The organism is Bacillus horti, from assembly GCF_030813115.1.
In the GTDB taxonomy this organism is placed as follows: Bacteria; Bacillota; Bacilli; order Caldalkalibacillales; family JCM-10596; genus Bacillus_CH; species Bacillus_CH horti.
The window spans coordinates 288,358-403,700 of the sequence record NZ_JAUSTY010000001.1; the positions used below are offsets into that span (position 1 = coordinate 288,358).

99 protein-coding genes, 2 pseudogenes and 2 riboswitches (1 of these 103 running past the window's edge) are annotated in these 115,343 nt (G+C 40.0%); of the genes and pseudogenes, 27 read left to right on the top strand and 74 right to left on the bottom strand.

The window, feature by feature from the left end:
- The 6 genes from uvrC to J2S11_RS01380 all read right to left on the bottom strand — a co-directional run.
- Window positions 1-1,172, bottom strand: partial view of an excinuclease ABC subunit UvrC gene (gene uvrC / locus J2S11_RS01355; protein WP_307389873.1) — the 5' portion only. Its footprint begins 610 nt before the window's first position; only the first 1,172 of its 1,782 coding nucleotides appear in the window; it begins with the start codon at window positions 1,170-1,172; the stop codon falls past the left edge of the window.
- Between the two features lie 186 nt (window positions 1,173-1,358).
- On the bottom strand, window positions 1,359-1,676 hold the full coding sequence (gene trxA, locus J2S11_RS01360; protein ID WP_307389875.1) for a thioredoxin: 318 nt from the start codon (window positions 1,674-1,676) through the stop codon (window positions 1,359-1,361).
- A gap of 164 nt (window positions 1,677-1,840) precedes the next feature.
- Window positions 1,841-2,812 (bottom strand): electron transfer flavoprotein subunit alpha/FixB family protein, encoded by a 972-nt coding sequence (locus J2S11_RS01365; protein ID WP_307389878.1) that lies wholly within the window; start codon window positions 2,810-2,812, stop codon window positions 1,841-1,843.
- A gap of 15 nt (window positions 2,813-2,827) precedes the next feature.
- Window positions 2,828-3,595 (bottom strand): electron transfer flavoprotein subunit beta/FixA family protein, encoded by a 768-nt coding sequence (locus J2S11_RS01370; RefSeq protein WP_307389881.1) that lies wholly within the window; start codon window positions 3,593-3,595, stop codon window positions 2,828-2,830.
- Between the two features lie 110 nt (window positions 3,596-3,705).
- Entirely contained in the window at window positions 3,706-4,485 is a 780-nt protein-coding gene (locus tag J2S11_RS01375) for an enoyl-CoA hydratase (RefSeq protein ID WP_307389883.1), read from the bottom strand.
- A 213-nt stretch (window positions 4,486-4,698) separates the two neighbouring features.
- On the bottom strand, window positions 4,699-6,612 hold the full coding sequence (locus J2S11_RS01380; RefSeq protein WP_307389886.1) for an AMP-binding protein: 1,914 nt from the start codon (window positions 6,610-6,612) through the stop codon (window positions 4,699-4,701).
- A 203-nt stretch (window positions 6,613-6,815) separates the two neighbouring features.
- Here J2S11_RS01380 and J2S11_RS01385 point away from each other — a divergent pair, with 203 nt between their 5' ends.
- From J2S11_RS01385 to csaB, 4 genes are all read left to right on the top strand, one after another.
- A complete protein-coding gene (locus J2S11_RS01385) occupies window positions 6,816-9,062 on the top strand; it encodes a phosphodiester glycosidase family protein (protein WP_307389888.1) in 2,247 nt (748 codons plus the stop codon).
- Window positions 9,063-9,200: 138 nt separating this feature from the next.
- Entirely contained in the window at window positions 9,201-11,087 is a 1,887-nt protein-coding gene (locus J2S11_RS01390) for an FAD-dependent oxidoreductase (protein ID WP_307389891.1), read from the top strand.
- Between the two features lie 32 nt (window positions 11,088-11,119).
- On the top strand, window positions 11,120-13,078 hold the full coding sequence (locus J2S11_RS01395) for a DUF5693 family protein (RefSeq protein WP_307389893.1): 1,959 nt from the start codon (window positions 11,120-11,122) through the stop codon (window positions 13,076-13,078).
- Window positions 13,068-14,171 carry a polysaccharide pyruvyl transferase CsaB gene (csaB, locus tag J2S11_RS01400; protein ID WP_307389895.1) on the top strand — a complete coding sequence of 368 codons (1,104 nt, stop codon included), beginning with the start codon at window positions 13,068-13,070 and terminating at the stop codon, window positions 14,169-14,171. Before J2S11_RS01395 ends, csaB begins: the two co-directional genes overlap by 11 nt.
- Window positions 14,172-14,425: 254 nt before the next feature.
- On the opposite strand, the gene J2S11_RS01405 is transcribed toward csaB, so the two are convergent.
- From J2S11_RS01405 to tkt, 4 genes are all read right to left on the bottom strand, one after another.
- On the bottom strand, window positions 14,426-14,839 hold the full coding sequence (locus tag J2S11_RS01405; protein ID WP_307389897.1) for a DUF350 domain-containing protein: 414 nt from the start codon (window positions 14,837-14,839) through the stop codon (window positions 14,426-14,428).
- A 49-nt stretch (window positions 14,840-14,888) separates the two neighbouring features.
- A complete protein-coding gene (locus J2S11_RS01410) occupies window positions 14,889-17,246 on the bottom strand; it encodes an endonuclease MutS2 (protein ID WP_307389899.1) in 2,358 nt (785 codons plus the stop codon).
- Between the two features lie 227 nt (window positions 17,247-17,473).
- Window positions 17,474-17,893, bottom strand: a complete 420-nt coding sequence (locus tag J2S11_RS01415) for a YugN family protein (RefSeq protein WP_307389902.1) — start codon at window positions 17,891-17,893, stop codon at window positions 17,474-17,476.
- Window positions 17,894-18,046: 153 nt separating this feature from the next.
- Entirely contained in the window at window positions 18,047-20,044 is a 1,998-nt protein-coding gene (gene tkt / locus J2S11_RS01420; RefSeq protein ID WP_307389905.1) for a transketolase, read from the bottom strand.
- A 265-nt stretch (window positions 20,045-20,309) separates the two neighbouring features.
- Between tkt and J2S11_RS01425 the strand changes: the two genes are divergently transcribed.
- Complete coding sequence (locus tag J2S11_RS01425; RefSeq protein ID WP_307389908.1) at window positions 20,310-20,405, top strand: YjcZ family sporulation protein; 96 nt, start codon at window positions 20,310-20,312, stop codon at window positions 20,403-20,405.
- Between the two features lie 72 nt (window positions 20,406-20,477).
- Window positions 20,478-20,663: a YjcZ family sporulation protein gene (locus J2S11_RS01430; RefSeq protein WP_307389911.1), complete on the top strand. Its 186-nt coding sequence runs from the start codon at window positions 20,478-20,480 to the stop codon at window positions 20,661-20,663.
- Window positions 20,664-20,770: 107 nt separating this feature from the next.
- Here J2S11_RS01430 and J2S11_RS01435 read toward each other — a convergent pair whose 3' ends face one another.
- On the bottom strand, window positions 20,771-22,279 hold the full coding sequence (locus J2S11_RS01435) for a leucyl aminopeptidase (RefSeq protein WP_307389913.1): 1,509 nt from the start codon (window positions 22,277-22,279) through the stop codon (window positions 20,771-20,773).
- A gap of 228 nt (window positions 22,280-22,507) precedes the next feature.
- Here J2S11_RS01435 and J2S11_RS01440 point away from each other — a divergent pair, with 228 nt between their 5' ends.
- Window positions 22,508-22,984 carry a divergent PAP2 family protein gene (locus J2S11_RS01440; RefSeq protein WP_307389914.1) on the top strand — a complete coding sequence of 159 codons (477 nt, stop codon included), beginning with the start codon at window positions 22,508-22,510 and terminating at the stop codon, window positions 22,982-22,984.
- A gap of 172 nt (window positions 22,985-23,156) precedes the next feature.
- Here J2S11_RS01440 and J2S11_RS01445 read toward each other — a convergent pair.
- Window positions 23,157-23,549 (bottom strand): annotated as a pseudogene (locus tag J2S11_RS01445) (3D domain-containing protein); the annotation flags it as partial.
- 800 nt (window positions 23,550-24,349) lie between these two features.
- Here J2S11_RS01445 and ilvD point away from each other — a divergent pair.
- Complete coding sequence (gene ilvD / locus J2S11_RS01450; protein ID WP_472924659.1) at window positions 24,350-26,038, top strand: dihydroxy-acid dehydratase; 1,689 nt, start codon at window positions 24,350-24,352, stop codon at window positions 26,036-26,038.
- A gap of 100 nt (window positions 26,039-26,138) precedes the next feature.
- On the opposite strand, the gene J2S11_RS01455 is transcribed toward ilvD, so the two are convergent.
- From J2S11_RS01455 to J2S11_RS01465, 3 genes are all read right to left on the bottom strand, one after another.
- The gene (locus J2S11_RS01455) at window positions 26,139-26,465 is read right to left on the bottom strand and encodes a YuiB family protein (RefSeq protein ID WP_307389915.1); all 327 of its coding nucleotides are present in this window, start codon (window positions 26,463-26,465) and stop codon (window positions 26,139-26,141) included.
- Window positions 26,466-26,616: 151 nt separating this feature from the next.
- A complete protein-coding gene (locus J2S11_RS01460; protein ID WP_307389918.1) occupies window positions 26,617-26,787 on the bottom strand; it encodes a YuiA family protein in 171 nt (56 codons plus the stop codon).
- 275 nt (window positions 26,788-27,062) lie between these two features.
- Window positions 27,063-28,259 (bottom strand): NAD(P)/FAD-dependent oxidoreductase, encoded by a 1,197-nt coding sequence (locus tag J2S11_RS01465; RefSeq protein ID WP_307389923.1) that lies wholly within the window; start codon window positions 28,257-28,259, stop codon window positions 27,063-27,065.
- Window positions 28,260-28,730: 471 nt separating this feature from the next.
- Here J2S11_RS01465 and J2S11_RS01470 point away from each other — a divergent pair, with 471 nt between their 5' ends.
- Entirely contained in the window at window positions 28,731-29,732 is a 1,002-nt protein-coding gene (locus J2S11_RS01470; protein WP_307389925.1) for an NAD(P)/FAD-dependent oxidoreductase, read from the top strand.
- Between the two features lie 183 nt (window positions 29,733-29,915).
- Here J2S11_RS01470 and J2S11_RS01475 read toward each other — a convergent pair whose 3' ends face one another.
- Window positions 29,916-30,173 carry an aspartyl-phosphate phosphatase Spo0E family protein gene (locus tag J2S11_RS01475; RefSeq protein ID WP_307389928.1) on the bottom strand — a complete coding sequence of 86 codons (258 nt, stop codon included), beginning with the start codon at window positions 30,171-30,173 and terminating at the stop codon, window positions 29,916-29,918.
- A gap of 419 nt (window positions 30,174-30,592) precedes the next feature.
- Between J2S11_RS01475 and mqnE the strand changes: the two genes are divergently transcribed.
- Entirely contained in the window at window positions 30,593-31,693 is a 1,101-nt protein-coding gene (gene mqnE, locus J2S11_RS01480; protein ID WP_307389932.1) for an aminofutalosine synthase MqnE, read from the top strand.
- 107 nt (window positions 31,694-31,800) lie between these two features.
- Here mqnE and J2S11_RS01485 read toward each other — a convergent pair whose 3' ends face one another.
- The 3 genes from J2S11_RS01485 to J2S11_RS01495 all read right to left on the bottom strand — a co-directional run bounded on the left by J2S11_RS01485 (window position 31,801) and on the right by J2S11_RS01495 (window position 35,399).
- Window positions 31,801-33,249: a DEAD/DEAH box helicase gene (locus J2S11_RS01485; RefSeq protein ID WP_307389935.1), complete on the bottom strand. Its 1,449-nt coding sequence runs from the start codon at window positions 33,247-33,249 to the stop codon at window positions 31,801-31,803.
- Between the two features lie 197 nt (window positions 33,250-33,446).
- On the bottom strand, window positions 33,447-34,310 hold the full coding sequence (dapF, locus tag J2S11_RS01490) for a diaminopimelate epimerase (protein WP_307389936.1): 864 nt from the start codon (window positions 34,308-34,310) through the stop codon (window positions 33,447-33,449).
- A 78-nt stretch (window positions 34,311-34,388) separates the two neighbouring features.
- Window positions 34,389-35,399, bottom strand: coding sequence for an HD-GYP domain-containing protein (locus tag J2S11_RS01495; protein ID WP_307389939.1), 1,011 nt, complete (start codon window positions 35,397-35,399; stop codon window positions 34,389-34,391).
- Between the two features lie 484 nt (window positions 35,400-35,883).
- On the opposite strand from J2S11_RS01495, the gene J2S11_RS01500 reads away from it, so the two are divergent.
- The 3 genes from J2S11_RS01500 (at window position 35,884) to J2S11_RS01510 (ending at window position 39,748) form a co-directional block, all read left to right on the top strand.
- Window positions 35,884-38,271: an exosporium glycoprotein BclB-related protein gene (locus J2S11_RS01500; protein ID WP_307389942.1), complete on the top strand. Its 2,388-nt coding sequence runs from the start codon at window positions 35,884-35,886 to the stop codon at window positions 38,269-38,271.
- Window positions 38,272-38,478: 207 nt separating this feature from the next.
- On the top strand, window positions 38,479-39,369 hold the full coding sequence (locus tag J2S11_RS01505) for a DUF4183 domain-containing protein (protein WP_307389944.1): 891 nt from the start codon (window positions 38,479-38,481) through the stop codon (window positions 39,367-39,369).
- 94 nt (window positions 39,370-39,463) lie between these two features.
- Complete coding sequence (locus J2S11_RS01510; RefSeq protein ID WP_307389947.1) at window positions 39,464-39,748, top strand: DUF4183 domain-containing protein; 285 nt, start codon at window positions 39,464-39,466, stop codon at window positions 39,746-39,748.
- A 303-nt stretch (window positions 39,749-40,051) separates the two neighbouring features.
- Here J2S11_RS01510 and J2S11_RS01515 read toward each other — a convergent pair whose 3' ends face one another.
- Together J2S11_RS01515 and J2S11_RS01520 are read right to left on the bottom strand one after the other, a co-directional pair.
- Entirely contained in the window at window positions 40,052-40,258 is a 207-nt protein-coding gene (locus J2S11_RS01515) for a hypothetical protein (RefSeq protein WP_307389949.1), read from the bottom strand.
- A 184-nt stretch (window positions 40,259-40,442) separates the two neighbouring features.
- Complete coding sequence (locus J2S11_RS01520; protein ID WP_307389952.1) at window positions 40,443-40,679, bottom strand: DUF1450 domain-containing protein; 237 nt, start codon at window positions 40,677-40,679, stop codon at window positions 40,443-40,445.
- Window positions 40,680-41,024: 345 nt separating this feature from the next.
- Between J2S11_RS01520 and J2S11_RS01525 the strand changes: the two genes are divergently transcribed.
- Window positions 41,025-42,098: an NAD(P)/FAD-dependent oxidoreductase gene (locus tag J2S11_RS01525; RefSeq protein ID WP_307389955.1), complete on the top strand. Its 1,074-nt coding sequence runs from the start codon at window positions 41,025-41,027 to the stop codon at window positions 42,096-42,098.
- Window positions 42,099-42,354: 256 nt separating this feature from the next.
- On the opposite strand, the gene J2S11_RS01530 is transcribed toward J2S11_RS01525, so the two are convergent.
- A complete protein-coding gene (locus J2S11_RS01530) occupies window positions 42,355-43,491 on the bottom strand; it encodes a bifunctional cystathionine gamma-lyase/homocysteine desulfhydrase (protein ID WP_307389957.1) in 1,137 nt (378 codons plus the stop codon).
- 2 nt (window positions 43,492-43,493) lie between these two features.
- A complete protein-coding gene (gene cysK / locus J2S11_RS01535) occupies window positions 43,494-44,420 on the bottom strand; it encodes a cysteine synthase A (protein WP_307389959.1) in 927 nt (308 codons plus the stop codon).
- Window positions 44,421-44,649: 229 nt separating this feature from the next.
- Here cysK and J2S11_RS01540 point away from each other — a divergent pair, with 229 nt between their 5' ends.
- Both J2S11_RS01540 and J2S11_RS01545 read left to right on the top strand, forming a co-directional pair.
- Window positions 44,650-44,886 (top strand): NifU family protein, encoded by a 237-nt coding sequence (locus tag J2S11_RS01540; RefSeq protein ID WP_307389962.1) that lies wholly within the window; start codon window positions 44,650-44,652, stop codon window positions 44,884-44,886.
- Window positions 44,887-45,253: 367 nt separating this feature from the next.
- Entirely contained in the window at window positions 45,254-45,718 is a 465-nt protein-coding gene (locus tag J2S11_RS01545) for a phosphatidylglycerophosphatase A family protein (protein ID WP_307390214.1), read from the top strand.
- Between the two features lie 36 nt (window positions 45,719-45,754).
- Here J2S11_RS01545 and J2S11_RS01550 read toward each other — a convergent pair whose 3' ends face one another.
- From J2S11_RS01550 to J2S11_RS01560, 3 genes are all read right to left on the bottom strand, one after another.
- Window positions 45,755-46,552: a TIGR01457 family HAD-type hydrolase gene (locus J2S11_RS01550; RefSeq protein WP_307389963.1), complete on the bottom strand. Its 798-nt coding sequence runs from the start codon at window positions 46,550-46,552 to the stop codon at window positions 45,755-45,757.
- 100 nt (window positions 46,553-46,652) lie between these two features.
- Window positions 46,653-47,297, bottom strand: coding sequence for a helix-turn-helix transcriptional regulator (locus J2S11_RS01555; protein WP_307389964.1), 645 nt, complete (start codon window positions 47,295-47,297; stop codon window positions 46,653-46,655).
- Between the two features lie 125 nt (window positions 47,298-47,422).
- Window positions 47,423-47,869 (bottom strand): DUF86 domain-containing protein, encoded by a 447-nt coding sequence (locus J2S11_RS01560; protein ID WP_307389967.1) that lies wholly within the window; start codon window positions 47,867-47,869, stop codon window positions 47,423-47,425.
- Window positions 47,870-48,075: 206 nt separating this feature from the next.
- Here J2S11_RS01560 and J2S11_RS01565 point away from each other — a divergent pair, with 206 nt between their 5' ends.
- Window positions 48,076-48,348 carry a DUF3055 domain-containing protein gene (locus tag J2S11_RS01565; RefSeq protein WP_370875416.1) on the top strand — a complete coding sequence of 91 codons (273 nt, stop codon included), beginning with the start codon at window positions 48,076-48,078 and terminating at the stop codon, window positions 48,346-48,348.
- 105 nt (window positions 48,349-48,453) lie between these two features.
- On the opposite strand, the gene J2S11_RS01570 is transcribed toward J2S11_RS01565, so the two are convergent.
- On the bottom strand, window positions 48,454-48,837 hold the full coding sequence (locus tag J2S11_RS01570; protein ID WP_307389972.1) for a YutD family protein: 384 nt from the start codon (window positions 48,835-48,837) through the stop codon (window positions 48,454-48,456).
- A 116-nt stretch (window positions 48,838-48,953) separates the two neighbouring features.
- Here J2S11_RS01570 and J2S11_RS01575 point away from each other — a divergent pair, with 116 nt between their 5' ends.
- Entirely contained in the window at window positions 48,954-49,706 is a 753-nt protein-coding gene (locus J2S11_RS01575; protein ID WP_307389975.1) for a YhcN/YlaJ family sporulation lipoprotein, read from the top strand.
- 47 nt (window positions 49,707-49,753) lie between these two features.
- On the opposite strand, the pseudogene lipA reads toward J2S11_RS01575, so the two are convergent.
- Window positions 49,754-50,644, bottom strand: a pseudogene (gene lipA, locus J2S11_RS01580) (lipoyl synthase); the annotation flags it as partial.
- Between the two features lie 297 nt (window positions 50,645-50,941).
- Between lipA and J2S11_RS01585 the strand changes: the two are divergent.
- The 4 genes from J2S11_RS01585 (at window position 50,942) to J2S11_RS01600 (ending at window position 55,109) form a co-directional block, all read left to right on the top strand.
- Complete coding sequence (locus J2S11_RS01585) at window positions 50,942-51,958, top strand: M23 family metallopeptidase (RefSeq protein WP_307389977.1); 1,017 nt, start codon at window positions 50,942-50,944, stop codon at window positions 51,956-51,958.
- 477 nt (window positions 51,959-52,435) lie between these two features.
- A complete protein-coding gene (locus J2S11_RS01590) occupies window positions 52,436-53,191 on the top strand; it encodes a metal ABC transporter ATP-binding protein (RefSeq protein ID WP_307389980.1) in 756 nt (251 codons plus the stop codon).
- 2 nt (window positions 53,192-53,193) lie between these two features.
- Entirely contained in the window at window positions 53,194-54,057 is an 864-nt protein-coding gene (locus tag J2S11_RS01595) for a metal ABC transporter permease (RefSeq protein WP_370875423.1), read from the top strand.
- A 110-nt stretch (window positions 54,058-54,167) separates the two neighbouring features.
- Complete coding sequence (locus J2S11_RS01600) at window positions 54,168-55,109, top strand: metal ABC transporter solute-binding protein, Zn/Mn family (RefSeq protein WP_307389985.1); 942 nt, start codon at window positions 54,168-54,170, stop codon at window positions 55,107-55,109.
- 215 nt (window positions 55,110-55,324) lie between these two features.
- On the opposite strand, the gene J2S11_RS01605 is transcribed toward J2S11_RS01600, so the two are convergent.
- From J2S11_RS01605 to J2S11_RS01740, 28 genes are all read right to left on the bottom strand, one after another.
- A complete protein-coding gene (locus tag J2S11_RS01605; protein ID WP_307389988.1) occupies window positions 55,325-55,795 on the bottom strand; it encodes a dihydrofolate reductase in 471 nt (156 codons plus the stop codon).
- Complete coding sequence (gene thyA, locus J2S11_RS01610; protein ID WP_307389990.1) at window positions 55,792-56,586, bottom strand: thymidylate synthase; 795 nt, start codon at window positions 56,584-56,586, stop codon at window positions 55,792-55,794. Before thyA ends, J2S11_RS01605 begins: the two co-directional genes overlap by 4 nt.
- A gap of 97 nt (window positions 56,587-56,683) precedes the next feature.
- A complete protein-coding gene (locus tag J2S11_RS01615) occupies window positions 56,684-57,790 on the bottom strand; it encodes an HD-GYP domain-containing protein (protein WP_307389992.1) in 1,107 nt (368 codons plus the stop codon).
- 373 nt (window positions 57,791-58,163) lie between these two features.
- A complete protein-coding gene (locus J2S11_RS01620; protein ID WP_307389994.1) occupies window positions 58,164-58,466 on the bottom strand; it encodes a YunC family protein in 303 nt (100 codons plus the stop codon).
- Window positions 58,467-58,549: 83 nt separating this feature from the next.
- Window positions 58,550-58,804 (bottom strand): DUF6154 family protein, encoded by a 255-nt coding sequence (locus J2S11_RS01625; RefSeq protein WP_307389997.1) that lies wholly within the window; start codon window positions 58,802-58,804, stop codon window positions 58,550-58,552.
- A gap of 20 nt (window positions 58,805-58,824) precedes the next feature.
- Window positions 58,825-60,333 carry a bifunctional metallophosphatase/5'-nucleotidase gene (locus tag J2S11_RS01630; RefSeq protein ID WP_307389998.1) on the bottom strand — a complete coding sequence of 503 codons (1,509 nt, stop codon included), beginning with the start codon at window positions 60,331-60,333 and terminating at the stop codon, window positions 58,825-58,827.
- A gap of 169 nt (window positions 60,334-60,502) precedes the next feature.
- Window positions 60,503-61,765, bottom strand: coding sequence for an MFS transporter (locus J2S11_RS01635; protein ID WP_307390000.1), 1,263 nt, complete (start codon window positions 61,763-61,765; stop codon window positions 60,503-60,505).
- Window positions 61,766-62,274: 509 nt separating this feature from the next.
- Window positions 62,275-63,672 (bottom strand): Fe-S cluster assembly protein SufB, encoded by a 1,398-nt coding sequence (sufB, locus tag J2S11_RS01640; protein ID WP_307390002.1) that lies wholly within the window; start codon window positions 63,670-63,672, stop codon window positions 62,275-62,277.
- Window positions 63,673-63,770: 98 nt separating this feature from the next.
- A complete protein-coding gene (gene sufU / locus J2S11_RS01645) occupies window positions 63,771-64,220 on the bottom strand; it encodes a Fe-S cluster assembly sulfur transfer protein SufU (RefSeq protein WP_307390004.1) in 450 nt (149 codons plus the stop codon).
- A complete protein-coding gene (locus J2S11_RS01650; RefSeq protein WP_307390006.1) occupies window positions 64,207-65,430 on the bottom strand; it encodes a cysteine desulfurase in 1,224 nt (407 codons plus the stop codon). Before J2S11_RS01650 ends, sufU begins: the two co-directional genes overlap by 14 nt.
- Window positions 65,430-66,737 carry a Fe-S cluster assembly protein SufD gene (gene sufD, locus J2S11_RS01655; protein ID WP_307390008.1) on the bottom strand — a complete coding sequence of 436 codons (1,308 nt, stop codon included), beginning with the start codon at window positions 66,735-66,737 and terminating at the stop codon, window positions 65,430-65,432. The genes J2S11_RS01650 and sufD overlap by 1 nt, the downstream gene beginning before the upstream one ends.
- A gap of 19 nt (window positions 66,738-66,756) precedes the next feature.
- A complete protein-coding gene (gene sufC / locus J2S11_RS01660) occupies window positions 66,757-67,542 on the bottom strand; it encodes a Fe-S cluster assembly ATPase SufC (protein WP_307390010.1) in 786 nt (261 codons plus the stop codon).
- 292 nt (window positions 67,543-67,834) lie between these two features.
- Window positions 67,835-69,817 (bottom strand): TRAP transporter permease, encoded by a 1,983-nt coding sequence (locus J2S11_RS01665; protein WP_307390012.1) that lies wholly within the window; start codon window positions 69,815-69,817, stop codon window positions 67,835-67,837.
- Window positions 69,818-69,904: 87 nt separating this feature from the next.
- Complete coding sequence (locus J2S11_RS01670; protein ID WP_307390014.1) at window positions 69,905-70,948, bottom strand: TAXI family TRAP transporter solute-binding subunit; 1,044 nt, start codon at window positions 70,946-70,948, stop codon at window positions 69,905-69,907.
- A gap of 338 nt (window positions 70,949-71,286) precedes the next feature.
- Entirely contained in the window at window positions 71,287-72,657 is a 1,371-nt protein-coding gene (locus J2S11_RS01675; protein WP_307390016.1) for a sigma-54-dependent transcriptional regulator, read from the bottom strand.
- Window positions 72,658-72,660: 3 nt separating this feature from the next.
- Window positions 72,661-74,775, bottom strand: coding sequence for a transporter substrate-binding domain-containing protein (locus J2S11_RS01680; RefSeq protein ID WP_307390018.1), 2,115 nt, complete (start codon window positions 74,773-74,775; stop codon window positions 72,661-72,663).
- Window positions 74,776-75,033: 258 nt separating this feature from the next.
- The gene (locus J2S11_RS01685) at window positions 75,034-75,234 is read right to left on the bottom strand and encodes a YuzK family famiily protein (RefSeq protein ID WP_307390021.1); all 201 of its coding nucleotides are present in this window, start codon (window positions 75,232-75,234) and stop codon (window positions 75,034-75,036) included.
- A gap of 248 nt (window positions 75,235-75,482) precedes the next feature.
- Complete coding sequence (locus J2S11_RS01690) at window positions 75,483-75,848, bottom strand: carboxymuconolactone decarboxylase family protein (RefSeq protein ID WP_307390023.1); 366 nt, start codon at window positions 75,846-75,848, stop codon at window positions 75,483-75,485.
- A gap of 281 nt (window positions 75,849-76,129) precedes the next feature.
- Window positions 76,130-77,014, bottom strand: coding sequence for a MetQ/NlpA family ABC transporter substrate-binding protein (locus J2S11_RS01695; RefSeq protein WP_307390024.1), 885 nt, complete (start codon window positions 77,012-77,014; stop codon window positions 76,130-76,132).
- Between the two features lie 142 nt (window positions 77,015-77,156).
- Window positions 77,157-77,834 (bottom strand): methionine ABC transporter permease, encoded by a 678-nt coding sequence (locus tag J2S11_RS01700; protein ID WP_307390027.1) that lies wholly within the window; start codon window positions 77,832-77,834, stop codon window positions 77,157-77,159.
- Window positions 77,831-78,847 carry a methionine ABC transporter ATP-binding protein gene (locus tag J2S11_RS01705; protein ID WP_307390030.1) on the bottom strand — a complete coding sequence of 339 codons (1,017 nt, stop codon included), beginning with the start codon at window positions 78,845-78,847 and terminating at the stop codon, window positions 77,831-77,833. The genes J2S11_RS01700 and J2S11_RS01705 overlap by 4 nt, the downstream gene beginning before the upstream one ends.
- Before the next feature lie 321 nt (window positions 78,848-79,168).
- A riboswitch (SAM riboswitch) is annotated at window positions 79,169-79,281 on the bottom strand.
- Between the two features lie 59 nt (window positions 79,282-79,340).
- Window positions 79,341-80,951 (bottom strand): anti-sigma factor domain-containing protein, encoded by a 1,611-nt coding sequence (locus tag J2S11_RS01710; RefSeq protein ID WP_307390033.1) that lies wholly within the window; start codon window positions 80,949-80,951, stop codon window positions 79,341-79,343.
- Window positions 80,948-81,730, bottom strand: coding sequence for an RNA polymerase sigma-I factor (gene sigI / locus J2S11_RS01715; RefSeq protein ID WP_307390217.1), 783 nt, complete (start codon window positions 81,728-81,730; stop codon window positions 80,948-80,950). The genes J2S11_RS01710 and sigI overlap by 4 nt, the downstream gene beginning before the upstream one ends.
- 188 nt (window positions 81,731-81,918) lie before the next feature.
- On the bottom strand, window positions 81,919-83,217 hold the full coding sequence (locus J2S11_RS01720; RefSeq protein WP_307390035.1) for an MFS transporter: 1,299 nt from the start codon (window positions 83,215-83,217) through the stop codon (window positions 81,919-81,921).
- 233 nt (window positions 83,218-83,450) lie between these two features.
- On the bottom strand, window positions 83,451-85,154 hold the full coding sequence (locus J2S11_RS01725; RefSeq protein ID WP_307390038.1) for a long-chain-fatty-acid--CoA ligase: 1,704 nt from the start codon (window positions 85,152-85,154) through the stop codon (window positions 83,451-83,453).
- Window positions 85,155-85,178: 24 nt separating this feature from the next.
- Complete coding sequence (locus J2S11_RS01730; protein WP_307390040.1) at window positions 85,179-86,957, bottom strand: acyl-CoA dehydrogenase family protein; 1,779 nt, start codon at window positions 86,955-86,957, stop codon at window positions 85,179-85,181.
- 65 nt (window positions 86,958-87,022) lie between these two features.
- On the bottom strand, window positions 87,023-88,207 hold the full coding sequence (locus J2S11_RS01735; protein ID WP_307390043.1) for an acetyl-CoA C-acyltransferase: 1,185 nt from the start codon (window positions 88,205-88,207) through the stop codon (window positions 87,023-87,025).
- 33 nt (window positions 88,208-88,240) lie between these two features.
- Window positions 88,241-90,679 (bottom strand): 3-hydroxyacyl-CoA dehydrogenase/enoyl-CoA hydratase family protein, encoded by a 2,439-nt coding sequence (locus J2S11_RS01740; protein ID WP_307390045.1) that lies wholly within the window; start codon window positions 90,677-90,679, stop codon window positions 88,241-88,243.
- A gap of 497 nt (window positions 90,680-91,176) precedes the next feature.
- Here J2S11_RS01740 and J2S11_RS01745 point away from each other — a divergent pair, with 497 nt between their 5' ends.
- Window positions 91,177-91,767, top strand: a complete 591-nt coding sequence (locus tag J2S11_RS01745) for a TetR/AcrR family transcriptional regulator (RefSeq protein ID WP_307390048.1) — start codon at window positions 91,177-91,179, stop codon at window positions 91,765-91,767.
- 68 nt (window positions 91,768-91,835) lie between these two features.
- Here the strand turns inward: J2S11_RS01745 and J2S11_RS01750 are convergent, their stop codons facing one another.
- Together J2S11_RS01750 and J2S11_RS01755 are read right to left on the bottom strand one after the other, a co-directional pair.
- Entirely contained in the window at window positions 91,836-92,261 is a 426-nt protein-coding gene (locus tag J2S11_RS01750; protein WP_307390050.1) for a hypothetical protein, read from the bottom strand.
- 42 nt (window positions 92,262-92,303) lie between these two features.
- Complete coding sequence (locus tag J2S11_RS01755; protein WP_307390053.1) at window positions 92,304-93,014, bottom strand: GNAT family N-acetyltransferase; 711 nt, start codon at window positions 93,012-93,014, stop codon at window positions 92,304-92,306.
- Window positions 93,015-93,164: 150 nt separating this feature from the next.
- Here J2S11_RS01755 and J2S11_RS01760 point away from each other — a divergent pair, with 150 nt between their 5' ends.
- Window positions 93,165-94,034 carry a carbon-nitrogen hydrolase family protein gene (locus J2S11_RS01760; protein ID WP_307390056.1) on the top strand — a complete coding sequence of 290 codons (870 nt, stop codon included), beginning with the start codon at window positions 93,165-93,167 and terminating at the stop codon, window positions 94,032-94,034.
- Window positions 94,035-94,282: 248 nt separating this feature from the next.
- On the top strand, window positions 94,283-95,092 hold the full coding sequence (locus J2S11_RS01765) for a DUF6612 family protein (RefSeq protein ID WP_307390059.1): 810 nt from the start codon (window positions 94,283-94,285) through the stop codon (window positions 95,090-95,092).
- Window positions 95,093-95,406: 314 nt separating this feature from the next.
- Here J2S11_RS01765 and gcvH read toward each other — a convergent pair whose 3' ends face one another.
- The 11 genes from gcvH to J2S11_RS01820 all read right to left on the bottom strand — a co-directional run bounded on the left by gcvH (window position 95,407) and on the right by J2S11_RS01820 (window position 105,603).
- Window positions 95,407-95,790 carry a glycine cleavage system protein GcvH gene (gene gcvH / locus J2S11_RS01770; protein ID WP_307390063.1) on the bottom strand — a complete coding sequence of 128 codons (384 nt, stop codon included), beginning with the start codon at window positions 95,788-95,790 and terminating at the stop codon, window positions 95,407-95,409.
- Window positions 95,791-95,835: 45 nt separating this feature from the next.
- On the bottom strand, window positions 95,836-96,198 hold the full coding sequence (locus J2S11_RS01775; RefSeq protein WP_307390066.1) for an arsenate reductase family protein: 363 nt from the start codon (window positions 96,196-96,198) through the stop codon (window positions 95,836-95,838).
- 162 nt (window positions 96,199-96,360) lie between these two features.
- On the bottom strand, window positions 96,361-96,939 hold the full coding sequence (locus J2S11_RS01780; protein ID WP_307390068.1) for a cob(I)yrinic acid a,c-diamide adenosyltransferase: 579 nt from the start codon (window positions 96,937-96,939) through the stop codon (window positions 96,361-96,363).
- A gap of 100 nt (window positions 96,940-97,039) precedes the next feature.
- A complete protein-coding gene (locus J2S11_RS01785) occupies window positions 97,040-98,599 on the bottom strand; it encodes an adenosylcobinamide amidohydrolase (RefSeq protein ID WP_307390072.1) in 1,560 nt (519 codons plus the stop codon).
- A complete protein-coding gene (locus tag J2S11_RS01790; RefSeq protein WP_307390075.1) occupies window positions 98,596-99,660 on the bottom strand; it encodes a FecCD family ABC transporter permease in 1,065 nt (354 codons plus the stop codon). Before J2S11_RS01790 ends, J2S11_RS01785 begins: the two co-directional genes overlap by 4 nt.
- Entirely contained in the window at window positions 99,626-100,657 is a 1,032-nt protein-coding gene (locus J2S11_RS01795; RefSeq protein ID WP_307390078.1) for an ABC transporter substrate-binding protein, read from the bottom strand. Before J2S11_RS01795 ends, J2S11_RS01790 begins: the two co-directional genes overlap by 35 nt.
- A gap of 354 nt (window positions 100,658-101,011) precedes the next feature.
- Window positions 101,012-101,200, bottom strand: a riboswitch (cobalamin riboswitch).
- Window positions 101,201-101,336: 136 nt separating this feature from the next.
- Window positions 101,337-101,597, bottom strand: a complete 261-nt coding sequence (locus tag J2S11_RS01800; protein WP_307390081.1) for a hypothetical protein — start codon at window positions 101,595-101,597, stop codon at window positions 101,337-101,339.
- Window positions 101,598-101,694: 97 nt separating this feature from the next.
- Window positions 101,695-102,732, bottom strand: a complete 1,038-nt coding sequence (locus J2S11_RS01805; protein WP_307390083.1) for an AbrB family transcriptional regulator — start codon at window positions 102,730-102,732, stop codon at window positions 101,695-101,697.
- A 336-nt stretch (window positions 102,733-103,068) separates the two neighbouring features.
- Window positions 103,069-103,413: a DUF3221 domain-containing protein gene (locus tag J2S11_RS01810; RefSeq protein ID WP_307390086.1), complete on the bottom strand. Its 345-nt coding sequence runs from the start codon at window positions 103,411-103,413 to the stop codon at window positions 103,069-103,071.
- Window positions 103,414-103,511: 98 nt separating this feature from the next.
- A complete protein-coding gene (locus J2S11_RS01815) occupies window positions 103,512-104,324 on the bottom strand; it encodes a DUF2797 domain-containing protein (protein WP_307390089.1) in 813 nt (270 codons plus the stop codon).
- Window positions 104,325-104,409: 85 nt separating this feature from the next.
- Window positions 104,410-105,603: an MFS transporter gene (locus J2S11_RS01820; RefSeq protein WP_307390091.1), complete on the bottom strand. Its 1,194-nt coding sequence runs from the start codon at window positions 105,601-105,603 to the stop codon at window positions 104,410-104,412.
- 600 nt (window positions 105,604-106,203) lie between these two features.
- Here J2S11_RS01820 and J2S11_RS22365 point away from each other — a divergent pair.
- Window positions 106,204-107,883: a methyl-accepting chemotaxis protein gene (locus tag J2S11_RS22365; protein ID WP_307390093.1), complete on the top strand. Its 1,680-nt coding sequence runs from the start codon at window positions 106,204-106,206 to the stop codon at window positions 107,881-107,883.
- Window positions 107,884-108,355: 472 nt separating this feature from the next.
- On the opposite strand, the gene J2S11_RS01830 is transcribed toward J2S11_RS22365, so the two are convergent.
- Complete coding sequence (locus tag J2S11_RS01830; RefSeq protein WP_307390096.1) at window positions 108,356-109,273, bottom strand: proline dehydrogenase family protein; 918 nt, start codon at window positions 109,271-109,273, stop codon at window positions 108,356-108,358.
- 226 nt (window positions 109,274-109,499) lie between these two features.
- Between J2S11_RS01830 and J2S11_RS01835 the strand changes: the two genes are divergently transcribed.
- On the top strand, window positions 109,500-110,993 hold the full coding sequence (locus tag J2S11_RS01835; RefSeq protein ID WP_307390098.1) for a sigma-54 interaction domain-containing protein: 1,494 nt from the start codon (window positions 109,500-109,502) through the stop codon (window positions 110,991-110,993).
- 517 nt (window positions 110,994-111,510) lie between these two features.
- On the opposite strand, the gene J2S11_RS01840 is transcribed toward J2S11_RS01835, so the two are convergent.
- The 4 genes from J2S11_RS01840 to J2S11_RS01850 form a co-directional block, all read right to left on the bottom strand.
- Window positions 111,511-111,669 carry a hypothetical protein gene (locus J2S11_RS01840; RefSeq protein WP_307390101.1) on the bottom strand — a complete coding sequence of 53 codons (159 nt, stop codon included), beginning with the start codon at window positions 111,667-111,669 and terminating at the stop codon, window positions 111,511-111,513.
- 613 nt (window positions 111,670-112,282) lie between these two features.
- A complete protein-coding gene (locus J2S11_RS01845; protein ID WP_307390104.1) occupies window positions 112,283-114,082 on the bottom strand; it encodes a DUF2326 domain-containing protein in 1,800 nt (599 codons plus the stop codon).
- The gene (locus J2S11_RS22250; RefSeq protein WP_370875418.1) at window positions 114,079-114,315 is read right to left on the bottom strand and encodes an ABC-three component system middle component 6; all 237 of its coding nucleotides are present in this window, start codon (window positions 114,313-114,315) and stop codon (window positions 114,079-114,081) included. The genes J2S11_RS01845 and J2S11_RS22250 overlap by 4 nt, the downstream gene beginning before the upstream one ends.
- Window positions 114,299-114,832, bottom strand: a complete 534-nt coding sequence (locus J2S11_RS01850) for an ABC-three component system protein (protein WP_307390107.1) — start codon at window positions 114,830-114,832, stop codon at window positions 114,299-114,301. The genes J2S11_RS22250 and J2S11_RS01850 overlap by 17 nt, the downstream gene beginning before the upstream one ends.
- Between the last annotated feature and the right edge of the window lie 511 nt (window positions 114,833-115,343).

Sequence of the window (115,343 nt, forward strand, 5' to 3'; positions counted from 1 at the left end):
CCTTGAATATTTGAATTATCGAACGCTTCAATCCGGTGCACTGGACCTGTTCCGAGCTTCTGTCCGAGACGCTCAACCGCTTTAATCGTTCGCTCCTCTGTTCTTTCAATTAATTGAAACTTTTGCTCGATGGAGTTTTTGGCATTAGAAGTAGCCATCGCTAGTAGTTCTTTTTTAGTGCCTCTTTGTGGAGTATATACCTTCACATTTAGCCATGATTGTAATAGCTCACCATCTACTTCATTAGGGACAAGAATTTCTTTTGGCAGGACATGCTCTTTCTCAAAATAAAATTGTCCTATAAAGGACATTAGCTCCTCTCCGATATCATCTCCATAAAAAGGGAAAAGAGATACGTCTCTTTCTATTAACTTACCCTGCCTTACAAAAAACACTTGCACACAAATCCAGCCTTTATCTACATAAAAGCCAAACACATCACGATCAACCTGATCCTTCAGTGTAATACTTTGCTTCTGCATCACTTGTTCAATATGCTGAATCTGATCCCTGAGCTCCTTGGCTCGCTCAAAATTCATTTCTTCTGAGGCTTGTAGCATCTTAGCCTCTAATTCTTTGACAATCTCTTTGTGACCACCATTCAAAAATCGAACAATCTGCTGAGTCATTTGCTCATAAGTAGCTTGCTCAACCGTGTATACACAAGGGGCGAGACATTGACCCATATGATAATACAAGCATACTCGATCCGGGATCGTATTACATTTACGTAATGGATAAAGGCGATCTAGCACCTTTTTCGTTTCGTTTGCTGAGTATGCGTTTGGATAAGGACCAAAGTACTTACCTTTATCTTTTTTTACCTTTCTAGTAATCTCAAGTCGTGGATGCTCATGGCTTGTCAATTTAATATATGGATACGTTTTATCATCCTTAAGTAATACATTATATCTGGGATTATGCTTCTTAATGAAATTACATTCAAGCAACAGAGCTTCTATATTACTAGAAGTAACTATATATTCAAAGTCTACAATGTCCTGTAGCATACGTTGTGTTTTTCCATCATGGCTCCCTGTAAAATAAGAGCGCACACGATTACGTAATGTTTTGGCCTTCCCTACATATATGATCTGACCTTTTTCATCCTTCATCATGTATACACCAGGCTGATCGGGAAGTAAGGAAAGCTTTTCTTTTATCATTGCCATAACAAAACCTCCTGGCTAACATGCCTTCCATTCTATTATACACGATTACCTGATTAAACAGGAATGCTAAGTCTTCAAGTAGATCGTCGTCTGGAGACAACCTCATAATAAAAAAATCATAACAAAAACACCCTCTAAACTATATTCGCATCAAGCAGAATAGGTAGAAGGTGTTTTTTCTATACCTTATAGATGTGCTTCAATTTTTTCAACTAGAGCTTCTTTTGGAGTCCCAGCGCCAATCACTTTATCTACAACTTCATTATCTTTAAACAATAGGAGAGTTGGGATACTCATAACCCCAAACTGAGAAGCTGTTTCTGGATTTTCATCTACATTCACTTTTAAAATTTTCACCTTGTCTCCAAGCTCTTGATCAATTTCCTCTAAAACAGGAGCGATCATGCGGCAAGGTCCGCACCATGGTGCCCAAAAGTCGACTAGTACTGTACCGCTTTCTACCTCTGCTTTAAAGGTTTGATCTGTTCCATCTATAATTGCCATAATAAAAGCCTCCTCTTCACAAACTAAAGTTAAGTTATTTTAGTATTGTACAGATTATACCACTATCATGCATGGATATCCAAGATGTTGCTCAAGGAATTATAATCTGCTTTAAAGGTTTTATAGATGGTATGCTTAAGATCTCTAAAAATGTGCAAAGGTTTCTAAGCCAGAGCTTTCTTGAATTCCTCAGTTAATAATGGAACAATCTCAAAGAGGTCTCCTACAATCCCATAATCAGCCACTTTAAAAATTTCCGCTTCGGGATCCTTATTTATAGCCACAATGACTTTTGAATTTGACATCCCAGCTAAATGCTGGATCGCTCCTGAGATCCCACAGGCGATATACAGATCTGGAGTGACTACTTTACCAGTTTGACCGATCTGCAGGGCATAATCACAATACTCTGCATCACAAGCCCCACGAGAAGCTCCTACTGCACCACCAAGAACGTCAGCTAATTCCTGTAAGGGCTTAAAGCCCTCTGTGCTCTTCACTCCGCGTCCTCCAGCTATAATTACTCTTGCCTCTGAAAGATCTACTCCACCAGCAGTCTTTCGCACCACCTCTTTAATGACGGTACGGATATCCTTAATATCAACGTTAAGCTCTTTGACCTCAGCCTTTAAGGCTTCATCCGCCTCTAATGCGGCAATATTATTTGGTCTTATTGTAATAAAGGCTAGGCCTTCCTTTATTTTCTTTTTAGCGAAGGCTTTACCTGAATAGATAGGACGTACAAACAACGCCTGCTCTCCTTCTCCTTCAATAGAGGTACAATCGGATATTAGAGCGGCTCCTAGCTTTGCTGCTAATCGTGGACTTAGATCCTTCCCTATTGACGTGTGCCCTAATACGATGGCAGTTGGTTGTAGCTGCTCTATCACCTGTAAAAAGGCCTGATAGTATCCATCGGTGGTATAAGAAGTTAGGCTCTCGTGCTTCACTACAACAACCTCGTCAGCCCCATAGTGAGCAAGCTCTGATACATATTTGTCAGCCTCCGTACCAAAAGAGGCAACAGCTACTCTACAGTCTTTATTTATTTGCTTGGCCGCTGCTATAGCCTCATAGGTTACATGTCTAAGTGACCCATCGCGTTCCTCAGCTAATACAAGTATTGTTTGACTCATTTCTTTCCCCTCCCTTTAAATAACCTTGGCTTCTGACTTAAGCAATTGAACTAATTCTTGAACCTGATCCTCTTTTTCCCCTTTTAAGATACGTCCTGCTTCTTTTTTGGGTGGAAGCAGGAGCTCTACCGTTTCCGTTTTGCCTGTCATATCCACTTCATTAATAGAAAGTTCATTAATCGTTAAGCGTTCGAGTGGTTTTTTCTTAGCTTTCATGATTCCAGGCAGTGAAGGATATCTAGGCTCATTTAATCCTTGTTGAGCTGTAAACAACGCTGGTAACGTTAGTTCTATGATTTCAATATCCCCCTCCACGTCACGTTCAACGGTAGCTTTATTCCCATCAATCGTTAGCTTTGTTATAGTCGTCACCTGCGGTATGTCTAAAAGTTCCGCCACTCGTACAGCAACCTGTCCCGCTCCACTATCTACAGATACATTTCCACCTAAAATGAGATCAAACTCTCGCTCTTTAATCACTTGAGCTAAGAGTAAAGAGAAAGTATGCTCATCACCATCTGCACGTTCATCCTCAATAAGAATAGCCTTATCTGCTCCCATAGCAAGCCCTGTTCTGATTTCCTTTTCACTGTCTGGAGATCCTACAGAAAGGAGTGTTACCTCACCACCATGCTCATCACGAAGCTTAATCCCTTCCTCAATGGCGTATTCATCATATGGATTAATGATAAATTCTACGCCATCCTGTACAATTTTATTTTCTTTAATTATAATTTTTTCCTCAGTATCAAAGGTTCTTTTCATCAAAACTAAAATATTCATGATTTCTCCCTCCCGCTTTCATCATTTTAATCAGCTTATTGAATTACATATATGTGATCGACAAATGTTTATTCCAACTGAGCGCTTAGTCAGTTTTAAAACAAATGGAATCACTGATCTTTAAAGTTAGGCTTCCTTTTCTCAATAAATGCTGTAATCCCTTCTTTAGCATCAGCCGATTCAAACACCTTGCCAAAAAGCTCAGCCTCCTTGCGACTTCCAGCTTCTTGTCCGTTACGTTCTCCTTCTAACACGGCTGCTAACGCATATCTAAGAGTAACGGCACTTTTTTCTGCATTCATAGAGGCAAACTGGATAGCTTCTGTCTCTAATTCTCCCTCAACAACAATCCTATTTACTAAGCCTAAACGAAGGGCTTCCTCTCCGGATATAGGTTGTCCAGATAGCAATAGCTCTAAAGCTTTCGCTTTACCTATTAACCTTGGTAGTCGCTGAGTTCCTGCAAAACCAGGAATGAGTCCTAGATTTAATTCAGGAAGTCCTAGCTTTGCCTGTGCTGTAGCAAAACGCATATGACAAGCCATGGCTAGCTCTAATCCCCCACCTAATGCAGCACCGTGGATAGCAGCTAGAATTGGCTTGCTAAACTCTTCCATTCTAGCAAATACCCCTTGTCCTACTTCTGCTATCTTCCTCCCCTCTTCAGCAGTATGAACGGTTGTAAATTCCTTAATATCTGCTCCAGCAGCAAAAAATTTGCCTTTTCCAGCTAACACTACAGCTTTGATTTGCGGATCCTCTTCCACCTTATCAAGCGCTAGAGATAAATTCTTAAACACTTCTCCACTTAAAGCGTTAGCTGGTGGATGCTCAAGTCTAAGAATAGCTACTGAATCCTGTTTTTCCACTTGTACATAGCTTGTAGTCATGGGACAAAATCCTCCTTCTATTTTGAAACAATCCTAATGAACTTTTAATTTTAGAAGCGCTTACATTTATATTATAATGAATATTCATGCTCTTGTGTTGTTTTTTTCTTTGAGTTTCAATTTTTTCTCCTAGCACACCTCCTCAGACTATAGAACGTAACAGATGTATATTATATTCTAGACTGGGGCAGATACTCCCCAGTCCTCATTGTTCTAATCTTCCCTATCCCTGTTTTCAGCCTCGTTTTCATTAGGCACAACAGTGGTCTCATTTAGCTCCCTCTCAACCATTTCGTTAGCTTCACTGGCTTCACTACCTCTAAACAATTCTTCCCCTTCTCTGCCTGCGTTGGCTTCATTCTCTTCAAACGACTTATCTACTGCACTTTCTTCATTTACTGTACTTTCTTTGTTATCTTTAGTTAGCTCAGCTTCTTTATTTATGCTCTCATCCGTTTGCTTTTCTGTCCCTTCCTCTACAAGTACTCTTTTTAAAATCTTTCCTATAATGGACTTTGGCAGCTCCGTTCTGAACTCATAAATTTTAGGAACCTTATACACAGAAAGCTTCTGTCGGCAGAATTGGTCCAGCTCTTGCTCTGACACCTCATAGCCATCCTTTTTAACAATGTACGCTTTGACCGTTTCACCTCGGTACTCATGAGTAACTCCAATGACAGCACACTCTTTGACCGCTTCATGTTCGTAAAGAACCTCTTCAATTTCTCTCGGATAGATATTGTAACCACTAGCAACTATCATCTCTTTTTTACGCTCAACGATGTAAAAATAACCCTTTTCATCCATATACCCTAGATCACCTGTCATAAACCAGCCGTTCTTAAATGCTTTCTCTGTTTCTTTTTCGTTGTTCCAATACCCCTGCATGACCTGCGGTCCTTTAATAGCAAGCTCACCGATCTCCCTAGGCGGAAGCTCTTCACCATCTTCAGTCGAGAGAATGATAGCCTCCGTGTCTGGCCATGGGAGTCCTATACTTCCCACTACATTATTTCCCCAAATTAGATTGGCATGAGTGACTGGTGAGGTCTCCGTTAAACCATACCCCTCAACAAGCTTTCCACCTGTGATCTGCTCAAAACGCTTCTGTACATCAACTGGTAACCCAGCTGAACCACTGATACACGCCTCAATAGAAGATAGATCATATTTTTCAATATTTGATTCATTTAATAGTCCGATATAAATAGTAGGAGCTCCCGGAAAAAGGGTTGGCTTCTCCTTCTGTATCGTTTTTAGTACATCCTTCGCTTCAAATTTAGGTACCAATACCATTGTCGCAGCTGTCATAATTCCTAAATTCATAACAACGGTCATCCCATAGACATGGAAGAGGGGAACAACTCCTAACACTCTCTCCTGTCCGTAGTTCACCTTATAAATCCATTGTGAGCATTGATAAGCGTTCACCACTAAATTACGATGTGTCAGCATAACTCCCTTTGGTAACCCCGTAGTTCCCCCTGTGTACTGTAAGGCTGCCAAATCATCAGGCGTACTGGAAATTTCAATTCGCTTAGGCTTATGCTTTTTTAATAGCTCAGTAAACGAATGAATGCGCTCTCCATACTGTACATTAACATAAAGACCTTGTTTTTTCTGAACATACGGATAAAGTACATTTTTAGGGAAGGGTAAAAAATCCTTGATTCCCGTGATAATAACATCCTTGATAGCCGTTTCCGCCTGTACACGTGCCAATTTAGGATAAACCAAGTCCAATGCAATAATGACCTCAGCCCCAGAATCCTTCAATTGATGCTCTAATTCCCGTTCCATGTACAAAGGATTTGTCTGAACCACAACTCCTCCAGCCAACAAAACCCCAAAATAGCCTATGACGGCTTGAGGACAGTTTGCTAGCATTAAGGCAACTCGTTTCCCTTCAGTTACACCTAAACTCCTTAAAGCATTAGCTAAAGATAAAGCTTGCTCATAAAGTTTGCGATAGGAAACACTCTTACCTAGAAAGCGAATGGCTGTATGATTAGGCTTTACTTTATTAGCCTCCTCCAGAAAAAAGGGTAGTGTTTCCTCAGGATATTCAAGTGATGTGGCGATTTCATCTGGATAATGCTCCGTCCAGATTCCTAGCTTTTTCGGCATTCATACACCTCCTCCATTTGTTCATCTCCACTTGCTGAATTGTTTCTATACTCATATATACTTGTGCTGGTATCATTTCAGAATATTTTTTTACAATTTCCTAGGGTATTCGATATTTAATAGAAACTTTCCGTTCAGCTAAAACGTCTATAAATGGTAGATATTATTTTTCAAAAGACTACTAAAATATGGGAGAGTGTATAATGAAGGCACCACAGAAACACATATTAGGTAAAACAGTTGCAGCTTCCATGCTATGTGCAAGCCTAGTTTTTTCCAGCGTTACACCGGCCACTATTCACACTGCACATGCTGCTGTGACAACCTCTATTAAATTGCAAAACCAGCAAACGATCGCACATGGAGCACAACATAAGGTTTACACGAAGCAGATTAATTCACAGACGGTTCGTATTGAGGTATTAGAGATCAACCTTGGACATCAGTATATTAAGGTCGCTCCACTATACGGTACTCATGTCGGCCAGAAAGATACAGTAACTGGCATGGCTAAACAGTCTGGTGCTGTAGCAGCCTTAAACTCTAGCTTTTTTAATATGCAAAATGAAGGAGGAACGATGGGCGTCTTAGTTAAGGATGGGAACATCGTTTCAAATCCAGATAAGCAGGAGAACTGGAACTCCTTTGCGATATTAAATGATCAAACGGCTATTATTCAGAAGCTTGGATTTACAGGGCAAATCCTTGCCCCAAACGGTGCTAGCTTTTCTCTTGAGGGCATTAATAAGACAGAGTATTGGCCAAACAATAGCCCTGCAAGTAACTACTCTGGAACTATACATAAGTTCACCCCTGAATGGGCGGAAACAAGCCGTGGAAAGCTTCCTGGATATAGTGGAATTGTTGAGCTTGAAGTGACAAATGATGTGGTTACAGATATCCGTTTAGACCAACCAGGGAAAGCAATTCCAGCTGATGGCTATGTTCTTATGGGGCATGGAAATGGAGCTAGCTTCCTACAGAATAATTTCTCCATAGGGGATCCTGTCCAAACCAACTATCAGCTATCCCAAAATGTGGAGCAGGCGATTGGAGCAAACTATTTGCTGGTTAATCAAGGACAGCGTGTATCCACTAGTCATGTTGAGAGCAATCTAAAGGGAAGAAATTCTCGTTCTGCTCTAGGGGTTAGTCAGAATGGAAAAACATTATATATGGTTTCTATTGATAAAGTAGATTCTAACCCAGGAGTTAGTTTAGAAGAACTAGCTGATATATTAATAGAGTTAGGAAGCTTTAAAGCCGTGAACCTAGATGGTGGAGGGTCAACTTCCATGGTTGTGCGCACTCCCGGAGAGTTAAGCGCTGCACGTGTTAATAAAACAACTTGGGAGCGTAGTGTGGCCGATGCCTTAGGTATCTTTAACACAGCTCCAAAAGGAAATCCTGTTGACCTTAACATTGCCGCAACAAGCCTTGTTATGCCAGGTGATCTAATCACTTTAACGGCAAAGGGCTATGACTCAAACTATCATCCTATCACGAACGCAGATGTTGAATACAAAGTATCTGATCCTACTGCTGAGCTTACGAACAATCAGCTGAAGTTTACACAGTCTGGACGCCATTTATTACAGGCTTCCTATAATGGAATATCTACTGATCTACCTATCCGAGTTTTAGCAGCAGAGGATGTTAAACAATTTACAGTAAGCCCTTCAGATATTTTAGTTCTTCCTGGAGAAAAACAAGAGCTAAAAGCAACGCTGCATTTAAATGACGGGCGTACATTTGATCTAAAACCGGAGCATATTCAATGGGCTAATACTCAGGCTGGCCAGATGAACGACATGACCTTCCAGGCTGTTCAAAGTAAAACAAACGGGAAGCTACAAGCAAACGTCTTAGGACTTTCTACGACGATTGATATTGAGGTTAGCTACTCCTTCAGAGATATTAAAGGACACTGGGCTCAGCAAACGATTGAAAGAATGGCAGAGCTAGGACATGCTAAAGGAATTGGAGCAGGTCGCTTTGGTCCAAATACAGATGTGAAGCGAGGAGACTTTGTCGTCTTCCTTTCAAGAATACTGAACTGGAATATTACCGATCGTGAAAAAAATGTTGCGCTAAATGAAACAGTTCCTGCTTATACTCAGGATGCTTTAAAATATGCTAAGCATCACGGTATTTTGAGAGGCGATCAGAACGGACTCCTGAACGCTAACGCTCCAATTTCGCGCATGGAGATGGCAACCATTCTGCAGAGGGTTCTAGGAACTAGCTCAATCCAGCCGGCCAAGACAGTCACTACACCTATGAACAGCCTTTACGCAGACTGGAGCAATGTACCAGAATGGGCAAGAGGTTCAGTAGAATATGTGTCAGAAAGAGAAATCTTTGGAGGTATGAACAATCGTTTCTATCCTCGAAATCACACAACACGTGCTGAGGTTATGACTGTTCTACAAAGGGCTTTCGTAAAATAAACAAAATGTAGACCCAAACATATAGGATCTTGAGATCAAACGTCTTAAGATCCTATCTTTAATGCTAGAGTCATGTCTGATATGATAGAGAGGGTCGTACATACCATAATTAAATGAGAAGATATAGAGGAGAAAATGATGAAGAAGAAAATAGTCATTGTGGTTTGCTTACTTGTGTTGGCTATCCCACTTGTTATTTACGGTGGATGGAAGGTAACAGAGTGGAGAGCTATGCGTGCCCTAGGTGGAGTTAGCTTTGAGGTTGAGGAATATGTTAAAAATATTACTCAGCAGGAATATGATGTGATTGTCGTTGGGGGTGACCCTGAAGGAGTTGCTGCTGCTGTAGCAGCAGCTAGAGAAGGAGCAAAAACATTATTGCTTGAGCCTCGTGATGGCTTGGGTGGATTAATGACCTATGGTGCCCTTAATTTTATCGATTATGATTTTGATATGAATGATGATATTGCCAATGAAGGTGTTTTTAAAGAGTGGCATGAGCTTGTAGGTGGACAGGTTGTCTTTGATATTGAGACAGCGAAGGATGCGTTTCTAAAGCTCGTACAGGATGAGGAAAATATCGATTTAAGTCTCACTACTGAAGTACTTGAGCCGATTATGAGCGAGGATGGGACAACTATTCTAGGTGTTGTAGCTGAGGATGAAAATGGAACTCATTCCTACTATGGACAACGAATTATTGATGCCACACAGCATGCTGATTTGGCAGCAATGGCTAATGTACCTTACTTTATTGGGGGAGCTGATATCGGTCTAGAAAACCGAAAAATGGCTGTAACACTTATGGTTCACCTTGATAACGTTAATTGGGATGGAATCGCCTATACTGCTCTTACAAAAAAGTTTGGAGAAGCAAAATTTACTCAAACAGCAGCATGGGGATTTGTTGATCTCCATCACGCCTATACTCCGGTGGAGGAAGGAACACGATTAAGAGGGTTAAATGTTGCTAGACAGAGCGATAATAGTATATATATCAATGCGTTGCATATTTTTGATGTTGATGGACTAGATCCTGCATCTATTGAGGAAGGCATTGAGCGTGGAAAAAGAGAAATTGAAGGAGTTGTTCAATTTCTAAGAGAAGAATTTCCTGGCTTTAAACGAGCCGAAGTTGCTAGCTATCCAACTGAGCTATATATTCGTGAAACTAGACATATTTATGCTGAATATCAGCTACCTATTGTAGATGTTTGGGAGCAAAAGGATCATTGGGATTCTATTGGCTTTGGTTCTTACCCGGTAGATATTCAAGCTACATCTGTACATGACTATGGATATGTTCTGACTCATCCAACTCAATATGCCATTCCATTCCGCTCTCTAGTACCACTAGAAATAGATGGATTATTAGTAGCAAGTAAGTCATCAGGATATTCCTCCTTAGCGGCAGGAAGTGCAAGGATCATTCCTACTGGGATGAGCACAGCTCAAGCAGCTGGAGTGGCAGCAGCGTTATCCATTCGTGAGGATATTAGCTTTAGAGAGCTGGCAGCAAATAGACCACTCATTAATGAATTACAGGAGCTACTTAAAGAACAAGGAGCCTTACTCTATGCTTACGATCTTGATTTCCCATACAAAGGGAAATGGTTCTATCCAGCGATTAAAAAGCTACTTACTTACGGCCTAGTTTCAGGAGGACACCAAAACGATTTACATGTTGAAAATACAATGAGTGAGCTGGAGTTTGTCAATCTCCTGACCAACGGATTCCAACGCATTTCACCGCAGGCTTATGAGAATCACGCAAGTGGTTTAAGTGATATTCATTTAATGGCTCAAAAGGATAAGACTCCATTAAGCCGTAATCAAGCTTCTCGTTTTCTGTTGACTGTATTTGGAGAATCTAGAGAAGGGGACGCATGGGCCAAAGTTGTTGACCAAGATCTTGTTGATGAAGAAATTGTTAATAGGTTGGTCGAAGAAAAGAATCTTTTAAGAAGTGAAGGCTATGTTGTCGTTGCTCATATTCTTCAAAAGATTGAACAACTATATCAGTAATTCATTTAAGTTATCTTTAAAGGGAGAATCATATGCTGAAAAAAATATTATGGAGTGTTGTCATCCTTTCTATATTAGCTTCATTTCCACTAATCATAGACCGCTATCATAATGAAACATCAACAAAACAGGTAGAGGTTGTCGTTGATTACGATCGTCTTGAAAGATTAAGTGCTCGATCTGTTGAAAACATGAGTGTGGAAGAAATGCTTGATTTTCTAAAGCAAATCGGTGTAACCTCAGTCGCTATACATGAGCAGTCTGTTCGTGAGTTTGTCGATAAAGGAATGGTTCAGCTATATACAACAAATCATCTCAATTTATTTGAGGATGGGGAAGCTTTACCAGAAAATCATTCACTGATTTTATTCTCTACCCACCTGACCGATGATCAGGTCGCCCGCTACCAAGAGATGATTATACGCTCCATGCCCGATCATGCGACAGCTATAACCTGGAGAGAAAATCAGGGTATTCTTGTCCAAAAGACGATGTCAGCTATCCAAAATCATATTGTTGGATTTGATTTTGAAAGTGCTGAGCTTATTAAGGCTCACGGCTTACAAATAGTCGCGAGGGTTTATACAGCACGTCCATGGCAGGAGGAGTGGCTAGATGAGCAATTTGCTCGCTTAAATGAGCTAGGTGTCCGTACCATTGTCTATAATGGTCGAGAAGTCCTTGGCTTTGAAGAGCGCGAGCATTTGGAGCAGACTGCTGAATGGTTTAAGCAATATGGAATGAATATGGGTATGATTGAATTCCATGAGCAAATCGGCGACAAGCGCATGAGCTCTTTAATCGATGATCAAGTTATACGCCTATTAAGTATATCGGAGGCAACGATTAACTCTGACCCGCTATATTCCATTGTTGATACTTTATCTCTAGCTGTATTAGAGAGAAATGTGCGCCTAGCTTATCTGAACCTACCATTCCCTAGTGCTAGTCAGCCTAATATGGAGGCCGAAGACGTCCTTAAGAAAGCGAATACCATTGTGCATGAGCTTTATCAAAATATACGTTCAAAGGGCTATGATTATGGTGTTGCTTCACCTTTCATAAGCTTTGATTTAAAGGAACGTGGCTGGCACAATATCGTTTTAATTATTGGTTCGCTTGCTCTGATCAGCTTGCTAGCCGCTCAATATCACAGGTTCTTAATCTATCTTCCCATTCCATTGGGATTGTTAGGCTATCTAGCTGCTAGAATGTTGGATATGGTTCAGTTGGTCCATCAGGCCTTTTCTCTTGCTACTGCAATCGCTGCTCCTACATTAGCTACGATTCTCATCTATCAATGGGCTATGAAGCATAGGGAAAGCTTTAAAAAGGGTTGGTTATGGAGCTTATTGTTTTTTGCTCTTTCATCTATCATTAGCTTATATGGTGCCGTTGTAACTGTCGGACTGCTCAACGGTCTTGAATTTGTAAAATATCTCGAACAATTTAGAGGCGTTCAGGTTTTATATTTTATGCCATCAGTCTTATTTGTCATCTATCTATTTATGAATCACAGTGTAAAGCTTCTCTGGGAGCGAATATTGAAGGTTTATCACACACATGTACAGGTTAAACACATCATATGGGTAGGTTTACTCATTGCCGCTGTCGGGTATTATTTATCACGTTCAGGGAACGAAGGCGTTACTCTTCCATATGAATTGGAGTTCAGACAGCTCCTTAATGATATCTTTGGTGTGCGCCCTCGTACAAAAGAAGTACTCTTAGGTCATCCCCTCTTTATCCTTGCTACATATCTAGTGATAAGATACAAAAAGGGCGCCGTTTTACTAGCAGGAGGAATTATTGGCCAGATGTCTATAGTAAGTACATTTACACATCTACACACACCACTGTTAATCTCACTAGAGCGAACAATAGTAGGACTGCTATTAGGTGCTGTGATTGGTCTTGTCCTTATCCTACTGTGGCATGTCTTTGAACGTATATGGAGAAAAAGGGAGCGACAACAGACTCATGCAAACTAAACGTATTATGCTTTCTGGTTACTATGGCTTTAATAACGCGGGAGATGAAGCGATCCTGCTTTCCATCCTCCAATCCATTCGCAGTCTAGACGAACATGTGGAATTCATCGTGTTATCCGGAAACCCTGCAAAAACGGCTGAGCAATACGGTGTTCATGCCATTTCACGAACGGACGTGATGGAGATTTGGCGATGCCTGAAAAATGTGGATCTGTTCATTAGCGGAGGCGGGAGTCTTTTGCAGGATAAGACGGGGACTTTTACGATTCCATACTATCTTGGGGTCGTCCAGCTGGCTCAATGGGCAAAGGTTCCTGTGGCTATTTATGCTCAAGGAATTGGTCCCGTTTATCGATCTTTATTTCAAAAATGGATTAAAGCCGTTTTTAAGAAGGCCCAATATATATCCGTAAGAGATCCTTCCTCGAAGAAACTCTTAGAAAGCTGGAAGCTACCTAGTGAGAAAATTGATCAGGTCATTGATCCAGTGTTTGTCCTGCAATCTGATGAATCAGAACGGGTAACTGAGCTTTTATCGAAGGAAAGTATTACTTTGAAGCAAAAACCAATCATCTTTGCCATTCGTCATTGGTCAGAGGGTAAGGATGACATCCTTCAGATCGCTAAGGTCTGTGATCAATTAGTTCAGGATGGCGAAGAGGTATTGCTCCTTCCGATGCATTATCCTGATGATGCTGAAGCGGCTTGCGATATTATGGCAAATATGACACAGCCGGTTCATCTTTTGCAGAGAGAATATACGCCACAGCAATTGATTGATATCGTATCTTCAGGGAAATTGATGGTTGGTATGAGGCTACATGCGCTTATATTTGCAGCTGCAAGACATGTCCCATGTATAGGAATCTCCTATGATCCGAAAATCGATGCTTTTATGCACTTGTTAGAGGATCAATCAACAAGTGTTTCTGGCCAAATTTCTGCCGATCTTCTTTACGCAAAAATTAAGGATGATCTTACTCATTACCAACAGCGTCAGGAACAAACAGCTAGCATAGCTAAAAAATTATTAGAACAAGCCAAAAAACCAGCTAGGGAAGCCTTAAAGCTTATCCAACAAGGAAGCGTCTAGTTCCTAACCTAGCAACAGCCATTTTATTGCATAACAAAATAAAGCCTAGAGCTGTTAAGGAAACAGCTTTAGGCTTTATAGGTTAAAAACAATTATTAAATTCTTATTTTTAATTAGCAAAAAACAATAGATAAATGGAACCTCCAGCAAAAAACAGAAGACTACATATTAATAAAATCTTCCCGAGCTTTTCAAAAACCATTTTTCCAACACCTCACTTTGGCCTCAAACCAACCCGACTGAACAAACAAGCTTTATAAGGTACTAATACTCGCACCAATAACAAAGGATAGACCTATAGAAATAAAGGCAGCTAGTAATCCAACAGCACGATTGTCTTTCTCAATTTCCTCATCTACTTTAAAACGTGGAGTTAGAAATTCAAAGATGAAATAGGCTACTAATAATAAGAAGAAGCCAAAGATCCCCCATACAATCATTTGAAAAAGCGTATCCGAGTGCATAATGGAAAAACGAAAAACGTTAGCAATTCCAAATATCTTTCCACCCGTTGATAGGGCTACAGCAACATTTCCTTCTTTAATTTGCTTCCAATTATTGTACCTCGTTACCATTTCAAAGATCGCCAGAAAAACAATGATGGCAAGTAATGCTATGCTAGAGTGAGCGGCTACTATGACGTAAGGATTTTGTAAAAATTCCTCCATACGTGTTCCCCCTTATTCCTAAGTTCATTCGTTTTTGTATTCTTTAGTTTTATTTTAATTCAACAACGGTTACGCCACTTCCTCCTTCTCCTGCTCCACCTAAGCGAATCTGCTTAACCGCTCTATGCTTACGTAAGTAGTCTTGGATTCCTTTTCTAAGCTGCCCTGTTCCTTTACCGTGAATGACATACACCTGATGATAGCCAGAGAGAAGGACTTGATCTAAATAACGATCTACATTAATCATTGCCTCATCGGTTGTTTGACCCCGAACATCCAATTCGAGCTTAGTTGTATCATTATTGGTTTTAACCGTTGCTTTTGGGGATACCTTAGGAGTTTCTTCCCGCTGAATTTTCTCCATTTGATCCTGTTCAACCTTCATTTTCATGATCCCAATCTGTACCTGGTACTCACGCTCTGAAATCTTCTCAACGATATGTCCTTTTTGACCAAACTTATGAACAAAAACCTCATCACCTACTGAAAGCTTTTGCTTAGTAGCTGTTTTCCTTTTCGTTTGGCTTGTATTTTGTACCTTAACCTTTGATTCTCGTAGTCCTTCAAGCTTTTTCTTCGCTTCGATCAGCACGTGTTCTTTGATTACTTCCTGCTTTTTGGCCATATCTCTCAGTTCATTAATGACATCATCCGCATCCTGCATTGCCTTGGCAAAATAAAGCTGTGCTTCACTTTCAGCTTCCTCTACCCTTTTCTCTTTTTCACGCTCTATTTGCTCCTGTTGCTTTTGAAGCTTAGCCCGTAAGGAAGCAATCTCCTTCTTCAGTAGCTCTGCCTCTAAACGATCCTTTTCAGCAAGCTTTTGATTCTCCTCAAGTGAGGCAATCATAGCCTCTACCCTTGTGTCATCTTCTCCAATTTGTCCTTTGGCTAAGTCAATTATATAGTCGCTAAGACCTAATCTTTTGGCTATAGAGAAAGCGTTACTTCTTCCAGGCACGCCAACTAAAAGACGGTAGGTAGGACGCAGTGTCTCTACATCGAATTCAACACTTGCGTTCATAACCTCATCCTTAGAATATGCGTATGCTTTAAGCTCACTATAATGAGTGGTAGCTACAACACGTGCCCCTCTTTGATGAACATCATCTAGGATAGACATTGCTAATGCTGCTCCCTCGGTAGGATCTGTTCCTGCCCCTAACTCATCAAAAAGAATGAGACTACCACTATCCATTTCTTTAAGAATGGATACAATATTTGTCATATGCGAGGAAAACGTACTTAAGCTCTGTTCAATACTTTGTTCATCTCCAATATCCGCATAAATGGAGGAGACAACAGCAATTTCAGTCCCCTCTTCCGCAGGAACAGCTAAACCTGAGCAGGCCATTAGGGTAAGTAGGCCAAGTGTCTTTAGTGTGACCGTTTTACCACCCGTATTAGGCCCTGTAATAATAAGAGACGTATACTCCTCCCCCAGCTCGAAAGTAATAGGAACGATATGCTCTATTGGAATAAGTGGATGCCTAGCCCTTTTAAGATGAAAATAGCCTTTCTGGTTAAGCTTAGGTTGAACCGCCTTTAGTTGACCCGCATAAAACGCTTTAGCAAAAGCAAAATCAAGTTCGATTAGCTGAGTTACATTCTGACCTAAGGCTGTCACCTCTTCAGCAACAGCGGCAGATAGCTCAAGAAGGATTTTTTCAATCTCTTTTTCCTCCTTAAGCCTTGCTTCACGTAATTGATTGTTAATCGCTACTACAGCGTCAGGCTCTATAAATAACGTGGCTCCAGAGGCCGACTGATCATGGACAATGCCTCCAAAGTGAGTTCGATACTCTGGCTTAACAGGAATACAATACCTCCCATTTCTAATGGTAATAATCGTATCCTGAAGCATCTTTTGCACGGAGGATGAGCGTGTCATTTGCTCTAGTTTTTCTTTTGATCTAGCTTCAAACGTCCTGATCTGTGAGCGAACATGCCGCAACGCAGGACTTGCCGAATCCAATACATCGCCATGCTGATCAATACAGGAATGAATCTTCTGCTCAAGCGGACGAAGTGAGCTAATGAGGCTAGCGTATCCTTTTAACCTCGGTAGTTCTATCTCTTCTAGACCTTCTATGAAATTTTTTAATTGTCTTCCACCGTATAAAGTACTAGCTGTATCTATAAGCTCAGAGGCGTTAAGCATGCCTCCAATTTTTGCTCTTTTAATGGTTGCTCTTATATCCTTAATCCCACCTAAGGGAACTTGTCCTTTTAACCGAATTACTGTCATCGCTTCATAGGTTATAGCCTGCGCTTCATGAACTTCATCATATTCGAAGCTAGGTACTAGCTGCTGAGCTCTTTCCTTCCCTAAAGAAGACGATGCGTGGGTGTGTAGTTGATCCAAGATTTTATTGTATTCCAACACTTTAAGAACACGTTCTATCACAATTAAGTCCTCCTACGTGATCATTCATATTTATACCGATTCCATTATAGCATAAGTGAGCTCGGTTAGGCGTCTACTTGGCTTTGAATAAAGGGGGGTTAAATTAATGCAAATCTTATAAAGAGCAACAAATACAAGCCAAATAAAAAACGCGTATCACTGAGGATATGCGCTGTATCTTCCTAACTTATTTGTCTAAGTTATTTGTCTAACTTATTTTAATTGACTCATCTTTTGAAGCTCGCTTGAAAATCTTCCTCCAAACGCCTAATTATCTCCCATGTTGAATCAATTTCATCTTGCTCCAGAGATGCATCGGGATCCTGTGGCTCAGCAAATTGATTTAAGGAAGCGTTAGCAAGTGTAACATGAACATGATCGTCATTCCCGATCTGATACTTGTGCCTTAATAAAAAGGGTGTTCCTATTTTCACTCTTGCTTCATCTTCCCCAAACGTACCCTCTTGAACGATGATGGGAATTCTGATAAATAGATACCCAGGTGAATCAGCTATCTTTTTGTCAAAATAACCGTGATCGTACTCCCAATTCCCTCCCTCATCATACCCTTTTTCTTGTAAAAACCTTTTAATCTCACCAAAGCTCCCTTGAAAATTCTCTAATGATGTATGTTCAAAAGCAAACATGGTAGAGTCTCATCTCCTTAAGTAGCTATCCCTCTTACTTTTACCTAACCTCTTCATTTTCATTCATTTTTGCAAGGAACAAAAAAACCCTTGAGCTACATTTTGCAGCCAAGGGTTTGGAGAATCCATTCATAACGATGCTTCAATCTTGAATTATTTTAATAAAGCTTTTGCTTTTTCTACAACATTCTCTACACTGAAGCCATATTCGTGCATAATTTTATCTCCAGGTGCAGAAGCTCCAAAGGTTTCGATTCCAATCACTTCACCCTCATCTCCCACATATCTTTCCCAGCCAAGCGGATAGGCCATTTCAATAGCTAAACGCTTTTTGACCTGTGGTGGAAGAACTTGCGCCTTGTACTCTTTGCTTTGACGCTCGAATAAGTTCCAGCTTGGCATGCTTACCACTCTTACAGCATGTCCTTCTTTCTCCAATTCAGTCTTCGCTTCTACGGCTAGACTTACCTCAGAGCCAGTTGCTAATAAAAGTAGGTCAGGCTCTCCTTGAGAATCTGCCACAACATAAGCACCCTTACTTACTTGCTCAAAGCTGTTTTGTGTTCCTTCAAGAACAGGTAGTCCCTGTCTTGTTAAAATGAGCGCAGTTGGCTCCTCTGTCTGTTTAATAGCAAATTTCCAGGCGGCTAACGTTTCATTTGCGTCAGCTGGTCGTAGCACTGTCAGTCCTGGAAGTGCACGAAGAGCTGCCAGCTGTTCGATCGGCTCATGAGTTGGTCCATCTTCCCCTACAGCGATACTGTCATGAGTGAAGACATATGTTACAGGTAGCTTTTGGATAGCCGCCATACGTATAGCTGGCTTTAGATAATCAGAAAAGACGAAGAATGTACCACCATAGGCTTTCAGACCACCATGTAAAGCAATACCATTCATCGCTGCTCCCATGGCGTGCTCACGAACTCCAAACCATACATTACGTCCACTGTAGTCAGCAGAACTGAAATTATTCTCACCCTTAAGCAGGGTATTGTTTGAACCCGCTAAATCAGCAGATCCACCAAATACAGTTGGAACTGTTTGAGCAATAGCGTTTAGCACGTCACCAGAGGCAGCCCTAGTTGCTATTTTCTTTCCTAGCTCAAAGCTTGGTAGCTTAACTTCCCAATCCCCTGGTAGGCGATCTTGAATAGCTAGCTCTAATTGGGCAGCTAATTCAGGATGAGCCGCTTTATACCCATCAAACAAGCGATTCCAATCTCCCTCTAAAGCCTTACCCTTACTTGAAAAGCTTGTAAAGTGCTCACGAACATCCTCGGATACATGAAAATCCTCTTCATGTTCCCATTTGTAATATTCTTTTACAAGCTTTGTTTCATCAGCTCCAAGTGGCTTACCATGAGCTTCACTAGTGCCCTGACGGTTAGGACTACCGTAGCCGATAATTGTTTTAATTTCTATTAGTGTTGGCTTGTCTGTTTCCTCACGAGCCGCTTCAATAGCCTTAGCGATATCCTCGGTCTGATTTCCATCCTCAACACGAAGATAATGCCAGCCAACTGCTTCAAATTTTTGCTGAATATTTTCAGAGAAGGAAAGGTGTAAATCTCCATCTAATGAAATATCATTGGAATCATACAAGACAACTAGCTTTCCTAGCTTCAAATGTCCCGCTAATGAAATAGCCTCTGACGCTATTCCCTCCATTAAATCACCATCACCACATAATGCATATGTAAAGTGATCGACTACATCAAATCCCTCACGATTATAAGTTGCTGCTAAATGACGCTCAGCCATAGCCATCCCTACTGACATGGCTATCCCTTGACCTAAAGGACCTGTGGTAGCTTCAACTCCAGGTGTATGCCCATACTCAGGATGTCCAGGTGTTTTACTATTCCATTGCCTAAAATTCTTAAGATCCTCTAAGCTTACGTCATAATCAAACAAATGTAACAAGCTATACAAAAGCATTGAACCATGACCAGCTGATAACACAAAGCGGTCCCGATCAAACCACTGTGGGTTTTTAGGATTGTGCTTCAAATATTTACTCCAAAGCGTATAGGCCATAGGAGCCGCACCCATTGGAAGCCCTGGATGGCCTGAATTTGCTTTATCTATCGCATCGATAGAGAGTGTTCTTATTGTATGAATCGCTCTTTCTTCTATATGTTGATTCGACATGATTTCCCTCCTAGTCATTTAAGTCTAGTCTACCCTTATATATGATTATCTCATTACTGTTTAGTAAAAAGCAATCTATCCATATGAAAATACTCGTACAATTACTTCACGATGGCAACTATTTTTTTGATCTGGCCAGTTTTATCATGTTAAAGCTTAAGCCATTAAAAATCAGCTAATGCCCTATAGCCGTCTATAGTCATTTGACATACGATTAGTAGTGGAAAGGTCCTAAAATATTATATGAGAAGGAGTGCAGTTGAATATGGGTCATGTAGCACCATTTAGCGGTTTTACATTAATCGTTGTGTTATTCATTTTGTTAATTATCGTAGGTTGTGGGTGTGGATTTACCTATTAGAGAAAAGTCTTTCTCCCTATAACCATTGACACAACTTACTATGGGGTGAGAGAGCAAGGAGGATGAAGATTCATGGGACAACATCATTGGTCTGACCACTCTTGGCAGCACGGTCACCATAGCTATCAGTCAACCCATTGTGGACCTTGCGATTATGGATACCCTAGCCAAGGCTTTGGTTCTGGTTTCTCTCTAATCGTTGTGCTGTTTATTTTGCTTATCATTATTGGAGCCGGTCTATGGACAGTAGATGGTTGATCACTATTTTGAAGTAAAAAAGCTACTTTAGATACATGTATAGAAAAAGAGTGAGAGGCTATACAGCCCATCACTCTTTTTCATTCCGACAATTTCCTAGGAAATAGTTATTTTTTCTCAGCGTGTCGATCAGCAAGTACAGATAATGTTCTAACCATCACTCCTGTACCGCCTTGCTGACTTAGCTCTGAGCTTTTACCTGTCCATGCCGTTCCAGCAATATCTAAATGTACCCATGGTGTATCCTCAGCAAATTCACCTAAAAATAGTCCCGCAGTTATACTACCAGCCGGTCTTCCAGGTGCATTATTTAAGTCAGCTACATCACTAGACTTAACAAGCTCTAGGTATTCGTCAAAGTTAGGCAGCCTCCATACTAGCTCTCCCGCTTCATGGGAAGATTCTAGTACATCAATCATGAAGTCCTCATCGTTTGTAACAGCACCTGTTGTTGTATGCCCAAGCGCAATAATAATTGCACCAGTTAGGGTAGCTAAATCGACAATGTAGTTAGCTCCCAATTGTTTTGCATATGTGATTCCATCCGCTAAAATAAGTCTTCCCTCAGCGTCCGTATTTCTAACCTCAATCGTTTTCCCACTTAATGATGTAATCACATCACCTGGTTTTAACGCTTTGCTTCCAGGCATGTTTTCACTTGACGGAATGACAGCTAAAATGTTGCATTCAGGCTTAAGCTGACCAATGACCTCCATTGCTCCAAGTACTGCTGCACTCCCGCCCATATCCATCTTCATCTCGTGCATACTGGCAGCTGGCTTTAAGGAAATACCGCCTGTGTCAAACGTTAAGCCTTTTCCAACAAAAGCTAACACGTCATCCCACGTTTCCTTACCTTGATACTTGAGTACAATCATCTTAGGAGGCTGTGCGGATCCTTGAGCAACAGCAAGCAATGCACCCATACCTAGCTTTTCCATTTCTTCTCTTTCTAATATGGAATACTCCATTCCGTAAGTTTCTGCTATATTCACCGCTTGTTCAGCTAATTTTGTTGGAGTCATTAGGTTTCCAGGAGTATTCACAAGATCTCTAGCTAAGCATGTTCCTTTAGCGAAGGCAAGTCCCGTTTGAACACCAGCCTCAACCTCCTCAACATCCTCAGAGCATACAAGAATAGAGACTTCTTCTAAGCCTTTAGTATCTTTTTTATCAGTCTTATAGTTCTCAAAAGTATGGGAAGCTAATACAATACTTTCAGTTAAAGCATGAGCCACTTCATTACTCGTATATGTATCGTGAGTAAAGCTCTCAAGGCAAACGGCAGCCGTAGCTAATCCAAGCTTATCAGCTTGCTTCACTGCAGCTCCAATCGCTTGATTCAAGCCTTTAATTGTTGCTTTCTCTACCTTTCCTAACCCGACAAATACAACCTTTTTATGAGGAGCTTTATTAAATAAAGGAACAACTGTTACGGTCTTCTTTTTGCCGATTCCAGCATCCTCTTTCAAAAGAGATGAAAGCTGCCCTTCTAAATGAGCATCAAGCTCCTTAAAGCACTCTCCTTTGGGTTCACTATTCTCATAATACCCGATGAATAGCAGTTCTGCTTGCTTTCCATCTGTTGATTGCTTTTGATAAACGTTTATGTTCATTCCCAAACACCTCCATAGAAATTTCCTCTTTTAAGTATACACCATTCGAGCTTCTTAGCTCATTTCTTCATTATACTTGAACTTTAAGAGAACGAAAATACTTCGCCTATCTAATTTTTATTTCATTCATGATTATCCATTCTGTTTTCCGGGCAAAAAAAGAAAAAAGATGTCTTAACTTCATGCAGATTAAGGTATAATTAATAATATAGAAAGGAAGGGCTTGGTATGGACATTTTTTTCAATATCCCTCTTTTAACAGCTTTACTAGCTATAGGGATTGCACAATTTATTAAGGTACCTCTATACTATATTCCTAATAAGAATTGGAACTGGGGTCTTATTTTTAGTACAGGTGGTATGCCTAGTTCTCATTCAGCTGCTGTTACAGGATTAACGACTGGTATTGCCCTTGAGTACGGTGTGGATTCTCCTCTTTTCGCCATTTCAACTGTATTTGCAATTATTGTTATGTTTGATGCTGCTGGTGTTCGGAGACATGCTGGAGAGCAAGCTGTTGTGATTAATCGACTGGTAGATGATTTTAATCAAATGCTTCGGGAAGTAAAGAATTGGAATGTACAAACGGAGCAAATGAAAAGAATTCGTTTGAAGGAGCTTTTAGGTCATCAGCCTATAGAAGTGTTAATGGGTGGATTATTGGGAATTGGGATTGGGATAGCATTTCATTTTATTGTTAACTAATAACTTTTGGAGAAACTCACATACTTTCCCTTCATGATTAAACGATTGATCTTGTTAATAAAAATGGTTAAGTTAGAGTGACTCTTTACCATTCAGAAAGGCAGTTCCAAGGTACATTTGACCTAAGAGCTGCCTTTTTAAGTTCTATTTGCCTCAGTATGAAAAGGATTGCTTATTGTTCAATAAGTTGCTCTACTTTATATACATTCATAGTTGCATCATCATTTAATTCATCAAGCCAGCTTTCTGACATCTCGCCTTCTCCATGTTGAATGACATACACGTCAAGTGTTTTCTTTCCCCAGAAGCGATACACATCATCTACTGTTTCAAAATACAAATCAATCTTATTTCCTTTAATAGCTCCACCAGTATCGGCTACAACACCATACCCATAATTAGGAATGTATAGGATCGTGCCTAACGGAAAGACGGTTACATCTGCAGCAATAGTGGAATACAGATCTCTCCTCACCTTTACTCCTGAGAAAGTAATTCCGTATCCAGGGTGATCCTCATACTTACCTGTGGATTCAAAGCCTGCCGTATATCCAGTAGCGAGTACATTTATCACTTCAAATTGCTCTAAGTTTAAATTGGCCTCTATGGCTGCCAGATCATAATTAATATCAAGTAGAGAGTCTATGCTACTTTCCTCTTCTTGTACATGGTTATCAAAAAGCTCTGCTTCAAAAGACTCCTCTTCATCTGTTTGTATGTCAGGGGCTTCAGCCTCTTCTGCAAAACTCTCTGAAGTTTCTTGATGATCATTCTGCTCCGTTTCTTGATCTTTCCTATTCAAGATAGAGCTATCATCCTCTAAAAAACCTTGTAGCACAAGCTTTGAATGATCAGAATCAATCATCGAATCAAATTCATTTTTGCTCATGATTATTTGCTGCTCTTTTATACTAAGTGGCAATGGCTTATACATCAATAGCTCTTCCTCAAGTATCTCATCAGTTTCAAGTTCCTGAGAGATGAAAGGTGCATCTAATACAACCTGTTTTGAAAAGCCCGTCATCCATAACACTGAGGAAAGCACACTTAAACTACAAAACACAATAAAGCATAGAATTAAGCTTATTTGTTTGATCTGTTTCATCTGTATATTCCTCCTCTCCTTCTTCATACTCTCCAGTTCTCTGAAGGAATATACATAAGCGCAAGTGAGCCTATCTCCAAGTAGAAACAGCAAAAAAAACATGTTACAATAAACTACATTGGCTTAAGGGCTAGTGAGATGTTCACCTCACTTACCTTATTTTGTTTGAATTTTTTTTCTTTTTAGAGTAATGTTTCATAATAGAATCTGTGTCTTGGTTCTACTAGCTTAACCAATCAGTCAGGGGGAAACTTTTAGTTATGACACAAATGGGAAAAATGCGAAGTGATATGATTAAAAAGGGGTTTGACCGTGCTCCCCACCGCAGTTTGTTACGTGCGGCAGGAGTTAAAGAAGAGGATTTCGATAAACCGTTTATAGCGGTTTGTAATTCTTATATTGATATTGTGCCTGGACACGTTCATCTTCAGGAGTTTGGGAAAATTGTTAAAGAAGCGATTCGCGAGGCAGGCGGCGTTCCTTTTGAATTTAATACAATCGGTGTGGATGACGGGATTGCCATGGGGCATATAGGTATGCGTTATTCTTTACCAAGCCGTGAAATCATTGCTGACTCGTTGGAAACAGTTGTTTCTGCACACTGGTTTGATGGAATGGTATGTATCCCTAACTGTGATAAAATTACACCAGGCATGATGATGGGAGCGGTTCGTGTTGATATCCCAACCATTTTTGTCAGCGGCGGACCAATGAAAGCAGGTAAGGACAAGAATGGTCGCTCCATTTCCCTATCTTCTGTATTTGAAGGAGTAGGGGCATTTCAATCTGGGAAAATTGACGAGAAGAGTCTTGAAGAGCTAGAACAATACGGCTGTCCAACCTGTGGCTCCTGTTCAGGGATGTTTACCGCTAACTCGATGAACTGTCTAGCTGAGGGACTTGGACTTGCCCTACCGGGTAACGGAACAATTCTTGCGGTAGCAGAGGAACGCAAGGATTTTGTCAGACAATCGGCTAAGCAATTAATGGAGCTGATTAAGCGCGACATCAAACCAAGCGATATTGTTACTATTGATGCGATTGATAATGCGTTTGCTTTGGATATGGCTATGGGAGGGTCAACTAACACCGTTCTACATACACTGGCCATTGCTCATGAAGCGGGAATTGACTATCCAATCGAAAGAATTAACGAAATTGCTAAAAGAGTTCCACATCTGGCCAAAATTGCACCGGCATCTGATTACCACATCGAGGATGTGCATAACGCTGGAGGAGTCAGCGCCATTATTCATGAGCTACTGAAAAAGCCTGGAGCTCTTAATGGTGATTGCATTACTGTCAGTGGTAACAAGCTTAAGGAGAATGTAGAGGGCTGTGAAATCCTAGATAAAGATGTTATTCATCCGATTGATAACCCTCACAGTCAAGAGGGAGGGCTGGCTGTACTCTTCGGTAATCTGGCACCAAATGGCAGCATCATTAAGGTAGGAGCTGTTGATAAAGAAGTTGGCGGGCGCCACGAAGGTCCAGCAATCTGCTTCGACTCCCAGGAAGAAGCGTTATCAGGAATTGCTAGCGGAAAGGTTAAAGAAGGACATGTTGTGGTTATCCGCTATGAAGGTCCTAAGGGTGGACCTGGGATGCCGGAGATGCTCGCACCTACCTCACAAATTGTGGGCATGGGGCTTGGCGCTAAAGTTGGCTTAATTACGGACGGAAGATTCTCTGGTGCTTCTCGTGGAATCAGCATTGGTCACATTTCTCCAGAAGCCGCTGAAGGTGGCCCAATTGCTTTTGTCGAAGATGGAGACATCATTGAGCTAGATCTTGTAAACCGGAAAATTGAACTGAAAATCAGTGATGACGAAATGGAAAGACGTAAGACCAATTGGAAAGAATTTGAACCAAAAGTGAAAACAGGATACTTGGCTCGGTATTCTAAGCTTGTGACAAACGCTAGCTCCGGGGGAGTACTGAAAATATAAAGTATTATAATATCACAATATGAGAAAGGGACAGCCCCGTCTTTAAGACTTATGGGAACTGTCCCTTTCTCCTACCTCAGATTATTTACTTTGCTATCCATTAAAACATTCTATAGCCTCTGCTTCGTAGCATTCTAATAATGACTCCACTTAGCAATGCACCAACTAATCCCGCCAATAGGATAACATAGTCTACAAACAACAGCTCCGTAAATCTAACTCCCAAGCTAACTAGACTATCTAATGGCTCTTTAAAATAACTGGCTATTGGTGTCTGGTTCACCATAATAATTAAAACAATGGGATAAATAATTGCCCCAGGTAACCAGGTTGTTTTTAACAGCATATTAAGTATAAAGCCTATACCAAAAAATAAAATAACAAATAACAAAACTGATATAGCTATCTGAGCCGGCATTAATGGCATATCGTTCACCTCTTCATATGTACCATTTTAACACAACAAGTTTACTTTTTTTGTGTCATTTCGTCAAACAAAAAAGCTATCTGATTTTAGATAGCATTCACACGTCAATTCTCTTTTATAAGCATTTTGCTTAATAGTCTATAAAATGACCTTATTTTAGTTGAACGGAATATAGCTTTACCTTCTTCTCTGAAGGAAGCATCCTCCATTTCTTTGATCCCTGACATTCAAAGCAGGTTTCTGAGCCACCTAATAATAATTGAACATATCCATGATCATGACAGCTCTGACACTCCACTTGTGCTGATTTATGCTTAAGCATGGCTTCTCCCTCCCTTAAGGTTTAAAAACAATAGTAACAGATAACATTTAATTTTTAAACCTTGTAAATTTTCTGAATTTAACCATTTTCCTTTATGTAAGCGGATACATGTTAGATTATCTTCCCTTATCTTAGTGTTATTTCGTCTGTTTGCTTTCATTCACAAAGCCGACAAAAAAGCTACCTCAACGAGGCAGCTTTTTTTATTTGTTATTTATCTAATCCAGCTTAATTCACTCTCATAGAATGTCTGTATTGTGCTATGAATCCCTCGATTAGAAACGACCTTTTCTTAGAACTAAAGGAATACCACCGATGATAAAGAGATAACGTAAATCAATCACCTTTTTCATCAGGGCTGCTATAGGACCTGTAAGCTTCATGTTACCCACTACTCCGATCGCCTCACCGTTGCCTAAAGATGCTACTGTTCCTTTTATTTCTGGCTTAAAGGCACGCATTAATCTTGGCTGGTTACGAATCATAGCAGCTAAATTATACGCTACATTAGCCCCTTGCTGCATGGCAATTTGAGCGGTTGGAGGATAAGGACGATTAATTTCTTCATTAATAATTAAAGCACAGTCTCCGACAATAAAAATATTCTCATGACCAGGAGCTTTTAGATATTCATCCACCTTCACTCGTCCACGCATCGCTTCAATACCTGCTGCTTCTACAAGCGAATTCCCTCGAACTCCACCAGTCCATACTACTGTAGCAGATTTAATCTCTTCACCTGTACCTAAAATTACCCCATCCTCAGTACATTCCTGAATCGGCACATTTAATTTAAATTCCACACCTTTTTTCTCTAAAATGTCCACAGCGTAATTTACAAGCTCTGGATCAAAACCTGGTAATACAGTAGGTGAAGCCTCCACATTGTAAAGCTTCACTAGTTTAGGATCCACATCATATTCCTTGCACAGCTTTGGTATACGATCTGCCAGTTCACCTAAGAATTCAATCCCAGTAAAACCTGCTCCCCCAACCACAAAAGTAAGGTAATCCGTTCTTTCAGGCTCATTTCTAAATTTAGCAAAATGATATTCGATATGTTGTTTAATATGCCGTACACTATTAATGTTACGGATACCAAAAGCATATTCCTTTAATCCTTTAATTCCAAAGGTTTCTGGCTCACTACCCAAACCTACAATTAGATAATCATATTCAACCTCTTCGTTCTGTAAAACAACCTTTTGCTCTTCTGTTTTGATTTCAACCACAGTATCCTTGATAAAATGAACCTTCTTGCTATCAATAAGCTCTTTAATATTCACACGTGCACGATCATGGTGCATAGTACCAGCAGCAGGCTGATGTAGCTCTGTCGTAATATAATGGTAATCATTATTGTTTACCAGTGTGATTTGAGCTTCATTATAATGTAATGTTTTTTGCAGATTCAAGGCACTGACTACTCCCCCATAACCTGCTCCAATAATTAAAATCTTTGGTGCACTCATCCCGATCACTTCACTTCCGCATTTTTTATATGAAAAGCTTCTATCGAAGCCCTTCGAGAAATTAGCCTAGTCCACATTAGAGGTAGCTTTCACACAAAATATGCAAGTGACGCTAAGCAGCTAAAGCTGCAAGTCGTCCTATGTCCTGCAGTCAGAAAGTATAAAATACATATATAGTTGGTGTTTATAAAATCCCCTTTGTTTGTTAAAACATTCACAACCTAATCAAAAAAAAAGAAACTCCACGAAACGACTACATTTTTAACTCCACTACTATAATAGACATAAAATCGATATTTTTCAATAGAAAACTAGAGAAATGTAACAATTTTCTTTTACTACGCTTACAATTAATATTATAATAGAAAAAGCTTCGGTTTAAAGCCTTCTCGATGGTGACAATCTTTATACTTTTTAGAGGACTATACGTAGGAATAGTCATGGTCTGGTATTATTCATGGAGGTGATGACATGTCTGAATTAACACGTGATGAAAACATACGCGATATTACGATTATCGGGGGCGGTCCTGCAGGGATGTTTGCTGCTTTTTATGCAGGGATGCGGCAGGCTAGCTGTAAAATTATTGAGAGCTTACCTCAGTTAGGTGGACAATTAGCTACTCTATATCCTGAAAAGTACATCTATGATGTAGCTGGCTTCCCTAAGGTTCGTGCTCAAGAGCTTGTTGATCAATTAAACAAGCAGCTATCGCTTTTTGAAACGTCAACAGCGTTAGGAGAAACGGTTGAAACGGTTGAAAAGCTAGCTGATCAAACTTTTGAAATTCGCACAAACAAGGGAATTCATCTTTCTCGATCTGTTATTATTACAGCAGGATGTGGAGCGTTCCAGCCACGTAAGCTTGAAAATGAAGGGGCCGAGCGTTATGAAAAAACGAACCTTCATTATTTCGTAAACGATTTGTCTTCCTTTGCCGGAAAAAATGTTCTTGTTTGTGGTGGTGGAGATTCTGCTGTGGACTGGGCCTTAATGCTTGAGCCTGTAGCAGCCAATGTTATCCTGACACATCGAAGAGACAAATTTAGAGCTCATGAGCATAGTGTAGAAAACTTAATGAGTTCTAAGGTACAAACTAAAACTCCTTACCAGCTAAATGAATTAATCGGTGAAGATCGTATTGAAAGGGTTATCCTAGAGCATGGCAAAACAGGTGAGATTGAAGAAATTGATGTGGATGCTGTTATTGTCAATTATGGCTTTATTTCTTCCCTTGGCCCTATCCAAAACTGGGGTCTTGAAATCGAAAAAGGCTCCATTGTAGTCAATTCACGAATGGAGACAAATATTCCGGGAATTTATGCAGCAGGTGATATTTCTACGTACCCTGGAAAAATTAAGCTAATTGCCGTTGGGTTTGGTGAGGCTCCTACAGCTGTTAACAACGCCAAATCATATATAGATCCAAATGCTAAGGTACAGCCTGGACATAGCTCAAATATGAAGATATAAAAGATTGTACAATTAGACCATTGAGAATGCTGCCATTATTTCATTATTCGTAAATAAAACGTGGAAAAAGGAGATGCTTGTCTCCTTTTTTGTCACCACTTCTTTTTCTTCGTCTTAATCTTCGTGCTTTCAGCTTCTACCCATCATTCTGCTTTTTCCCTTAAAAACCGAATTTTTCAGCTTTTAGCCCACTGATGCAGCCAGCGTGTATGCATGAATCGCCTTTTTCGACTCTTTAATTTTCATATTTCTATTCAGTTTTATAACGGCCTCTGGCTGTGTTTCTGAAGAAAGTAAATAATATTTGTTTATCCTATTGTGAAGCACATCTATTTGTTGACTTAGCTTAAGGACATCTGGATGCAGTAATCCTTCCTTTTCAGCAAGTTCATTCATTTTTTTACGTAATCCTTCTAATTGACACATCAACATTTTATCCATCGTACTTCCCTTTCTACTCCTTACAAATAATTTCAGACTAACAAAATCTATTCTACAAAATTTTTGAGCCTCTGACAAACATATTTTTCCACTAGTTTTGTCTAAAGCTGTCATTTCTGATGAATCTTTAAAAAACATATTATTTTGAATTTTAAATCTATTTATTTTCCTTGTAACCTAATTTCTATAGATTTATAATAAAAGAGAATCATAATGTCTATTTACGGCCTGTTTACAGGTTTGTTTTTTTGAAAGATATGTGCAGATGTTCACAACTGTTAACTCTGGATAGGTCTAGTAAGCCCTATATTATATGTGGAGCTTAACATGTGAGCGTCATCATTTTGTAGGAGGCCTACGACCCTCCTGCACAAAAGGATACGAGTCCTATGCGTGTCCATAATTAGGAGGAGAACTTAATGAATGTGACTTTAACAGACACAGACCCTAGCTTACGCCAAATAGTTGAAAAAGTTTATGACGGAGAACGTCTGACATTAGAGGATGGTGTCAAGCTTTATCATTCCCCGGATATTTTAACCATCGGTCAATTGGCTAACCATGTCAATATGAAGAAAAATGAAGATCGTGTCTATTTTATTGAAAACATGACGATCTACCATACAAATGTGTGTGAAGCGCATTGCCGCTTTTGTAACTTTAGAAAAGATCCTGGTGAAGAAGGCTCTTATACGTATACTGGAGATGAGCTTGTTGAGCAAGTAAGACAGAAGATTTCTCCTACCACTAGAGAGCTACACATGGTAGGTGGACATAATCATACTCAGCCTTTTGAGTATTATGTAGATATCGTACGTAAGCTTAAACAGGCTTTTCCTCATGTGACAATGAAAATGTATACCCCTGCTGAGATTGAGTTTTTCTCTAGGATTGCAGGAATATCTACGTTGGATGTTCTAAAAACATTAATAGACGCTGGATTAGAAACAATGCCTGGAGGTGGGGCTGAAATCCTATCTGAGCGCTATCGTTTAAAGATGAGTCCTGATAAGGTCAGCTCTCAGCAATGGTTAGACATCCATAAGGAAGCTCATCAGCTTGGTTTAAAAACTCATGCCACGATGCTGTATGGCTCCATTGAAACGATTGAGGAGAGAGTTGAGCATATGCTTCAGCTTCGTCAGCTACAGGATGAAACGAATGGTTATATGGTGTTTATTCCTTTAGCTGTCCAGCCTATTAGTGCTAATGCTGGTATTAAACGTAGAACATCTGCCTTTGATGATATCAAAACAATAGCTATCAGTAGATTAATGCTAGATAACTTTAATCATATTAAGGCGTACTTCATTAATATTGGAACACAGCTTACACAGCTCGCTTTGTCCTTTGGTGCTTCTGATGTGCACGGCACTCTTATAGAGGAAAGAATTAGTCATGCCGCTGGAGCCCTTACTCCGGCTGGTTTAACTCGTGATGAGCTTGTATGGCTCGTTAAAGGGGCTAACAAAAAGCCACTTGAGCGAGACACATTTTATAATGTGATTAAAGAGTATTAAGAACAGCACCTTATTGACTGATATAGGCGACTTGGTAGAGTCGCCTTTTTTATGCCCTTTTATATCTTATACCCTTTTATGCACCTAACTCCTCTACCTAAGGGCTTCTATTTAAACGCTTTGTGCACCTTCAATTGCTTCCCTTTTATCGTTGTTTTTTTCAAATTTTGAAGAACCATTATGCCTTTTCCATTCAGAATTTCAACAAAGGATTCATTTTCATGAATGGTAATGATTCCAATATCCTCTGCACTGACACCATCGATCCTTGCAATTGTGCCCACAAAATCTACCGCTCTCAGTTTCTTTTTTCTTCCCCCATTAAAATAGAGCTTCATAATTTCCTGATTTAGCTCCTCAGCTTTGTCTTTTTTTAAGCTAGGCCGTGTCTTCATCTTGTTTTCAAAGGATGCTCTATGTCTTGCGATCTCATCAATGGTCAGTTCTTTTGTTCTATTTATTTCTACGCCTGCATAGGTTTCAAACTCTTGAAGCAAATGATCCTCTGAGGGTGTAATAAAGGTTATGGCTTTACCGGCTTCCCCTGCTCTACCTGTCCTGCCAATACGATGAACATAGCTTTCTGCATCCGTAGGACAGTCATAGTTGATGACATGAGTCATCCTTTCAACATCTATTCCCCTAGCTGCCACATCAGTAGCAACTAGATAACGAAACTTGCCTCTTTTGAAGTCATCCATGACCGCGAAGCGATCCTCTTGATACATTCCTCCGTGGATTTTATCACATGGGAAATTTAAAGCTGCTAATCGTTCAAGCACATCATTGACCTGCTCATGTGTTCGGCAGAAAATCAAACAGCTATCGGGATTTTCTAGGGCTAGGACATCAAGCAACAACCCAAATTTCTTAGAGCTACTGACTTCATAATAAAAGTGTTCTATTTTATTTATGTTCCTGTCTGTAGTTTTGATTTCGATGTAATTGGGTTGTTGCATATATGTCTTACACAATTCTTTGACATCTTTGGAGATCGTAGCAGAAAACAACATTGTCACTCTACCTTTAGGGAGCTCATATAAAATAGACTCTACCTGTTCAATAAACCCCATATTTAGCATTTCATCGGCTTCATCAAGCACGAGAAACTGGAGACGCTCTAAAGGAAATGTACCTTTTTGAATATGGTCAAGCACTCGCCCTGGAGTCCCTACAACGACATGGTTTTTCTGCTTCAGTTCTAGTTTTTGCTTAGCAAAGGATTGTTTGCCATAGAGCGCTATGGCTTTAATTCGCTTATAGCGTCCAATGTTCGTAATATCTTCCTTTACTTGAGCCGCTAATTCTCTCGTTGGGGTTAGAATTAAAGCCTGCGGCTTGTTTTCTGACCATGAGACTTGCTCACAAATAGGGATACCAAACCCTGCTGTCTTACCACTTCCTGTTTGGGAGCTTACGACAAGATCTTGCTGCTGTAGGGCTAGTGGTATGACTTTTTCCTGCACTTCAGTTGGCTTAATATATCCTAAGCTATTAAGCGCTTTGACAATTTCTTGACTCAAATCAAACTTGTTAAAGCCTTCTTTGCTATTCATAGAATGACCTCCATTAATGACATAAGAAAAGCTTCTATCGAAGCCCCCTCGAAGAAGTCGTCTAGTCCATCATTAGAGGAAGCTTTTACATGCAGCCAGAATTTATAAAACTTGAAGAAACCATTGTATCAAATTTTATAAATTCTTAGACTGTAAAAAAGCAGCTTAATTAGCTGCTTTTCCAAAACTCTAGTGCTTTACTTTTCAAATGCATACTCTCCATGACAGATATATTCCGCAGGCCCTGTCATCCACACGTGATCATCCTGCCCCCACAATATTTCTAAATCTCCTCCTAGAAGATGTACTGTCACAGCTTTCCCCTTCTCAAACTTTCCATGCAGAATGGCTGCTACAACGGCAGCGCAAGCTCCTGTTCCACAGGCATAAGTAATACCTGAGCCCCGTTCCCACACTCGAAAATCCAATTCATTGTTAGATACAGGGGAGACAAATTCTACGTTCGTACCTTCTGGAAACATAGGGTGCTTTTCAATTTGAGGTCCTAGTGTATCAACCGGAGCGGACTTAACATCTTCAACAAAAAAGACAGCGTGAGGATTTCCCATAGAAACTCCAGTAAAGGAATAGACTTGACCTTCCAACTCTATTACAGAATGAGTAGCTAGATCCTCTGCGCTACCCGAGTCTAACATAGGGATTTCTCCTTTTCTTAATCGAGGCTCTCCCATATCAATAGAGATTGAGTTCACAGTATCTCCCAACACTTGTACATGAGCTGTCACTATTCCACCAAGCGTTTCAATAGTAAAGGAAGTATTTTGAACAAGCCCTTTCTCATAAGCGTATCTAGCCACGCAGCGCAGACCATTCCCACAATTCTTGGCTTCAGAGCCATCACTATTAAAAACCCTCATGCGAATTGCTGCATGGTTCGAGTCGCAGATTAAAATCAGCCCATCTGAACCAATCCCAGTTTGCACGTTCGATACAGCTATAGCTAGCGGCTTCATGAATTCTTCAGGAATGTTCTCCTCAATTTGATTTACGTAGATATAGTTGTTTCCTAAAGCATGCATTTTTGTAAAGCGAATGTTCATCTATAGCGTCCCCCAAGATAAGGTTAATTTTGACTAAAAAGGAGTAGTAAGAAATAGCTATCTCCTACTACTATACCTCTAGACGCTAATTTTTTCTATTTTTATATCTGAATGATACCTTAAATCTAAAAACTCACCCTCAACATTAATCAAAGGTCTTACAGGATCCGAAGAATTGATGAGGATAATTTTCCCCACCCTGTTGTCATTTAGTCGCACTTCATGGTTGACCATCATTTCCATCATTTTTTCAATAAATATTTTCACGATCCTTGGCTCTAGCTTACCGAACTTATCCTCAGACATTTGATCTATCACCTGATAAAAAGGAATAGCTTCTCGATCCGCTCTTTCCGATGACATCGCATGAAAAATATCAGCAACGGCAACAACCTTACTGAAGAAATCAATTTTATTTGATTTTAGTCTAAACGGGTAGCCTCCACCATCCTCGCGCTCATGATGCTGTAAAGCTGTTAAGGCCATTCTATGTGTTGCCCCTACCGTATTTTTTATTAACTCATAGCCAAATATTGTATGTTTTTTAACTAGCTCATACTCATCATTTGTTAATCTACCTGGTTTATTTAGAATCTCATCAGGGATCTTAGATTTTCCTATATCATGAAGGGTAGCTGCCATTGTGAGGTGAGCTAAATCCTTCTGTGGAAGCCTAATCCATTTCCCAATTAGCGTGGACAACACACCAACACCAATCGTATGTCTATAGGTATGCTCGTTTATGGAATGAAGCTCTCTTAAAAGCGTGGACACATGCTGGGTCTCTACAGCCTTTTGGATGGATGGAATCACCCCTATTTGAATGTCACGTAAGGGAATGGAACGCTTGTATCGAATTTGATCAAAAATTAATTTAATGTCTTCACTAGCATCTCGTATATACGTTTTTTCCTCGTAGTAATCAGATACAACATCAATATCTTCATCCGCTAGTACATAATTTAAGGATGACAGGTGCTCTAGCATTTCTTCAGTTAGAATAGTATCAGTAGATAATAGCAAAGTACCATGTGAAGAAATAATATCTTTTTTTAGCTTTGTTCCTATGTATTTTTGGTTAGAAACCATAACAAACCCTCCTCGAAACGTGACCACTCTATATTTATATTTCGACAATTTATGCACCATTCTTTATCCATCCTCTTAAAATAGGACATTTGGATTAGGCATTAGCCTTTTCATTTCTGAAACCGTTTACCTTGTTTTCCTGATTCCAACGAAAGAATTTGTAGGTGAATAGCTGGATAGGAGATCACTTTCTTATTTTAAGTTTTTTTCAAAGCACTTCATGGAACTTGTAATAAACATATAGTAGGTAAAAAGTCCCATCCATGAGATTATAGTTTCAATAGGAGAGTTAGCTTTTAAAATCTAGGGAACTAGGCTCATAAATGACTATCTAGAATCCTAGTTAAAATGACATTTATTTTTTTAAAACAAGGCATTCGCCGTTTCTCTTAATTTGATTCTACATATATTTAAAATACGGGCTTACTTTTAAAAGCTTTATTACATCCATGAAAATAATGGGACATGAGGTGATAGGAAGAGGATGGCTAGACACTACTCTAATCGGCATAGATTAAAAAAGCTTTTGTTTAAAAGAAGCTTAAAGAAACGAATTTTGCGTAGATCTGAACACAAAAATGTATGTGCCAAAAGAAAGAAAAAAAGAAGCTTAAATATTGTCAGGCATACTGGTACATCAAGCTGTGGTATTAAATTACAGTTAAACTTTGGAAAGGTTTGTCATCGTAGGCCTCACCACTGTAAACGTGGTAGAGTCGGCCCTAGAGGACCTAGGGGATTTAGAGGTCCTAGGGGATCTAGGGGATATAGAGGATATAGAGGACCTAGGGGATTACAAGGAATACAGGGGATTCAAGGACCTACCGGGGAATATGGTGAAGGCGGAACTGGACCTACGGGGCCTCAAGGGATTCAAGGGATTCAAGGACCCACCGGACCTACCGGGGAATATGGTGAGGGCGGAACTGGACCTACTGGTGCCACTGGACCTCAAGGGATTCAGGGACCTACCGGACCTACCGGGGAATATGGCGAGGGTGGAACAGGACCTACTGGAGCCACTGGACCTACGGGACCTGCTGGTGGACCTCCAGGAGATACTGGTACTACGGGAGCGACGGGAGTAACTGGAAGCACTGGAGTGACTGGGCCTACGGGGCTTAGTGTAACAGGAACTACGGGGGCGACTGGTGAAACGGGAGCCGCTGGATTAGCTGGGGCTACGGGGGCCACAGGAAGCACTGGAGTGACTGGGCCTACGGGGCTTAGTGTAACAGGTGCTACAGGAGCGACTGGAGAAACTGGAGCCGCTGGATTAGCTGGGGCTACGGGGGCGACTGGCGAAACTGGCGCTGCTGGGTTAGCTGGGGCTACGGGGGCGACTGGCGAAACTGGCGCTGCTGGGTTAGCTGGGGCTACGGGAGCAACCGGAGAAACTGGACCTGCTGGGCTTGATGGCGCTACGGGAGCAACCGGAGAAACTGGACCTGCTGGGATAGCTGGGGCTACAGGGGCGACTGGCGAAACTGGATCTGCTGGGATAGCTGGGGCTACAGGAGCGACTGGAGAAACTGGACCTGCTGGGCTTGATGGCGCTACGGGAGCGACTGGAGAAACTGGACCTGCTGGGCTTGATGGCGCTACGGGAGCGACTGGAGAAACGGGACCTGCTGGGCTTGATGGCGCTACAGGAGCGACTGGAGAAACTGGACCTGCTGGGCTTGATGGCGCTACAGGAGCGACTGGAGAAACTGGACCTGCTGGGCTTGATGGCGCTACAGGAGCGACTGGTGAAACTGGACCTGCTGGGCTTGATGGCGCTACGGGAGCGACTGGAGAAACTGGACCTGCTGGGCTTGATGGCGCTACGGGAGCGACTGGTGAAACTGGACCTGCTGGGATAGCTGGGGCTACAGGGGCGACTGGAGAAACTGGACCTGCTGGGCTTGATGGCGCTACAGGAGCGACTGGTGAAACTGGACCTGCTGGGATAGCTGGGGCTACAGGGGCGACTGGAGAAACTGGACCTGCTGGATTAGCTGGGGCTACAGGAGCGACTGGTGAAACTGGACCTGCTGGGCTTGATGGCGCTACGGGAGCGACTGGTGAAACTGGACCTGCTGGGCTTGATGGGGCCACGGGAGCGACTGGTGAAACTGGACCTGCTGGGCTTGATGGGGCCACGGGAGCGACTGGTGAAACTGGACCTGCTGGGCTTGATGGCGCTACAGGGGCGACTGGTGAAACTGGGGCTACTGGATTAGCTGGCGTTACAGGGGCTACTGGAGAAACTGGAGCTGCTGGATTAGCTGGCGCTACAGGGGCTACTGGTGCTACGGGCATTGGAGTCACCGGGGCGACTGGGGAGACCGGAGCAACTGGAGTGGATGGGGCTGGAGCAATCATTCCATTTGCATCAGGAGTTCCAGCTGTTTTGACAACAATTGCTGGTGGTCTTATAGGTACTACAAGTTTAGTTGGTTTCGGTGCATCTGTGGCTGGAATCAGTGTTTTAGGGGGAACTATCGATTTAACTGGGGCAGGCGGTACCCTTCTTAACTTCTCCTTCTCTGTTCCTAGAGATGGTACCATTTCATCAATAGCTGGTTACTTCAGTACCACTGCTGCATTAGCACTCCTTGGAACAACTGTTACTATTACAGCACAATTATTTAGCTCAACTACTCCAGACAATATTTTCTCTCCTATTCCTGGAGCAGAAGTAACATTAGCTCCTCCTCTTACAGGGGCTGTAGCTTTAGGCGCAATCAGTAGTGGAGTTAATACAGGATTGTCCATTCCTGTAACTGCAGGAACTCGATTACTACTTGTTTTCTCAGCAACAGCAGCAGGGGTAACCCTTATTAACACTATAGCTGGATATGCGAGTGCTGGTATTGTCATCGTTTAATTAAAGAATTGATTTACTGAAGCATCAGCAAGAGCATCTATATGCTTTTGCTGATGCTTCTTTTACCAAAAACCATATTTTAGAAAACTAAATTAACTTTTTATTGGATTTATGGATCATTTTCATTTATTTTCAAAAAAAACCTAGATACCCAGTCCTGATATTTATTTAGCTACTTATTTTTTTGGTATTGAGGTGATGTAAAAGTTGAGTAGGAAGAAAAAGAGATGTCTTAAAAAGCAAATTATTATTAAGAGAAGTCTCTTAAACATATATAAATGTGGTTCAATAAAAGGAAAAAAAAGTACACGAGGAAAACGGGGACCTCGCGGGAGACGTGGTCCAAGAGGTTTTAGGGGCTATCAAGGTTCACAGGGTATTCAAGGAGTTACAGGGGCCACGGGACCAACTGGACCTTATGAAGGAGGGTCAGGATCCACTGGATTTACAGGAGCGACGGGGGCTACTGGAGTAACAGGAGCCACGGGCGAAACTGGGACGGCTGGACTCGATGGGGCTACTGGAACCACAGGGGAAACTGGAGCCACGGGGCTTACTGGCGCTACTGGAGTTGGGGTCACTGGAGCCACGGGCGATACCGGGGCAGCTGGACTCGATGGGGCTACTGGAGCTACCGGATTAACCGGAGCCACGGGGCTTACTGGCGCTACTGGAGTTGGGGTCACAGGAGCCACGGGGGAAACTGGGCCGGCTGGACTCGATGGGGCTACTGGGACCACAGGGGAAACCGGGTCAACCGGTTCGACAGGTGCAACAGGCCCGACGGGCGACATTTCGATAATCGAAATTATTCCTACCGTATACCGGTACTTTTATTTCCCACCTACAGATCTGGACTTATCCTCCTCTGTTACAATTCATGCGGGGGGGTTCAGCGATGATGATGGAAACAGCGTTACCGAATTTGCTGGACTAGGCACAAACAGCTTTAATAATCTATTCATTAACGGTCTTGTGCAACCAAGCAATTCATATAGCGTAAGTCCTGGCATGTTGTTCTTTCCTGCGCAAAGCGGCACCATATTTGCTGGTACGCCAATCATTATTGAGACTGTACAATTTAATGTTCAAGTGTAAAATGGATAAAAATAGTTATAATTCCCCGTCCCTGCGCCTTTACTACTTCCGAATCTACCACATATACTATTTTTAGGTAGGGAGGTGAGGAACCATGCCAATCGTAACTCCATATCAAAATAGTCTGAGATTCGCATCCACCTTTGGTGCAGGGACAGGAACGGGGGCAACATTCGCTATTTCTGCCACAGCATTTACTGACGACAGCGGCACTGTCGCCACAGCATTTCCGGGCTCGTTCAATTATTACAATCTGTATATTAACGGCATTTTGCAAACAGCGGATACATCCACCGTTTCGACGACTGAGATTACCATCCCGGGTGGCGATGTCCTGAATGACGGCACACCGCTTGTCGTTCAGTTCGTTGTGTCTTAAGGTGACTTGACCACTCCATAAAAAAGGCCTTTTTCAACTTCTATCCCAGATAGAAGTTGTTTTTTGCGTCGAGATTGATCTTAGGAGCGGCTTGGACTGGAACGCAGCTTGAGAGGACTTTTGGACGATACACAGGATTCAGTTCATGTTACGGTCTGACCGACCTGTCTTTGAACATCTCTTGTGAATAACCTGTCCGGTGAAAGCGGAAAGTTATACATAACAACCCCAAAAAAATGGATAAGGAGTGAGGTAGAGATGAGAACGACCAGTATCCTTAACTCCTTAGAGTAGGCCGTGTTTTTAGATGTAGGCAGAAGACCATCTGGACCTAAAGACTGGTAAGTTTGAAGCCATTGTTAATGAGCTATTAAGTTTGAAGCCATTGTTTATGGTTTGAAAAGAAACATCTAACAAATGAGCTAGATGATTAAGTGAGTCTTCTCCGTGAAGATATTTTTCTATCGCTTCTATTTTCTCAAAACCTGATATTTTTGATTTGCGGGACATAAAAATGCTCCTCCCTGTAATAAACAGTTTTTATATTTAAACTGTCTACCACAAGGGGAGCATATCAGTTATCATACCTAGAAGGTTTTTTACTCAAAAGCTCCCACCCACTTATGAACTAGCAACAAGATGCTAGAAGCTACAGTTTCAAATGTAACGGGTTAGGGTATGAAATATCGTGGTATTACAACATCTCATCCTTTGCGATGGCTTCTCTAATTTTATTTAGCAAGTCTTTTGGACTTTCACCATAAACGAATTCCCCGTTAACCAAAGCATATGGATACTGATAGCACTCTCCACAAAATCCTAGACAACCGTAATCTATAACATCCAGGTCAGGATCCTTTTCAAGCTCTTCCTTAACTCGTAACGTTCCTGCACCGAGATTACTCTGACAAAATTCTATTATAGGTCTCAAAGCTGCATTCAACCTTTCTTAACAACTTAATTCTTAATTACCATTTATCGATTCTTTAAGCCATCATAATATGGGCTGATGTCTTCTTTCTTAATCCTATCTAGTTCATTTTGTATCGTCAAGTTGCTTGCTCACACTAATAGGATAATAAAATCTAAGCTTATTGTTCCCTGTATTGATTTTTTACTGTATTTTCGTTAGAATTTAAAGGATTGCCATGACAAATGCGGCTTGTATGAAGGAATATTGTGAACATTAAATGAACGTAAGGGTTATTTTTCTTAGCAAGCATTTTTATCTAAAACAGCTGAGATGGATAGTCATGTAGAGAAAGGACGTAGGAAGATGGAAAAGATTTTAATTTTAGGTGGAGGCTATGGGGGACTTAGAATTACACAGCGCTTATTAAGCCATGATTTGCCTAACGATGTAAGTATTACTATCGTTGACCGCTTACCTTATCATTGCTTAAAAACAGAATACTATGCACTTGCTGCAGGGACAGAGTCAGATTCTGCTCTTCGCGTAGCTTTCCCTTCAGATTCAAGAGTTAATGTCGTGTACGGATCTGTTAAGGAAATTGACCTTGAATCAAAACAGGTATATTTAGAAGATGAAAATGCAGCTAGTTTGACTTATGATTATCTTGTTATTGGACTTGGGTGTGTGGATCGATATCACGGAGTGCCAGGAGCGGACAAATTTACGTGTAGCATTCAAAGTATGGATAACACAAGGAAAACGTATCAAGTCTTAAATAATGTAAAGCCTAACGGAAAAGTAGCGATAGTTGGTGGAGGCTTAAGTGGGGTTGAAATTGCAGCTGAGTTAAGAGAAAGCCGCTCTGATTTAACCATTCAAATTTACGATCGTGGAGAAAGTATCTTGAGCCCGTATCCGGAGAAGCTAAGAAAATACGTTCGTGAATGGTTTACAAATCGTAGCGTAGACTTAATTCATAAAGCTAATATTACAAAGGTTGAGCCAAATAAATTATATAACCATGATGAAGAAATTGAGCTAGATGCTATTGTGTGGACAGCTGGGATACAAGCAAATCCAATTGTCCAAGCTCTTCCTGTAGAAAAAGATCCTATGGGACGAGTACATCTAACGAAATACCATGCCATTCCGAATTATGAAAATGCCTACGTAGTTGGAGATTGTGCTAGTCTTCCTTTTGCTCCAAGTGCACAGCTTGCGGAGGCTCAGGGAGATCAAATTGCTATGATAATCAGCTCAATTATTAAAGGGCAAAGCCTTCCTGATAAGCTTCCTAAAATGAAGCTAAAGGGCACCTTAGGCTCTCTAGGGAAAAAGCATGGCTTCGGACAAATGGGAGGCACCACATTAATCGGACGAGTTCCACGAGTGCTGAAGTCTGGTGTGCTTTGGATGTATAAAAATCACTTAGGATAGCTCTACCTTGCCGACTCTATAAAAATCCTAAATATAAATAATTCATTTTCATCTCTACAAAACAATAAGGAGATAGTGAGTATTCTCAATTACTCACTATCTCCTTTTCTTTTAACTCTTTTAATCCACTATTGCTGCGTTAGATTTCTATCTAAGTCCTTCTGGAATATCAATCCTCTGAGCTTTATTATTCTTCTATGGGTTATTCTTCTTCAAGGAGTTATTCTTCCTCTAAGAATTATTACTTCTCTAATGATTAATCCTCTAGAGCCTGAGTTAAATCCTCGATTAAATCTTCAATATCCTCTAAGCCTACAGAAATACGTACTAACCCGTCCGTAATACCTAGCTGCGCTCTTCTTTCTGCTGGGATTGAAGCATGTGTCATTTTTGCCGGAACTGAAATTAGACTTTCTACAGCCCCAAGGCTTTCTGCAAGTGTAAAGTACTTCACCTTGGCAAGGACACGCTCCGCTCTTTCTGCGCTTCCTACATCAAAAGAAACCATTCCACCAAAACCACGAGCTTGCTTTTGCTGAATATCATGACCCTGGTGAAGCTTTAATCCTGGGTAATAAATGGACTCAATATCATCACGCTTTTGTAAAAAGGCTACTATTTCTTTTGTATTATTTTCATGCTCCTGCATACGTACGCCTAGTGTTTTAATCCCTCTAATTAATAACCAAGAATCCTGAGGTCCTAGGATACCCCCTACAGCGTTTTGAATATAATGAAGCCGCTCCCCTAGTTCATCATTGTTTACAACGGCAAGACCTGCTACTACGTCACTATGTCCGCCTAGATATTTGGTAGCACTATGCAGAACAATATCAGCTCCAAGCTCGATTGGATTCTGCCAGTAAGGTGTCATAAATGTATTGTCGACGATAAGCATAAGCTCTTTTTCTTTCGTGAATTGAGCAATCTGCTGAATATCTGAAACCTTTAATAGCGGATTACTTGGTGTTTCTAAGAATAGGGCAACCGTATTATCCTTAAGAGCTGCCTCTACTTCCTCCATTTTACTTGTGTCCACAAATGTAACGTCAATACCAAATTGATTAAACACATTCGTTAACACACGATAGCTTCCACCATACACATCATCGCCAACGATAAAGTGATCTCCTTGCTTAAATAACATAATAATAGCTGACATAGCAGCCATTCCAGAACCAAAGGCAAAACCTCTAGCTCCCCCTTCGATATCCTTAATAAGCTCCTCACACGCTAATCGAGTTGGGTTTCCTGTTCTAGAATATTCAAATCCTTTATGGTTTCCTATCCCATCCTGCTTATAGGTACTAACCTGATAAATAGGAACACTCACTGCTCCAGTAGCTGGATCTCCATCAATCCCACCGTGAATCAGTTTTGTTTTTAGCTTCATTTCTAAATACCTCCCTGATAAATTTTTTTACTTAGGTATCTCTCGCTACTATCGGCAAAAATGGTCACGATGTGAGCACCAGGCTTTGCCACTTCTGCTTCCTTAAGTGCTGCAGCTAATGCAGCTCCTGATGAGCTTCCAACAAGTAAGCCTTCTTTTGTAGCGAGTTCCTTTACATAATCAAAAGCGATTTCATCGTCTATGGTGTGAATAGCTTCAAAATATGAAGTGTCCATAAAAGGAGGTAAAAGCTCCATACCTATTCCTTCGGTTTTATGGGGACCAGAGTCTCCCCCATTTAAAATAGATCCTTCAGGTTCCACAATGACTGTTTTTATATGTGGGGCTTGTTCTTTTAAATATCTTGAAACTCCCATGAACGTCCCGCCTGACCCTGCTCCAGCAACAAATACATCAACCTTCCCATCTAACTGCTCCCAAATTTCCGGTCCAGTTGTTTTATAATGGGCAGCAGGATTCGCTTCATTATGGAATTGCTGAGGACAATAAGAGCCTTCAATTTCCTGCTCTAATTGCTTTGCTTTTGCAATAGCCCCCTTAATCCCTTCCTCGCTAGGCGTGTTTACAATGGTAGCTCCTAGAGCTCGCATAATCTCTTGCTTTTCCATACTAAACTTTTCAGGGACAACAAAAACGACTTTGTAGCCTTTTCCTATGGCCGCTAAAGCAATACCTATTCCTGTATTACCCGCAGTTGGTTCAATGATAGTCCCCCCTGCCTTTAGCTTCCCTTTATTTTCTGCATCTGCTATTAGTTCTACACCTAATCTATCCTTCACACTTCCGCCAGGGTTATAAAACTCTAGCTTAGCAAACAAACGAACCTGATTAGGTAAATCAAACTGAGTAAGCTCTACAATAGGAGTGTTGCCAATAAGCTCCTTCATTCCTCTATACACTTTTTTCATCTTTTCCACCTATTCCAATGTACATACTTAGATATTAATCATTCCATATAAGTGTATTATACTCTGTCTAAGATGTACACTTCAAAATATATGTGACTGGCCAAAATATACAAAATATCTTAGAACATGTATCTTTATTGGTTTTGTGCTTTTGCATAAAATTGAGCGTATTCATAGATTTTTTTGTTCAAGGGCACTATAATAGAAGTAAGAAAGGAGTTGTATATCCATGACTGAAATGACATTAGAGAATAGAGTCCAAGAAGTATTAGATAAACTCCGCCCTTTTCTACAACGTGATGGTGGAGACTGTGAATTAGTCGGTGTTGACGATGGGATCGTTAAGCTTAGATTACTTGGAGCATGCGGTAGCTGCCCAGCTTCAACTATGACGTTAAAGGCAGGAATTGAGCGTGCCTTAACAGAAGAAATTCCTGAAGTAAGTGAAGTTGAACAAGTATTCTAAATAGAGCTTAATGAATTAGGCTAAACTCAAATAAACTGAGTTTGGCCTTTTTTCTTTCGATCATTACTAGCATATGTGTAAAATCAGTTCTACGTAAAATTTATCCCCACTATCCATATATGTCAGTCCACTCAGAAAACTATTCTAAAAAAATGTTAGCGCTTTCAATTAACCTTTACAGATCATATTTGTCCTTTACTTACCTCCCCCTCTAACAAATTTCTCTATTGTTAATTATAACATGACTTTATTTACATCTTCTACAGTGAATAGGTTTCCCTCTTGCTGACAAAACATAGTATATAGAATATCTAGTTTGAAAGGAAAGGTGAAAGGTTTGTCGACTAAAAAACAAAAGTATGATCCCATGAAACAAAAATGCCTTGAATTACTAAGAGAAAGAGGTGTTCAATTAGAGGATATCGGGGAGCTTGTGTATCATTTGCAGGAAAAGTATATCCCTCAATTAACCATGGAGATCTGCTTGGAAAATATTGATCGTGTACTTTCCAAAAGAGAGGTTCAGAACGCTATTATTACAGGAATTTTTATCGATAAAATGGCAGAGATTAATCAAATCGACGAACCTCTGCTCTCAATAGTCAAAAATGATGAAAGCTTGTACGGGATAGATGAGGTCATTGCTTTATCCATTGTGAACGTGTACGGAAGCATTGGATTTACTAATTACGGTTATATAGATAAAATAAAGCCTGGTATTTTACAAAAACTAAATCAAAAAGGAACCGGTCAGTGTCATACCTTTTTGGATGATATTGTGGGGGCTATTGCAGCAAGCGCATCTAGCCGCTTAGCCCATTCCATCGACTAGTCCAAATTACCCTGAGTTATTATTATCTAATCGTTGCTACACAAAAATATCTTTGTGAGCATCTGCTAACGTATTCCATTCGTAGGTTGGTTTATGCGGTTCCTCCTTCACATGCTCCGGTTTGCTGAAGCCGGTATAAACAATTGCTGTATTAATATTTGCTCGGATTCCTGCTAAGATATCTGTCTCATAATTATCACCAATCATGAGGGCTTCCTTCTTCTGCAGGTTTCTCTCTCTAAGGATCATCTCAATCATTAAGGGCTCCGGTTTCCCAATATACTTAGGCTCTACTCCAGTAGCTGTCTGTACGACTGCCGTTAACGAACCGTTACCTGGTAAAAGACCTCTTTCGGTAGGTAAAGCTTTATCCGCATTCGTTGAAATAAAAGGAACACCCTGTCGCACATGCAATACGGCTCCAGCTAGCTTCTCATAAGTAATTTGTCTGTCTAACCCTGTCACTACAAAATCAATAGCTGATGCCTCTACTCCCCTTTCAGCACCGAATACTTGATGTCCTTCAGCTAGGAGCGCCTGCTTAAGTCCTTTTTCTCCAATCATATACACATTAGCATTCTTTTTTTGTGAACTAATATATTGAGCTGTCGCTTTACTTGTGGAATATATTTGATGATCCTCTGCCTGGATACCAAACAGATTCAAGTGTTCAAGAACCCCTTCAGAGGTTTTTGTGGAATTGTTTGTGAGGAACACATAATCCTGCTTTAGTTCTTTGATTTGGTTGATAAAGTACGGTGCTTCTTCAATGGCTTCAGTGCCTCTATACATGGTTCCATCAAGATCTATGATATATAACTTATACTTTTGCATGATGATTAACTCCTTCAATAACAAATGTAGACCAAAAACTCATAATCCAATTCTTATTTGGATGGTAAGGACACTTAATTTTATAGAAAAAAGAATCCCGTTACTCCTTAACGAGATTCTTTTTTACGATATAAACACAATGGGTCCCACCCTTTGCCAAACACTCTGTACGCTGAATATCTTCTGTTCCTAAGAGCTTTTTGAAAAGAGAGAGCTCACATTGACAGGCCTGATTATATTCCTTAGCCACCTCAGAGATTGGACAGTTGTATTCCTTAAAAACATACTCCCCATCATCTGTTTTGCTCCACTCAACCATATATCCCTTGTTATTTTGAATATCAGCTAGAGTTTTAACTTTATCCTCGAAAGCTAAATTCTGCATACGCTCTGCATACGTTGATTCGAGCTTCTCCTCCCTGCGAGAAAAAAGCTGCTCCACTTTTTCTAAGCCATCGATCTCCTCAATTTCCTTCAAAAAGTCTAAGGCAATATCAGAGTAGTTCTTAGGGAAAAGATCATGCCCTTTTTCCGTCAAGTAGTAGACATTTGTAGGTCTTCCCATAGCTTGCCTGATAAGCTCTGTATCTATATATAAATCACGCTCTAGAGTATTTAAATGACGACGTACAGCCATTTCTGTAATCCCTAACTGCTGAGCCATTTCACTTACAGGAAGACGGCCCTTCGTCTTCAGCATTTTAAGAATTTCATCGCGGGTTGAGACAGACTTTTGCATTTGCATCCTTTTCACCACCCTTTACACTTATTTTACTTGATTCTAAGGAATAAGTAAATTTTTATACCAAATTGTTTAGAAAGTAGCAGCTAATTTTATACACTAAGTAATTGAATGCCATCTACTTCTTTCTATGATTTTGGGGTGAAAGCAGATACTGGTCCTAATTGTTCCTCTAAATAACGTCTTGTTTGCTGCGGGAATCGTTTTAAACTTTCAAAAGCCTCTTTGTATACATGCCATATGTGATCATGATTACTATGCATATAATCGCTAACTAGCTCTTTTCGACAAAGGATAAATGGAAGAAGAAGCTCTTTGTCTTCCGTATCAATGACTTTCTCATCCTCTAGAATGACAAGAATATCCTCATAGCTCCCGGGGTCACGCATTATGAATCCATCAATCATCAGATTCCCAATATCCAGAAGAACCTCGATTTGCATATGAACTAGCCTTTCCATAGCAAGTCTTTGTATCGGTTCTTCAAAGACTTGATTAAGCTCTAAAGACCATTTACAAAGCTGCTCCATATATTGCATATGCTGTTCAAGCTTCTGTCGATCTACAAAGTACATAATTTCACTCCATCTATTTGTCTTTTTTTGCTTTTCTTTTACTGTACAAAATAACGATAACAAAGGTTAAAACAATACCTAACAAAGTTATCATAGCTATGCCTGTGTCCATTTGATCACCTTACTCCCTTTATTAATCATTTGTTTTATTTTATACTAAATAGAGCTAATAAATAAAGAATGGCAAATAGATAGGAGCGTTAATGATGAGTGAATCAATTTTTATGTACGACGATACAGAGGATACGCGTACCCGCTTTGTTGGTTTTATAGGTGACGCAAAGCGTTTTGATTTAGCAATTACTTCTTCCAATCGTTTTTATGGAAAAATACTTGTATGTGACATACAAACAGGGCGTTCAGCCATCATCGGAAAGGATGATTTAGAAGAGGAAGGCTATTTAGAACACGCCTACAATTTAACTGAAGAAGAAGCTCAAGAGCTTCTTAACTTTTTAGAGCAGGTTGTAGGGGCTTAAATCAGTCTTTCATTTCTACGCTGCGGTCATCTACTATTAGCCTAACCCTAGAGGGTTAGGCTTTTTTAATTCCTAATACGATTATTTGAGTAATCTTACTCCATCTTACTCTCCAGAAGGAACACTCTCTTCCTGAATTTCTTTTTCTTCAGCTTCTAAAGGTACTGAAGGTTGCTGCTCCTTTATCCCCTTCAGCTGTTTAAGCTCGGAGGGCTTTACCTTGCGAACCACAAAGTAGGAACAGCCAAAATTACAATATTCCTGTATATATTCATCTAATGTACTAATTTTCGCATCAAATGCTGCCTTTGCCTTTTTATTTGAATCATCATAAAATCCTCGCAGGCGCAGCTGACTATATCCCCAGTCACCTACTATATAATCATATTTAGATAAAACATCACTATAACGTTCTTTAAAAGCGTCAGGCTGCCATCCATCACGCACTTCTTGTTGAACTTCATAAAAAGTACCCTGAACTTGGATCATAACACCACTCCTTACTAATTAAGCCTATCATATCATCACTCTGGCACAAAGGAAATATTTTATATACACTTCTTTCACCTAAGCTGGGCACATTAAGTCGAAGGAGGTGTCAAAAAATGAACAAACGCTGGATAGCTTTAGCTCTTCTCCCTATGCTTTTCCTTACCTCAGCCTGTCAAGCAAATCTAGGACAAGAAGCCTCTCCATACCAATATCCAAATAATAGTAAGGGATTAAAAGCACTATATAAAAAGCAAGGGGCCGAGCAAGCGGACGAAAACGATGCTGTACGAAGCATTTTCCCCCAAGCCCATGATATGAATACCAGGTTAGAGAATAACCATAAGCTAGGTAGGACCCCTGAGCCTGGTGGAGATATGTCGCAGGATTCCATTCCCTATGGCTATGTAGAGCACAAGAAAAATGACCCTGAGGTATTGCAGCAAGGCTACGGTATGGACATAAACATTGATCGCGAGGTGTTGGCTGACGGTATTTCACAGATTGTTGTAGGTTTACCTAATGTCCAGGAATCAGCCGTAATCACAACAAAGCGGGAGATCATTATCGGTTATACGGCAAGTAGTGTAAGTGATCCTGAATTAGTTAGAGAACAGGTCCAACTTGCAGGTGAAGCTCTTGCACCAAGGTGGTTCGATATCTATGTAGCAGATGACATAGAGCTTGTGAGGAGCTTAGAGGATGTCACAAAGGTTCCTTCTCACCATCGTGTAGAAGCTCAGCTCCGTGCACAAGTAGATCACATCATCAAGAAGCTAGGAGGACCAAGAGATCCTTATCAATCAAAGCGCATTAATGAACAATTAGATAAGGATATGAAGCACAATATGGATCAAAAGCATGAGTAAAAATAAAGAAGGAGCACCAGCTTGTAGCATGGACTCCTTCCTTTTCTTTATACCGTCTGCTCATTTCTTTGAGCAGATTTCACTTGTTCATGAGCATGATAAGAAGAGCGAACTAGCGGACCAGATTCTACGTGACTAAATCCTCTCTCCAAGCCCTCTTCCCTAAGCTTCGCAAAATCATCTGGATGCCAGTACTTCTCAATGCTGATATGTTTCTTAGTAGGTTGAAGATACTGACCAATGGTGACGATATCAACATGATTAGCTCTTAAGTCATCCATCGTCTCTATAATTTCATCCCAAGTCTCCCCCACTCCAATCATAATACTAGATTTAGTAGGTATCCCCGGTTGCATTTCTTTAGCTCGCTTAAGTAGCTCTAAGGTACGTTCATATTTTGCCCTAGCTCGTACTCGATCAGAAAGACGACGAACTGTTTCAATATTGTGGTTCAAAATATCCGGCTTTGCATCCATGACAATTTTGAGTGCATCATAGCTTCCCATGAAATCTGGAATTAGAACTTCTACGCTACAGAAAGGCAGACGTTTACGTATAGCCTTAATCGTCTCAGCAAAGATCGTCGCTCCACCATCCTTAAGATCATCTCGAGCAACAGATGTAACGACACAATGCTTTAGACCCATTTTTTCAGCTGCTTCTGCCACACGTTCAGGCTCCGCCCAATCTAATTCTGTAGGTAATCCTGTTTTAACCGCACAAAAACGACACGCTCTGGTACAAATGTCCCCTAATATCATAAATGTTGCCGTACGATGCACTGCCCAGCACTCGTAAATATTTGGACATCTTGCTTCCTCACAAACCGTATGTAACGTTTTATCTCTCATCATCGATTTGATTTCATTGAAATTTTCGTTTGTCGTTAGCTTTATTTTTAGCCATTCTGGCTTACGTTCTGCCATTTTATAAACACTCCTTGCTTTTGATTTGCCCTTTGCTAAAGGTACTCATCACTTTTCTTTTTGTCATTCCCTCTATACTATGTTTAAAACCATCGTTTTTCAAGGAAATGCATAAATAGCTACGCCTCTAGCTAGTCTAATTCAGTTCTTTTTACATAATATTTGGCTGTTTCTAATTATATTCCTTTTGTTCCTCCACTATTATAACGTTCTTTTGAACGGAGACCAAACTTTTTAATTTAACCATGATATGGAATGATGAAATTAGAGCTTTTTTACCAAACTATAGAGAGCGGAGGTGTAATGACAATGTCACTTATAAAAAAACTTATTCAGCTTAATCTCATCCTTATTACTATTGTTAGCCCATTATTATCTTCATATGTAGATGCTAATTCTTCACAAAAATCTGATGCTGAGCTAAGGGAGGAACGACTAGGGCTTTATTTAAAGGCTGAGGCTATCACACTTATCCCTTGGTATTACATAGCAGCAGTCGACCAATATGAACGTAACATTCAGCAGGTCCGTAAGGATATCCCTAAATCTACGGGGCTAAGTTCCATTTATTTCTCTTCCTCTTTTTGGCATGGGGAGCTCAATCCTGCTGAGGAAGACTCTTCTTTAGATTCTATTCGCTTTTTTAATGGTCATGGGCAGGACGGTGATGGGGATGGAAATGCTTCAGTAAGGAATGATGAGGATATTTTATATACAATGGCGCATTATTTAGAAAGTTATGGGCAGACCGAAGATGACTTTAAAATTGCCCTCTGGGACTATTATAGAAATGATAAAGCAGTTAATCAGGTTCTTGCTATCGCCCAAACTTATCAGCATTTTCGAAGTATAGATTTGACAAAAAAAGCTTTCCCTTTGCCTCTATTTCATGATTATACGTACAGAAGCACCTGGGGCGATCGACGTGGTTGGGGAGGAAGGCGTATCCATGAAGGAACAGATATTTTTGCTTCATATGGCGTACCTGTGCGCTCTACAGCCTATGGAGTAATCGAAGTAATGGGCTGGAATAAATACGGTGGATGGAGAGTTGGGATCCGAGATATTCATAATAATTACCATTATTACGCCCATCTTTCTGGCTTTAATAAAGAAGTGAAAGAAGGGATGGTCGTAGAGCCAGGTGTTGTACTTGGTTACGTCGGTAGCTCAGGGTATGGGAAACCAGGAACGTCTGGAAAGTTCCCTCCACATTTGCATTATGGGGTTTACAAGTTCAATGGACGTACAGAATGGGCGTACGATCCTTACCCTTCTTTAAGGGCTTGGGAGAGGTATGAGCGGAAGCAAAAAAAACGGGGCTGAATATTAATGGAGCTGTGTTAACTTGCACAGCTCCATTAATATTCACTTTCACTGAACGACAATGATCCTCAGACCAATTTAGATATCGCTTTATTCTCCTTTTATTGTACTTAGGAGTACAATCAAAGGCCATTCAGCTCATATATAAATACTGACTCGTTTTAATATGTATTGATTGCTTAAAAGTTGCAATAATAAAGCTTGCATGTAACATTTTTTGTTTGACAATCAATTTTATCCTTTGTATAATCAATTCAAGATAAGTTTTGCATAAGGGAAACATTTTGTTGTAAGTAAAACTTAAATAAGCCTGTTTAGGCATACGTTGACAGGCACTCTTTCATTCAGAAAGCATATAAATATTTTGATTTTAAGTTTCTAGATTCATTGGATCTGAAGCTTTCATTTTTACCTTAAAGTTGACCAAGGGAAAGTTTTATAGACGAAAGAAACAAGTTTGAGTGGAGGAAACATACCATGAGAAAAATAGTGGAAGCCACAAATCTTAGTGTAGCGTATCAAGGTAAAGTTGCCTTGCATCCTTCAACAGTAGCTTTAAATAGTGGTAAGCTAATAGGCATTATTGGTCCAAATGGGGCAGGTAAATCTACGTTTTTAAAAGGAGTTATGGGCTTAGTTCCTCTCCTGAGTGGTGATGTAAAGATATGGGATCAGCCTGTTTCAAAAATCCAGAAAAAAGTAGCCTATGTGCCTCAACGTTCTGATATTGATTGGGACTTTCCTGTACTCGTTCAAGATGTAATTATGATGGGGCGCTATCCATTGCTAGGCTGGTTTAAAAGACCAAAGGCTTACGACTATCAGGTCGTCCAAGATTGCTTAGAAAAGGTACAGTTGACTGACTTTTCGAAGCGTCAAATTGGGCAGCTTTCCGGTGGTCAGCAGCAAAGAGTCTTTTTAGCCAGAGCCCTTGCTCAAGAGGCAAACTTACTCCTCTTGGATGAGCCGTTTGTAGGTGTAGATATAGCTACAGAGCACATTATGATTGAACAGCTTCGAGAATTAAGAAATCAAGGAAAGACGATCATCGTTGTTCATCATGACTTAAGTAAAGCTAATCAATATTTTGATGAAATTCTACTCATTAATAAAGGAATTGTAGGTTATGGACCTGTTCAGCAAATCTTCAAGCCCGATATTCTTAATGAAGCCTACGGTGGTAAGCTGGCTGTGATTCAACAAGAAAATAAAGTGACGGTGATGAGCCAGTGAATATATTAGAAGGATTTATCCAATTTTTCGAGGCATTAACACGATATACGTATTTGCAGCAGGCTCTTTACGCCTCCATTTTGGTTGGGACAATTTGTGGACTTATTGGCTGTTACATCATATTAAGAGGCATGGCTTTAATGGGAGATGCTATATCTCACTCCGTTCTTCCTGGTGTGGCCATTTCCTTTATGCTTGGGAGCACAAACTTTTTTATCGGTGCTGTTACAACAGGTGTAATTACGGCGTTAGGGATTGGCTTTATTTCACGCAATACAAAAATTAAAGAGGACTCAGCGATTGGGATTATGTTCACAGCAGCCTTCGCTCTAGGAATCGTCTTAATTAATTTGATGAGAGGTGTCCCCGTAGATTTATACCATATCCTTTTCGGAAATGTTTTAGGGGTATCAAGGACGGACTTATATATTATTTTAGGGATTGGGATTGTTACCGTCTTGACGATCATTATTTTTTACAAAGAATTGCTGTTATCAACCTTTGACCCGACAATGGCTAAGGCAAGTGGACTTCCAGTAGGACTTATTCATTATATGCTTATGCTTTTACTTTCATTAGTTACAGTAGCCTCCCTACAAGCTGTGGGTATAATTCTAGTTGTGGCCATGTTGATTACTCCGGGAGCTACAGCTTACCTTCTGACAGACCGACTTAAGATTATGCTTATTCTGTCAACCTTAGTGGGGATCGTATCGGCGGTCTTAGGATTAATTTTTTCCTATGTATTAGATGTATCTTCCGGAGCTGCTATTGTTCTTGTTGCTACCTTCTTCTTTGTGCTAGCAATGCTTTTCTCACCGAAGCAGGGATTATTGCGAAGAAGAAAAAGAACAGTAGCTGTATAACAATTTCATTTTATAAACTAAGTGATGTCATTATATCAAGGTATGGGGCACGCCCCACTTTACATACCTAGTAAATATCTAAATAAAACTTCAAAAAAAGGAGAGAAGAAATGGTGTCAGTTTTAAGAAAAATAGGCTTTTCGATTATTATTTCATTATTAAGTTTAAGTCTGTTGGCTGCTTGCTCAAACAATGGGGACGGAGCTGGAGCAAATGAAGAAGGAAAGGTGAGAGTTGTCTCTTCCTTCAGTGTTCTACATGATGTTGTACAGAATGTAGGGGGAGACTTGGTAGAAGCTAGCTTCTTAACACCAATTGGGGAAGATCCTCATGAATTTGAGCCTACGCCAAGCACCTTTCAGCTCATATCGGATGCAGACTTACTCATTTTCAATGGATTTAATATGGATTATTGGATTCAAGGCTTAGCTCAAAATGCACAAAGTAACGCTACAGAGGTTATAGTTACACAAGGTGTAGAGTCGATCCCTTTAAGCGCTGATGCTGGTGAGATGGCTGGGATGGAGGATCCTCACGCTTGGTTAGATCCAAAGAATGTAATGATTTATGCTGAGAATATCAAGGATGCTTTGGTTCAAGCTGATCCTGATCATGCAGATCAATATGAAGCAAACCTGAAAGACTATCTTGCTGAGCTAGAAGAGCTTGATACATGGATTAAAGAAGAGGTAGAGCAGATTCCTGCGGGACAGCGAATGGTGATAATCAGTGAAAGTGCATTAAAGTACTTTGCACGTGGCTATGATTTCCAATACAATTCTATCTGGGAAATTAATGCACATGAAGAAGGCAGTCCTAGACAAATTGAAAATCTAATTAATGTCATTGAAGAAAATGAAATTCCTGCCGTATTCTTAGAAACAAGTGTGAATCCAAGCGCTATGGAACGCGTTGCCAGTGAGGCAGGGATAGAAATCGCCGGAAGAGTATACACTGATTCTGTAGGTGGAAGCGGAACAGGTGCAGAAACATATATTGATATGATGAAGAGAAATGTAGAAACGTTTGTTGAAGGCCTGACAGGAAATTGATGCTAAAAGCATATTATAGATGTTCGGATAAAAAACAAATCATTTAATCATATTAATAAATCGTTATAGTATTTCATCAATTAAGGAAGTGATTTAAAATCACTTCCTTAACTTGTTTAGCTAGGTCTCCTGAAAGTAAATAGGTGGTATGAAAAGAAAGCCTAGTAGGGCTAACGTCATTAGCTCCTGCTAGGCATTTGTTTGCTTACAACATGTTATTTTCTTTCGTACGTATAAAAGGTATATTCATAAGGGTTTTTCTCATCCCTTTGACCCTTACGTTCTTCAATAACTTCCCAGGATTGATCGAGACTAGGAAAAAAAGTATCTCCCTCAATATCCTCATGAATAACCGTTAAATAAATTCGATCGGCGTGTGGTAAAAACTGCTCATATAGTTGTGCACCACCAGTGATAAAAATATCACCCTCAACCTGCAAAACTTCCTCAACACTGTGCATCACCTCACAGCCCTCAGGCAGAAAATCCTTGCTTCTTGTAATAATGATATTTCTACGCTGAGGCAGAGGCTTACCAATAGACTCAAACGTTTTCCTACCCATGACCACCGTGTGACCTAATGTCGTCTTTTTAAAAAACTTCAAATCCTCAGGTAGATGCCAAGGCATATCATTATCTTGTCCAATCACACCGTTCTGACTACTGCAAGCTATCATTGAAATCATACAGCGATCTCCGCTTTAATCGTTGGGTGTGCCTCATAGCCTACAATCTCAAAATCTTCATAGACGTAATCAAAAATAGAATCCGGCTTTCTCTTTAGTTTTAACGCAGGTGATGGAAAAGGTTCTCTAGTCAATTGCAGCTTAGCCTGTTCAATATGGTTGCTATACAGATGCACATCTCCTCCAGACCAAATAAATTCCCCGGGTTCTAAATCACACTGCTGAGCAACCATATGCGTAAGCAATGAATAACTAGCTATATTAAAAGGGATTCCTAAAAACACATCACAGCTACGCTGGTTCAACATACAGGAGAGCTTTCCATCTGCCACATAAAACTGAAAGGAATAATGACAAGGCGGAAGAGCCATGTTCTCAAGCTCTCCAACATTCCAAGCGTTAACTAGAAGCCTTCTTGAATCAGGGTTATTTTTAATTTGTTCAATAACCCCAGTGATTTGGTCAATGCTTTCACCAGAACGTGTTGGCCAAGCTCTCCATTGAGCACCATAAACTGGACCTAAATCTCCATTTTCATCGGCCCACTCATCCCAAATTCTAACGTTATTGTCCTTTAAGTATTTAATATTTGTATCCCCACTTAGGAACCATAGTAATTCATGGATAATAGATCTTAAATGAAGCTTTTTTGTTGTAATAAGAGGAAAACCATCCTGTAAATTAAATCTCATCTGTCTAGCAAAAATAGAGATGGTTCCTACTCCTGTACGGTCTTCTTTTACGACACCCTGCTCTAAAACTTCCTTCATTAGGTTAAGATATTGCTGCACCGTGCACCCCTCCAATTTATCAACTATCTCTTAATGTTAGCAAAGAAACTCCCGATAGGCTAGTCTAGATAATCGTCTGAATTGGAACATATTTGAATTAAATGTTAAGGGATTCGATCTTGATAGATGTATTCTTGGACAAGTCAATTTCACGATATTTTAAAGGTATTACTTTTTCTTCTTCCAGAGTACCCTTATCCTCTCCCTCAAGGATTCGGACAATGGGACTTCCAGGATGATTTTTGTTATGATCCACCACAACTCCACGCTCTCCATTGCTTAAGGAAACTGGCATTCCCAGAGGATAAAAGGCTATCGTCTGCTTAAATAAATGCACCAAACGTTCATCAAATAATGTTCCGGCCCCTGCATTAATTTGCTCAAATGCTAAATGAGGCAGCATAGGTGCTCTGTAACTTCTATTTGTAGTTAAAGCGTCATATACGTCAGCTATAGCAATTATTTTTGAATATTCATGAATTTCATGATCCGTTAATCCACGAGGATAGCCCGAGCCATCAATTCTTTCATGATGCTGATAGGCACAATGAGCACTTAACAATGATATCTCTTGAATACTCCTCAGCATATCAAAGCCTATAGTCGTATGTGCTTTAATAAGGGTATACTCTTCCTCTGTCAATAATCCTTTTTTATTCAAAACTGAAAGAGGAATCAGGCATTTTCCAACATCATGTAATATGGCACCTACCCCAATTTCAATAAGCTGTTTCTCTGAATAATCTAGCTTACTTGCTAGAGCTAACGTATATAAAGTAACGTTTAATGAATGCTCAAACGTGTAGTGATCTGTAGTCTGAACATGTATGAGCATATTCATGATTTGCTTCTGATTCCGAATATCGTACAGAATGTTTTTTACTGTGGATTTAAAATTTTTGGCAAAGTAGGGGTCATCAATAACCTGTTTTAAAGATTTCTGCTTCATAATGCCCGTAAACGTACCTTTAATTAGACTAAATGCCTCAGCACGAGTCTTCTGAGAGAGCGGTTCCTCGATGGATAAATCCGATGTTCGCTGATCCTGTATGTATAAGTATTGAATATCTAATTCTTGAAGTCTATGAATCATTCTCTCCGTTAATTGGACATTTTCTTGCACAAGAACTTGACCACTTTCATTCCTAATCGCCCTAGCCACTAACATTCCTAATTGGCATTTATCAACAGAAATTAATCGCATAGCTCTAACTCCATTCCGACATTGTTCGACTTATATTTACATTATATCGGAACATACTACTTATGTCTTGGGTAGTTTTTCCTATTTTTGGACAATAAGAAAAGCTTCAATCGAAGCCCTCTCGAAGAAGTCGTCTAGTCCATCATTAGAGGAAGCTTTCACACAAAGTGTGTAAGTGACGCTAAGCAACTAAAGTTGCAAGTCGTCCTATGTCCTGCCGTCAGAAAGTATAAAATTTGAAGAAAACATGGTATCAAATTTTATACTTTCTTAGACGTTAAAAAAAGGAGTTAAGATTGTTAACACACTCTTACTCCCTTTACAGTTCATTACACACTACACTGAACTATGTTTTATTCTTTTTGTAGCTGGTTTACAGCATTTTCATGATAGCGTCTTTACCTTTAGTACCTGCTATAATTCCGAGTCTTTCTGCCTCTAAAGTTACAGATTCGAGAGGTGCCTCTAACAGTTCTTCAATAGTACGTACTCCCACCGCTCTGCCTGCAATCACCTTTCTATCACTTAGCTTCTCATTCAATAAAGCAACATCAAGTGCACCACACATGATATACCCTTTTTCTGTTGTAACGACGAGTAAATTCGTTTTGGGCAAGCGCACCTCAACAGCCAGAACAATTTGACCCTCTATTTCGATAGGACTTAGTGACATCATTGACCACAAACACCCCTTTTCAATCATAACGTATGCCATGATCGCGATGTTTGTTCCACGATGACTTGCCCATTTGAATAGAACTAGTGTATGTTTTTAGAATCAGCATGTGGGGTAAACTGTCCGATCCCCTCTTTGTCCATCTTATCCTTCAGTTTTTCAATAAGATAGTTGCCTAGCATCTGATAGACCTCTTCCTCTGACATTTCCTGAATCAATTTAATGAAATCGTCCTTACTGTGATCCTGTAAAGCGTACAGAACAAGAGCTATCGCATCTTCTTCGTCCCCGACTAATTGATCCTTATATAACTCGTACAAATCATCTATAAATTTCATTCCTTATCCCTCCTCTTCATCTATGACAGGTCTTTATTTAGCCATCTTTTTTGATACGAGCTAGACAATCCCTGTTCAGCTAGACGGAAAGCAAGCAAATCCCTTATAAATTCTGGAAGGAGATACGTAATTTTTTCAGCCTCCTGGAATTCCGGAAAGATATGTCCAAAGGTAAACATATCAATGGAAGCAATGTTATAGCTCTCCTCCTTTTGCAAGGGAACACCATTTGCCCATATATCCATGATTTCCTTCTGCTTTCCTCGTTCCCTGTAATGGATTTGCAATCCGTCTACCGCTAACGTTCCCATTATTTTACCTCTAAATCCAAAGCCCATAATGTGTAACCTTTCAATCTCTGGATTGAGAGAGTGCTGTAAGATGGACCAAAGCTGCTTTCCAGACATCTGTAGGATGCACGGGTTTATTGGATGTGGGCAAATATGTAAAAGTTGTTCTATCGTAACTACACCCTGCTTCAAATTCCCTAAAATTTGTCCCGTGTTGACTAAGGCAATCTCTGTACCACACCATCTTCTTAAGCTTTCCGCTAATAAGTTACCTAGCTCCGATTCACTGTGCCATTCTACCTGTAAATCCTGCTCGAGGACGGTCACCACTCTACTTAGCTTATCCTTTGCAATATTCTCCCATTTATGCAGCAGCTCTGTGGTTGCGATATCTTCAAGCGAATGCTCTGTCTCTATACAGCTTGATGCTATGTTATACCCTTTATCTGCGGCCTTTAACACATTCGTATCATTTGTTTTATATTTGGGTAACAATTGAGTTTTCGATTGATTGACCTCTTCGGACTGTGCACGAAGCTCGATCTGAATATGTCCAACGTATTTTCCGAATTTACCTGCCTGACTAATATGGCAGTCTTTTATTTTCTTCCCATCTGCCAATACGTGATGAGTATGAGCACCGATAATTAGATCTATTCCTTCTAGCTGCTCAGCAATCTGTTCATCTTTAGGTAAACCTAAGTGTGAAAGCAGGATAAGAACATCAACCTGCCCACGTAAAGCTTTTATCTGTTCTTTTAAAATTTCTATAGGATTTGTAATCCTCCAGCCAAGCAACTCATAAAACAAGTTGAAATTTGCTGTTACTCCCATTATGCCTAGCTTCCAGCCTGCCACCTCATGAATAGCATAAGGATCGAGCCAAGCTGGCTGTACACCTTCCATATCAAATAGGTTACCCAAGATCACCTGAAAGCGACGGTCATTATACAATTCAGAAAGCTGATCTTTTGAAAATGTTAGACCTTCATTATTGCCAATCGTAACGTAATTGTATCCTAATTGATTTAATAATGCTATATTTACCTGTCCTAGTGTACCATCCGTTAGAAAATGGGAGCGATCCGCATGATCACCTATATCCACCAAAAGGTAAGGCTCCTGTTGCTCTTCAAAGCTTTTCTTCAATTGCTTAATCGTCCGAACGACTTTTGGCCAATTGGGAAAATGGCTATGAAAATCATTCGTATGAATAATATGCAGTTTGTTTGTTTTCATATCTCCTATCTCCATGACCTTCGCCCCCACTTTGTACGTGAACTAGTATAACATTAGTCTTACCAATTACTGCATTAGTGCAAAACAGCCTTCACATTTAACTCTTGTGAAGGCTCTCATTAAAGAAATGATACTATTCCTTTTCTAATGTATCAAGCTTTAAGCTTACTTATCCTTTTCTTACCCAGATCATAATAGGTACCAAAATAAGAGATAATAATCCTCCAAAAAGCGATAGAGCAGTAAAGCTTGTTGATGAAACAACCATACCTGATAAAGCCCCTCCAGAAGCTCCAGCTAGAGCTATAAAAACATCGATCGCTCCTTGTGTTTTAGCACGCGTTTTTATTGTGGTATGATCGACTATAATTGTTGTACCACTAATTAAACCAAGATTCCACCCCAGTCCTAATAAGGCTAGTGAAACGATTAAGACTGTCATACTATCTCCGGAACCAAACGCCCCTATTACACCAGCCAAAATTAAGATGACTATGGCAATAAAAGCCATAAAGTATCTACCCGTTTTGTCTATAATATAACCAGTAAACAAGGAAGGAAGATACATAGCCCCAACATGTATGCCGATTACCAAGCCTATTGCTCCAACTGCATGTCCATGATGCTCCATATGGATAGGTGTCATCGTCATAATGGCAACCATAATGATTTGGGTTACAATCATGATTGAAGCACCGAGGATGATTCCTTTTTTGTTCATCTTGTTTTCAGATATATGTAAATCAGTTTCCGGTATATCCCCTTTGAGTTCCTGTTCCATTCGCTTAGCAAGAATAAACGGATCAGGTCGAAGGAAGAAGTAAAGGACAATTCCGGCTATAAAAAAAGCGGCACCTGCTAAAATAAAAGGACCTGCCAATGGAGGTATCCCTAGAGAAATTGCCACTTCTCCCATAACATTAACAAGATTAGGGCCAGCTACAGCACCAAATGTTGTTGAGACCATGGCTATGCTTACAGCTGTAGCTCTTTGTTTATTTTCAGCAAGATCTGTCCCAGCATATCTTGCTTGCAGGTTTGTAGCGGTACCTGAACCGTAAATAAATAAGGATAAGAATAAAAGGATTGGATTATGTAAAACAGCTGCCACAATAACACCTAATGAGCCTACTCCACCTAACATAAACCCTGTAAATAGTCCAATACGACGCCCAAATTTTTGTGTTAGTCTTCCTACCATAAAGGCAGCGAAGGCTGACCCTAAAGTAAATAATGCTGTTGGTAAACCTGCAAGTGCGTCCGTTCCTAACATTTGTCTTGCTAGAAGGGCGCCCACCGTAATTCCAGCAGCTAGGCCTGCTCCACCAAACATTTGTGAGATACTAACGATCCATAAGGTTCGTTTATATAATTTTCTTTTTTCTCCCTTAGAGATGACCGTAGAGCTTGTTGATTCGTCCTGTATGACCATGATACACCCCTACTCAATATGTATATATTCCGTAGCACCTGTAATCGCTATATAAGTATAAATCGTAACATAGTATTTGATTTTGTACTACTATTTCCTTTATAGGGCTTTTAGAGTTGAAAGGACATCGGAAAATCAAATTTTTATGAATTACTTGTGACTTACATTAGACAAAAAGAAGACCCCACCGAAGTGAGGTCATTTTCTCAATCAATAGGAATTGGGCATGGATTCGGGTCCCAATCGTACAATATGGTTTAATATCTGTAGCTAGTGCACCCGTAGATAAAGATAGGACTAATGCTAATGTAAAGAAACCCAGTAATAAATTTTTCCACCTCACAGTGGACACTCTTGTCTTGAGCTAATTGCTACTACTGCCTTCGCTATTCGGGACTTGAACCCTATAGATAGCGCACATGCTGGGCGCACATAAATAAGCCCTCACTTTTTGTGAGGGCTTAAGCTTCTTCTCTAAATATATTGAGCGTCTACTAACATGTGTATACTTAACCTATACTACCTTCCATCTCGAACTTAATCAGACGGTTCATCTCAACGGCATATTCCATTGGAAGCTCCTTCGTAAATGGCTCAATGAAGCCCATTACGATCATTTCTGTTGCTTCCTGCTCTGAAATCCCACGGCTCATTAGATAGAACAACTGCTCTTCAGAAACCTTGGATACAGAAGCTTCGTGCTCTAACGTAATGTTATCATTTAAGATTTCATTGTATGGAATCGTATCAGACGTAGAAAGCTCATCCATAATGATCGTATCACACTCAATGTTCGCTTTGGAACCTTGAGATTTACGACCAAAGTGACAAAGTCCTCTATACGTCACCTTACCACCTTGTTTACTAATTGATTTGGAAACAATCGTAGACGTACAATCTGGAGCTAAATGCACCATCTTCGCTCCAGCATCCTGATGCTGTCCTTTACCAGCGATAGCGATAGAAAGCACACTTCCTCTCGCACCACGACCTTTCATAATGACAGCTGGATACTTCATCGTAAGCTTACTTCCGATGTTTCCATCTACCCATTCCATTGTTGCTTGCTCTTCACAAACAGCACGTTTTGTAACAAGGTTGTAAATGTTAGGAGCCCAGTTTTGGATTGTTGTATATCTAGCTCTAGCGTTCTTTTTAATGATAATTTCAACAACAGCACTGTGTAGAGAGTTTGTGCTATACACAGGAGCTGTACATCCTTCTACATAGTGCACAAAGCTATCCTCATCAGCGATAATCAATGTTCTTTCAAATTGACCCATGTTTTCAGAGTTAATTCTGAAATACGCTTGTAGAGGTGTATCACACTTCACGCCCTTTGGAACGTAGATAAAGCTTCCACCAGACCAAACCGCGCTATTTAATGCAGCAAACTTATTGTCTGTTGGAGGGATAACGGTAGCCCAGTGCTCTTTAAAGATTTCCTCATGCTCACGAAGAGCCGTATCCGTATCCGTAAAAATAACACCAAGCTTCTCTAAATCCTCTTGCATGTTATGGTATACAACCTCAGATTCGTACTGAGCAGAAACACCTGCTAGGAATTTTTGCTCTGCCTCTGGAATACCAAGCTTATCAAACGTATTCTTAATCTCCTCAGGAACCTCTTCCCACGTCTTACTTGTTTTTTCAGAAGGTTTAACGTAATACACAATATCATTAAAATCTAGTTCTGATAAATTCCCACCCCACATAGGCATAGGCATATTATAGAAATGCTCCAAGGATTTCAAGCGGAAATCCAGCATCCATTGTGGTTCACTTTTGATTTTAGAGATTTCTCGTACAATATCCTCTGTTAGTCCACGGTTTGCACGAAAGATAGACACATCTCGATCCACAAAACCGTATTTATATTCCCCAATATCAGGCATTTGTTTAGCCATGAGTGAGTCCTCCTTTCAAATTTAAACGGTCATCAGCTCATGATGACAGTATCCATTTCATCTAAGTGTAAGCTTGTTAAGCGATATATTTGATAAGTTTAATACTGAATATCCTTTTTCCCTGTGCCCTTCTCCATAGCTTTCCATGCTAGTGTAGCACATTTTATCCTTGCTGGAAAATTTGTTACTCCCTGAAGAGCTTCAATATCCCCCAAGTCAAAGGATTGGTCGTCATATTCCTTACCTAACATCATATCTGAAAAAATCGAGGAGAGCTTTAGAGCGTCATCCACCGTTTTCCCTTTAATGGCCGTTGTCATCATGGAAGCAGAGGCAAGAGAAATGGAACAGCCTTCTCCTACAAATTTCGCTTCACTAATCACTCCATCCTCAATGAGCATCTGAAGCTGAATGCGATCTCCACACGTAGGATTATTTAGATTAACCGTTATCGTCCCATCCTCAATTTCACCGCGATTTCTAGGATTCTTATAATGATCCATGATAACCTGACGGTAGAGTTGATCTAGATGACTACCCATAGACATGACCGAAATACTCCTTTGCTTTGATGAGGCCTGCTACAAGCTTATCAGCATCCTCTTCCGTATTATATAAATAGAAGCTCGCTCTCGCTGTTGCTGTGACATTCAACCATTTCATTAATGGCTGTGCACAGTGATGGCCAGCTCGAATCGCTATGCCTTGTGAATCTAATACCGTTGCCACATCATGAGGATGAACCGTATCCAAATTAAATGTGATAACCCCAGACCGTTTTGCTGGGCCAAAGGAGGTAAATCCTTCTATAGTATTTAGCTTCTCCAAAGCGTACGTAGCCAACTCCTGCTCATGCTTTAAAATATTCTCCAATCCAATCTCTGCTAAGAAATCGATAGCAGCTCCTAAGCCAACAGCACCAGCAATCAGTGGTGTACCCCCTTCAAATTTCCAAGGGAGCTCCTTCCAGGTAGATTCCTGAAGATCTACAAAATCAATCATCTCACCACCAAATTCGATTGGCTCCATCTGCTCTAATAAATGCTGCTTTCCATACAATACACCGATACCAGTAGGCGCACACATCTTATGACCTGAGAAAGCATAAAAATCACAATCTATGTCCTGCATATCTACCTTAAGATGAGGTGTACTTTGTGCTCCATCCACAACCATAACGGCTCCATTTTCATGAGCGATGGAAGTGATCTCTTTAATCGGATTAATCGTTCCTAACACGTTCGATACGTAAACCATGGAGACAATCTTTGTATTAGGTGTAATCGTTTTTCTAGCGTCTTCAATTGAAATGGTTCCATCCTCTTGAAGAGGAATATATTTAAGCGTAGCTCCAGTCGCTTTAGCCACTTGCTGCCAAGGAATGAGATTACTGTGATGCTCCATCGGAGTAATCACAATTTCATCCCCTTCACGGCAAACAGTCCGTGCATAGCTAGAAGCTACAGTGTTAAGGGCTGTTGTGGTTCCACGTGTAAAGATAATTTCCTTCGTGCTTTTAGCGTTGATAAAACGCCTTACCTTTTCACGAGCTCCTTCATACCCTTCCGTTGCATAATTCCCTAGTGTATGCACACCGCGGTGTACATTGGAGTTGTAACGACGATAATAATCAGATACGGCCTCAATGACCTGTACAGGCTTATGAGAGGTAGCCGCACTGTCCAAATAAACTAGTGGATGGCCATTCACTTCCTGATCTAGAATAGGAAACTGCGCACGGAGCTCTGTGGCGTTCATTATTTGACTTTCCTTTCAATCAGCTCAACTAAACGTTTCTTTAAGCCTTCTAAAGGAATGAGCTCTACTACAGGAGATAGGAAGCCTAAAATAATCAGCTTTTCAGCGTCTTGCTTCGAAATCCCTCTAGACATCAGGTAGAACAGCTGCATCGGATCCACTTTCCCAACGGAAGCCGCATGACCTGCTCTCTCTACATTCTCATCAATTAAAAGAATCGGATTCGCATCCCCACGGGCCTTTTCACTAAGCATTAGCACTCTTTCTGTTTGCTCACCTGTTGACTTCAAGGCACCCTTTTCGATTTTAGTGATCCCGTTGAAGATAGCTCTAGCAGACTCTCTCATTACACCATGGCTAAGCATTTCACCTTCAGTATAATGACCTGTTTGAACCATTTTTTGTACAAAGTTCAGAGACTGCTCTCCTGTTCCAACAACGACAGATTTTGTATCCCCAATGGCCCCTTTACCCTTTAGATACGTTGTGTTATCTGAAACGGTATTTCCACTATGCATTTGGCCTAGTGCCCAATCAATTCGCCCATCATTAGCTACGTTTGCTTTTCGATACACATAGCTTGTTGTTTTTGCTCCAAGATGGTCTACAGCAGCAAAGGTTACTTGAGCGTTATTGCCAACGATCACTTCAGCAACGTAGTTATTAATTCCATCTTCGTTATCACTACCGAAGTAGTTCTCAACATACGTAAGCTGACTATTTTCCTCTGCAACAATTAAAATGTGAGGAACTAGTCCAATCTGACTGTTCTCTTGCCAGAATAAGCTTTGCAAAGGCTGCTCAATTTGTACATTTTTCGGAACGTATAGGAATACACCACTATTCATTAAAGCAGCATGAAGAGCACTAATCTTATGCTCATCTACTTTGGCTACTTGATTCATATAATATTTTGAAACGAGGGCTTCATGCTCCTTTATGGCTGTTTTAATATCCGTAAAGATAACACCCTTGCTTTTAAGATCCTCTGCTAATGCATTAAAGATAGGCTGCGAATTTTTGTGTATTACAATATTCTTGGCATCCTCTTCTGCTCCACCTAGCATGTCATGAACCGTTTTAGGCAATTGAGCTACTTCTGTAATAAAAGCCTCTTCTCCTTCATGAGCTGTAGGCAGCAACGGCCATGTATCAATCTTCGTTTTCTCTATAACAGGTAGAGATAACTTTTCACTTAATTCAAGACCTTGAAGACGCAATTCCAATAGCCATGCAGGTTCTTGATGGCGTTGTGAATATTGAGTCACATACTCGCGGTTGAAGTTGACTTTGGTTTCCACTGTCATCACAATCCCTCCTTACCGCTTAAGCCTCTTGGCCAACAGTTTCGTCTTTGATTCCTAATTCTTGTTTAATCCAATCATAGCCTTCTGCTTCAAGGCGTTGAGCTAGCTCTGGTCCACCAGATTTCACAATACGTCCTTGCATCATAACATGAACAAAGTCCGGTGTAATATAATTCAACAAACGTTGATAGTGAGTAATAATTAAGAAGGCACGATCAGGGCTACGAAGATCATTAACCCCTTTTGATACTACTTTAAGAGCATCAATATCTAAACCTGAATCGATTTCATCTAGGATACAAACTCTAGGCTGTAGCATAAGCATTTGCAGAATTTCATTTCTTTTCTTCTCTCCACCAGAGAAGCCTTCATTAAGATAGCGCTGAGAGAAGGAATTATCCATTTCTAGCACATTCATCTTTTCGTCAAGCGTTCTGATAAACTTCATTAAAGAAATTTCATCGCCTTCTTCACGATTAGCGTTAATGGCTGAGCGTAAGAAATCAGCTGTTGTTACTCCACTAATTTCGCTTGGATATTGCATAGCAAGAAATAGTCCTGCTCTTGCACGCTCGTCAACCTCCATATCTAAAACATCTTCACCATCAAGCTCAACAGACCCAGCAGTGACTTCATAGCTAGGGTGACCCATCAATGAGGATGCAAGTGTACTTTTACCCGTTCCGTTTGGTCCCATGATCGCGTGGATTTCTCCACCCTTAATATCTAAAGAGAAATTCTTTAAAATTTCTTTTCCTTCGATGGATACTCCAAAATCTTTGATTTTTAACTGTGGTGCTGACATTCGACATACCCTCCTATATTTAAGTAAATCATTCTTGATTTCTATTAATTATCAATGATTATCATTGAACCTCATCATATAGTATATCATATGTAGAAATCAAGAAAAGTACTTATTACAAGACAGAACCTATGACTACAATCATAGACCCCTTATATTGTAATAATTATTAGTTTGTATTATTTATATTTTAACATATAAAATAGGTTTTGCCTAATTGTAAAAGGCAAAACCTATTCTAATTTTGTTCAGCGCTAGTTATACATGTATAGATAAATTATACATACATACATTACATTACTACTTCTGAATTGTTTGTCTCTTTTTTGTAGCCAATATATTGGAAGAGAATGACTGCAGCTATGATAGAAAATCCAATCATATCTGTCAAAAAGCTTGGATTCATAAACAGTAACGCTCCACCTATTGCCACGATTCTAATGAACACATTCATCTTTTTAAACAGATAGCCTTCAGCACCAGCCCCAAGCATGACCACTCCAGTTATCGAAGTAAGAACGACAACTGCCCCTTCAAGCCATGTCGTATCCATTAAAAGCAAGGAGTTACTGTATACAAACATATAAGGAACAATAAATCCTGCTATGGATAGCTTCATTGATTGGAATCCTGTTCTCATTGGATCCCCACCAGATATTCCAGCTGCAGCAAAGGAGGCCAAGGCCACAGGAGGTGTAATATTAGCAAAAATACCAAAGTAGAATACAAACATGTGAGCAACAAATGGCTGTATCCCCAATTCTACTAAAGCAGGTGCAGCCATTGTAGCCGTAATAATATAGGTTGGAATACTAGGTAAGCCCATTCCAAGCACTATACAAGCAAGCATGGTAAAGACTAGGGTGAGGAATAAACTTTGTCCACCTAATAAAACAATACCATTAGCAAGCTTCAAGCCGAAGCCAGTTAATGTGGCTACACCTACAATTATACCTACAGCTGCGCAAGCAATCGCTACTCCAAGAGTATTTCTAGCTCCCATTTCAAGAGCTTCTACAATATCTTTAAAAGACATTCTTGTGGTTTTTCTAATCATGGCCACTAGAATGGTTACAATAATGGTTAGGAAGGCAGAAAAGATGATCGTTCTTCCGCTGAAAAAGAGCATGTACATTAGAAACAATAAAGGTAAAAGTAGATGCCCTCTCTCTTTCATAACTTCCTTAACACGAGGTAAATCTGCTCTCTTAATTCCTCTTAGCCCATCCTTTGAGGCGCGCAGATGAACCTGAGTAATGATTCCAATATAGAAAAGCAACGCTGGTAAGATCGCTGCGAGAGCAATTTGTGAATAAGGCATACCGAGCATTTCAGCCATAATAAAGGCAGCCGCTCCCATAATCGGAGGTAAGATTTGCCCACCTACCGATGCGGACGCTTCCACCGCTCCTGCGAAGTTCCTCTGGTATCCAACCTTCTTCATCAAAGGAATGGTAAAAGCTCCAGTGGTGACAACATTAGCGACAGCTGCTCCATTAATACTTCCTAGCATTCCACTAGCAAGAACGGCAACTTTTGCCGGTCCGCCCTTTGTATGACCAGCTAAGGCTAAGGAAATATCATTGAAGAACTGCCCCATTCCAGATTTACTAAGAACGGCACCAAATAAAATAAATAAAAAGATATATGTTGCTGATACTCCAATCGCTGTACCGTAAATTCCTTCTGTAGTGGTATACAAAAAATTAGAAAGCTGTTCCCAATCAAATCCACGATGTCTGAAAATCCCCGGCAAGTTGCGTCCAAACAATCCATATAAGATAAATAGGATGGCTAATAAAGGAAGAGCCCATCCGGTTACTCTTCTTGCCGCCTCAAGAACAAGAACAATTAGAATAGTAGCAAATACCACATCCCACTGATTTGGTAATCCACCTCGATTTACGATACCTAAATACTCAACAAACATATATACGGTTGTTGATAGAGCGAGAAAAGAAAAAATAATATCGTACCAATGAAGCTTGCTTCTTTTTAGTCTTTGAAAGGCAGGATAAAGTAAAAAGATTAAAACAAGGGCAACCCCTACGTGTAAAGAGCGGTGCTTTAAAGTCACTGGCCCACTAAAATAGGAGGTATAAAGATGGTACAATGAGAAGGCTACTGCTATGACGGTTATCAAAAGAGCCATACCCCGTTTAAAAGAACGGAATCTAGATTCTTGGTCATACTTTTCTAGTAGCTCCTTTTGATCATTAGACAGTTCCTCTTCCTGCCTATTATCTGTCGTGATTTCCTTTGATGTCCTACTCATCACATCACCTCTTTTCAATTCGCATTTCTACTGCTTGATGATGAGGAATATCCTCAGGCTTAATCAACAGCCTTGTCCTCTTCACGCTTAATCTATCGCTCCCACCTCTTTAAGATATTTCTCTGCCCCAGGATGAAATGGCACAATCATCCCTTCTGCAACACCTTCAAGATCGATTTCCTTTGCTGCATTGTGCGAGTTTTGAATTCTGTCAATGTTTTCAAACATTGTTTTAGTCAGTACATATACAGCGTCCTCAGATAGCTCTCCACTTACTAAAAGGAGATTTTGAATACTAGCCGTGTGAATATCCTCAGTATTGTCATACGTATTAGCAGGAATAATATCAGCTGAGAAGAAAGGATAGTGCTCAGCTAAATAATCCATTGCCGCCCCTTCAATGGGTACAATGACAACATCAGCTGATGTTTGTAGATCCATAATCGTAGCATTTGGAAGGCCACTCGTTACAAAAGCGGCATCAACCAAGCCATTTTTAATCTGATCAATCGCTTCACTATAAGAAAGATAGTCAACATTAACATCATCATAGGTCATTCCATGGGCTTCAAACATCATACGTGCGTTTAATTCAACACCAGAGTTTGGAGCCCCCACTCCAACACGTTTTCCCCTTAAATCTTCAAATTCTGTAATCCCAGTAGCTGCTGTAGTTACAATTTGAACATGATTTGGGTATAGAGAGGCCATTCCTCTCAGTTCCTCTACTGGTTCCTCACCCTCAAAAGCTCCTGTCCCTTCATATGCCTGAAGAACAGCGTCACCCATTGTTATGGCAAGCTCTGCACGTCCAGTTGTAATTAAATTGATGTTTTCAACAGATGCTCCAGTGGCTTGTACGGATGTAAAATGACCCAGCTCCCTTTCAAATAAGTTGGACATAGCCCCACCAATAGGATAATAAACCCCTGACGTTCCACCAGTAGCAATTGTGATAAATAACTCTTCATCCTGTTCGGCATTTGAACCAGTATCTGCATCTGATCCTGACCCTGATTCAGAACCTGTATCTGATTCACCAGTCGAATCTCCTCCACCACAAGCTGCTAGGAAAAGGACTAACATAAGAGTGAACGAAAGCAGTATAGGTAAACTTTTTCTTTTATTCATTGATTCTCCTCCTTATTAATCATTGTGTGATTTAAGAAACAAAACGATAGTGAAAAACGCATCCAAAAGTGATGGTAACTAGTCATTCTATTCTTATATCCTTTCTGCATTATGTAAATGCAAATATCATGCCAAAACGAATGAAGAAACTCAAAGGAGACAGTTGCCTAGTATCTTTGTAAACGCATACAATTAATTGTCTTACATTGAAGATGACTCAAAACTAAAAAAGCGGCATTTTTTGCCGCTTCGGAATAATATGCCGCTTTTTCTCCATGCATGCCTCACTAACAACCTAGCTCCTTTTTTTGCATAAAAGCCTTTCCATCTATCTTCTCCTACAGTTCTTCCTTCTTATAGTTCTTAAGCTTATCTCTAAGGCCTCGTTCACTGATCCCCAGTGTATCTGCTGTCTTTTTACGATGTCCCTTGTGAAGCTCTAGAGTCTGTAGGATGACCTCCTTCTCTATTTCCTTTAAACTTTTTCCAATAAGGCTTTTGATACTAGAATCAATGTTCTGTTTTTGAATAGAGAAATTAGCCTTAAGTCTAATTTGTTTTGCAAGATCCTCGGCCACAATGTGCTCCCCTTCGGTGATAACCATTGCAGCTTCAACAATATTGGCAAGCTCTCTAACGTTTCCCGGATAGTCATAGTGCATGATAATTTCAAACGCTTCCGGTGAGAATCCTTTTATTTCCTTACCTAGTTCTAGATTGAACTTTTGAATGAAATGCTGCAATAAAAAAGGAAGATCATCCTTCCTGTCTCTCAAAGGGGGTAGCTCTAGCTCAATCACATTTAATCTAAAATAAAGATCCTCTCTAAACTCTCCTAGCCTTACCGCTTCCTTAAGATCACGATTTGTGGCCGCAATCACACGAACATTTAGTTGAACCGCATCATTTGAACCTAAAGGTGTAACCTCTCTCTGCTGAATAACCCTAAGAAGCTTGGATTGTAGCGTTAATGGCATATCCCCAATCTCATCTAAAAAGATTGACCCTTGATTCGCTATTTGAAACTTGCCCATTCTTTGGGTTACTGCTCCAGTGAAAGCCCCCTTTTCATGACCGAAAAGCTCACTTTCCAGCAAATGCTCTGGAATCGCCGCACAGTTGACTACTTCAAAATGTTCTTTTTTTCGTTTTCCAGAGAAATGTATGGCTCTTGCTACAAGCTCCTTCCCTGTCCCACTTTCTCCTGTGATACACACATTAGTGTCGATATCCTTTAGCTTACCTATAAGCTGATAAATCTTTCTCATCGAGGAACTCTTGCCAATCATACCCTGATAGCCATATTTTTTTTCAAGCTCTTGACTAAGGTACTCCACCTGACTGTTTAATTTTTTGACATGTAGCGCCTGTTTTATGAGTGTATGAATCTCATCAACATTAACTGGCTTTGTCACATAAGAATAGGCTCCTTTTTTAATTGCATCAACGGAGGAAGAGATACTGCCATAAGCCGTCATGATAATAACAATAAGATCTGGTTGATCTGCTTTAAGTTCCTGCAACACATCTAATCCGTTCACAGAGCCTATTTTTAAGTCTAACAAACACACATCAAAAGTTTTCTGCTTTATCCACTGGATTCCTTGATGGGGATCTGTTGTTGTCAGAACATGATAGTCATCCTCCATAGCAAATTGTAAGGAGGAACATATGGATAGTTCGTCATCAATGATTAGTAATTGATTCATATCTTACTTCTCCCTTCTAAAGGATAGAGTAACTGTCGTTCCTTTTCCAACTATACTTTCGATTTCCATTTCTCCATTGTTTTCTTTAATGTATTGATAGGATAAAGCAAGACCTAATCCAACCCCATTAGATTTTGTGGTATAAAAGGGTTCCATCACTCTTTTAATTTGCTTTTCACTCATTCCAATTCCCTGATCAGTCACTTGAATATATACCATTCCTTTTGCATGTCCCTCTTCATTCCATGATCGAATCGTAATATCAGCATAAGAACTTTCACTTTCTACCCTTTCCTTCTCATCTAACGCTTCTACCGAATTAATAATTAGATTAATTAGAACCTGTTTAAGCTGATTTGGGTCTACCTTTATTTCTAAGTCCGGCTTTAAAATTGTTTCTACCTTATACCCTTTTATTTCTACAGCTTTAAGAAATAGGGGGGCTGCCGATTCGATGAATGAGGCAACATTAATCCGCTCAAACTTTTGACCAGCGGGCTTAGCATAATCAATCAGACCTTCAATTAACTCATTTAATCGTTCAATCTCCTTTGGTACATGGTGACTGATTTCCTCTTGGAATCGTAAATTTTGAATTTTGTTCGGGATCAGCTCTACAAATGTTTTAATTGAGGTTAATGGATTTCTTATTTCATGTGCAATTCCAGCTACCAGCTGACTTAATGCTCTACTTTTCTCCTGCTCAAACATTTGATCACGCAGGTGACGTTCATCCGTAATATCCTCAAAGGATAAAATGACTCCTGAAATCTTCTTTTGATAATCATTAAGGGGATACGCATAGTAGCGAAGGTACACCTCTTCCCCCCGATTACCACTTAATGTATGCGATTCTATTTCACCATGAAATTGCTTACCTTTATCAAGAATATCCCGTATCTTGGAATCCAGAACCTCTTTCATTACGGGATTCAATTTATAGGAGACTCCGTTCACTTTGCTTTTCAAATTCATCGTATGAGTGGCCTTCTCATTCATTGATGTGATAATACCTGCACGATCTATTGTAACGATTGCTCTTGGGCTACTTTCAAGAATTTGTTTAGTGAGCTGATCACTATTTTTTACTTCTGTCGCTCGTATGGCTAATGATTCATTTAATTGATTCACATCCTCAGTTCTAATTCTAACTTGCTTTTTCAATTGCCTATTCCAACAAATTCCCAGAAAAAAAATACAACCGATAAATAAACCACTAATGGTAATGATCCGAATCATCATTTCCATCCGTTGCTGCAATTCACCATGTTCATCTACAAACCATTGCTCATGGATCTGTTTATACGTCCCCTGTACTTTAATTTCATTCAAGCCTTCGTTAAGAAATTGAAGTAATGAGTAGTCCTGCTGTCTAACAGCCATCGTATATTCGATAGGCATAACATAACGGTCCACAAAAATAAAATGCTCCTGAACCCCATACTCTTCAAGGAGCTTCTCCGCTGTCACAGCATTTCCTACAAAAGCATCGGCCCTACCTTCCAGTAATAGCCTGAACGCATCTCTCTGGTTTGAGGTGACATGATATTTGATTCTTCTAATGTTTTGTAAAAATTCATATTCAAGTGTATCTTTTTCTAGAGCCACAATTCTTTCCGACAGCTCTGCCAAATTACTAATGGTGGATGAATGCTGAACAGGTACTAGCATCCCAACTTCAGACGTATAATAACGCTCCGTAAAATTAATGTCATCTACATAATTGGCCCTATACGGCACCCCAAGTAAAACGTCTACTCGTTCCTCTTTTAGAGCCTGGACCTTATCACCTGTCCTTACTGGAACCCACTCCAAGGTTAAATCTCCCCAATCAGCAACCGATTTCATAATATCAATATTAAAGCCCTTGTATTCCCCTAGCTCTTCAAACTGATAAGGAGGGAGCAAAGGATCAAAGCCAATACGTAATGGGGAAGGCTCCTCCCCAGCTTGGTTATTCAAGGAAAGATCTCTAGCATATACATGATGCTTTAAGAAAGAATCGAACATATAAGGAATTGTAATGACAGCGGCAACAACACAACACACCGCAACCGCAATAGTAAAATTCCACTTCTTACGGCTTGAAGTGCGTTTAACGAATTGTTCACGCTTCAATGAAAAAAACCTCTCATTCTAATCCCTCCTCTATAAACAAACCGGTGACGAAAATGTACCATGATTACCAAACAAATGTCCACTCTTCTGAGTATAAGATCCTTTATTCGTCACTCCATCAAAAACTTCGTTATAAATAAGAGCTAGAGAACCTTAGCTTTCTAAGTGACTATCTATCTCTGAATATATGAGCTCTGATTATACAAAAAAGAGCCTACCCGACAGATACGTTTGGATAAGCTCTTCCTATTCACTACGTTATTTCAACTTTCGATCAAATTGCTCACATAATCTCATGCTTTCCTCATAATCCTTTTCACGTTGACGTTCAACTTTAAGCTGTGTCTCAAAACAGTTTTCATATTGCGCATAGCTAATACCATGTGCTTGATATAAAGCTGTTTCCATTGACGCTGTTGGCTCTAGTTTACTTGATGAGATAATAAACCATCCTTTCAAATTTGGGTACAGTCTCCACGTTGAGACGCTGTACTATTTTTGGTGGAAGCTTGCTTGTAAGCATTTCTTACAGCGTTTTTCCAACATGTTTATTATATAACCGTTCTACCTAGAGACCAAACGTCATAATTTCCTATATTCATTGCCTCTTCCTACTCCTTATAACTCTCCCTGACATACCTGAGCCATCCATTCATTTCCTTACAAATACCACTAAATCCTCGTTTTATAGGCTAGATTATCAGATTTTAATGCTTCGTGTTTAATTGGGCTAGGCAATCTTGGACAAGGGTAACCCCTTGGCTCATCACAGCCCCGCCACCTATAGCTGCACATACTCCAATAACCTCTAATATCTCTTGCTCAGTAGCTCCGTGATGAATTGCTTCATTAGTATGGTACACAATACAGTATTCATCCTGTGCATACAAACTGATTCCCAAAGCCATAAGCTGCTTCATCTTTTGATCAATGTCTCCGGCTGCAAAGCAGGCTCCTGTGAAATCCATATAGCTGCGGGCAATACTAGGAAGCTTTTCTTCAAACTGCCCAAGGCCCTCCTTATAATCTTGAATCCATAATTCTACTTCACTTTCCATATATTCTTCCTGCATGCTATCGTCTCCCTTCAGTCAATTTCAATTTGAATACTTTTTACAGATACTTTTTACAGATGCTTTTTACAGATGCTTTTTACAGATGCTTTTTTAGATGCTTTACTACGTTTATACTCAGTAAGATACCCATTCCTTTTTCTGCTTATCCAGCACAGCAATTAAAAAGCTTGATTGTTCCTAGGATAAGTTGACTAAGGCTTGGTATCCTAAGTTAAAGAAAAAACTAGACAAATGACGTAAACGTCACTCATCTAGTTCATCTTTCTCCTGCCCCATTTTTAGAAGGCTGGTATAACATTTCCTTCATATTTCTCTAGGATATAATCACGCACTTCTGGTGAATTTAGGGCTTCTGCTAATTTTTGAATTCCTTCATCGTTCTGGTTTGCTTCTAAAGCAGCCAAAACATTAACGTATGGATTGTTATCTGGCTCCTCAAGAATCAGAGAATCCTCTGCTGGTGATAATCCTGCTTGCAGTGCATAGTTCGTGTTAATGATAGCCAAATCGCCATCTACATAGGCCTGCGCTAACGTAGCAGCTTCTACACCTCTAAATTCAAAATTGTGTGGGTTGTCTACGATATCGCGAACAGTTCCGTAGAAGCCAACTCCTTCAGCTAAAGTAATAAGTCCTTTAGATTCTAAAAGAGCAAGCACTCTTCCTTCCTCTGACACAGCGTCTGGATGTAGGATCAACGCTCCATCTGGAAGGTCCTCAATGGAATCATAGCGATCAGAGTAACCACCCATCGGCTCGATATGAACACCTGCTACTTCAACTAATCCGTAATTATGCTCTTCATTTTGAGACGTTAGATAAGGAATGTGCTGGAAGAAGTTAGCATCTAAATCTCCCTCAAACAAGTTTTTGTTCGGTAGGATATAATCCTGGAATACAGTAACCTCTAAGCTAATTCCTTGCTCTTCTAATAATGGAGCAACCACTTCTTCTAAAATTTCAGCATGTGGAACAGCTGTAGCTCCAACCTTAAGCACCTGAGTTTCTGTTTCATTCGTGTTCTCCTCCGTACCTTCTGACGGAGTTTCTCCTTGATTCTGCTCCTCATTTGGTGCTGATTCCTCACCTTGACCACAAGCTACTGCAACTAATGAAACAATTAGTAGTAGTGCTAATAATATAAATCCTTTTCTTTTTAACATCTGACCTACTCCTCTTTTATCTGAATTAATTATATTAGAAAAACTTGGCTTATCGCCAAGTTTTGGCAAAAGCCTTAGTTTATCTTATACTATCTACCTTTGAGCTTATAAATTCTGAAAGTATAAAAACCTCATTGCTTGCTTAGCGCTTATCTATCTGCTTGACAATAAGATCTCCTACCGATTGAATGAGCTGCACAAGAATCACAATGATTACGGTAGCTACAAGAGTTATCTCCAAATTATTACCTTGGAACCCATAACGATAAGCGATATACCCTAATCCTCCTGCACCAATGACCCCTGCCATAGCCGTATAGCCTATAAGTGCAATTCCAGTTACCGTAAGACCTGAGACAATAGCAGGCAAGGATTCAGGAAGTAAAACTTTATAAATGATCTTTAGATTGCTAGCACCCATCGCTTTAGCCGCCTCGACAACCCCTTTTGGAATTTCTCGAAGCCCTATCTCCACTAATCGTGCGTAAAAGGGAGCAGAAGAAACAACTAGAGCGGGAATCGCTGCTGATGTCCCAATTCCACTTCCTATAATAATGCGCACATAGGGCATCAGGATAATAATTAGAATAATAAAAGGGATAGATCGTAGGACATTAACCACAAATCCTGCTGATTTATAAAAAATCTGGCTTTCCCAAGGGTTCCCCTTAGCCGTCATATAAAGCAAAATTCCTAAAGGAATACCCAATAGAGCTGTAAAAAGAAGCGATACACCCGTCATATAGAGGGTTTCTACAACTCCTTCCCAAATCGTATCCCAATACACATTCGGTAAAACCTGCTCTAACCAATTCATCATCCTACTAACACTTCCACTTCTACCTGCTGCTCCTGAAGAAATTGAATCGCCCTATTGATCTCAGCCTCAGAACCTGTCAGATGTAAAAACAGCGTACCGTATGAGGAATCCTTCAATTTATTTATCTTTCCTTGAACGACATTCACATCAACATCACAGCTTCTTATTAATTTTGAAAGAATGGGCTGCCCGGAAGTCTGTACTAAGAAGTGACACTGCACAACCTTTCCTTCTGCAATATTCCATTCCGCTTGAGCCTCCAAGGCTTCACTTGATTCAGTAATCTGTTTGACAAAATCCTTTGTGATTTGCTGCTTAGGCTCTTTAAAGACCTGAAGAACCTGACCAAGCTCGACTACCCTTCCCTCCTCCATAACAGCTACACGGTCACATATCTTTTGAATGACATGCATCTCATGAGTAATTAGGATAATCGTTAGCCCTAGCTTCTGGTTAATATCCTTTAGCAATTCAAGAATGGAATCTGTTGTTTTTGGATCCAAGGCGGACGTAGCTTCATCACAAAGTAAAACAGTGGGTTGATTGGCTAGCGCTCTAGCAATCCCTACACGCTGCTTTTGACCTCCACTAAGCTGAGAAGGGTATTGCTGTTCTTTACCCTCTAGGCCAACTAAACGAATAAGCTCGTGCACACGCTCCTGCCTAACCGACTTAGGAACATTAGCAACCTCTAATGGTAATGCGATATTATCAAAAACGGTTCGTGACCAAAGGAGATTAAAATGCTGAAAGATCATCCCTATCTTCTGCCTTTTAACTCGCAGATCTCTAGACGATAAACGACTGATAGGAACTCCATCTATCCAAATTTCTCCCTCTGTCTGACGTTCAAGCTGATTAATCATTCTGATTAATGTGCTTTTCCCTGCCCCGCTGTATCCAATAACGCCAAAAATTTCACCCTTCTCAACGTTAAGGCTTACCTGATCAACAGCCTTAATCTTTTTTTGACCTGATTTAAATAGCTTTGCAACACCTTTAATTTCAATCATTTGTCTCACCTGCTTCCTGTTAAAGAGTATGTCAGATTCATTTCCCTCTCATACTCTGCACTTCGTACAAAGGAGTATGACGCATAGTTAAACTCCTAATGTGTATTATTCTAATTTTTCCAATATGTTTACTAAGGGTATAAACATCAGGAAATCCTAGCAGCTTACCAATTCTATCTTGGTAACTGCCTTATGTGTTTAATCTAAGAAAAGAAAGAATAAAATGAGCATACACCATTACCAATAGCTTCTCTTAGGTTTAAGAAAAAACAAAAAATCCCTCAGCTTCAAAAGCCGAAGGATAAGATTAACGTTCTCATCCACTCATCTTTCGAAGACATCATCTTCGCAGGATTTGGCACCTTTCCGATTCCAGTTGGATCGGCGGTTGCCGGGTTTCATAGGGCCAGTCCCTCCACCACTCTTGATAAGAGTTTTTACGTTCAATTCAATTGTGTATTGATATTACCACAGGAAAGAAAATTTGTAAATATTAAATATCCTGTTTTGCTTGTTGACGATGATCATTGTTAAAAAAATGATCCTGTATATTTTGTTTATTATCGTCTTTTATCCCTTTATCTAGCTCTTTGTTATTAATATTTTTATCAGGTACATTTCGATCAATACCATCATCTGTTATTTTGTCATCTGCGATACCTGTATCATTACCAGGTGGATCATTTGCCGTACCTCTATCCTTATTACGATCATCTCTCACTGTGCCTCTTGAATCTTCATCTTGACCTTGATCGTTGGAGTCTCTGTCATTAGCAAATTTCGTATCGCTGTCCTTTTTCTCGTCTTTATCTTCCTTCGAATCTTTATCCTTCTCTTCTTTGTCTTGATCATCCTTTTTACCGTTTGTCTGTAGATTCTTAGAATCTTTATCAGGACGATCTGTTGCTGTCTCTTTTTCCTCATCCTCGCCTTTGTCAATGTCATCAGGCTTATTGGTAGCTAATTCCTTACTACCTTTGTCATTGTCTTTGTCTTTTCCTTTATCCTTGTCATTATCCTGATTGCCTTGATTAGGACTCGGATTGCTAGGCGCAGGTGGCACAACTGTTGGTGGTTCAACGACCGGTGGCTTTTCCGGTTCAGTAGCATCAACGATGGCTTCCTCTAGTTCTTCCTCTTCCTCTAGAGCCCATTCCACTTCTTCCTCGGACTCTTCTGGCAGAGTTGGCTCTTCTGGCAGATTCCTTCTATATATGTTCTCAAAGAAGCTATTTCCAATAGCCAGTTCGAGACCACCTACTCTCTGAGCAATCTGAGAAATAGCCATCTCCTTGAGTTCACCGATCTCAAGCTCAAGTCCTTGCTCTAGTGCAGCTAAGTATATAACATATCTTGCAGGTGAGATACCATGTTTTAAAGCTTCTTCACGATCGTCGTAGGTGGTAACCATACGATGAATGGATATAGATGGGTCTTCATCCTGCTCTATGATAGTCCCGCCTCTGTTCGAAACGGTTAAGGGTACCTGATTCTCTTCCTGACTTCCTGTTTCATGCTCATGAAAAGCCTGGTCTAGCACCTTATCCTCTAGCCCATCATAAATTTTATCTAGCCCCATATCAAACTGCTTCTGAGTCGATTCACTTAGGAAAGTAGTGGATAATAAAATATCATGATTCCCATTTAAATAACCTAGATTTTTAGCCGCCTTGATAATATCAAATGCTACGTAATCGAGGTGCTTTCCTAGTTCATCATCAAGATAATCTATTAATTTTAACCCTTCCTGATTCCAACCAGTAATGCTCAAAACATTAAAATCACGATCAATACTAATTTCAACACTAGGGTTGATATCCAAGCTTACAAAAGCAATGGCTTCGTCTTCTTGGAATAATGCACCAAAAGCAAAAACAGAGACAAAAACAAAAAGAAATGAGGCCGCTACAATCAAGGGGGCCCTAAAGCTTTTTCTGCTTTTACGTGGTTTTACTTTTTCAACGATATGAACATGGGGTATGGGTACTTCATCACCAACCCGACATCCTTGCTGATTTTGAATATTAACCGCTCTAAATTCGCCTTCATTCGTGAGGACAATAGCTTGTTCATTGTCTATTTCAAGAATGACCCCTTTACTCACTGCTGTCCCTCCCTTCTGTCAAGTTCTTCCTCAGGCTCAATATACGAACGGAGAGATAGAAAATCCCCTATATAGATTAAAGCCATCGCTATTATATATTTTCGATTGCGCTCTACTGTTTTACGACTGCAATTTACAAATTTTAATAACTCTTTCATCGGTAATTGTTTCTTTTCTAGCAGATGGTCAATAAATTCCGGTTTTTCTGCCAAAAATTTAGCAATTTGCTTTGCATTTTCTCTGGCATCTACATGCTTAGGACATAAGTGAATGAGTTCACTAAATGTAATATCAAACTTCTCTAGCTGCTGTTTATACTCCATAATATCTAGCTTACGCTTTTCACTTTCCTGTTGGTTTTGATATTGCACAACAGATGCGTTAATTTGAGCTAGGCTTTCCGCCTGCTGATTATCCTCATCCTTCATTTCTGGCTCTAAGAAAATATCTCTTGTTTGTCTTGATTCTTTCCTTATATAATCAATAACTCTGCGACGGATAACCATCTCCGCAAAGGATAGAAATGTACTTCCTTGCTTTGCCTCAAAGTAATCAATCGCTTCATTAAACGCTTCAATAGCCACACTATACTCATCTCTAGACTGATCTATATATTGTTTACAAACCTTTGATGCTACTTTTGCAATAAAAGGCTGGTATTTTTTTATAAAATCATTACGATAGGTAGAATCCTGCTTCGCTTGCTCTACATAGAATTCAATCTTCTCTTTATCAGTGACTGGCTGCTGGCGCTTTTTCATCCACTTTCCAATTATCATTTGTATCAAACGATTTCACCTCGCCATACAATTCATTCGATTTTTATAGTCATTTCGATTTTGGGCCACCAGCTGGCATATATACCCAATTTAAAGAGTCATACTTATTCTTAAAGGGTATATCAAGTGATAAAGATTGTCTATGTTCATTTTGTTACAGATAATCACAATATTTTCCTGCAACCTCGTTACTCTATGCTTTTTTCGTGAGAATTCCCTTGTTTTCTAAGGTTTTTTTCTTCTCTCTTCGGATGAAAAGAATAGTAAAAAAAACTTGACCCACAGAAATATAAAGTGGCAGTTATAGCAAAAACATATGCATATCCCCAATAATTCCCGTACGCTGACACGATGGCTGTACTCACAGGACCCATCAAAGCCCAACCAAGCATAAACACCATCTGCCCTACACTGTTCGCTAATCCTTTCATTGAGTCATCCACCTTAGCCATCATAATGCTAGAGTGAATCGGATTTCCTGCGTTCATCAGCGCCTGTCTAAACAGAAAGCTTACAGAAGCTAATTGAAAATTTGTGGTCAACCCTGTTATTAATAAAAAAGGAATAGAGGACATTTGTAGAAAGACAACTGCCCTAACCTCACCTAATTTCCGAACCACAAAGGGACCGATGAACATCGCAATAGCCGTAGCAGCTTGACCTAGAGAAACGACGATACCTATTGATGTATTGGAAGCGTCAAAACGGTCAGCAAAGTACACATTAAGATAGGGAATAACTAAACCTGCGCCAAACCCTATAAACATTTGTGAGACTGCAAAAATACCAATAACTTTAAAAGAAGTCTTATTTGCCTTTAGACCTTCTTTTATGGTCTTTATGGAAAAGGTTGTTATTTTTTTCGTTACGAGCTTTCTTTTCTCCTGTATCATAAACAGGGGAACAATGGCAAATAACGTGATGGCTGCTCCAATTAATAATGTGATACGGAGACTAATCACCTCACTAAGCCCCATGACATGTTGAAACATATCAGTCAAAACACCACCACCTACATTTCCAACCACATTGGCCAGCATGAGGATAGCAAAATTGAAGCTAAATAGATGTACCCTTTGCTCTTTCGTAGAGTTTTCTGAGAGAAAGGGAATAGCCGATACTTGAATAAAGGCTGAAAAAGCACCTGTCATAAATGCTGTTACAACTAAGCCTGATTTAGCCTCTAAAATAGCACGCAGGGCAAAGCTAACGGTGGTGAGTAACAAGCCCAATACTATCACTTTTTTTCGTCCAATTCTATCGCTCAAAAGACCTGCAGGAATTAGGGCTATAGCTGTGGCTAAGGACGTCATTGAAATCACTTGCCCTAGGACTACAGGATCATAGCCCAGTGCTCTCACGTATAGATTGTACATAATCATGAAAAAGCCCATTCCAATTTGGAACAGGATATTAGCCCATAAAAAAAGGCGTACATTTCGATTGTAGCCCTTCACATTAGTAACCCACTCATGTATCACAGACATGTTACTTCCTCGCTCTACATAGAATAATTAACTCACTCATATTTATTCTCATATTCTTTAATCCCGATTCTTATTCCCAAATCGGTAAACTCAAATTATTTCGGATTCCAAAGTAATTATATCGTATGTTCGGTTAGAGGGGAAGAAAATCTTTCAAGTAACTTATCAATTCTGATAGTACAAAACAGCCACCGTACTCCATTTCAGTCACGGTGGCTGTTTACAGATGTTGACTACCCTATCTTTTCAGAGGAGCTTTTGGAAAGAGATTTCTTTTCTTCTTCTTCAATCAGCTTACGCTTAAGAACCTTACCCACCATTGTTTTAGGCAGGTCTTCTCTAAACTCATAAATTCTCGGCACTTTATATGCAGCCAAGCGCTCACGACACCACTGATCTAATTCCTCCTCTGTCAGCCTTTCCCCTTGTTTGAGAACAATAAAGGCTTTTACCGTTTCGCCTCTGTACTTATCGGATATCCCAACAACGGCACCTTCTTGAATTTTTGGATGTTCAAAGAGAACCTCTTCAACCTCTCTCGGATAGATATTAAAACCACCAGCAATAATCATATCCTTCTTACGATCAGTAATATAGAAGAAGCCTTCTTCATCCATTTTTGCAATATCTCCTGTTAACAACCAGCCATCCTTCAATACATCCTGCGTCGCTTGTTCTTTATTCCAATAGCCTTTCATAAGCTGCGGTCCTTTAACGGCTAATTCCCCTATTTCTCCAAGAGGTATATCTTGTCCAGTTTCTAAATCAACTACTTTGGCCTCCGTATCTGGCCAAGGCAAGCCTATTGATCCGAGTTTCCGCTTCTCCCACAGCATATTGGCATGTGTGACAGGAGAAGCTTCTGTTAGACCATAGCCTTCTACTAATCTCCCTTTTGTAAGCGCTTCAAATTTTTCTTGCACTTCTAAAGGAAGAGGAGCAGACCCACTAATACATATATTAATAGAAGATAAATCATATTGATGAATCTTCGGATGATTAATGACCGAAATATACATGGTAGGTGCGCCCGGGAAAATCGTCGGCTTCTTCTTATCAATAACCTTTAGGATGAGATCAATATCAAATTTAGGAATGAGTAATAAAGTGCCTGCTGTATACATAGCTAGATTCATAACAGTAGTCATACCATACACATGGAAAAATGGAAGCGCTGCCAAAAATATTTCTTTTGCATCCTCTGTCTGGTACATCCATTTCCTAGCTTGTATCGTATTAGCCACCAAGCTGTAATGAGTAAGCATCACTCCTTTGGCTGCTCCAGTGGTACCACTCGTATATTGCAGAAGAGCTAGATCTTCCTTGGGGTTAATAGTAACTTGAATTTCTTCACTAGAAGCATGCCCTAAAAGCTCAGACCAAGGGTGGATTCCCTGTGTGTAATTGACCTTTGTTGTAAGGCCGTCTTTCTTCGCTTTTAAAGGATAGAGTAGATTTTTTGGAAAAGGTAGGTAGTCTTTAATTGATGTGACTATCACATGCTTGAGGGGAGAATCTGGCTGTACCTTCTTTATTCTTTTCATTAGAATGTCTAACGTCACCAGAAGCTCTGCTCCCGAGTCGTTAAGAAGATGAAGCAATTCACGCTCTGTATACAGTGGATTTGTTTCTACTACTATGGCACCAAGCATTAGGCTTCCATAGTAGGAAATAATCGCTTGGGGGCTGTTAGGCAGCATAATGGCAACCCGATCCCCTTTTTTTATTCCAAGTCCATGTAAAGCGTTAGCAAACCTGCACGTAGCCTCGTAAAGCTGGGTATAGGTCATTTCCCTCCCCATAAACTCTAACGCTTTATGGGCAGGGTATTGCCTTGCCGATTTCTTTAGGAAATCGGCAAGATTGTGCTCCGGGTAGTCATAGCTTAGCTGAAGCTCAGGCGGATAATACGTGGACCAAGGCTTGTTTTCATACATCCCTTTCACCTCAATATAAATTTCTTAAACTACGTATTTCTCTGCTTCAATCACCTTTGCTGCAATATGCCTCTTTAGCTCTATCGTTGGTAAGGAAGATTTACGCGTTAATTTTTTCAGCATAGAAAGCTGAGTTCGAAGGACATCCCCACTTTCTATGTGAGTAAGAATTTCTTTAGCAAATCCATCTAACCGATCCATCGCTTCATGACTGTAGACTTTTGTCATGCATACGGCTAGCTGATTGCGTTCCTCTCCAAGCTTTTCTACACGTTTTTTTGTTCGTAATAAGGCACTTTCTAAAGCAAAAATCTGGATCACGATATCACTTAAGTGACTAACAACCTCTTGCTCCTGCTCTAGTTTTTCTTGGTATTTTTGCACAGCTAAGCCACTGCACATAAGAAAGATTTTCTTAGCCATCTGTAGAAGATGCTCTTCTTCCCCTAGCACACCCTCAAATGTTTGTCCTGGCATCATTTGCATCAACTCTCCCTGTAGTGCCTGAGCCTGTTGAATGATCGGGAGCTGACCCTTAAGAGCTTTCCTCATTAAAGTAGCTGGAATCAGAAGTCGATTAATCTCATTCGTTCCTTCAAAAATACGATTGATTCGTGAATCTCGATAGATCCGTTCAATTTTGTACTCTTGAATAAAACCATAGCCACCATGAATCTGCACACCTTCATCAGCAACGAAATCCAGCACCTCGGAGCCAAAAACTTTATTAATAGAGCATTCAAGGGCATATTCAGATATTCCCTTAGCATATTGTAAGCCTGCATCCTCGGCATCCTGATCTAAGCCTTGAAGGCCTTGCTCAATTAAGCCTGCTGTACGATAAACCATACTTTCAAGTACATAAGTAGCCATATTCATTTCAGCTAGCTTTTTACCTACAAGGGGAAAGCTAGAAATAGACTTACCAAACTGTTTGCGCTCATTGGCATATTTAGCCGAAAGAGAAATGGATTCCTTAGCAGCTCCAAGGCAGCCAATACCCAGCTTATACCGACCTATATTAAGGATGTTGAAGGCAATGACATGACCTCTACCTGCCTCACCAAGTAGGTTTTCCTTAGGGACTTTAACTCCCTCTAGAATAAGAGGACAGGTAGACGAGCCTTTAATCCCCATCTTCTTCTCTTCTGGACCTATTGAAACGCCTTCATATTCCTTCTCCACGATAAATGTACTGAAGCCTTCTCCCTCGATCTTGGCATAGACGATGAAAATATCGGCAAAGGCAGCATTTGTAATAAATTGCTTCGTTCCATTTAGCACATAATGCTCACCGTCATCTGAAAGAGCAGCAGATGCTTTTGCTCCTAAGGAATCCGAGCCTGAGGAGGGCTCAGTTAAGCAATAAGCAGCTATTTTTGCCCCTGTTGCTAGATCAGGAAGATACTTTTCCTTCTGTTTTTTCGTTCCAAAAAAAACGATGGGCAGGGTCCCTATTCCGGTATGTGCTCCCATAGTTAAAGAAAGGGAGGACGCCTTAGACAAAACCTCGGCAATCACAGACGAGCTTACCTTATCCAGCTCTAATCCCCCATAAGCTTCTGGTATATCTGCTCCTAGAAGTCCAACTTCGCCAGCTTTTCGTAAAAGCTCAACAGTCAGTTCATAGTCTAAGCTCTCAATTTGCTCATCCTTGGGAAGTACTTCATTTTCAAGAAAATCCTTCGCTGTTTCCGCAAACATACGCTGCTCATCTGTAAAATCCTCCGGTGTGACGACATCATCATGCTCCAGATCCTCAACTAGAAAACCTCCTCCAACCACCTGCTTCTTCAGTTGCATTGCTCTATCCCCTTTCTATTTCATTTCTATACGTGCTACCAAAGGTAAGCTTTTGATAAATTTATCTACGACGCATGAACCTCTAGTATTCCCGCAGCTCCCATTCCACCACCAATACACATCGACACAACTCCAAGCCCTCCACCTCTACGTCTTAACTCATAGATTAAGCTTGTGGTGAGCTTAGCCCCTGTACAGCCTAGTGGATGCCCTAAAGCAATGGCACCACCATTCACATTCACCTTTGCCCCGTCAATGTGTAGATGACGAATAATCTGTAAACATTGAGCGGCAAACGCTTCATTAATTTCAAACAAATGAATATCCTCCTGCTTCAATCCAGCTAGCTTTAACGCTTTAGGGATCGCTTCAACAGGTCCAATCCCCATAATATCTGGCTCTACACCAGCAACGGCAAAGGATCGGAACGTCGCTAAGGGCTCTAGTCCTAGCTCTTTAGCCTTTTCTTTGCTCATAACCAAAGCCATCGCAGCTCCATCACTCATTTGCGAGGAATTTCCCGCCGTCACCGTCCCCTTCAGAGCAAAGGCAGGTTTTAATTGCTCCAAACGTTCTAAAGAAGTATCTGCCCTAACCCCTTCATCTCGCTCAAAGACAAATTCCTTCTCCCATGCCCTTCCTTCTCCATTCACTCCACTTTGTCTGACATGTACAGGCAGGATTTCCTCATCAAATTTGCCGGATTTCAAGGCAGCTGCCGCTTTCTGATGACTAGCGAACGCAAATTCGTCCTGAGCCTGCCTACTTACGCCAAAGCGATGAGCTACATTTTCTGCTGTAAGACCCATATTGATGTAAATCTCAGGCATGTGCTCTACAATCTTAGGGTGAGGGGAGGGCTTGAAGCCAGCCATTGGTACAGCACTCATGCTCTCAATACCCCCAGCTAGAATGACATCCGCGTGTCCAAGCATGACTCTTTCTGCTGCCATGGCGATCGTCTGCAAGCCTGACGAACAAAATCGATTAATTGTTAGAGCTGGAACGGACGCAGGTAAGCCAGCATAAAGGGAGACTATGCGAGCAAAATTTAAGCCTTGTTCTCCCTCAGGCATAGCACAGCCAATGATGACATCATCAATATCCTGTTTCTCTAATCCAGCCGCTCTTTGGAGCACACCTTCAATAACCGTCTTCCCAAGGTCTTCCACCCTTGTTTGAGCTAGACTTCCTTTCTTCGCTTTCCCAACCGCCGTCCTTGCCACCGATACAATCACAGCTTCCTTCATTTTAATCACTCCTTCTTCACTGTCATTCGGACACTAATTACGCAATGGCTTACCCTTCGTCAGCATATGCTGAATACGTTGCTGTGTTTTTGGTTCCCCGCACAAGCTGATGAATGCTTCACGCTCCAAATCTAATAAGTATTGCTCAGAAACGAGGCTCCCCGCTGGAACACTCCCCCCTGCTATAACATGGGCTAGCTTATTGGCAATGAAACGGTCGTAATCGCTGATATAACCAGCTTGATGCATCATATAAACCCCCATCTGCAGGACCGCTTTTCCATTTTCACCAACCACTTTTATCTTCTTTTCAATGGGAGCCCTGTACCCTGCATTGGTTAAAGATAAGACCTCTTGCTTTGCTCTATATAGCTGAGCATCCCTTTCAAGCACTATTGGATCACTTTTTCTTAACAAGCCAAGCTTTTTGGCCTCATGAGCACTAGTAGATACCTTGGCTAAGCCAATCGTTTCAAAGGCTTTATTGACGACAGGCTGTAAATCAGCATCCTTAATAGACTCAATTTGATTACTAGCTCTAAGAGCCATCTCTTTACAGCCTCCGCCTCCAGGGATAAGACCAACTCCGACCTCAACTAAGCCATAATACGTTTCAGCATGGGGAACAACAACATCTGCTCCCATACAGACCTCAACACCTCCTCCTAGCGTCATTTGATGTGGTGCGGCAATAACAGGCTTTTCAAAGTATTTGAGGTTATACATTGTTTCCTGGAACTGACGGACTATCAGATCAATTTCATCCCACTCACCACTCTGTGCCTCCATAAGCAGCTGCATGATATTTGCTCCAACACAGAAATTACGTCCTTCATTCGCTATAATAAGTCCCTTAAAGTTCTTCCTAACCTCATCCATGCTTTGCTGAATTAGCATTAAAATATCTGCTCCGATCGCATTATTCGGAGAATGGAATTCTAGACATGCCACACCATCACCGATATCGATTAGACTAGCTCCACTATTAGATAGCACGGCTTCCTTTTTGGACTTTTTATCCTTAAGCGAAATATGAGTAGGCCTAGTTTGAAGCTCCCGAAGCTCACCCTTATTCACATAAAGCAGTTGATCAGCTTCTCTTTCATAGAAGCTTTCATGTCCTTCTGCTACCCACTCTTTGACCCATGCTGGTACCGTTAAGCCCTCTTTCTCCATCCTCTTCACGGACTCCACTAAGCCAATCGCATCCCAAGCCTCAAAGGGACCTAGCTCCCAGTTAAAGCCCCATTTCATCGCCTGATCTATTTCCACTATCGTATCGGCAATCTCTCCAACCTTTTCAGCGGAGTAGATCAATACCTTTTTCAGCAGATCCCAGGCCAGCTTAGCGTACTGATCATCCGCTTGATAAAGCGCTTTCAATTTGTTTGGTGCCTGCTTAGCTTGCTTCGCAGCATCAAGGGATGTCCCTTTCACCTTGTTTTTCGGCTGATACTCTAGGGTTTTGATATCCAAAGATAGAATTTCACTGCCCTGATCTGTCTTGATTTTCTTATAAAAGCCCTGTCCTCCCTTCTCTCCAATCCATCCTCTCCGGACCATTTCTTGTACATAATCTGGAAGAGCAAAAGCCTGCTTCTCCTCCTCGTCCTCCACCTGTTCATACACGTTGCGAGCCACATGGACAAAAGTATCCAAACCTACTATATCCAAGGTTCGAAATGTAGCGCTTTTTGGCCTGCCCATCGCTGGACCACTCACTGCGTCTATATCATCAACGGTATAACCGTTATCCCTCATTTCCTGCATAGAAACAATCAGCCCATATGTGCCGATACGATTAGCAATAAAATTAGGGGTGTCCTTTGCTAGGACAACTCCTTTTCCTAATACCTTTTCACAAAAGGCAACCATCTGCTCAAGTAAAGTGGAATCTGTTAATGGGTGAGGAATAACCTCTAGTAGTTTCATATATCTTGGCGGATTAAAAAAATGGGTTCCCATAAAGGACGCCTTAAACTCGTCAGAAAGCTCCTCAGCCATGGCCTCTATAGAAATTCCAGATGTATTTGTTGTGACAATTGTTCCTGGCTTCCAATGCTTCTCAATTTTCGCTAGAAGTTCTTTTTTAACGTCTAGGTTTTCAACAACAACTTCTACAATCCAGTCCACCTCTTGAATACGCCGAAGATCATCCTCTACATTTCCCGGTGTAATTCGCTCGACAAATGAAGGATCATAAAAGGCGGCTGGCTTCATCTTCCCTAATCGTTTAAGGGCAGTTGTTGCTAGTTTGTTTCTTACCTGAGGGTCTTCTAGAGTAAGTCCCTTATTCTCTTCCTCTGACGAAAGCGATTGAGGGAGAATATCAAGAAGATAGCAAGGGATGCCTACATTCGCAAGATGGGCAGCGATGCTTGCTCCCATTACCCCCGAGCCTATAACGGCGGCCTTTTTAATGTGAAGGGGCTTCCCTTGTACGCTTTGTACCTGAGTTTTAATAGATTCCATCACAAACCCTCCTAATCAAATAAAGTACTGAATGATCTAAAGTTCACAATAAGGAACTGTCTCGACATAAAATTTAAGTTATTTTCTGATTCGCAGATTCCTCAACTTGACGGACTTAATGGAATATTCCGAACAAACAAGACAGTCTACTAGTTACGTAAAAAAGCTCCATATAGTACAAGCATGAAACTCTTATTGTCAATCGTTTCGTTTTAGCCCCCTTTTTATACAATGTGGCAGTAGAAAGCATAACTTTTTCTTAATTGAAAGCTGATACATTCGCTTGTGGGCAATTATGACATAAGAAGTGAATATTGGCTGGTGTTGTTAGTTGACTTTTACCCTGTTTTTGCATGACTAAACGTGGGTGCAGGCTATGAAGTGGAAATAGTTGAATTTGGTTACATATTGACAAGTAGCGCAAACCCATCTACAATGACTAAATAACTGAATGAGCGTTCATTCATTTATCGATATTCTATCACAGGGGTGATTCCATGGCAAGGAGTAAAAACATCGAAAAATACCACGCCATTCTCAATGCGGCCCTCACTGTATTCGCTCAAAACGGCTTCCACCGTTCCTCCGTATCTAGCATTGCCAAAGAAGCTGGCGTTGCTGACGGTACCATATATATCTATTTTAAAAATAAAGAAGAGATTCTGGTTTCCGTGTTTCAAGAGCGCTTAGGATATCTAATTGAAACCTCTCGTGCCCGAATTCAAACGGCTACGGATGCCAAGGAGGCGCTAAAAGTTATCTGTCATACCCACTACTCAGAATTAGAAAATCATTTAGATTTGGCCTACGTCACTCAAATTGAATTAAGGCAAAGCTCGTTCGATATGCGTAAAGCGATTGGTCAAGCGGTAAAGCCTTACATTACTCTAATTGAAGGTGTCTTACAAAGAGGTGTAGACGAGGGAAGCTTTCGTTCAGATCTTGATTTGAAGCTGACAAGGCTTCTGCTTTTTGGGGCTATGGATCAAGTGGTCACCTCCTGGCTTATGGCGGGACAAAAATATTCTTTGACGAAACAAGCAGAGGGAACAGTACAGTTTTTTATCAATGGCTTAACGGCAAAATAAGCATGCCTAATTACTCAGGCATGCTTATCTTTTATAGTGGCTCTTTAAATAGCCTTCTTTTTAACAATTCATCCTTTAGGTTGGGCTTGTGTTCTTTGATGTTTCTTCAATCTATCACTTAAAACATGTAACCTGTGAAAAAGATCTCTTTCCCATTCTTTATCCTTTAGCTTCTTGGCTACAGACAGTAAATCTAACGCTTGATCAATCTGAGACTTAATAATACCGATCATAGGCATTTCCTCAACATCGATACAATCGGCAAATATTTCACTCATATCCTTGAGATCTACATAATCGTCAAAATAAATCTCTGGTGCCTGATCACTTTGGGCGTAATCCGCTAGGATCTCATAATCATCTTTTATCTTAGGATGGACTTCAACAGATTGACAGATAGGACAGTACAGTATAGGTACTTGATGGATATATGTTTTCTTATGCTGTAAACTCCCCATTGTTCCAAGCATACTAGCTCCACAACAAAAGCTCATCTCCTACGCCCTCCTTTTATTTGAAAAATTTAAAAATAGTGTTCACCTATTGTATTCGTGCTCAAGATCAATATTCCTCTTTCGATACAGAAATGGATTTCTCCATTCCATGAGGACGGCACAGTTACAGGAAAGGTGGTCTTCACAATAATTATACACTACCTTTACTGGCTTGCGCCCGCATTTTAACATAAAGGTTATCACCGGATCGCGGCGAACTCCAGCAATAACCTCCTCTAAGTACTCTTCTGGACTCATTTGCTCAGCTACTTTATGATACCCAGGCATTCTAACCGCTCCAAGAAGCCGCTCTAAGCCCAGCTCAATCACTAGAAAATAAACAGCCTGCATGAATAATCTACCAAGTCCCATCATGCGATATTGTGGAGAAACAATCATATCGGCTACATAAAGTGTATTACCATTAGGATTATGTCTTCCTTTAAGCATACCTTCATTGGTTATAAAATCCCAATCATGAGTAATTCCTCTGCGGTCATCTATAATTAATGTCGTCATACTTCCAACAATTTGACCTTTATACTCAGCACATAGAGCTCCTTCTGGAAAAATCTCTACATGTTTGGCGAGCTGTGTATCATCCCAAAGGTCAGCTTCTGGGAAAGGTGGAGGATAGCATTCTCTCTCGATTTGCCTAATGGCAGCGAAATCCTGTTGATTGTAGTTGCGGATTTTAATCTGCTCAGCTTTTTCTCCCTCTTGTCCTAATACCATCATTTCTAAATGTATCATGCTCTTCTTTCCTCCATCACCGTTTCGCTTATATGTATCTATTTCCCTATTATATCCATCGACAAACTATTTCTTGCACCTATTCTTCTCCTAGCACTCCCATGCAATCTCTGTTAGAATAGGCTAGATGATGCAGTTAGGAGGGATTTTATGACCAAGCTTAGAATTACGGCGGTTCAGCATTTAATGAGACCGATTACCGTATTTGATCAGTTTGCTGATCAGGTTTCAAGTTATGTTCGTGCAGCACGGGACTGGGACTCCCAGTTTGTCCTTTTACCTGAGATGTTTACCTTGCAGCTCCTTAGCTTTTTTCCACGCAGGGATCCGCAAACAACCATTCGTTTGTTGCATGAATTTACAGAACGTTACATTACACTGTTTCAAGAGCTCGCTCAAGAAACAGGATTATATATAGTTGCTGGAACACATATGGTTAAAACAGAGGATGAAAAAATGTACAATATGTCCTATCTTTTTCATCCAAACGGGCATTATGACTGTCAGCCGAAGGTGCATTTAACTCCTTATGAAAAATCAGCATGGTTTGTCCATGGGGGTGAGGAGTTCAAGGTGTTTGATACGGCTCACGGTAAAGTAGCGATTCTGATCTGCTATGATATTGAGTTTCCAGAAGCAGCACGAATCGTCAGTGATATGGGTGCTAAGATCATCTTTTGCCCTTCCTGTACGGATGATGAGCACGGTTTCCACCGTGTGCGGTTTTCCTGTCACGCTAGAGCGATAGAGAACCAGGTGTACGTTGTGCATACAGGAACAATAGGCTGGCTACCGAACGTTCAATATATGGAGGGGAACTATGGAGAAGCAGCTATTATTGCTCCAAGTGATACCGTCTTTCCACCTAAGGGGATTATCGCCAAAGGTCAGCCTAACATCGAATCGATTATTACAGGAGACATTGATTTAGACCTGTTAAAAGACCTCCCTGAAAAAGGCTCGGTTAGAACGATGCAGGATCGTCGTCCAGAAATTTATAAAAAGTATATTCAGTATTAGGATGGTGGACATGGGTATATTTCCCCATTTTGATACCATGATAGCTAAAACTTAGATTTTCCTGGGTTATTAGTATAGAATAGATGGGTAAAGAAAATTGAATACATGAAACCTTGCTTGATGTGTTTCGTATGTATGAGAGTAGAATAACTAATTCTTAGCTTATAAGCTGCTGTAGCTAAGACTAGTTATTTCTTATTTTCAGTCCTTAATTAGGATAAACAAACGTTTGGAGGAGAAAAAAGGTTATGAAAAAATGGATGTTGATTTTGACTTTAGCTGCCAGTGTGCTAGTACTTGCTGCTTGTGGGACAGAAGCTGATAGCAGCGATGTTCAAAACGCCCAGGAAGTATTTGAAAAATCGGTTAATGCTATGGAGAGCGTTAACAGCTATAGTATGAGTATGGATATGGAGCAAGAAATCCCATTTGGAGATGAAGTATTAAATACAAGTACATCAATGACAGGGGATCTTGTCCTTGTTCCTCTAAGTATGCACCAAGTCATGAATATGTCAGTTCCTGGTGAAGGGACTATGGAGATGGAAATGTATTTAACAGAGGAAGGCGTGTACATGTCCGACAGTGAATCAGGGATGTGGATGAATATGCCTGAGGAGCTGTTTGGAGATCTAATGGATTTAGAATCTATGCAGACAAATCCACAGGAAGAGCTTGAAAGACTTGCTGAGTTCGTTGATGATTTCAGCTATGCTGAAGAAGGAGATTTCTACGTATTAACCTTATCTGCTTCTGGAGATAAATTCAAAGCACTAATCATGGATACACTGGAAGAGGTTACTGGCGGAGACGAATTGCTGGCTGAAGCGTTAGAGGATATTGAGATTCATCAGATTGATTATGAAATTAAGATTGATAAAGAAACATATTATCAGACTGAGCTAGTGATGGATATGGATTTCACTATTACAGCAGATGGTGAAACGGTAAGAATTAAGCAAAAAGTAGATGCCACATTCTCTAACTTTAATGGTGTAGATGAGATTGTAGTTCCTCAAGAGGTTATTGATTCTGCTGTTGATTTAGGTGGATTCTAATCTGCTTTCATGCAGCCTGTAACGGACATATTTGACTGTTAGATGAGGTTTTATCCTTGATTTGAATTCTAACGGACATATTCTACCCTTAGAATGAAAATTTAAAGCTATTGAACCCATTTGAACCGCTAAGATACAATTATGACCGTTAGAAGTTTTGGAGTTCGAAAAAGCGCCTCTAAGGTATACTTATGACCGTTAGAGCCTTAATAGCAAGACCCGAGCAAGGATTAAACTCATCCATTACTCGGGTCTGTTTTTAATTTTACTAGGAGATAGCATTGTCTCCTATGATTTGAATAGCTTAATTCGTCTTAGTCTTGAGATACCATCTTCTCATAGTCTTCAGCAGACATAAGGTTGTCCAATTCACTTTCATCAGACATTTCAACGACGATCATCCAGCCGTCCCCATAAGGAGCTTCGTTCACTAGCTCAGGAGAATCCTCAAGATTTCCGTTAACTTCAAGAACCTTGCCGCTTACAGGAGAATAGAGTTCAGAAACGGTTTTTACCGATTCAACGCTACCGAAAGAGCCATCCTGCTCTACTTCGTCTCCTTCTTCTGGAAGCTCTACAAAAACAATATCTCCTAGCTCAGATTGAGCAAAATCAGAAATCCCTATGTATGCTTTATTTCCTTCTACTCGTACCCATTCATGTTCTTCACTATATTTAAGCTCTTTTGGTAAGTTCACAACTCATCCCTCCATCAATATCTCTTCATCTTCGATACTATCATACTATTTTCCCCAAGCGTCTGCAAATAGATTATCTTTGAAACCAATGGTTACCTTAGAGCCGTCGGTCACAATTGGACGCTTAATGAGCATTCCGTCTGAGGATAATAGCTCAAGCTGCTCATCCTCCGATAAGTTTGGTAATTTATCCTTAATCCCTAATTCACGGTATTTCATTCCACTTGTATTAAAGAATTTCTTTAATTCTTCTCCTGATTGAGACCATAGCTTTTTCAGCTCTTCCTTAGTAGGAGGATCCTCGGCAATATTAATTTCATTAATTTCATATCCTTGATTCCCGAGCCATGCTTTAGCTTGTCTGCATGTCCCACACTTAGGGTATAAATAGGCTGTTAGCTTTGCCATCTTTCATGCTCCTTTCTCTGCTGTGTCTACCTGTATTTTATCACATTACGAGAACTCTCCCCACTCCACAAGCTCTGAAGCTCATAATGATTTTCTTTTATCATTTTATTTAATTATTCCTCTACTAACCCAATATAGGCTATAAATTACTTGCCTAATAAGCTACTCTTTCTCCTCACTCCGGAAGACCTTGGCTCCTCGTACATACTCTACATCCTGTCGACCAGCTCTTACGTTTATCACCCGTGCTAAGGCAAATAAGTAATCTGATAACCGATTCAAATATTGTCGTACAAAAGGGTTCACAGCTTGACGTTGAGTTAGAGTTACCACACAGCGTTCTGCTCGGCGAACGACAGTCCGAGCCAAATGAAGCTGTGCCGCTGCCGTGGTTCCACCTGGCAAGATGAATCTCTCCAGCTCTGGAGCCTCTTGGACGTACTCATCAATACGTTGCTCAAGAAACGTGACCATCTCTTCATGAACCTTGTAGGGATACTTCTCCTCAGCTCCTGCCTTCATACTTAAATCGCTACCACAATCAAATAGCTCATGCTGAATATTCTCAAGCTCAGCGATTAGCTCCTTGGTCTCCACCGGTAGCAAGGAAACAACCACACCAATTTGACTATTAGCCTCATCAACCGTACCGTATGCCTCAACCTGAATATCGTCCTTGTTCACACGACCACCAATAATACTCGTTTTTCCTTGGTCACCCGTTTTCGTGTAGATTTTCATAGCTACGCTCCTTCCAATTGATTTAATAAGTTTTGTATACCCTTTCATATTCCTATAGCAAGCGTACACTTTTTAAATTGTGGAGACAATCAGCTGATCATTACCTATTGCCCTTTAGGTATCTTTCTATCGCCTGATAGGTTGCTTCATAAACGACCTGAGCGATCCCTTTACCAATAATTGTACCTGAACCAGCATAGGCTGTTCGCTCTCCTCTTTGAGAGCTTGCTATACATAAGCTATCAGTAGCTGTACCAGTAGCTAGTGTCCCCGTTTGTTTATCTTTAATCTGGTGAGCAGCTAGTGCTTTTGTTTTGGCTTCCGTTGCAGACAAACTAGCATTAACCAGAGCCCCATCAGATAGATGGGCATCCACAAAAACAAACACATTAATCGTACCTGCCCTTCTCACCTGTTGAGGTTCTGTATCCCCAATAATATCCACAGGGTTCCCCACTCCTGCTGTAACAACAGCAGCAAAGGAAACGCCGTGAAAGCTTCTCGTACAATGAACAGCATGCTTAAGTGGAACAGCCGTCATCATCCCAATCGCCTGATTAGGTAATATCCCTTTTTCCATCATCCAGCTTGAAACATCCTCCTGAGGATCAGAGCAAACGTAATCCTTAGTCACATAAAAATTGCAGTAATCCTGCGCCCACTGTATCCCTTCTCCCCAAACGGCATTGGATATCGTCCGGAAAGGCTGGTCAAGCTTAATATGGAGTAGTTCTTCAACCTGCTGAATGCTATACATCTCTACTAACGCTTTTTCTTGCTTTGAAATATGATTTTGAGTAGATAAATAAACCTGTGGCTTAGCTACGTCAGGATGGGTGGTAGCTTGCACCTGGACCTGATAGACCTCTTCAAGCTGCTTACTATTTTTGAGTAAGTTAGGTTCACCCATCTCCTTCACAGTACCAGCATCTAAAAGGACAATCCGATCTGAGTAAAGTGCTGCTAAATTCAAGTCATGAAGAATTGCTAGAACAGTTAGCTTCCTTGTTTTCTGCCACTCCTTTAAAACCTGCAAAAGCTCATAGGAATGGTGAATATCTAGATGGTTCGTAGGCTCATCTAAAAAGAGAAGCTTAGGCTCTTGAACTAATGCTTTAGCTAACAAAACCCTCTGCTTCTCTCCACCGCTTAGCAGGCGAAAGGGAATATCTCTAAAAGCAGCAACATTCGTAAGCTCCATCACCTCATCCACTTGTTTCTGATCCTTCTTCGTATACGTCTGGAACCAGCCCCGTTGAAAAGGATACCTTCCTAACTGAACAATCTCCTCAACGGTAAAGTCGAAGCTAACCTGCTCCTCCTGAGAGAGTACAGATATAACTCTAGCCTTTTCAACCGTTGAATAGCTTGATAATGGACGACCAAATAGATGAACCTCTCCTGAATGAATAGGTAAGAGTCCTGTGACCAGCTTTAAAACCGTAGATTTACCACTTCCATTGGGACCAATTAATGAGAGAAATTCACCTTCTAGAACTTCAAAGGAAATTTCTTTAACAACAAGTTGATCGTCATAGCCCCCTGATAGCTGATTAAGCTGTAAAACAGCATTCATTGAAGGGGACACAGGAGAAGATAAAGGAGAACCTACCTTTCCATGCTGTTCCTTAGTATATGGTAAACGCTTGGAGTCCGTCACATCCTTACTCTCCTTCCACTGCGGTTTCTAATCAATAAGTAAGCAAAAACTGGGGCACCAATCAAAGCCGTAATGACCCCTATAGGTAACTCCTGAGGAGCAATAATTGTCCTAGAAAGAAGATCTGCGAGAATAAGAAAAGAGCTACCAACAAGAACAGACAAAGGTAAAACATGCTTATGGTTCGGACCAATGACCAGTCGTACAAGATGGGGAACAACAAGCCCTACAAATCCAATCATTCCTGAAACAGCTACAGCCCCTCCCGTCAAAAGGGAGGCTCCAATTAAAATATAAATCTTTTTCCGATTCACGTTGACCCCAACATGACGAGCTGCTTCCTCTCCTAATGCGAGTGTGTTCAATTCACGATAGTGCCAAATGATAACAATAGCCCCGAGTAAAAAGAAAGGGAGTACCAAGCCAACATAGCTCCATCCCCTCATCCCTACACTACCCATAATCCAGTAAATGATCTGGCGTAGTTCTGTCCCACTAAGAGCAATAATTAATGAGATAAAAGCTCCTACAAACGAGCTAATAATAATGCCCGCCAGAATGATAGTCTGTACCGCCATCCCTCGCCCTGAAAGACGTGTTAAGCTGTAAACCAACAGTAGCGTAAAAAAACCACCCGCAATTGAAAATAAAGGAAGGGTAAAGCCCTGTAGACCAACCAAAGTGATTTGAAAAAATATGACAGCTACTGCTCCTAACGCTGCTCCTGATGAAACACCAATCGTATATGGATCAGCTAAGGGATTACGTAATAGCCCCTGGAATGCCGCTCCTGCAAGAGCTAATGAAGCTCCTACAATACCTGCCAAAATAACCCGTGGAAGACGAATTTCCCAGATAATCATGGCTACCTGTTTTTCTATCTCTAATCCCAACCCAAGTCCAACACTCTTTTCTAAAAGAATATGCACGATGTCCTTCATTGGGATGGTGACACTACTATAAAATAATCCAAGAAGGCTTGTTACAAGAACAAGCCCTCCACAGCAAACATAAAGTAAAATAATTCTATTCAAAGATTTCCGGGTAAATATGCTTGGCAAGTGTCTCCACCCCATCAATTAAACGTGGACCTGAACGTGTTACTGTATCCTCATCCACCTCAAATACTTGTTCATTTTTCACAGCGGGCACCTCTCCCCACCCTGAACGATTCATAACCTCTTCTTCAACATCCATATAACTACCATACGTTGCTATAATCACATCGGGATTAAGCTGAATAATCTCTTCCTCCGTCAAGCTCACCCAGCCTTCATGTTCTCCAGCTATATTCACCGCTTGGATGACTTGCAACATCTCATCCATAAATGTGTTTTTCCCTGTTGTAAAAATATCTGGCGAAGGAGATACCTCAATCCAAACTCGTTTTGGTTCCGTAACAGCCTCTGCTTTTTCTTTTACAGCTGCTAAACGCTCCTCCATCTCAGCAATGATATCCTCAGCTTCTGTAACAGCTCCAGTGGCTTGCCCAATTAGACGAAATGTATCATATACATCTGCAAAACTGGAAGCATCCTGTACCGCTATAACGTGAATGCCAACTTCTTCAAAACGCTGAACCGCTTCAACCTGCTGATTATATTGAGATTGAGAAATCAATAATAGGTCAGGTGAAAGAAGTAGGATTTCCTCCTCATTCATTTCCATATCCCCTATTTTAGCAACATCTTGGGTTTCAACAGGGAAATTACACCAAACGGAAACTCCAACCACTTTTTCACCCAAGCCTAACGCATAAACCATTTCTGTATTACTTGGAAAAACAGAAGCAATCGTTTCTGGCTGCTCCTCAATTGTGATTTCATTTCCTAAACCATCTGTAATTGTAATGGGAAAGCTAGGCTCATTGTCGCCAGCCTCTTCCCCCTCAGCTTCACCTTCTGTGCTAGGAGCTTCTTCTCCCTCTATTTCCTCTTGATTACCCTGTGGTGCTGGATCAGCGTTATCTGTACCACATGCTACTAATCCTAACGTCAAACAAACGATAAGAACTAGGCTAAGCAAGCCCCATTTTTTCCATAGTTTCCACGATTCCATGTTTTCATTCCTCCTACTGGTTCCCTCTAGGTTGATTCATTTATTGGTATAGAGCTCATTAGAAAAGCTTCCTCTAATGATGGACTAGACAACCTCTTCGAGAAGACTTCTATACAAGCTTTTCTTATACTATCAACCTCTGAATTAAAAAAGTCTGATAGTAAAAGAACACCTTTCCAATGAAAAGGTGCTCCAGCTAATGAATACAGCACACAGACCTAATGTTAACCGGTAACCTTGTCCCTTATCTTTATCCTGCACATAAGGAATATAGCCATGGTTTGTTTAGGCAACAGTCTCGTTGACTGCCTTGCTGCTTCTAGCTTAAGCTTCCTTTTCCTCGAAGGATACTTAAGACCCTATGCCAAATAGGCAGGTCTCCTGACTTACGCATCATCAAGGCTGACTCCCTTCCCATGAGGTTCACAGTGGTTTTTTCGTCGCCTTTTCGCGTTTACAGTGGCGGGACCGCGCTGGACTTACACCAGCTTCCCTTTTCCTCATTCCATTTACTAAAATGAGACCTATTTGGATATGTATCTTGCTATATCAGTCTATAGCAAGCATATTGCATATTTTAAGCTCTCTATGCTTCATTATATAGATTAAATTGAACAAAGGCTAGGTTGAGATTACTATAAAAGGCTAATAGGAGCCTTATCCAGCCTTTTCCTTTCACTTAGAAAGCTAAAATAGAGCTCATGACGATTGAAAAAATCATACACATACTCAGGGATAGCTTACCTTTTTTGTTGGATACCCTTTTTAAAACCACCTGTTGCATCGTCTCTCCCAAAAATAGATACCCTATGATTATTAAAGGAAAAGTCACTATATTGGACATATTTCTAGTAAGAATAAAGTCTGTAATCAAAACAAATAAAAATCCAAAAAATAGACTTAAGGCTGTATAATACGGGTAGGATACAGCTTTCTTCATACGTATCCTCCTTCTGCAAACGAGCACAGCTTTGGTAATTTAAGAATATTATAATATTTAATCTAAAAATTGTAAAAGCTGTATCTTCATTTATTATTTACTGCTTACGAGCTCTAGCTCTAAAAAGCAAATGGGCTAACACGGGCATCATAATAAAGATGGTAATTAATCTCGTTAATTGAAGGCTCGCCACAAGTGACGCATCTAGTTGTAGAAAATAGGCAGTTGAAGCCATTTCTGCCGCTCCCGCAGGCACCGAGCTTAGTAAGCTCATGAGAAAATCTAAGGGAGATGAAACGGTAAATAGATATGCAACAGCAAAGCTAAATCCATAAAAAGTGAACAGCAGGAGAATCCCATACTTTCCTACCTGCTTCAGCTTTTTGAACGTTTCACGAGTAAATCTTAAGCCAATAATTCCGCCCAATAAAAGCTGCCCTATGGCTACAATTAAGGATGGTGGGTTATCAATATCTAAGACAAATTGATTCAACAAAAAACCAAATAGCATGGCATAAAGGAGTGTACCGGCTGGAAGCTTGTACAGCTTAGAAAGGTAGATAGCAAGTATAATAATAACTCCTATGACTAGTACTTCAGTAAAAGTAATAGAGTAATCACTAAGGTTAAGTCCTGTTTTACTTGGAAGTGGATTTGTTATTCCTACAAGTATAGGAATGGTAAGAACATATAAAAAGATTCTTGTCGAGTGAAACGCAGCTACAATAGGCTCATTTGCCCCGTATTCTTGACTTATTGCTACCGCTTCAGACGCCCCCCCAGGGATAAAACAAAAAAAGCTTGTCACAGAGTCCAAGCCTGTCAGCCTATGTAGCAAATGTCCAAATACAATCCCAGCTGCTAATAACAAGCCGATTGCAACAAATAAAGGAAGAAAAAAATGCAGCAGGTTAGAGAAAAAGCTCATGTTCATCATAAACCCAATATTGACACCAACTAGAGCTAAGGCAAGCTTAAACACAGAGTCCGAAAATTGTAACTTTCCAATCCATAAACGATAAAAAATTCCCGTTAGTAAAGCTCCAATTAGCCAGCCTGCAGGAACTTTTAGTAGTGTAAAAAGTAGCCCTACAAGAGTGACGGCTAAAAGGAAGAGTGTCTTTTGTACGGCCATGTCATCCCTTCTTCTTAGTCTGATCTTCGTCGTTTTATTTCTACTAAAAGTATAGCATATTACTCTGAAAAAAGTGATGGAACTCCTTGAATAATAGAGGATACGCAATGAACAGATACTTATTGAATAATAGGAAAATAGAGAAATTAAGGCTTCGGCTTACCAAAGGAGCATGTTTATTAGCTTCAATTGAGGAGTGAATATTACTTAAGACCTAATTTTTATTATTTAAAACCCCCTTTTTAAATTTTAAAAAGGGGGTAGTCATTAATAATACTCTTATGTCGAGTTTACTGTAGTTCCAATGGAGGCTTGCTACCAAGAGTGAAACCTAATTCACCTTTCTACGATTTCAATTTCAATAGCTGTTGTCTGCAAAGGATATGAATCATCAACATTACCATGTAATACGGAGACCTTGTCTCCTATATTTAGACTTTCTATTGCTGGTGATAGATCTTTAGGAACATCTATCCACACTGCCTGTCTCCTTTCCACCAGCAGATCATTTACAGACATTGAGTTCATTTCATCTTCCGTTATATCAGTCATTACTAAAATCCTCTGCTCTTCTTTATCGACAATGTATCCTTTAGATGTCATTCCCTGCCCAGGGAAATCCTCCGAACAACCACTTAAGAATAATACGATTAACACGAACCCCATCGTGATTTTTTTCATATGAATCCACCTCCTTACCTTATAATTGAAACTCCTTCTCTGCCTCATAATTGAAACCCCTTCTCTACTAGTATAGTTAAGAAGGGGTCTATTATTGCTTAAGCTGACTGAGCATCTCGGAAAACTTCTATAGAGATATGATAGCCTGCATACTTTCTCATGTTAATTACACCGTGCTGAAAAATCAGGTACTGTCCTTTTATTCCGATCAAACGATCTTCAAACAAAGGCTGCTTATCTAAATTATAGGATTTAATTTTATCTATCGCTTCAAGCTGTGGATATGTAAACTCGACCATTTCCTCTTCTCTTAAGATAAACCCCTGGAATTCCTCTGGTACATACTCTAGAATTTCTGCACGCAAGGCTAGTAAATCTAAGTCTGGGACATCTCCCTGTAGCATTTTTCTCCAATTCGTTTTATCCCGAACATGCTCACTTAAAGCGACCTCTAGCTCACCAGCCATTTTACGAGTTGGTAATTCGGCAATAGGCACGGCCATCACTGCCCCTTGATCACCCCAACGCTTAAGCTGATTGTTTTTCCTGGTCAGCCCTACTTTAATATCACTACTAATAGCTAAATAGACATAGTGAGGGATCATACAATGAGCTTCTCCCCACTCAGGGTCACGGCAGGTTCCCTGGTCAAAATGACATTCATGAGGCTTTACAATACATAAATCATTCTCAGGTAGCTTCTTAAAGCATGGGTAGCAATACCCCCCATTGAAAGATTTATTGGATTTCCTACCACAATGAATGCACTCTATTTTCCCTTCATATTGAACGGACAGCGTATACCCAAGCCATTCATTTAAGGGTAGTTCCTCTTCTTGAAATTTCACACTATAGTGTAGAGGGTCGTTGTAGCTATGTTTCAGTCCGTGTAATACACCTTTAATCTGCATGTTTCCCTCCTGTAATTTTAGTAGATATATTGTCTATTGTTTAGATGGTCTGTTGTTAAACTATTAGACTACCTTCTATCAAGTATTATTCTGTTACTCGCTGGTTAGATGCTTCTTTTTGTTCTCTAAAAACAACTCCAGCCATGAGTAGAAAAAGTAACATACCACAGATGGTCAAATAAATACTTCCTTTTTCAAACCACTCAAGTGTTATTCCTCCCATTAGTGGTCCAAAAATACTTCCAAGGGCAAAGCTGATCCCTGCCATTACGTTCCCGGTAGGGAGTAAGCTTTTGGGTAACAAATCAGCCATATATGTAATCCCAAGAGAGAATAATGAGCCTACACATCCACCTGCTAAAGCAAATAGAGTCAAAAGAAGAATCATGTTTGATTCTACGAAGCTAGCTGCTCCGAAAAAGAGAAATCCTAAGCAAATAATAGCTAATAAAATCTTCTTACGCCCCACACGGTCACTCAGCATTCCTAAAGGAAGCTGCGTTACAATACTTCCTGCAACAAAAGCTGGTAGCAGGATAGATACCCAATCTATCGTTATCCCTACTCTGAGAGCATAGATAGGAAAGCTGCCATGCAGAGAAGCTTCTAAGAAACCATAGCCAAAGCCTGGTAATAAAGCAAACCAAGATAATCGTAGAACTCTTCTATATTTTGACCATGTTCCTAGCTTAGAAGCGGTTGTAATCTCATTATCTGGATATTCGTTTCGTAAGCCAAGTAGAAACAGCCAAGCTAATAAACTCGTTCCTGTAGCTATGATAAAAGGCAGAAACTCATTTACCTCTAGAAGTCGAGTCATTAACGGTCCTATGCCAAATCCTAAGCCAAAAAATAGCCCATATATAGCGATATTCCTACCTCTTTTATCCTCCGGGCTTGTGGAGGTTATCCAGACCTGTGTAGCAAAATGAAGCATATTATCCCCTATTCCCACTATGATTCTGAGCATAAACCAAAACCAAAATACCTGCCAAAATGGAAATAGAATAATAGATACGATCATAAGGAACAGACCAGCAACAGCTACAGGCTTATACCCAAAGCGTCGAACAGGTTGCTCAATAAATGGAGCAATAAGCAAAACCCCGATATATAGCGCCGCTGCATTTAATCCGTTTAAGGACGGAGGAACTCCTATTTGTTCAAGCATAATCGCTAAGAGAGGGAGCAGCATCCCTTGAGCAAATCCAGCGATTGCTACCATAACCACTAGCACCCAAAAGCGGTAGCCAGGATGATTTGTTTGTGTATTTTCCACTTCTATTTTCCTTCCCTACCTTTTGCAAACTTTCATATAAGAAAAAACTAGTATCGTACATTATCTTACACCAATTCTATCAGTGAATTCTATATAAGAACACGAGAAAGTTTGATCTGTTAATATCACATATAGAATGACCTATTAATCAGCAGCTTTAATAAATAATGCAGGTAACATAGAACATCGGGGCTGTTCCACAGGTAGATTTCTTTACTTTGGGACGGCCCCTATACATTTATACCGATGCACAACTTTATTAAAGTTAAAAATGTAAATTTATTAAATATTTGCATATATCATTCAATTCATTATTAATTCTTCCGATATAGTAAGTAAGAGCTCTTCGATTACCTAAACTTTTGCATAAATTTTGTTCATATTTTTCTCAAAATAGTAGATTATGTCGAATAATTTGGTTATGATTTAATGAGGGAGATAGAACTAAGACTTTAGTAATGGTTATTCACCATAATATAGCATCATTGCTATTATTCATCATCTTTACATACTATGTTGAACAACATGAATAAGAAGCTAAAATCTATGACAATTGGAGTGCTCAAGGAAAAGTATGGGAGGAAAATAAGGGGGAAGCTTATGAAAAGTTTACAGAAAAAGATTTTAGCTGCTTTTGGTGTGATTTTTTTGCTTTTGGTTGTTGTTTCTGGTGTAAATTTAGCCGGGAATCTTTATTTCAACCAGCAGGTAAAAGAGATTGTTGAAGAAGATATTCATGTTTTAGTCAAAGGGGAGCAATTGCTTTATAGCATGTCTCAACAAATCTCTCTAGTGACAGCTTATGTAGCCATGAGAGAGGATGCCTACAGATCAGATTTTAATACGTTAACGGCGCAAATTAATCTAATTCAAGAGGACATTTTGGTCAGCAACTCCTCTGAAGAGCTTCAGACTCTTATTAATAGAGGCGTTGAATGGCGCAGATTAGCGATCAACTCTGTTTTTGATGCTTACGATTCCGGAGATAGAGTTGCTGCTTTAAGGAATCTTAAAGAAACCGTAGTTCCGCAAGGTAATGAAATTATGGACGAAATCTCAGCTTTTGCTTTAAATCTTGAGAATGAAATTAATTCTGCTGGTGACAGAGTTCTAATTACAGGTAATGTCATTATGCTGTTGAGTTTGGTAGCAACTGTAGCTGCCATCGTAGTTGGAGTGCTTATCGCTCTTACTATGGCTAGAAAAATTACAAAGCCTATTTTAGAGGTCGTAAAAAGAGCTAATTTAGTGGCTGAAGGTGACTTGAGTGGGGAGCATTTACAAACTAGCTCCAAGGATGAGTTAGGCCAGTTAACGATTTCCTTTAATAACATGGTCGATAATTTAAAAGGATTGATTAAACAAGTGACAGCTAGTTCTGAGCTTTTAGCCTCCTCATCGGAGCAGCTTAGAGCCAGTGCTGATGAGACGTCACAGGCTACAAATCAGGTGGCTACTACGATTCAAGAAATTGCAAGCGGGGCAGAAACGACTGTACAAAGTACGAGTGAAAGCTCTAGGGCAATGGAAGAAATGGTCATTGGAATTCAGCGTATTTCAGACAGCTCTAGTCTAGTGTCCGAATCTTCACTAGGTGCTTCTCAGCAAGCGACTGTTGGTAATGAGAGGATCTTAAAAGCGATGGATCAAATGACTGAGATGAATACCCTTGCTGGTGATACATCAAGCTATGTCAAGCTACTAGGAAAACGGTCAGAGGAAATTGGTAAGATCATTGAAGCGATTACCGACATTTCTAATCAAACGAATCTATTGGCCTTAAACGCAGCCATTGAGGCAGCTAGAGCTGGTGAGCATGGCAAAGGCTTTGCTGTTGTAGCTGATGAGGTACGTAAGCTAGCTGAGCAGACGAAGGATTCTGCCGACCAGATTTCAGCTTTAGTTAATCAGGTACAAGGGGACACGGCCAAAGCAGTTGATTCTACTAATAAAGTTACATCAGGTGTGGTGGAAACAACGAGCATGGTTAAGGATGCTGGTGAGGCTTTTCAGCAAATCGTAGAACGAATTAATGTGGTTGCTGCTCAGATCCAAGAGGTTTCTGCTCTTTCTGAGGAAATGTCCGCTAGCTCTCAGCAGGTGGCTGCCTCTGTTGAACAGGCGTCACAGATTTCTCAGGAATCCTCTAGTCGTACGCTAACGATTGCTTCTGTTACTGAGGAGCAGTTAGCTTCTATGGAGGAAATTTCAGCCTCCTCTGAAGCGCTAAGCGTGTTGGCTACTGAGCTTCAGGAAACAGTGAGTAAGTTTAAGGTTTAAATCTATAGGTATTTGAAGGGCTTAATTAAAAGAAGGACTGTCCTCCACTAAATATTCAGTGGAGGACAGTCCTTCTCTTTTTTGGGAAGCTTCGACGAGGCTTAAAGAAATAGATTTAAGTGCGAAAATACAACTATTTCAAATTTTATAGAGTAGTTTCAATCATTGAAGTGCAAAAATACACTTATTTTCTCATTCGAAGAGCAAATAGAACTATTCATGGAGAATGAAGTGTATTTTTGCATTTGATTACTCATATTCGTTAAATTTGTCATCAATGAAGTGTATTTTTGCACTTCATTGCCTACATTTTTATCTATCATTAGGTGAGAAGACTCCTTCCTCAAAAGTGAAGCTTTAGGTGGGAGATGAATCACCTTTTTTGTGTAGCACAATTCCAAGCTATTCATCAGTTGGAAGCACCACTTCAAATACCTTTGGTGTTAAGTGGTGGTAGCTCACGATAGTTAAATTAGCCTTTAAATATCCCTTTAATGACAAAGCCAACATTAGCTGGACGTTCAGCTAAACGACGCATGAAGTAGCCATACCAGTCGTTCCCATAAGGCACGTAAATACGCATTCTGTAGCCCTCTTCGACTAGCTTCTTCTGTAGGTCGGTGCGAATGCCGTACAGCATTTGAAATTCAAATTGATCAAGGGCAATTTGCTCTCTTTTTACAAATTCCTTAACATGTTCAATGATAAACTCATCATGAGTAGCAATCCCCGCATAATGACCATGCTTAAGCTGCTGCTCAATATTCTTTTTGTAGTTCTCATCCACGTCTTTCTTCTCGGGGAACGCTACCTTAGGTGATTCCCTATACGCCCCTTTTACTAAACGTAAATTCGTGTTCATCTCGGCTAATCGATCGATATCCTCTTCACTGCGATACAAGTAAGCTTGAATCACAAGGCCTACGTTGTCATAATCTTTCCTTAGCTCGTTGTAAATATCAAACGTTTGTTCAATATGAGCGTAGTCCTCCATATCGATTCGAACAAAGTTGTTGTACTTTTTAGCCGTTTCCAGGATTCTACGCATGTTCGTTAAGCATAGCTCTCTTGAAATGTCTAAGCCCATAGAGGTCATTTTTAAAGACAGATTTGAGTTCACCTTTTCTCTGTCCATAGCCTCCAAAGCATCAACACAATGCTGCGCCATGTGATTGGCTTCTTCTTCGTTATACACGAACTCACCAAGATGATCGACCGTTACGAGCATACCCTCTGCATTCAGCTCCTTAATAGATCGCAGAGCTGCCTCAAGAGTCTCCCCTGCAACAAAACGTCCTGCCCCAAAACGCAAGCCATATTTCTTAGCCATTCGATTAAAAAATTTATTTTTTGCCATAAATAAGAAAAAGTTCTTTAATAATTGCTCCATTTCCTTCTCTCCTGCCAATGATAGTGTAGTTATTCTTAACCTATAAATATCCAAAGCAAGATTGATGCCAACTTTGCAAGCTCGATTTTAGCCCTTTTATGAACGAAATTCCTATTTCCTTCAAAATTATTGTATAATAATTGTACACTATTGTATTTTTACTGTTAACTAATTAAACAATATTGTCTATATATATGACACTACTATTATTCTTAGGAGAGCTTTTATGATGAATTTATACTCTAATCTACCTGATCCTTCCCTCTATTTGCAGGCACTTTTGCCTATTAGTAATGATGCTATTGCCATGATAGATAGATATGGAGAGGTGGTTTACTGGAATGATGTAGCTGAGCAGTTCTATGATATTCCAAAGGAGAGGATTGTAGGAAGACCGATACGTGAGTTCTTTAGAGAAGAGGATCTCATGGTCCTGCAGATTTTAAAAACAGAGCATTCCGTCCGGGAGCTTTACCACAGGCCAAAGCCTGACACTCACGTTCTGATCAACGCTTCTCCCGTGTATGACCAGCAGGGAAGCTTAATTGGAGCCATTTCCGTGGAACAGAATATCAGCCGGTTGGTAAAATTAAATGAAGAGCTTACCCAAACCTCCTCCCAGCTAGATGAGTTAAAAAACGAATTAAACCGTGGACAGTATGAAGATCCTTTTACCAAAATAAAAGGACGGAGCCCTGAGCTGAAGCAAGCCTTGGAGTTAGCAGCAAAGGTGGCTCAAACTGATGTGCCTGTGCTTATTAGTGGGGAAAGTGGAGTCGGTAAAGAGTTGTTCGCTAGGGCGATTCATCAGGCTGGTGCACGTTCAGAGCAGCCCATCATCCCAATTAACTGTGGCGCTATACCTCCCTCCTTGTTTGAAAGTGAGTTGTTTGGCTATGAAAGCGGGGCATTCACTGGTGCGACAAAGGGAGGAAAGCTAGGTAAGATAGAAATGGCCGATGGGGGTACATTGTTTTTAGATGAAATAGGAGAGCTGCCTCTGGATATGCAGGTTAAGCTTCTACGAGTTTTGCAGGAGCAGGAGGTGTACAGAGTTGGGGCTACAGAAGCTAGAAAGGTAAATGTTCGTATTATAGCTGCCACAAATAGAGATTTAGAGCACAGAGTAACGGAAGGATTATTTCGAGAGGATTTATTTTATCGTTTAAATGTTATTTCTCTAGTTATTCCCTCCCTCTCTCAACGAGCGGATGATCTAGAGGAGCTGATTCATATCTTTTTGCAGGAGTTTGCCGCTCGTTATAAAAAACCTGTGCCGAGCATTGATTTTTCGGTGTTGCAGGCTTTTAAAGCATACTCTTGGCCAGGGAACATACGGCAGCTTAGAAATGTGCTTGAGCGGATTGTTGTCTTAACTGAACGGGGACTGATTACATTAGCTGATTTGCCTGCTTCTTTTACAGAGCTTTATGGAACCGGATATGAACAAGGAACTAGGCAAGCTTCTTCTATTCCTCCTTTATCGACAAAGCTGGAGCCCTCAGTAAATGTGCTTGATGATTCTGATGCAGCAGTACCTTATGTAAGAAAGGAAGAGATTTTGCTACAAGAGCAAAAAAATGCGTTAGAAAAAGAACGAATAAAAACGGTTCTGAAGGAAACGTATGGAAATAAAAGTATTGCAGCCAAAAAGCTAGGTATTTCTAGAGCTACATTGTACCAAAAGATAGCGAAGTATCAGATTGTTTGGGAGGAGTAGCGTGCCTGATCTCCTCTCTTACTTAATTTTTAAAACCCTATACACAGCTTCATGTCAGTCAAAAGAGCAAGGATGTGGATAAAGCGTTAGTAAAGCGCAAAAAACTGTGGGTTACTCTGTATTAACTGTGGCTATTCTGTGTGTAGCTTGTTATTAACTCCTCTGTTTTTGTGGATTAAATATTGATATCCACAGTCCATCGTAATTACTTTGAGGTTTTATATAAACTAATCTATTAATCTGTGCTTCCTATGTGCACAACGTGTGTATAAAGTCCTTTTTCTGTTAGTAACCCGTGTACAAGCTGTGTACATTTCATATTAAGAAAGTATAAAATTTGAAGAATACAGGGTATCAAATTTTGTACTTTCTTATATGTTCAAAAAAGATAGCCGAGAAGCGTAAGCTCCTAAGGCTATCTCTTTTATTTTTATCTGCTCTATTAAACTTTCTCCATACTGGTGAATAATCTCCTCAATGGTTTGTCTATCTATCCCACCACTGCCTTTGTTGGCTTTTACTTTCTCCATGCTTCTGCCAATATGTCAGGTCGGTAGACCTTATCATAGAGGGCATGAAATCTACGTGTAGGATTTTCCTTGGCACAAAGATATAAAGTTGTCCAAAGTTCTCGAGCTTTTACGTTGGTGTAGTTAGCAAGTTTACTTGCATTCACTCACTCTTACCTCCTTCCAACTTGTGAACAAAGTAGGGGTCCTTCCCTCATTAGAGTTGTGTTGTCTCTAGCTTCATCAGTACTATGACCCCCTCCAACTCCCTCTTTGCCATTCCTACTTTCACCTTTGGCTTATATAGGTCTGTTCTACTTCCCGTACGGGAAGTGCAAAGGAGGGTCTCCCCAGTTCCGTTACCTACTTTCCTAGCATGTCGTTCCCCTTACCCCGAGGGATTCTTCGGTGCTGCCTTTCCAAGATCTTCACACCTTCCATGGCTTTCGCCTAAATGATCTAGACTCAGCTTCCCTTTGTCCTCAAACGAGGTTTCTTTTGACGAGGCGGCAGGATTCACTTTATGTTACAACCTGCTAGGTTGCTCGCATCCCTAACGGGATTACTTTGTCACAGGGCTTCAACCTTAGGATTACTCCACCAGTTGCCTGTCAGCTACTAAGCGACTTGGTTCTTACTTAGATCGGACTTGCACCGACTAGCAATTAACGGCTTGCTGGGCACGCAGCATTAAAAAAGGGAGCCTCAAAGCTCCCTCTTTCCTTATATCCTTAAATTCTGTTTTGTAAACTTTAACATATTTTTATTTTACATGCCCTTTTAAAAACTAAATCCAAATAGTCTACCTTCATCATTTTCTCTATCATCAAGGACTACTACAACTTCATCTTTTTTTAGTTCAAATAGCTTCCCGTCAGTTAGTCTTGGAATATCGTCTTCAAGTGTAGTAAATATATACTGTATCCCATCCACTCTGCATTTTTCTCTTATTGTTTCTATATATTTTATTTTTTTCGTATCAGACATAGACTCTAAACTACCATCATGATAAGCAAACTTAAAAAATTCTCTAACGTCTTTATATGCTATTATAACTGCAAGGTCAAAACATACACACAGCATTTTTCTGTAAGAATATCCTTCGGATTTGGATGTTAGCACATCTTCTTTTATACTGGTTATTTTAGCTTCAAACTCAATGTTATTATTAGAATTAATACTGTGAAATAATATGGCTGTTTCATCTAAAATATCTTTAACTAGACTACTAAACAACGATTGTATTAGTTTAAAGAAATCATTTACTTCTTTAAGATGTTGATTAATTTTATCAACAAGCTTTTGAATTTGGCTCTCAATTTGAGATATATGTAAACCTTTTTCTTTTAGAATGTCAATATTGTCTATTTTATTTAATAGCTGACTTATTTCATTTTCAACTTCAACAAGTTCCATCTGATATTTCTTGAACTTTACGAAAGAATCTTTTTCTTTTAGCACAGATAAAATTTCATTTCTTTTACTGTTTAGAATTTGCAGTTCTGCATTGACATTTTGCAATTCCTCTTCGTTTCTTTGTAAATTTTGCTTTAGAAATTTATTTCTCTCACTAGTAATATCATAATTAAATTGTACTAATTCCTCATAGCTTTTTTCAAGTTTTTCTGGAAAATTAATTTCAATTTCTTCAAATAATTTACGGATAGATGATAAATCAAATTGAGTTTGTTTGTTTAATGAATCATTTATTTTATCTAATTCAAACTGTAACTTATATTCTTTTGAATTGAGGTTTGCTATATCTTTCTCTATATCTTCAATCAATTCTTTGTTTAATTTTCTTTCTTTAGCATAAAAATCAAAATTATCTATTTTAGTCTTTATTTCTATTCTTTTTTTCTCATTCACATCAATAAGAGCTTGAATTTTATTTAAATCCATGTAAGAAATTTTTAACTCATATTCCATTTGCTCCAGTAGTTTTTTTTCAACATTTAATTGAGTTTCTAAATCATATTTATTTTTTATAAGACTTCCTTTAAATCCAAACAAATCTGTTAGTGGTGGCTTCCATGTTGAATCGCTTCCCCTAAACTTTGACAATTTAAATACTTGATCATAATCATATTGAGTTCTTAGAAAATAATTAAGAAAAGTTCTATAGGAGTATGGCAGCACCTTATTAAAGCCCCACAACTTATTTAAAAGGTTTTTTGGATTCTTCCCTTCGTCATTAGATGTTAAAGGCATATCAACATAATCCCAAACGGTTTCCTCTGTAAAGTTTTGCTTTCCTATCAAATGTAATTTAATCGATACCTTTGTACTGTTTTTTACAGACCTTTTAATTGTTATAAAACTGTCTTTGTTCCGTTTTAATTCTAAGAAGAAAATGTGATTTTTAAATTTTTCTTTATTATCTTTTAAAAAGTGTCCTTTTTCTAGCTCTTTCAAGAACATAAAATCTAGAAGGTTTATTAAGGTACTTTTTCCTAAATTATGAGAGTTAGAATCAAGGTTTTCTTTATTAACGATTTTACCCAAAACGATGTTTAATCCATCGGAGAAATCAATCTCTTTAAACCTAGAATCGTTACTATAAATTTTAGATATTTTCATATTAACAGCTCCAAATTATCTTTCTTTTTATCATAACTAATTACACCTAGAGAATATAAGAATGTAAGGGCTAAAATAAATATATCTTTAATATCATCTTCAAAATTTCTACTTATTCTCATTAAAAGTTCATCATAATTCATAATTTTATTTACTTTTAGACTAGTCACTATATAATATGCAACATTTAGCACAGATAAATTAATGTTCATAAATTTATGAGGTTTTATCATATTTAACTCCTATATCACAATTCCAATACATGTAATGTAAAAACACCCATATAAGCTCTTTATCAAAGCATATATTATAATTATCTTTCTCAACAATATAGCTATACACAGCATCAAAAATTTTATCGAAGTACACAAAATCAGTTCTATTAGATACAATTTTATTATTAAGTTCTCTAGCAGTAGTCAAGTATTTGGATAAAAATATCTCATTCCTACGATCATTTAAGAATTCAGAAATTTTTTCAAAGTATATTAGGCTATTTGATTTAATATGTTCAAAATATTCATGAGTCAAATTATTAAGTTCGTTCTTCTCTTCAATATTAGGTCTATAGAAATCATTACACTCTGTCACTATCCCCACTATTTCCACAACCTCCTGTGAAAAGCAATCAATAACTTCTTTTATATCTTTTTCATAAAATCTAATTGGATGGGGATTATAATAGTTAATATCTCTGGAAGCGACTAAGTTATTACTACCAAAAACAAGCTGTCTAATTTTATCAAACATTATTTATATCACCAGCTGCGACAATATTATCATCACCCTTTACTCCTTGTCTTATTTTTCGTGATTTTTTTTACATTAAAAACTATGTTATTATTTATTTTCACTACTGTAACTGCAACAAAAAGAGAAATCAACAATGACAGGATTGATGCTACTCCAGCAAAAATATTAAAAAATTCCATATAAACTCCCCCTAATCTTTATTACTTGCTATATTATCTCCTACCTTCGACAGTTTACCTAAATATTCCTTCTATCTAAATAAGTGATAAATTAAAATTTGTTTGTTGAACAGTAGAATTAATACCATCAAGCAATTTACTAAGAGGGCAGATTTTTAAAAACCTGTATTCTAAAACCTATTAGGTAGCTAGACTAGGATTTTACAGATGAAACTTACAAGCTAACTTGGATCTAAGAAATAAATATATAAGAAAATCTTTTTCAATTTACCAAGAAGATTATTTTCACTAATCAACCATTCTTGAAGAGGAATCCTCATATGAAGAAG

Excerpts from the sequence above, each read along its gene's own strand:
- J2S11_RS01570 (WP_307389972.1), bottom strand. The coding sequence starts at position 48,837 with ATGATCCAAGTTCAGGGTACTTTTTATGAAGTTCAACAAGAAGTGCGT.
- J2S11_RS01425 (WP_307389908.1), top strand. The coding sequence starts at position 20,310 with ATGGGTCATGTAGCACCATTTAGCGGTTTTACATTAATCGTTGTGTTA.
- J2S11_RS01805 (WP_307390083.1), bottom strand. The coding sequence starts at position 102,732 with ATGGCCGTACAAAAGACACTCTTCCTTTTAGCCGTCACTCTTGTAGGG.
- J2S11_RS01495 (WP_307389939.1), bottom strand. The coding sequence starts at position 35,399 with ATGGTTTCTAACCAAAAATACATAGGAACAAAGCTAAAAAAAGATATT.
- J2S11_RS01755 (WP_307390053.1), bottom strand. The coding sequence starts at position 93,014 with ATGATACATTTAGAAATGATGGTATTAGGACAAGAGGGAGAAAAAGCT.
- mqnE (WP_307389932.1), top strand. The coding sequence starts at position 30,593 with ATGAATGTGACTTTAACAGACACAGACCCTAGCTTACGCCAAATAGTT.
- J2S11_RS01485 (WP_307389935.1), bottom strand. The coding sequence starts at position 33,249 with ATGAATAGCAAAGAAGGCTTTAACAAGTTTGATTTGAGTCAAGAAATT.
- J2S11_RS22365 (WP_307390093.1), top strand. The coding sequence starts at position 106,204 with ATGAAAAGTTTACAGAAAAAGATTTTAGCTGCTTTTGGTGTGATTTTT.
- J2S11_RS01385 (WP_307389888.1), top strand. The coding sequence starts at position 6,816 with ATGAAGGCACCACAGAAACACATATTAGGTAAAACAGTTGCAGCTTCC.
- J2S11_RS01620 (WP_307389994.1), bottom strand. The coding sequence starts at position 58,466 with ATGATGTCACTAAGTCCTATCGAAATAGAGGGTCAAATTGTTCTGGCT.
- sigI (WP_307390217.1), bottom strand. The coding sequence starts at position 81,730 with ATGATAATTGGAAAGTGGATGAAAAAGCGCCAGCAGCCAGTCACTGAT.
- ilvD (WP_472924659.1), top strand. The coding sequence starts at position 24,350 with ATGACACAAATGGGAAAAATGCGAAGTGATATGATTAAAAAGGGGTTT.
- J2S11_RS01850 (WP_307390107.1), bottom strand. The coding sequence starts at position 114,832 with ATGTTTGATAAAATTAGACAGCTTGTTTTTGGTAGTAATAACTTAGTC.
- J2S11_RS01435 (WP_307389913.1), bottom strand. The coding sequence starts at position 22,279 with ATGAACATAAACGTTTATCAAAAGCAATCAACAGATGGAAAGCAAGCA.
- J2S11_RS01780 (WP_307390068.1), bottom strand. The coding sequence starts at position 96,939 with ATGAAAATCTACACGAAAACGGGTGACCAAGGAAAAACGAGTATTATT.
- J2S11_RS01670 (WP_307390014.1), bottom strand. The coding sequence starts at position 70,948 with ATGAATAAAAGAAAAAGTTTACCTATACTGCTTTCGTTCACTCTTATG.
- J2S11_RS01585 (WP_307389977.1), top strand. The coding sequence starts at position 50,942 with ATGTCACTTATAAAAAAACTTATTCAGCTTAATCTCATCCTTATTACT.
- J2S11_RS01530 (WP_307389957.1), bottom strand. The coding sequence starts at position 43,491 with ATGAAGCTAAAAACAAAACTGATTCACGGTGGGATTGATGGAGATCCA.
- J2S11_RS01545 (WP_307390214.1), top strand. The coding sequence starts at position 45,254 with ATGAAACAAAAATGCCTTGAATTACTAAGAGAAAGAGGTGTTCAATTA.
- J2S11_RS01460 (WP_307389918.1), bottom strand. The coding sequence starts at position 26,787 with ATGCTTAAGCATAAATCAGCACAAGTGGAGTGTCAGAGCTGTCATGAT.
- J2S11_RS01675 (WP_307390016.1), bottom strand. The coding sequence starts at position 72,657 with ATGAATCAATTACTAATCATTGATGACGAACTATCCATATGTTCCTCC.
- J2S11_RS01695 (WP_307390024.1), bottom strand. The coding sequence starts at position 77,014 with ATGTTAAAAAGAAAAGGATTTATATTATTAGCACTACTACTAATTGTT.
- J2S11_RS01390 (WP_307389891.1), top strand. The coding sequence starts at position 9,201 with ATGAAGAAGAAAATAGTCATTGTGGTTTGCTTACTTGTGTTGGCTATC.
- J2S11_RS01630 (WP_307389998.1), bottom strand. The coding sequence starts at position 60,333 with ATGAAAACAAACAAACTGCATATTATTCATACGAATGATTTTCATAGC.
- cysK (WP_307389959.1), bottom strand. The coding sequence starts at position 44,420 with ATGAAAAAAGTGTATAGAGGAATGAAGGAGCTTATTGGCAACACTCCT.
- J2S11_RS01510 (WP_307389947.1), top strand. The coding sequence starts at position 39,464 with ATGCCAATCGTAACTCCATATCAAAATAGTCTGAGATTCGCATCCACC.
- J2S11_RS01465 (WP_307389923.1), bottom strand. The coding sequence starts at position 28,259 with ATGAGTGCACCAAAGATTTTAATTATTGGAGCAGGTTATGGGGGAGTA.
- J2S11_RS01370 (WP_307389881.1), bottom strand. The coding sequence starts at position 3,595 with ATGAATATTTTAGTTTTGATGAAAAGAACCTTTGATACTGAGGAAAAA.
- J2S11_RS01430 (WP_307389911.1), top strand. The coding sequence starts at position 20,478 with ATGGGACAACATCATTGGTCTGACCACTCTTGGCAGCACGGTCACCAT.
- J2S11_RS01590 (WP_307389980.1), top strand. The coding sequence starts at position 52,436 with ATGAGAAAAATAGTGGAAGCCACAAATCTTAGTGTAGCGTATCAAGGT.
- J2S11_RS01725 (WP_307390038.1), bottom strand. The coding sequence starts at position 85,154 with ATGTATGAAAACAAGCCTTGGTCCACGTATTATCCGCCTGAGCTTCAG.
- sufD (WP_307390008.1), bottom strand. The coding sequence starts at position 66,737 with ATGACAGTGGAAACCAAAGTCAACTTCAACCGCGAGTATGTGACTCAA.
- J2S11_RS01560 (WP_307389967.1), bottom strand. The coding sequence starts at position 47,869 with ATGTACTTTGTAGATCGACAGAAGCTTGAACAGCATATGCAATATATG.
- J2S11_RS01815 (WP_307390089.1), bottom strand. The coding sequence starts at position 104,324 with ATGCAGATTAAAGGTGTATTACACGGACTGAAACATAGCTACAACGAC.
- sufU (WP_307390004.1), bottom strand. The coding sequence starts at position 64,220 with ATGTCTATGGGTAGTCATCTAGATCAACTCTACCGTCAGGTTATCATG.
- J2S11_RS01475 (WP_307389928.1), bottom strand. The coding sequence starts at position 30,173 with ATGGATAAAATGTTGATGTGTCAATTAGAAGGATTACGTAAAAAAATG.
- J2S11_RS01515 (WP_307389949.1), bottom strand. The coding sequence starts at position 40,258 with ATGTCCCGCAAATCAAAAATATCAGGTTTTGAGAAAATAGAAGCGATA.
- J2S11_RS01405 (WP_307389897.1), bottom strand. The coding sequence starts at position 14,839 with ATGGAGGAATTTTTACAAAATCCTTACGTCATAGTAGCCGCTCACTCT.
- J2S11_RS01735 (WP_307390043.1), bottom strand. The coding sequence starts at position 88,207 with ATGAAGGAAGCTGTGATTGTATCGGTGGCAAGGACGGCGGTTGGGAAA.
- J2S11_RS01800 (WP_307390081.1), bottom strand. The coding sequence starts at position 101,597 with ATGAAGAAAGCTGTATCCTACCCGTATTATACAGCCTTAAGTCTATTT.
- J2S11_RS01690 (WP_307390023.1), bottom strand. The coding sequence starts at position 75,848 with ATGCAGGAAGAATATATGGAAAGTGAAGTAGAATTATGGATTCAAGAT.
- trxA (WP_307389875.1), bottom strand. The coding sequence starts at position 1,676 with ATGGCAATTATAGATGGAACAGATCAAACCTTTAAAGCAGAGGTAGAA.
- J2S11_RS01745 (WP_307390048.1), top strand. The coding sequence starts at position 91,177 with ATGGCAAGGAGTAAAAACATCGAAAAATACCACGCCATTCTCAATGCG.
- J2S11_RS01455 (WP_307389915.1), bottom strand. The coding sequence starts at position 26,465 with ATGCCATTAATGCCGGCTCAGATAGCTATATCAGTTTTGTTATTTGTT.
- J2S11_RS01600 (WP_307389985.1), top strand. The coding sequence starts at position 54,168 with ATGGTGTCAGTTTTAAGAAAAATAGGCTTTTCGATTATTATTTCATTA.
- J2S11_RS01720 (WP_307390035.1), bottom strand. The coding sequence starts at position 83,217 with ATGTCTGTGATACATGAGTGGGTTACTAATGTGAAGGGCTACAATCGA.
- J2S11_RS01665 (WP_307390012.1), bottom strand. The coding sequence starts at position 69,817 with ATGAGTAGGACATCAAAGGAAATCACGACAGATAATAGGCAGGAAGAG.
- J2S11_RS01750 (WP_307390050.1), bottom strand. The coding sequence starts at position 92,261 with ATGAGCTTTTGTTGTGGAGCTAGTATGCTTGGAACAATGGGGAGTTTA.
- sufC (WP_307390010.1), bottom strand. The coding sequence starts at position 67,542 with ATGTCAGCACCACAGTTAAAAATCAAAGATTTTGGAGTATCCATCGAA.
- J2S11_RS01500 (WP_307389942.1), top strand. The coding sequence starts at position 35,884 with ATGGCTAGACACTACTCTAATCGGCATAGATTAAAAAAGCTTTTGTTT.
- sufB (WP_307390002.1), bottom strand. The coding sequence starts at position 63,672 with ATGGCTAAACAAATGCCTGATATTGGGGAATATAAATACGGTTTTGTG.
- J2S11_RS01740 (WP_307390045.1), bottom strand. The coding sequence starts at position 90,679 with ATGGAATCTATTAAAACTCAGGTACAAAGCGTACAAGGGAAGCCCCTT.
- J2S11_RS01775 (WP_307390066.1), bottom strand. The coding sequence starts at position 96,198 with ATGGCAAAGCTAACAGCCTATTTATACCCTAAGTGTGGGACATGCAGA.
- J2S11_RS01765 (WP_307390059.1), top strand. The coding sequence starts at position 94,283 with ATGAAAAAATGGATGTTGATTTTGACTTTAGCTGCCAGTGTGCTAGTA.
- J2S11_RS01615 (WP_307389992.1), bottom strand. The coding sequence starts at position 57,790 with ATGCGATTAATTTCTGTTGATAAATGCCAATTAGGAATGTTAGTGGCT.
- J2S11_RS01575 (WP_307389975.1), top strand. The coding sequence starts at position 48,954 with ATGAACAAACGCTGGATAGCTTTAGCTCTTCTCCCTATGCTTTTCCTT.
- J2S11_RS01705 (WP_307390030.1), bottom strand. The coding sequence starts at position 78,847 with ATGATTGAAATTAAAGGTGTTGCAAAGCTATTTAAATCAGGTCAAAAA.
- J2S11_RS01375 (WP_307389883.1), bottom strand. The coding sequence starts at position 4,485 with ATGACTACAAGCTATGTACAAGTGGAAAAACAGGATTCAGTAGCTATT.
- J2S11_RS01440 (WP_307389914.1), top strand. The coding sequence starts at position 22,508 with ATGGACATTTTTTTCAATATCCCTCTTTTAACAGCTTTACTAGCTATA.
- J2S11_RS01830 (WP_307390096.1), bottom strand. The coding sequence starts at position 109,273 with ATGGAGCAATTATTAAAGAACTTTTTCTTATTTATGGCAAAAAATAAA.
- J2S11_RS01395 (WP_307389893.1), top strand. The coding sequence starts at position 11,120 with ATGCTGAAAAAAATATTATGGAGTGTTGTCATCCTTTCTATATTAGCT.
- J2S11_RS01795 (WP_307390078.1), bottom strand. The coding sequence starts at position 100,657 with ATGGAATCGTGGAAACTATGGAAAAAATGGGGCTTGCTTAGCCTAGTT.
- J2S11_RS01470 (WP_307389925.1), top strand. The coding sequence starts at position 28,731 with ATGTCTGAATTAACACGTGATGAAAACATACGCGATATTACGATTATC.
- J2S11_RS01605 (WP_307389988.1), bottom strand. The coding sequence starts at position 55,795 with ATGATTTCAATGATAGCTTGCAGTAGTCAGAACGGTGTGATTGGACAA.
- J2S11_RS01730 (WP_307390040.1), bottom strand. The coding sequence starts at position 86,957 with ATGCAACTGAAGAAGCAGGTGGTTGGAGGAGGTTTTCTAGTTGAGGAT.
- J2S11_RS01540 (WP_307389962.1), top strand. The coding sequence starts at position 44,650 with ATGACTGAAATGACATTAGAGAATAGAGTCCAAGAAGTATTAGATAAA.
- J2S11_RS01415 (WP_307389902.1), bottom strand. The coding sequence starts at position 17,893 with ATGTTTGCTTTTGAACATACATCATTAGAGAATTTTCAAGGGAGCTTT.
- csaB (WP_307389895.1), top strand. The coding sequence starts at position 13,068 with ATGCAAACTAAACGTATTATGCTTTCTGGTTACTATGGCTTTAATAAC.
- J2S11_RS22250 (WP_370875418.1), bottom strand. The coding sequence starts at position 114,315 with ATGATAAAACCTCATAAATTTATGAACATTAATTTATCTGTGCTAAAT.
- tkt (WP_307389905.1), bottom strand. The coding sequence starts at position 20,044 with ATGTCGAATCAACATATAGAAGAAAGAGCGATTCATACAATAAGAACA.
- J2S11_RS01700 (WP_307390027.1), bottom strand. The coding sequence starts at position 77,834 with ATGATGAATTGGTTAGAGCAGGTTTTACCGAATGTGTATTGGGATACG.
- J2S11_RS01760 (WP_307390056.1), top strand. The coding sequence starts at position 93,165 with ATGACCAAGCTTAGAATTACGGCGGTTCAGCATTTAATGAGACCGATT.
- J2S11_RS01380 (WP_307389886.1), bottom strand. The coding sequence starts at position 6,612 with ATGCCGAAAAAGCTAGGAATCTGGACGGAGCATTATCCAGATGAAATC.
- J2S11_RS01835 (WP_307390098.1), top strand. The coding sequence starts at position 109,500 with ATGATGAATTTATACTCTAATCTACCTGATCCTTCCCTCTATTTGCAG.
- J2S11_RS01845 (WP_307390104.1), bottom strand. The coding sequence starts at position 114,082 with ATGAAAATATCTAAAATTTATAGTAACGATTCTAGGTTTAAAGAGATT.
- J2S11_RS01525 (WP_307389955.1), top strand. The coding sequence starts at position 41,025 with ATGGAAAAGATTTTAATTTTAGGTGGAGGCTATGGGGGACTTAGAATT.
- J2S11_RS01810 (WP_307390086.1), bottom strand. The coding sequence starts at position 103,413 with ATGAAAAAAATCACGATGGGGTTCGTGTTAATCGTATTATTCTTAAGT.
- J2S11_RS01650 (WP_307390006.1), bottom strand. The coding sequence starts at position 65,430 with ATGAACGCCACAGAGCTCCGTGCGCAGTTTCCTATTCTAGATCAGGAA.
- dapF (WP_307389936.1), bottom strand. The coding sequence starts at position 34,310 with ATGAACATTCGCTTTACAAAAATGCATGCTTTAGGAAACAACTATATC.
- J2S11_RS01635 (WP_307390000.1), bottom strand. The coding sequence starts at position 61,765 with ATGGTCATACAGGACGAATCAACAAGCTCTACGGTCATCTCTAAGGGA.
- J2S11_RS01625 (WP_307389997.1), bottom strand. The coding sequence starts at position 58,804 with ATGAAATTTATAGATGATTTGTACGAGTTATATAAGGATCAATTAGTC.
- J2S11_RS01550 (WP_307389963.1), bottom strand. The coding sequence starts at position 46,552 with ATGCAAAAGTATAAGTTATATATCATAGATCTTGATGGAACCATGTAT.
- J2S11_RS01555 (WP_307389964.1), bottom strand. The coding sequence starts at position 47,297 with ATGCAAATGCAAAAGTCTGTCTCAACCCGCGATGAAATTCTTAAAATG.
- J2S11_RS01365 (WP_307389878.1), bottom strand. The coding sequence starts at position 2,812 with ATGAGTCAAACAATACTTGTATTAGCTGAGGAACGCGATGGGTCACTT.
- J2S11_RS01565 (WP_370875416.1), top strand. The coding sequence starts at position 48,076 with ATGAGTGAATCAATTTTTATGTACGACGATACAGAGGATACGCGTACC.